This is a genomic window from Lacinutrix sp. MEBiC02595, from assembly GCF_053601555.1.
Map to the genome: position 1 here is coordinate 1 of NZ_JBSHNU010000200.1, position 106,494 is coordinate 106,494.

Sequence of the window (106,494 nt, forward strand, 5' to 3'; positions counted from 1 at the left end):
TCAGGCTGTCCGTTGTATCTTTTTTACTTGTTCTCGATACTATTTGCTCATGCTTCACAAAGCACTCGAACAGACATAAAAAAGGATGCCACTTCCATCCTTAACGCAAAAAAGCCTTCTTGAAAAAGAAGGCTTTTTTTGCTTAAAAACTAACAGTGTCTTTTCAAAGCAACATTTCAGCTTTTTCTAAAAACAAAAAAGTCTGCATTTACATGCAGACTTTTCGAATTAAAGTGGGGAGAGTAGGATTCGAACCTACGAAGTTAAAAACAACAGAGTTACAGTCTGTCCTCGTTGGCCGCTTGAGTATCTCCCCAAACGAGTGCAAATATATTTAAGTTTTACTGTTTTACCGCTATATAATTTGTACTTTTTTTAAAAAATGTAAAGATATTTTTTTCAGACAAAAAGTAGTGGTGGTTATGTCTTTGTGAATTAATTGTTTACACATGTTTTTGGGAATACATATTTTTGTTTAGAGAATAAAAAAACCGCTACTAAAAATAGTAACGGCTTTAAAAAGGGGTAGGATAATAGTTTCTTACAACCCAAAGGCAGCTTTCACTTTATCTACATAATCTAATTTTTCCCAAGTAAATAATTCTACATCTACGGTAAGATCATCTCCATTTGGTTGCGAGAATGTTTTTGTAACTGTTTCATTTACTCTTCCCATGTGTCCATAGGCAGCAGTTTCGCTGTACATTGGGTTACGCAGTTTTAAACGTGTTTCAATAGAAGATGGACGCATGTCAAAAATTTCAGAAACCTTTTGAGCTATTTCTCCATCGGTCATATTAAAAGGACAAGTTCCATAGGTGTCAACAAAAATCCCCATTGGTTCTACAACGCCAATTGCATAACTTACTTGTACTAAAATTTCGTCACAAATTCCTGCAGCAACTAGATTTTTAGCAATATGTCTTGTCGCATAAGCAGCACTTCTGTCTACTTTACTTGGATCTTTTCCTGAAAAAGCACCTCCACCATGAGCACCTTTTCCTCCATAAGTATCTACAATGATTTTTCTTCCTGTAAGTCCGGTGTCACCATGAGGTCCACCAATTACAAACTTCCCTGTTGGGTTTATATGGTATTTGATATCCGCATTAAAAAGTGCGTGTAAATTCTCTGGTAATTTTGCAATTACTCTCGGAATTAATATGTCTACAATATCTTTTCTGATTTTCGCTAACATCACATCGTCATTGGTATCAAAATCGTCATGTTGCGTAGAAACTACAATAGCTTCAATACGTTGCGGTACATTGTCATCACTATATTCAATAGTTACCTGACTTTTAGAATCTGGACGTAAATAGGTGATTTCTTTGTTTTCTCTTCGTAATTCAGCAAGTTCAAACATGATTTTATGCGAAAGATCTAATGCTAATGGCATATAGTTTTCGGTTTCATTGGTTGCGTAACCAAACATCATTCCTTGATCTCCTGCTCCTTGCTCTTCTTTGCTAGCTCTATCTACACCACGATTAATGTCTTCAGACTGTTCGTGTATTGCAGAGAAAACACCGCAAGAATTTCCGTCAAACATATATGCGCTTTTCGTGTAACCAATTTTATTAATGGTATCACGTGCAATTTTTTGTACGTCTAAATAGGTGTTCGATTTTACTTCACCAGCAAGTACAACTTGTCCTGTAGTTACTAATGTTTCGCATGCAACTTTAGCCTCTGAATCAAAAGCTAAAAAATGATCAATTAAAGCATCACTTATTTGGTCTGCTACTTTATCTGGATGTCCTTCTGATACACTTTCCGAAGTAAATAAATATGGCATAAATCCTAATTTTTAATTATAGTTTAATTATAAATTTGTTGGATTGCTTGGTCGCTAGAGAAGTGAATAACTTACTGCTTTAGCATTTTATTTCAAATTTAATTTGGAATCTTAGTCTAGATACCTAAATGGATTTGAAGAGGTTGCAATCAGACAAATTTTTCCTCTTAATTTTAATACAGCAAAAGTAGAAAAATAAAACGGAACGCATACCAATTTAACCTTTTTTAAAGAACTTTTAATTTATATAACTTAGTGCACCAATATATTACTCAATTTAATGGGATGTCTAGTAATAGAAATAGAAGTGGGTTTTATATGGTTTTTAGGAATTGAACATCATATGTTTTGGTGTTTAATACTTTGATTAATAGTGTTTTAAAAATGGATTTTTCACTATGGATTTAGTCTTAGATAACGGAAGTTAAAAAATAAAAGCAAAGAATAAACTAATTTAGTGCATACATTAATAACTAAAAAGAAATGAAAGGAAGAAAACTTTTAATGATTCCCGGACCAATAGAATTCGAACCCGAAGTTTTAAGGGCAATGAGTGCGGTTACAACAAGTCATGTAGCTCCTAGTTTTATTAATAGTTTTGGGAATGCATTAGATGCAATGAAAAAGGTTTGGCAGGCGCCAACAGGGCAGCCTTTTGTGGTAGCAGGAAGTGGAACCTTGGCTATGGATATGGCGGTTGCGAATTTAGTGGAAGCTGGAGATAATGCATTAGTAATTTCTACAGGTTATTTTGGTACGCGTTATAAAGATATTTTAGAACGCTATCAAGTGGATGTAACTATTTTAGAGGTCGCTGTTGGAGAAGTACCTAGTTTAGAAGCTATAGAAAATGCATTAAAAAATAAAGTTTATAAAGTCGTAACCATGACACATGTAGATACGTCTACAGGAGTTTTGGTACGCCCTAAAGAAATTGCCGCACTAGCAAAAAAGTATAATGCACTAAGTATTTTAGATGGTGTTTGCTCTGTTGCAGGTGAAGAAATAAAACAAGAGGAATGGGGAATTGACGTGGTTTTAACAGCATCTCAAAAAGCGGTTGGTGTACCTCCAGGATTAGCGTTGTTAGTGGCTTCTAAAAAAGCGATTCAAACCTGGGAGCATAGAAAAACACTAGTGCCTAATTATTATGCCGATTGGAAAAATTGGTTGCCAATTATGAAAGCATACCAAGCAAGAAAACCATCTTATTTTGGGACGCCACCAGTAAATTTAATAATGGCCTTAGAAACTAGTTTAAAGCTAATTAATTCGGAAGGAATTGGAGCTAGAGTTAAAAAGCATAAACAATTAGCTGGTGCTTTTCGGGAAGCAATAGCTGCTTTAGGTTTGAATATATTACCTTCAAAAACGGAAAATGCAGCAAATACCTTAACCGCCGTTTATTATCCGGAAGGAATAGAGGCAGCTTCGTTTTTAAAACAGATATCTAAATTAGATGTCATTGTTGCTGGTGGATTATTGCCTGAATTAAAAACGAAATATTTTAGAGTGGGCCACATGGGAGCGGTTACCTCTAGTGATATCATTAGTACTTTAAGTGCTATAGAGTTTGCATTAGTAAAAAGTGGTTTTCCATTCCAATTTGGAATTGGATTAAGTACTTTTCAAAAGATTCTGAATAAAAAAATAGAATAACAACGGAAGGTGAAAAAACAAATTCTATAGTATCTTTTAAGAATAAGGATAGAATATTAAAAAGAGTTTTATACATTTATACCATCCAGTGAAAAAACAAATAGTAAATAGTATTTCCATTATTCGCATCGTGATTATTTCACGAAGCCAGGGAATGCTATAAATAATTATACATAAAAATATATTTTAAGCCTTCCATAATCGGAAGGCTTTTTTTATGCTTAAAAGACAAGTTAAAATGGGCCGTAATGTAAAGTTCTAAAATTGGATCAAATATAATTTCTTTTCAAACAAGAAAGTATTATCGAATACAGTAGGTAAGAATAAAAAAAAGTAAACCATTTGAGTGTCATATTTGAAGAGGTGTAAATTACTGGTAATCAATAAATTAATCATTAATTTTTAGCATTGGATTTAGCTGGATAAAACGAATGATATTATAAATAGTCTGCTAAAACTTTAATTTAGTTCTAGCAAATACAATTTGCATTAAAATATGAGTCAATTAAACAAATACAGTAAAACAGTTACACAAGACCCAACACAACCAGCTGCACAGGCAATGTTGCACGCTATTGGGTTAACAAAAGAAGATTTTTTTAAACCTATTGTAGGAATAGCAAGTACAGGTTATGAGGGTAATCCTTGTAATATGCACTTAAATGACCTTGCAAAACTGGTTAAAAAAGGAACCAAAAACGAAGATATTATAGGTCTAATTTTTAATACGATTGGCGTTAGTGACGGTATTTCTATGGGAACTCCTGGAATGCGTTACTCCTTACCATCTCGTGATATTATTGCAGATTCTATGGAAACCGTTGTGCAAGCAATGAGTTATGATGGTTTAGTTACCGTTGTTGGTTGTGATAAAAACATGCCTGGTGCTTTAATCGCAATGATTCGTTTAGATCGTCCGTCTATATTAGTGTATGGAGGAACGATAGATTCTGGTTGTCATAACGGGAAAAAACTAGATGTCGTTTCTGCTTTTGAAGCTTGGGGAAGTAAAGTTGCTGGAACCATGGAAGAAGCCGAATACCAAAGTATTGTAGAAAAAGCATGTCCGGGAGCAGGAGCTTGTGGAGGAATGTATACTGCAAATACAATGGCTTCTGCAATTGAAGCTTTAGGAATGACTTTACCTTTTAATTCTTCAAATCCTGCATTAAGTGATGCTAAAAAAGAAGAGTCGGTAAAAGCTGGTGAAGCTTTACGATTACTTTTAGAAAAAGATATTAAACCTAGTGATATTATTACCAGAAAGTCTTTAGAGAATGCAATCCGATTAGTTACTATTCTTGGAGGTTCTACAAATGCAGTGCTACACTTTTTAGCAATAGCAAGAGCAGCGCAAATAGATTTTACATTAAAAGATTTTCAAAAAATAAGTGATACTACGCCGTTTTTAGCAGATTTAAAACCTAGCGGAAAATATTTAATGGAAGACGTTCACGCAGTTGGCGGAATTCCTGCAGTATTAAAATACCTTTTAAAGAAAGGACTAATTCATGGAGACTGTTTAACCGTTACCGGAAAAACGATTGCCGAAAATTTATTAGATGTTCCAGATTTAAAGGAAGGTCAAGAGGTCATAAAACCAATTGAAAACCCTATTAAAATTTCTGGACACTTACGTATGCTTTACGGAAACTTAGCAACCGAAGGAAGTGTTGCTAAAATTACCGGAAAAGAAGGTTTGAAATTTCAAGGAAAAGCAAAAGTTTTTGAAGGAGAATATGCAGCTAATGACGGAATAAGAGATGGTAAAGTAGAAAAAGGAGATGTGGTCGTTATTCGTTACGAAGGACCAAAAGGAGGACCAGGAATGCCCGAAATGTTAAAACCAACTGCAGCAATTATGGGAGCAGGTTTAGGTAAAGATGTCGCATTAATTACAGATGGTCGTTTCTCTGGAGGAACACATGGATTTGTAGTTGGTCATATTACACCAGAAGCACAAGAAGGAGGAAATCTAGCCTTAGTGAAAGATGGAGATATTATTACCATAGATGCAGAAACTAACTCTATAGTTCTAGAGGTTTCAGATGCAGAGTTAAACCAAAGAAGAAAAACATGGAAAGCACCAGATTTAAAGTTTGAACGTGGTGTTCTTTATAAATATGCCAAAACAGTTTCGTCTGCATCTAAAGGATGTGTAACGGATGAGTTCTAACTAAATATTAAATTAAATGTTGTCACCTTGAGCGCAGTCGAAAGGTTTCCAAATTTGTAACGAGATGAAAGAAACACAAACCGTAGAAAACAAAACGAAAAGTACAGAAATAACCGAACGTATCTCAGGAAGCGAAGCTGTTGTAAGATGTCTTTTAGAAGAAGGTGTAAAAGTACTTTATGGCTATCCTGGAGGAGCTATTATGCCGGTTTATGATGAATTATATAAATACCAAGATAAAATTCATCACGTATTAGCACGCCATGAACAAGGTGCAACACATGCTGCACAAGGTTATGCAAGAATTTCGGGAGAAGTTGGAGTCGCAATTGCAACTTCAGGACCTGGAGCAACAAATTTAATTACAGGGATTGCAGATGCGCAAATAGATAGTACACCAATGGTTTGTATTACAGGACAAGTAGCTTCGCATTTGTTAGGTAGTGATGCATTTCAAGAAACAGATATTGTTGGTATTTCAACACCAGTTACCAAATGGAATTGCCAAGTAACCAAAGCTTCCGATATTCCGGAAGTGATGGCTAAAGCATTTTATATTGCTAAAAGTGGTCGTCCAGGTCCAGTTTTAGTAGATATTACTAAAGATGCGCAATTTGAAGAGTTTGATTTTAAATATAAAAAATGTACTGGAGTACGAAGTTATATTCCCGTTCCTAAAACAGAAATGGCTTCGGTGGAAGCCGCTGCAAAATTAATTAATGCCGCTAAAAAACCAATGGTAGTTTGGGGACAAGGCGTGATTTTAAGTAAAGCAGAAGAGGCTTTTAAAGCAGTAATTGAAAAAGCAGGAATTCCTTCCGCTTGGACCATTATGGGAGCTTCGGCAATACCAACATCACATCCTTTAAATATTGGTATGGTTGGTATGCATGGTAATTATGCGCCAAATGTTTTAACCAATCAATGTGACCTTTTAATTGCTGTCGGAATGCGTTTTGATGATCGTGTTACTGGTAAATTAGATGAATATGCTACACAAGCAAAAGTGATTCATTTTGAAATAGATCCTGCAGAAATAAATAAAAATGTAAAAGCAGATGTAGCAGTTTTAGGCGATGCAAAAGCGAGCTTAGAAGCTATACTTCCGTTATTAAATAAAAATACACATCCAGAATGGCATCAAAAATTTAAGGATTTATATGCTATTGAGTATGAAAAAGTAATTAAAGACGATTTGCATCCTACCAAAGAAGGATTAACAATGGGTGAGGTTATAAACCAAATAAACATGCAGTCTAAAGGGGAAGCTGCTATTGTAAGTGATGTTGGTCAGCACCAAATGATTGCTTGTCGTTATGCGAAGTTTAATCAAACTAAAAGTAATATTACTTCTGGAGGTTTAGGTACCATGGGCTTTGGTCTTCCGGCTGCTATTGGAGCTAAAATGGCAAGACCAGAACGCGATGTGGTCTCTATTTCTGGAGATGGTGGTTACCAAATGACCATTCAAGAATTAGGTACTATTTTTCAGCAAAAAGCAGCAGTGAAAATTGTGGTGCTAAACAATGAGTTTTTAGGAATGGTTCGTCAGTGGCAACAGCTATTTTTCGATAAACGCTATGCGTCTACAGAAATGACAAATCCAGATTTTGTAGCTATTGCAAAAGGATATTATTTAAATGCAAGAAGAGTTACTAAACGAGAAGAATTAGCAGAAGCTGTTGCAGAAATGATGGCAAGTAAAGAGGCTTACTTTTTAGAGGTTTGTGTAGAAAAAGAAGGAAATGTATTTCCTATGATACCAACAGGAGCTTCCGTTTCCGATATAAGATTAGAATAAATGTTCGTTCTGTTATATTTCAAAGAAGTATAAATGATTTGAAATTAGATGGAAAGAATCCATAAATAAAAATGCTAAAGGCAAGTAGCCAAAAGCTAAAAGCATAAAGTAAATGAGCACAGAAAAACAACTATTTACAGTTTCCATTTACACGGAAAACAACATAGGATTGTTGAATAGAATTTCAGCAATTTTTCAAAGAAGACATATCAATATAGAGAGTTTAAATACTTCTCCTTCCGAAATTGAAAGTGTTTCTAGATTTACCATTGTAGTAAATATGACCGAAGAAAATATCAAGAAAATAATGGGTCAAATAGAAAAACAAGTAGAGGTTATCAAAGTATACTGTCATACCGAAGATGAAATTATTTATCAAGAATCTTGCATCTTTAAAATGAAATCGGGCTTATTGTTTGATGAACGCGAAATTCAGAATATAATTAAAGAAAGTAATGCAAGAATAGTAACCGTAAATCGTGATTTTTTCGTGATTGAAAAATCAGGAAGAAAAGAGGAAATAGAATTATTATATAGAGAATTAAGTGCTTTTGGTATTATGCAATTTACACGTTCCGGACGTATTGCAGTATCTAAAGAAGAAATGAAAATATCAACAATGCTAGAAGCTTTTCAAGCATAAGCAATAATTAAATACAAAGAAAATGTCAAATTACTTTAACACATTATCATTAAGAAATCAATTAGATCAATTAGGGAAATGTAGATTCATGGATGCTTCAGAGTTTGAAGATGGTGTAAACGCATTAAAAGGAAAAAAAATAGTAATTATTGGTTGTGGTGCACAAGGTTTAAATCAAGGTTTAAACATGCGTGATTCTGGTTTAGATATTTCTTACGCTTTGCGTCAAGCAGCTATCGATCAAAAACGGGATTCGTTTAAAAACGCAACTTCTAATAATTTCACTGTTGGTACTTATGAAGAGTTGATTCCGACAGCAGATTTGGTTTTAAATTTAACACCAGACAAACAACATACAAGTGTAGTAAAAGCGGTAATGCCTTTAATGAAAAAAGGAGCAACATTGAGCTATTCTCACGGATTCAATATTGTAGAAGAAGGAACACAAGTTCGTGAAGATTTAACTGTAATTATGGTGGCGCCTAAATGCCCTGGAACAGAAGTTAGAGAAGAATATAAACGTGGTTTTGGTGTGCCAACATTAATTGCCGTGCATCCAGAAAACGATCCTGAAAATAAAGGTTGGGCACAAGCAAAAGCCTACGCCGTTGCAACAGGTGGAGATAAGGCAGGAGTTTTACAATCTTCATTTATTGCGGAAGTAAAAAGTGATTTAATGGGAGAGCAAACTATTTTATGTGGTTTGTTACAAACAGGAGCAATCTTATCTTTTGATAAAATGGTTGCAGAAGGAATTGAAGCTGGTTATGCAGCAAAATTAATTCAGTTTGGTTGGGAAACCATTACCGAAGCTTTAAAGCATGGTGGAATTACAAACATGATGGATCGCTTATCGAATCCAGCAAAAATAAAAGCATACCAATTATCGGAAGAATTAAAAGATATCATGCGTCCATTATTCGAAAAGCATATGGACGATATTATCTCTGGGCATTTTTCTAAAACCATGATGGAAGATTGGGCAAATGATGATGTGAATCTTTTAAAATGGAGAGAAGCAACAGGGGAAACTGCGTTTGAAAAAACAGCATTAACTTCCGATCATATTTCAGAACAAGAATATTTTGATCATGGTGTTTTATTAGTTGCCTTTGTGAAATCAGGAGTAGAATTAGCTTTCGAATCTATGATTAGCGCAGGTATTATTGAAGACTCAGCGTACTACGAATCTTTACACGAATTACCATTAATAGCAAATACCATTGCTAGAAAAAAATTATTTGAAATGAACCGCGTAATTTCAGATACTGCAGAATATGGTTGTTATTTATTTGATCATGCTTGCAAACCGTTACTTACCGATTTTATGAAAACGGTGAAAACAGATATTATTGGTAATTCCTTTTCAACTGGAAATGGCGTAGATAATATGGAGTTAATTGCGGTAAATGATGCGATTAGAAATCATCCAATTGAAGCCGTTGGTAAACGTTTAAGAACTGCAATGACTGCAATGAAAATTATAAAATCGGATGTAAAAACGGAAGATTCTGTTTTAGCATAAAGTTTAAATGTATGTCTCCTCGAGCGCAGTCGAGAGTTTATTGAGGTCTCGACTGCGCTCGACCAGACAGTACATATCATAAATAAGATTCCCACTTTCGTGGGAAGTAAACATGGAAGAAATCAAAACAACATACAGACCAACACTAGAAGCTATTGAAGCTGCTGCCGAAAGATTGAAAGGGATCGCATCTGTAACACCTTTAATTAGAAACGCACGCTATTCTAAGCATTTTGGTGCTAATATTTTTTTTAAAAGAGAAGACCTGCAAGAAGTGCGCTCTTATAAAATTCGTGGATCTTATAATAAAATTTCGTCATTAAATGCCTCTCAAATTGAAAACGAGATTGTATGCGCAAGTGCAGGAAATCATGCACAAGGTGTCGCGATTTCATGTAAGCTTTTAAAAATTAAAGGCACTATTTTTATGCCTTCGCCAACACCTAATCAGAAAATTGAGCAGGTAAAAATGTTTGGTGAAGAATATGTAGATGTTATTTTGGTTGGGGATACTTTTGATGATGCTTACCACGCTGCAATGGAGCAATGTGAAGCATTGAATAAAACGTTTATTCATCCTTTTAATGATGAAAAAGTAATTGAAGGTCAGGCAACGGTTGGTTTAGAAATTATAGATCAAGCAAAAGAGCACCCTATCGATTATGTTTTTGTACCGGTAGGTGGTGGCGGACTTGCATCTGGATTGTCGTCTGTTTTTAAAATTTTATCCCCGCAAACAAAAATTATTAGTGTAGAGCCAAAAGGTGCGCCTGCTATGTTAACTTCTATTCGAGCAAATAGAAATACAGAATTAAAAACCATAGACAGCTTTGTCGATGGTGCTGCCGTGAAACGCGTTGGAGATTTAAATTTTGCAATTTGTAAAGAGACATTACATCGTGTGGTTACCGTTGATGAAGGTAAGGTTTGCCAGACTATTTTAGATTTATATAATAAAGATGCTATTATTGTAGAACCAGCCGGAGCTTTAAGTCTTTCTGCTTTAGAACAGTTTTCCGAAGAAATAAAAGGTAAAAATGTGGTTTGCGTAATTAGCGGAAGTAATAACGATATTACACGTACTGCCGAAATCAAGGAACGTGCATTGTTGTACGCCAATCTAAAACATTATTTTATTGTAAAGTTCCCACAGCGTTCAGGAGCTTTAAGAGATTTTGTAGTCGATATTTTAGGTCCGAATGATGATATTACGCATTTTGAATATACTAAAAAAGCAAACCGCGAAAATGATGTGGCTGTCGTTGGATTGGAGTTAAAATCTCCAGACGATTTAGAGCCATTAATTACTAAAATGAAACTTCATAATTTTTATGGAGACTATTTAAATGATAAACCAGATTTATTTCAGTTTTTAGTGTAATATTTCATTTGAATAATTTATAAAAATGAATTATGTTTTTGCTAAAACGTTTTAGTAATGAGTTATAAATATTTAAAAGTTTAAATTTATGATAATTCACTAAATCTTTTATTTATAATTGGTTACGTGGGCTTTTTGTTTGAAATTAGCGCTATAATATTTTAATATTTCACAAATGAAAACACCTTTTTCGATTATTCCAGAAGCCTTTCAAATCACAAATCAAACTAATCAAGATACTTATTTGGTTGGAGGAGAATTAATACCTTGGAGTGGAGAAACTTCACAAGTGTTTTCTACCATATCTTCTACTGAAGAATATAAACCTACTTTGTTAGGAAGCATTCCAACTTTAGGAGAAAAGGAGGCTTTAGAGGCTTTAGATGCTGCATCTTTAGCGTATAATAAAGGACAAGGTTTATGGCCAACCATGAAAGTGGTAGATCGTATTGCTTGTATGGAAAAGTTTGTTTCGCAAATGAAAACCAAACGAGCAGAAATAGTGAAACTCTTAATGTGGGAAATTGGTAAAAATCTACCAGATTCTGAAAAAGAGTTCGATAGAACAGTCGAGTATATTTATGATACTATTGAAGATTATAAACAAATGGATCGCGATAGTGCGAAGTTTGAAAAAAATGCCGGAGTAAATGCACATATTCGTCGTGGACCTTTAGGTGTTGTTCTATGTTTAGGACCTTATAATTATCCTTTAAATGAAACCTTTGCACTTTTAATTCCTGCTTTAATTATGGGGAATACAGCCATTTTTAAGCCAGCAAAGCATGGTGTTTTGTTAATTTCTTCTTTATTGGAAGCTTTCCAAACTAGTTTTCCAAAAGGTGTTGTTAATATTATTTATGGAAGAGGAAGAACAGTCGCAACGCCAATCATGCAATCTGGTAAAGTCGATGTGTTAGCCTTAATTGGAAATAGTAAATCAGCAAATGCGTTACAGAATCAACATCCAAAAAGTAATAGACTGCGTTTGGTTTTAGGTTTGGAAGCTAAAAATCCTGCGATTGTATTAAAAGATGCGGATTTAGATTTAGCAATAGACGAATGTATTGCAGGCGCTACATCTTTTAACGGACAACGTTGTACTGCATTAAAAGTGTTATATGTGCATGAAGATGTAGTAGAAGAATTTAATAAACGCTTCTCCGCGAAAGTAGATGCGCTTAAATTTGGAAATCCTTGGGAAGATGGTGCCAAATTAACACCATTACCAGAACCAGATAAACCAGCATATATTCAAGAATTAATGGATGATGCTACTGCAAAAGGAGCAACAATTATTAATGCAAAAGGTGGTGAAACTACTGAGAATTATATTTTTCCTGCTGTTTTGTATCCGGTAACTAAAGACATGCGCGTATTTCAAGAAGAGCAATTCGGACCCGTAATTCCTGTGGTTCCATTTAGTGATATTGAAGAGCCTTTAGATGATATGGCGGCTTCTAATTACGGACAACAAGTAAGTTTGTTTGGGCAAGATGTGAAAACATTAGCGCCATTAATTGATACTTTGGTGAACTTAGTTTGTCGTGTAAACTTAAATAGCTCTTGTCAGCGTGGACCAGATGTATATCCATTTACAGGAAGAAAAGATTCTGCTGTTGCAACATTAAGTGTACATGATGCTTTGCGTTCTTTTTCTATTAGAACTTTTGTGGCTTCTAAAGACAACGATTATAATAATGCTATTTTAAAGGAATTATTAGATTCTAGAGCTTCCAATTTTGTGAGTACAGATTATATTTTATAGTTTTTTTAATGCGGTAACGCCTAATAATGAGATTTGTATAATTATTAGGCTTAAGAATAACGATTATCATAATAATTCATATAAAATGAATATTTTCTTAGTTCGTATCAAATTAATTTATAGCTTTACATTATGTTTAAAACAATAAATAAAAACGAAACACCCATAAGTTTACCAACGCGTAGACGCTGTCGCTAATACGCATACTTCAAGCTATTTCGTTAATCGTTTTTATTTTTTTTCACATTGAACAATCCATCACAAATATTTACAGTATTAAATATAGTTATTAGAAATAATAACAAGATGAACATACGTCCAATTTTCCGTCGTCGCCCTTAGGGTGTGCTTCTATATATAGAACTAAGGTGAGTCCGGTTCTGCTTTCAGAAAAAAATCAAAATCAACCTATTTATAATTTAAAATCAATTACAATGGAAATTGTTATTGCGAATAAATCACACAGTATTTACGCAGACATTATTTGCGAAACTATTGCAGATGCAGCTCAAGTTAGAGGAACTGGGATTGCAAAGCGCAAACCAGAATACGTGATTACCAAAATGGAAAATGGTAATGCGGTTATTGCTTTAGACGGCGATAAATTTGCTGGTTTTTGCTATATAGAACAATGGAGTCATGGCAAATTTGTAGCCAATTCTGGGCTAATTGTGCATCCAGATTTTAGAAATCTAGGTTTAGCTAAGCAAATTAAGAAGAAAATATTCGAGCATTCTAGAACCAAGTTCCCGGATGCAAAAGTCTTTAGTATTACTACAGGTTTAGCGGTTATGAAAATGAATAGTAACTTAGGTTATAAGCCAGTTACATTTTCAGAATTAACAGAAGATCAGTCCTTTTGGAATGGCTGTCAAACCTGCAAAAATTTCGATGTTTTAACAAGAACGGAGCAAAAAATGTGCTTGTGTACAGGTATGCTTTATGATCCTTCTAAAGAAATGAAAAAAACGCACGAACATACGTACGATAAAAAAGTGTGGACGAGATTAAAGAACATAAAACAGACCATGTTTTTAAAAAAAGAAAAGAAAGATGAGTAAAAAATTAGTCATAGCATATAGCGGAGGATTAGATACATCCTATTGCGCAGTAAGTTTAAGTAAAGCTGGATACGAGGTGCATGCGGTAAGTGTAAATACAGGTGGTTTTACTTCGGAAGAAATAAAGGAGATTGAAAGTAATGCATACAAAATGGGTGTTTCTACGTATAAGAATATAGATGCAGTTGCTACTTTTTATAAAAAAGTGGTGAAGTATTTAATCTTCGGAAATGTACTTAAAAATAACACGTATCCTTTATCTGTAAGTGCAGAGCGTATCATTCAAGCAATAGAAATTGTAGAATATGCTAAAAGTATTGGCGCAGCATATATTGCCCACGGAAGCACAGGAGCAGGAAATGATCAAGTACGTTTTGATATGATTTTTCAAACATTGGCCCCACAGATTAAAATCATCACACCAATTAGAGATGGGAAACTAACCAGGCAACAAGAGATTGATTACCTTAAGGAAAACGGAATTGAAGCATCTTGGGAAAAAGCAAAATACTCGGTCAATAAAGGGCTTTGGGGAACAAGTGTTGGTGGAGAAGAAACATTAACGTCGGAAAAAGCATTGCCAGAAAGTGCTTATCCTTCACAATTAAAAAAAGAAGGAGAAGATAAAGTGGTGTTAACTTTTGATAAAGGCGAGTTCGTTGCGGTAAATGGAAGGAAAGGTTCTTCTCAAAAAAACATTGAAATTTTAAATAATCTGGCATCTGCCTACGCTATTGGTAGAGATATTCATGTTGGAGATACGATTGTAGGCATTAAAGGTCGTGTTGGTTTTGAAGCTGCAGGAGCTTTGGTAACTATAAAAGCACATCATTTATTAGAGAAACATACGTTGACCAAATGGCAATTACAGCATAAAGATTATTTGTCTAGTTTCTATGGAATGCACTTACATGAAGGTCAATATTTAGATCCTGTAATGCGTGACATGGAAGCCTTTTTACAAAGTAGCCAAGACAAAGTATCGGGAGATGTTTTTGTAACCTTGAAACCGTATCATTTTTCTTTAGACGGAATTATTTCAAAGCACGATTTAATGAACGCGAAATTTGGAAGTTATGGGGAAGAAAATAAAGGTTGGACTGCAGAGGAGGCAAAAGGGTTTATTAAGATTCTTGGGAATCAAAACAAAATCTATCAACAAGTAAACTCTAAATAGGAGTACAGACCTGTCAGGTACAAAACACCCCTCAAGTCCGCTCAAGTGGCAAGGCAATCTTTTAAATTAGACAATTGTCCCCTTGAGGAAATTTTAGGGGTGTGAAAATAGAATTGAAATGAAAAAAATAAAAGCGGGAATAATAGGAGGAGCCGGATATACAGCAGGAGAATTAATAAGATTATTGATGCATCATTCTAAAGTAGAAATCGATTTTGTATTCAGTACTTCTAATGCGGGAAACAAATTATATAAAGTGCATCAGGATTTAATAGGTTCTACAGAATTGGTGTTCTCCAGCGAAATTAATACGGAAATCGATGTATTGTTTTTGTGTTTAGGGCATGGGAATTCCAAAGTTTTTTTAGATAAAAATACATTTTCAGAAAGCACTAAGATCATCGATTTAAGTAATGATTTTAGATTGATTGAAGATGCTGTTTTAGATAATAAAACCTTTGTTTATGGTTTGCCAGAATTAAATAAAGAAGCCATTAGAAAAGCGAGTTATATTGCGAATCCAGGTTGTTTTGCAACCGCAATTCAATCGGCATTATTGCCTTTAGCTAAAGCGGGAGTTTTACAAAACGATGTGCATATTAATGCAGTGACAGGAGCAACGGGAGCAGGAACATCCTTGTCGGAAACCACACATTTTACATGGAGAGATAATAATTTTTCGCATTATAAAGCTTTTACACATCAGCATTTAGGAGAGATTAATCAGTCGGTTAAAATTTTGCAATCTGACTTTGCTTCTGAAATCAATTTCATGCCCAATCGTGGTGATTTTTCCAGAGGGATTTTTGCTACCATGTATACCAAATATGCCGGCAGTTTAGAAGATGCAAAGAAGTTGTATTTCGAGTTTTATAAAGATGCTGCTTTCACCGCAGTTTCTGATGAAGAGATTCATTTAAAACAAGTGGTAAATACCAATAAATGTATCCTTCATTTGTATAAGCATGAAGATAAATTATTAGTAACAAGTATTATTGATAACCTTTTAAAAGGTGCTTCCGGACAAGCAGTTCAAAATATGAATTTAATGTATGGTTTTGAAGAATCGGAAGGTTTGAAATTGAAAGCAAATTATTTTTAGAAGTGCTGCTGCTGCGTTAGCGATTGGAACGGCATCCTTTTTTGATGTCAGTTCGAGTGAATTTGTGAAGCATGAGCAAATTTGTATCGAGAACAAGACAAAAAAGATATAGTGTAAAGCGCGACCCTTGTGGTAACGCCAAAAAAAAGAAAATAAAGATTTCCGCTTTTGCGGAAATGAAAAAAGGAAAAAGAATGAAAATAGCAATCATAGGAACAGGAAACTTAGGGAAATCCATCGCAAAAGGATTAATAACCAACAATGCGATTACCAGTTTATATTTAACCAAGCGGAATTTAGAAGGCATTCAAGAGTTTGATGGTTATAAAAATGTGCATTTAACTACAGATAATATGGAAGCTGTAAAACAGTCGGATATTATCATTTTTGCTGTGCAACCAGCCCATTTTGAAAGGATTTTAAAGGACGTAAAAGAACATTTAACCGAAAAGCATGTGTTAATTTCTACTATTACAGGGTTTTTAATTCCGAAGATGGAGGAAATCGTTGGTGCAGATAAATATATCATTCGTGCCATGCCAAATACGGCAATTGCAGTTGGTAAGTCGATGACTTGTTTGTGTTGTAATGAACAAGGAAAAAAACGTATTAAAATTGCAGAAGCTATTTTTAATCGTTTAGGACATTCATTAAGTATCCCAGAAAACCAGATGCAAGCAGCGACGGTAGTTTGTGCAAGTGGTGTTGCCTTTTGGATGCGTTTAATTAGAGCGACAACACAAGCGGCAATTCAGTTGGGTTTTGATGCAAAAGAAGCGCAAGAATTAGCCATGTATACTAGTGAAGGAGCTGCGAGTTTATTGATTACCAATGGGAATCATCCAGAAGAAGAAATAGATAGAGTAACCACGCCAAAAGGCTGTACTATTGAAGGTTTAAATGAAATGGAACATAAAGGATTGAGTTCGTCATTAATTCAAGGTATGGTTGCTTCGTTTAATAAAATAAGCAACATCAAAAAAGAGCAAATTTAGAAACTCCTGCAAAGTATCTAAGACCTTGTAGGTTTGTTTTTTGATAAGTGAAATACCTACAACGTTTTAAAAATCTTGTAGGATAAAAAAGAATAAATATGAGTTTATTTAATGTGTATCCATTGTTTGATATCACTCCTGTAAAAGCAGAAGATGTCTTTGTTTTTGATGAAAATAACACCAAATATTTAGATTTGTATGGTGGACATGCCGTGATTTCTATTGGGCATTCGCATCCTAAATATGTGAAAAATATTAGCGATCAAGTTGCTAAATTAGGGTTTTATAGTAACTCGATTCAGAATCCGTTACAAGTTGCTTTGGCAAATAAGTTGGAAGAGGTTTCTGGTTGTAAAGACTATCAGTTGTTTTTATGTAATTCTGGAGCAGAAGCGAATGAAAATGCATTAAAATTAGCATCTTTTCATAATGGTAAGAAAAAGATTGTCGCTTTTAAAAACGGATTTCATGGGCGTACGTCGGCAGCAGTTGCAGCAACCGATAATCCTAAAATTATTGCGCCAATAAACGCACAACAGGAAGTTGAAATTTTAGAATTAGGCGATTTAGAATCCGTCGAAAAAGCATTAGCAAAAGAAGATGTTTGTGCTGTTATTATCGAGTGTATTCAGGGTGTTGGCGGCTTAGATGAAAGTACTGCTGCGTTCTACGAAGGCATCGATGCATTGTGTAAAAAGTACAATACTTGTTTTATTGCCGATGAGGTACAATCTGGCTTTGGAAGAACTGGCGATTTCTTCGCTTTTCAAAAGTATAACCTAACTCCGGATATTATTTCGATTGCAAAAGGAATGGGAAATGGTTTTCCAATTGGAGGCATTTTAATTCATCCAGATATCAAAGCTTCTTTTGGTTTGTTAGGGACCACTTTTGGCGGAAATCATTTAGCATGTGTTGCTTCTTCCGCTGTTCTAGAAGTTATTGAAGAAGAGAATTTGATGCAAAATGTAAAAGAAATCTCCGCGTATTTTGTAGAAAAAGCGAATGAAATTTCTGCAATAAAAAAGGTAAAAGGAAGAGGTTTAATGCTTGGTTTGGAATTTGATTTTCCAATTTCGGAACTTCGTAAAAAGCTGATTTTCGATCATAAAATATTTACAGGAAGTGCAAAGAATCCTAATTTAATACGAATTCTTCCGCCTTTAACGATCCAAAAAGAACATATCGATTTGTTTTTTGAGGCTTTGAAAAGTGAATTAAGATAGTGAAATGAAATAATTTAAGGGTGTATAGCCTTAGAATTAAAGTTTAATAAAAGATTTCCACTTTTGTGGGAAATGAATATGAAAAAATACACCAACATAAAAGATATATCTAATCTTCAAGAAACCATTAAGGAAGCCATTCTATTAAAAATGAATCCTTTTGAATTCCAAGACTTAGGAAAAAATAAAACCTTGGTTATGTTATTCTTTAATGCCAGTTTACGTACGCGATTAAGTACCGAAAAAGCGGCGAAAAACTTAGGCATGCAGGTCATGATTCTAAATGTGAATGACGCTTGGAATCTAGAGTTTGAAGATGGGACGATCATGAATGCGAATACGTCGGAACATATAAAAGAAGCTGCGCAAGTGATATCGCAATATGCCGATGTAATTGCTGTTAGAGCATTTCCAAGTTTAACAGATAAGCAAAAAGATGCAAGTGAATTTGTAATGAATAGCTTTGTTAAATATGCGACAGTGCCAATTGTAAATATGGAAAGCGCAATAGCACATCCTTTGCAGGCTTTGGCAGATGCGATTACCATTACCGAATTAACCGAAAAAGCGAAACCAAAAGTCGTATTGTCTTGGGCACCACATCCAAAAGCGTTGCCGCAAGCAGTTGCAAACTCGTTTGTAGAAATGATGCAAAACATGGATGTTGATTTAATCATTACGCATCCTAAAGGATATGAGTTGAGCGAAGAGATATCGAAAAATACGCCAATAAATTACAACCAAGAAGAAGCATTAAAAGATGCCGATTTTGTGTATGTAAAAAATTGGAGTTGTTATAGTGACTACGGAAAAGTGTTGAGCCAAGATAAAAATTGGATGATGACCAAAGCGAAACTAGGAAAGGCAAAATTTATGCATTGCCTACCAGTTAGACGAAATGTGGTGGTGGAAGATGCTGTTTTAGATGGTGAAAATTCTCTGGTGATGCAGCAAGCTAATAATAGAACTTTTGCAGCGCAAATTGTGCTGAAGCAGATTTTGGAAGCATTGTAATATTTTGAATTATAAGTCCTGCGAGGTTTTAAAAACCTTGTAGGTCTAAAACTAAAAGATAAAATCCTTCCCTTTGGGAAGGTTAGGATGGGAATGAAAACACTAAAAATCATAAAAATAGGCGGAAACATTATTGATGACGCTGCTGCTTTGCAACAATTCTTAAAAGAATTTGCAACGATAGATACTCCTAAGATTCTAGTGCATGGCGGTGGAAAATTAGCTACCAAGCTTGCAGAACAAATGCAAGTGGAAGTTAAAATGATAGATGGACGACGCGTAACCGATCAAGTGACTTTAGATATTATCACGATGGTGTATGCTGGAAAGATAAATAAAAATATAGTAGCACAATTGCAAGCCAATAAATGTAATGCTATTGGTTTTTCGGGAGCAGATGGGAATACGATAGTTTCCGATTTAAGACCATCAAAACCTATCGATTATGGTTTTGCTGGAGACGTTAAAAAGGTAAATACAAAAACGGTGGAACTGCTTTTAAATAATAGTGTAACTCCTGTTTTTTGTGCGATCACGCACGATGAAAAAGGGCAGCTTTTAAATACAAATGCAGATACGATTGCTTCCGAATTAGCAATTGGTTTTGCGTCTGTTTATAACACCGAATTATATTATTGTTTTGAAAAAAATGGTGTTTTAGAAGATGTGAATAATGATGCTTCCGTAATCGAAAATATAAACACAGAAACCTATAAAGCACTTGTTGAAAACGGAATTATTTACGAAGGCATGCTTCCTAAATTAAACAATTGTTTTCATGCGATACAGCATCAAGTTCAGAAAGTTTGTATTGGAAAATCAGACATGCTTTTTCATAAAAACAGTAAACACACAACCATTACCAAATGATAGAAAAATTAACAACAAGAGCAATTGCTTTATTAAAGCAGTTAATAGAAACACAATCGTTTTCTTCGGAAGAAGGTCCGACGGCAGCACATATTGAACAGTGGTTTGTACAACAAGATATTCCTTTTAATAGAACGAAACATAATGTTTGGGCTACCAATAAACATTTTGACGATAGCAAGCCAACGTTATTGTTAAACTCCCATCACGACACGGTAAAACCCAATAATGGCTATACTAAAGATCCGTTTAAAGCGATTGTAGAAGATGGGAAATTATATGGTTTGGGCAGTAATGATGCTGGAGGTTGTTTGGTGAGTTTATTGGCAACTTTTGCGTATTTTTATAACAAACAAGACCTAAATTATAATCTGGTTATTGTCGCTTCCGCGGAAGAAGAAAGTAGTGGCGATAATGGTTTAAATAGCATGTTGAAAGTAATTCCTAAAGTGGATGTTGCTATTGTTGGGGAACCAACGCTGATGCATCTTGCTGTTGCCGAAAAAGGTTTAGTAGTATTTGATGCCGTTGTAAAAGGAACGCCAAGTCATGCTGCACATCCAAACGATAATAATGCGATTTATAATTCGATTTCGATTTTAGAATGGTTTAAAAATTACAAGTTTGATAAAGCCTCGGAAGCTTTAGGGGAAGTGAAGATGACTGTCACACAAATAAATGCAGGGAAACAACATAATGCGGTTCCTGCAGATGTTAAATTAGTGGTGGATGTTCGTGTAAATGATAAGTATACCAATCAAAATATTGTAGATATCCTTCAAAAGGAAGCGCCTTGTGATAGTATTATTCCAAGAAGTATAAAATTAAATTCGTCGTCTATTCCAATCGATCATCCATTGGTAATTGCAGGAATTCAAATTGGCAGAAGTACTTATGGTTCGCCAACACTTTCCGATCAAGCAGTTTTAACTTGTGCTTCTTTAAAATTAGGACCTGGTGATAGTACAAGATCGCATTCTGCCGATGAATATATTTACGTGCATGAGATTGAAGAAGGGATTAAAATTTATATTGAATTGTTAGAAAAAGTACTTTAAAAAAGTGAAACGTCCTTGCGAACAAAGTGAAGCAACCTCATGGTTAAGGAGCAGATTGCTTCGTCACTCTTCCTCGCAATGACAATAAAAAATCAAATTATGAAACTCTGGGACAAAGGAATAAGTATCGACAAAAAAATAGAACAATTTACGGTTGGAAACGATAGAGAGATTGACATGCATATTGCAAAGTATGATGTGCAAGCGTCTTTAGCACATGCTATAATGTTGGAATCTATCGGAATAATTTCTTCGGAAGAATTACAACAACTTAAAAGTGGATTAAACGAGATTGCTGAAACTATAGAAAATGGAACCTTTGTCATTGAAGCTTCGTTTGAAGATGTGCATTCTAAAATAGAATATGAACTTACCAAAACTTTGGGGGATGTAGGAAAGAAAATCCATACTGCGCGTTCTAGAAACGATCAAGTTTTAGTGGCACTTCAATTATACTACAAAGAGAATTTACAAGAAATTAACGATAAAACAAAAACGTTTTTTGAAACACTTTTGGGTTTAGCCGAAACACATAAAGAAGCATTGCTTCCTGGTTATACGCATTTACAAGTTGCCATGCCGTCTTCCTTCGGATTGTGGTTTTCTGCCTATGCTGAGGTTTTAATTGATGATGTATATTTACTAAACGCAGCCTTAAAAACGGTAGATCAAAATCCGTTAGGTTCTGCTGCAGGTTACGGAAGTTCATTTCCTATTGATAGAGAATTAACAACTAAAGAATTGAATTTTACCACCTTAAAATATAATGTGGTTGCCGCACAAATGAGCAGAGGAAAAAGTGAACGTACTATTGCATTAGCTTTAGGAAGTGTGTGTAATACATTGGCGCGTTTTGCAATGGATATTTGTGTGTATAACAGTCAGAATTTTGGCTTCATCGCTTTTCCTGATGAGTTAACTACAGGAAGTAGTATCATGCCACATAAAAAGAATCCGGATGTTTTTGAATTGATTAGAGGAAAGGCAAATAAAATCCAAGCGTTGCATACCGAAATGGTTTTAATCACCAATAATTTACCAAGTGGTTACCACAGAGATTTTCAGTTATTAAAAGAGAATATAATTGCTGCTATTGAAGATGTAAAAGATCTGTTGGATATTTTTAATTATGCCATTCAGCAAGTAATTGTAAAACATATCGATTTAAACGATGCCAAATACCAATACCTGTTTACGGTAGATAATATTAATACTTTGGTGGTAGAAGGAATGCCTTTTAGGGAAGCGTATCAAAAGATTGGTGGTGAAGTGGAGAATGGAACCTATGTGCCAGATACTTCTAAAAAACATACGCATGTTGGTAGTATTGGTAATTTGTGTTTGGATGGGATTAGAACTAAATATCCTAGGTAGATTGTAACGTTTATGGTTTTTACTTGACTTATAAATTAAAATATTTATTAAATTTGATGAAAATTATTTCAAGTAAATTTTCAATAAAACAGGTTGTTGTATTTCCAATAATCACAAGTTTGTTTGTTGTTTTTTTAATTTCAATTATATCTTTTCTGTCTGTTGAAATGACAATTGATGGTGCACCATTATATAAAACTCCTATTTGGTGTGTTTTGGTGTTTGTCTTGCTGTTATTCTGGAGTATTCGTCATTATTTAATAGTTTTTAAGAAATATGTTTTTTTTGAAAAGGGAATTGAAGTTAAAAATGTGTTTGGAAAAGAATTTTATTCATGGAATGATGTTAAAAAAGTTTCTATTGTTAAAAATAGATATGAAAAAATATTAATGCAATATTTAAAAGAAGATACTCTTACTATTCATTTGAAAAGTGGAGAAGTGCTAGAGTTATTCTCAATGTATTATAAAAACATGCCTTCATTAAGACGATATTTTAAAAATAAGAAGGATTTAAAAGTTACCAATTCCTATGATGATAATACTAATGAATCAATTAAACCATTTAATAAGAGTGTGTTTAAAGGGAGTTTTAAGATGTCATTCAATGGGGGTTTGATGGTTTTTTTTATTGTTTTGTCTAGTTTTATGCTATGGCATAGTTGGTCTTCTATGACTTTTGTGGGAGTGTTAGTACTTTTAGCGATTCCACTTATTTCACTTTTCGTATTTGGTTTTCAATCGTACTATTTTGTTATAGATGGTAAGTTTTTATTAGTAAAAAACCATGTTTTTTTACATTCTAAAATTCAAATAAATCTAGATGAAGTTAGGTTAATAGGTTTTGAGCAAAAATTAAAAAAAGAACCATCCATAAAAATCATCTACAAAGATTACAGTATTACTTCATTTCAGTCAAGCAGTTTAAAAGAATCACAATGGATATCTTTAATACGTTTGCTTAAGGAGCATAATGTAAATGTTGTAGATGAATTATTTTATGAGTTTAACTAGACCCTTGGTAAATCACTATCATCCTTTAATGGTAAACAAGATTCTCCCATTAAATAGGTGTCAATATGATATGCAGCTTGTCTTCCTTCTGAGATTGCCCAAACAATTAATGATTGTCCGCGACGCATATCTCCAGCGGCAAAAACTCCTGGAACATTCGTTTTGTAATCTTTGGTAGTTGCTTCGATATTGGTTCTAAAATCCATTTTTAAACCAAATTGGTCAGCTAGCGTTTTTTCAGCACCTGTAAATCCGAGTGCTAATAATGCGATATCGCATTTCCAGTCTTTTTCCGTATTTGGTACTTCTTTAAGTTGTGGTCTTTCTCCAGGTGTGAAAATCCATTCTACTTCCACGGTTTTTAATCCGGTTAAGTTTCCTTTTTTGTCTCCTAAAAATTCTTTAGTAGAAATACTAAAAAAACGATCTACACCTTCTTGGTGAGATGAAGTTGTTTTTAGCTTCATAGGCCAATATGGCCAAGGTTGATTTGCTGGTCTACCTTCGGAAGGTTTGCTTAAAATTTCAAAATTGGTAACGGATGTTGCGCCATGACGATTGGAAGTTCCTATGCAATCACTTCCTGTGTCACCACCACCAATTACGATGATGTTTTTGTCTTTAGCAGAAATTACATCTTTAAAATCTACTAAACCATCTACATATTGGTTGTTTAGTTTAAGAAAATCCATCGCTTGCGTCACGCCTTTTAAATCTGCTCCAGGTATAGGAATGTTTCTCCTTACCGTTGCTCCACCACATAAAATAACCGCGTCAAAATCGTCTTTTAATTGGGTAGCGTCCACGTTTACGCCAACATGAGCATTGGTTTTAAATATAATTCCTTCTTCTTCTAAAACCGCAACACGTCTGTCAATCACATTCTTTTCCATTTTAAAATCTGGAATACCATATCGTAATAAACCGCCAACTTTTTCATCACGTTCAAAAACAGTAACGTTATGTCCAGCGCGATTTAATTGTTGTGCAGTAGCTAAACCGGCAGGTCCAGAGCCAATAACAGCCACGGTTTTTTCGGTTCTAACTTTTGGAGGATGTGCAACAATCCAACCTTCATTAAAGGCGGTTTCTACAATATTTTTTTCAATATTTTCTATGGTTACTGGATCTTCATTAATACCTAAAACGCAAGCTTCTTCACAAGGAGCAGGACATAAGCGTCCAGTGAACTCTGGAAAGTTGTTGGTTTTGTGTAAAATTTCAGCAGCTTCTTTCCATTTCCCTTTGTAGACTTTATCGTTAAAATCTGGAATTAAATTACCTAGCGGACAACCACTATGGCAAAACGGAATTCCGCAATCCATACATCTTGCGCCTTGATCTTGCAGGTGGTCTTTTTTTAACGGAATCGTAAATTCTTTGTAATTTTCTATACGCTTTTCTGGCGCTATATAACTTTCGTTTTCGCGTTCAAACTCTAAAAATCCTGTTATCTTTCCCATAATTTACGCTAATTCTAATTGTTCTTGTTTTAATCTTACTAAGGCTTGTCTGTATTCTTCTGGTAATACTTTTTTAAACTTCGGAAGGTACTTGTTCCAGTCTTTTAAAATACGTTCCGCTAACGGACTTCCAGTTGCTTCAAAATGATTTTCGATTAATTGTTTCAACTGAAGGATGTCCGTCTCGTTGTCTAATGGATCGATATTTAAATCATCCGCATTACAATTTTGTTGGAAGGTGTCGTCTTGGTCCAAAACGTAGGCAACTCCGCCACTCATTCCTGCTCCGAAATTTCTTCCAACGGCCCCAAGAATAACGGCAACGCCACCAGTCATATACTCACATCCATGATCTCCAATACCTTCTACAACTGCTTTTGCGCCAGAATTTCTAACACAAAAACGTTCTCCAGCTTTTCCGTTTATATACACTTCACCAGAGGTTGCTCCATATAAAGTTACGTTTCCGGTAATGATGTTATCTTCAGGAATAATGGTACATTTTTCGGGAACTTTGATAATTATTTTTGCTCCAGATAACCCTTTTCCTAAGTAATCATTTGTGTTACCGTGGACAGTGAATTTTAATCCTTTGGTAGCAAATGCGCCAAAACTTTGTCCGGCAGAACCGCTAAATTGAATATCTATAGTGTCTTCTGGTAAACCATCTGCACCATAAATTTTGGAAATCTCGTTACTTATTACTGCGCCAACTGCTCGGTCTACATTTGTGATAGGCATTTCTAGATGTGTTTTTTGCCTTCTAAATAATGCTTGATGCGCTTGTTTTATGATTTTAAAATCTAAATGTACATTCAGGTTATGGTCTTGACAATAGGTGTTGTATAATTTTACATCTTCCGCAACTTCTACTTTGTGTAGAATAGGTGTTAAGTCTATTCCTGAAGATTTATAATGGTCAATCGCTTTGTTTCTATTTAGTTTTTGAGATTGTCCAACCATTTCGTTGATGGTTCTAAATCCGAGTTTTGCCATAATTTCACGTAACTCTTGTGCTACAAAATACATGTAGTTAACCACGTGTTCCGGTTTACCTTTAAACTTTTTACGTAATTCTGGATTCTGAGTTGCTATACCAACTGGGCAAGTGTTTAGGTGGCAAACACGCATCATAATACAACCAGAAGCTACTAAAGGTGCGGTTGCAAAACCAAATTCTTCTGCTCCTAATAAACATGCGATTGCAACATCCCGACCCGTTTTTAATTGTCCGTCGCATTCTAAAACAATACGATTTCTAAGGTCGTTCATTACTAAAGTTTGCTGTGCTTCAGCAACACCAAGTTCCCAAGGTAAGCCTGTATGTTTTTGAGAAGTTAAAGGTGTTGCTCCTGTTCCTCCATCAAAACCGGCGATTAAAATAACATCTGCTTTTGCTTTTGCAACTCCTGCTGCAACGGTACCTACTCCAATTTCGGAAACCAGTTTCACATTGATTCTTGCTGTTCTATTTGCTGATTTTACATCGTAAATTAATTGCGATAAATCTTCAATAGAATAAATATCGTGATGTGGTGGTGGAGAAATTAATCCAACATAAGGAGTGGAGTTTCTTGTCTTAGCAATTTCTGGATTTACTTTTGGTCCGGGTAATTGTCCGCCTTCACCAGGTTTTGCACCTTGCGCTATTTTTATTTGAATTTCGCTCGCGCTTGTTAGGTAGTTGGATGTTACACCAAATCTACCGGAAGCAACTTGCTTGATTGCAGAGTTTTTCCAATCTCCTTGTGAGCTTTTGTAGAAACGTTCTTGGTCTTCTCCGCCTTCACCAGAATTAGATTTTCCTCCAATTCTATTCATTGCAACGGCTAAATTTTCATGTGCTTCTTTACTAATCGAACCATAAGACATGGCTCCCGTTTTAAAGCGTTTTACTATTTCTGTCCAAGGTTCTACTTCTTCTAGCGGAATTGGGTCAAATTGATCAAACTCAAACAATCCTCTAATAGTCATTAAACTTTTAGATTGATCGTTAACTAAATCTGAAAACTCTTTGAAAGTAGAGGCTTTATTGGTTCTTACCGATTCTTGGAGTTTTGCAACCGTTAATGGATTAAACATGTGCTTTTCTTGTCCGCGTCTCCATCTGTATTCTCCACCAACTTCGATATCTGGTTCTGTGTTTTTATGAAATGCTCTTTTATGACGTTTTACAATTTCTTGTTCAATTTCTCTTAAGCCAATACCTTGAATTCTGGTTGGTGTGTTTGGGAAATATTTTTCAACGGTAGCCGTATTTATTCCGATGCATTCAAACAATTGGGAGCCGCGATAGGAGTTTAGAGTGGAGATTCCAATTTTGTTCATTACTTTCAGAATTCCTTTTCCCACTGCTTTATTATAATTTTTAATGGCAGCTAAATATTCTAAATCAGTAAGATCTGCATTGTTAATTTGTTCTTGAACAATTTCGTTTACAATATATGGGTTTACAGCACTTGCGCCATAACCAAATAATAGAGCGAAATGGTGTACTTCACGAGGTTCGGCAGATTCAATAATTAAACTAATTCTGGAGCGTTTTTTCAATTTGTGCAAAGCATGATTTACATAAGAACATGCTAAAAGAGCAGGAATTGGTGCGTGATTTTCATCTACAAATCTATCGGATAAAATAATAATGTTTGCACCTTCATCTATTGCTTTTGAGGCTTTAGTTACTAAGTTTTCAAGAGCAACTTCTAATTCGTTTAGTCCACGATTTACTTCATATAACATCGAAATAGATTCGACTTTAAAATCAGGATTCGTATCATAATCTCTAATTTTGTCTAAATCGTGTTTTGAAATTACAGGATTCTGTATTTTTAATTTTTTACAATGCTCTGCGTTAATATCGAAAAGGTTTACGTCACTTCCTAAAGTTAAACTGATATCTGTAATTAGTTCTTCGCGAATTCCGTCTAAAGGCGGATTGGTAACTTGTGCAAATAATTGTTTGAAGTAATTATAAATGAGTTGTGGTCTTTCCGATAAAATCGCAATTGGCGTGTCGCTTCCCATAGATCCAATAGGTTCTTTTCCTAGTTGCGCCATCGGACGAATGATGGTATTTAAATCTTCTTCGGTATAGCCAAAAACAACTTCCCGTTTTTTTAATTCAATTTCGTTATATTCAATATGTCCTTGTTTTGCGGAAAGATCTCGTAAGTGTACTAAATTTTCATCTAGCCATTTTCTGTACGGATACTTAGAAGCAATTTCTTCTTTTATTTCTTCATCGTTAACGATTCGACCTTCGCTCATGTTTACTAGAAACATTTTTCCGGGTTCTAAACGACCATGGAATTCTACGTTTTCAGGTTTAATATCTACCACTCCGGTTTCGGAAGACATGATAACATTTCCTTTTTTAGTAACCGTATATCTAGAAGGGCGTAAACCGTTTCTATCTAAAACGGCACCAATAAAATTACCATCTGTAAATGGTATAGAAGCTGGTCCGTCCCAAGGTTCCATCAGGCAAGAATTGAATTCGTAAAATGCTTTTTTAGCATCCGACATATTAGGGTTTTTCTCCCAAGCTTCAGGAACAAGCATCATCATGGCTTCAGGAAGTGAGCGGCCTGTCATTAATAATAATTCTACAACCATATCTAAGGTTGCGGAATCGGATTTCCCTCTTAAGATAGTCGGAATTATCTTTTTAATATCCTCACCAAATAATGGGCTTTCCATGATTTCTTCACGAGAAAACATACGCGATACATTACCTCTTACGGTGTTTATTTCGCCATTATGACAAATGTATCTAAAAGGTTGTGCTAAATCCCAAGTTGGAAATGTGTTGGTAGAAAAACGTTGGTGTACTAATGCTAAACGAGTGTCTAAAGCCGAATTGAATAAATCCAGATAATACTCATTAATATGTTCTGGCATGAGTAAGCCTTTGAAAATAATTATTTTGGTAGATAGACTTGGAAGGTAAAAGAATTTAGATTCTGATAATTTAGAATCATATATAGTGTGTTCTGCAATTTTTCTAGCAGCATATAATTTTAAGTTGAACTCTCTTTCTGTTTGCTTTTCGTTAGACTTTCCTATAAAAATTTGCTTTACAAAAGGTTCTGTTATTTTAGCGATTTTACCTAAAACATCGCTATTTACAGGGACGTCTCTCCAGCCTATTAATTTAAGACCTTGATTTTGTATTTCTTTTTCAAAAATGCCAATACAATATTCTCGTTGGTTTTCTTTTTTAGGAAGAAATACATTACTAACTGCATATTCGCCAGCTTCAGGTAAATCAAACTCGCAAAAAATCTTAAAAAATTTATGTGGTATATCTATTAAAATACCTGCGCCATCACCTGTAACTCCATCAGCGCTTACTGCGCCACGATGCTCTAATTTCACTAAGATTTCAAGTGCTTTGTGAATGATGTCGTTGGATCGTTTTCCTGTTAAACTGCATATAAATCCCGCACCACAATTATCGTGTTCAAATTCTGGTAAATAAAGTCCTTGTTTCTTAAGCATAATGAGTAAAATTTAAAGGCTTTTAGAGCCTTATTATATCTCTAATATAGAAGCTATTGTTTGATAAAAAAAAAGCAGGAAACACTTTTCTCATATCCCTAGTTAAGTTCGTTCTAAATGAAAATTCGGTAATAATATGAGTGAATACTAATAAATAAGCAATGAATAATGTGTAGTGAAAATAAGCTTTTTTTGCGAAAACGTTTTCGTAAATATGAAAAAGATGAATATAATTTATCAAAAATTCAAAATTGTTGATAATATCACTTTTTGCGAATATGGATTTATCAATAAAAACATAATTATTTTATTTTACCCTATAAAAAATAGGGTTCAAAATGGTTTATTGATAAAAATGACTATTTCACCCCTTAAAGTTTAGGGGTTGATTTGTTTTTAATATAGATTTGGAATTCTAATAACCACTAAAACATATACTTTATGAAAAAATTATTACTCTCTGCTATGCTATTAACAACATCATATATTTCTGCACAAGAAGTTACAGAAACTACCGAAACAGAAACAAAGGAAAAAAAGTTCTCTTTTGAAGGAAGTGTGGATGCATACTATCAAACAAATTTAACTTCCAGTGATAAAGCTATTTTTGGCGACGACGGTGATGCCTTTCAATCTTTTGGAACTTCATTCGCAGATGAAACTGGTTTTGCTTTAGGTATGGCAAATATTATTGCCAAGTATGAAGGGGGGAAAACTGGAGTTGTTGCAGACTTAGTTTTTGGGCCAAGAGGAGATGCTGCTATAGGAGGTTATAATTTAAATCAATTATATGCGTATTGGAATGTTACAGAAAGTACCACTTTAACTTTAGGGCGTTTTAATACGTATTTAGGTTATGAGGTAATTTCTCCAACAGGAAATTTTAACTACAGTACTTCGTATTTATTTTCTAGTGGACCATTCTCTCATGTTGGTTTAAAGGCAGACTTTGCTTTATCAGATGATTTTAGTTTAATGGTGGCGGTTATGAACCCAACAGATGTTAACAATAATTACATTGGAGGTTATGCCTTGGGTGCGCAATTAGGATATTCGGGACAATTTTTAAACTTCTATTATGATGATAATGAGGTTTTAGGTTTTGAAATTGATTATACCGGTGGATTTGATGTTTCTGATTCTTTCTACTTAGGATTAAATGCTGCGTATGCAGATAATGATGGTGAAGGTTTTATGGGAGCTGCTATCTATCCGCAGTTTGCTGCATCCGATAAATTCTCTATTGGTTTAAGAGGAGAATACTTTGATTGGTTAAGTGATGCGGATACTTCTGTAGATGATCAAGATGTACTTGCGCTTACGTTAACAGGAAGTTATACCTACGAAAGTTTAACTATAAAACCAGAATTAAGATTAGATAGCAATTCGCAAGAAGTGTATGCAGATAGTGATTTAGAAAGCACGAAGAGTTTTGCTGCATTTACGATGGCTGCTATTTACCAGTTTTAATTAAATAATAACTAACAAATTTTCTGCTGTGGTAGAATAAATTAAGCAAATTTTATATGAAAAAAGTTGAAGCAATAATCAGAAAATCTAAGTTTTCTGCGGTAAAAACAGCGCTGCATGAAGTAGGCGTAAACTTCTTCTCGTATTGGGATGTTACAGGACTTGGTAACGAAAAAGAAGGACATGTATATAGAGGTGTTTCGTATAGCACTAGCGATATCCAAAGACGTTACTTATCTATTGTAGTTAACGACGATTTTGAAGAAGTTACTATCAAAGCTATTCTTGAAGCTGCGTCAACTGGTGAAGTTGGGGATGGTAAGATATTCGTTTCGAAAATCGATGACGTTTACAGAATAAGAACAGGAGAAAAAGGAGGAAACACTTTAAAATAAAAAAAAAACATGGAATTACTTACTATAAATAATGTATGGATGATGATCTGTACAGCACTCGTTTTCTTTATGCACTTAGGTTTTGCATTTTTAGAGATTGGGTTAACAAGACAAAAAAATACAATTAACATACTTTTTAAAAACATATTTATAATTACCATTGGGTTATTATTATACTGTTTAGTTGGTTTTAATTTAATGTATCCAGGAGAATTTAATGGGTTTTTAGGATTTGCTGGTTTCGGATTAGATTCCCCTTTAACAGCAGAAGGAGCATTAGATTTAACGTACAGTGAAGGATATACGTATTGGACAGATTTCTTATTTCAAGGAATGTTTGCAGCAACAGCAGCGACTATAGTTTCTGGAGCAGTTGCAGAGCGTATGAAAATAGGACCTTTTATGATATTCGCTATTATATATGTTGGATTAATTTATCCAATTGCAGGTTCTTGGAAATGGGGAGGCGGATTTTTACAAACATTAGAAACTCCTTTTTATGATTTTGCAGGATCTACATTAGTACACTCTGTTGGTGGATGGGCAGCTTTAGTAGCTGTGTGTTTATTAGGATCCAGAATAGGGAAATTTAAAAATGGTAAGATTCAAGCGATTCCAGGACATAATATTCCATTAGCAACAGCTGGAGTTTTAATACTTTGGTTAGGTTGGTTTGGATTTAATGGTGGTTCTGTATTATCTGCAGATCCAGGATTAACATCTTTAACTTTGGTAACTACATGTTTGGCAGCAGCAGCTGGTGGAGTAGTAGCAGCATTAGTATCTACATTATTATATAAAAATTTAGATTTAACCATGTTTTTAAATGGTATTCTTGGAGGTTTAGTTGGAATTACTGCGGGTGCAGATCAAATGAGTCCAACAGATGCTATTATAATTGGAGCGATAGCAGGATCTATTATTGTTTTTGCAGTAGCATTAATTGATAGATTAAAACTAGATGATCCAGTTGGAGCAATTGCGGTACATTTAGTATGTGGTATTTGGGGAACATTAGCTGTTGGTCTTTTTGGAGAATTGGCTAGTGGAGCACAATTTGTAAGTCAGCTTATAGGTGTCGTTTCTTATGCTGCAATATGTATAGTGTCGTCCTTTTTAATCCTGTTTACCATGAAGAAAATAGTAGGAATACGAGTTTCAGAAAAAGAAGAGTTAGAAGGTCTTGATGTTCATGAACACGGTATGGATGCATATCCAGACTTTAGAATGAATGAACATTAATTTATTTAGTTTAATTGTTTGTTAGAAAAAACCTCGGAATGTAATGTTTCGAGGTTTTTTAATTACATTAATTTAAAAGTATTTAGGTCGTGTTGCTACTTGTGTTTTCTAATAGTAAACACGTTACTCATTTTAGGGGTTTTATTTAGTTGTCCGCTTTAATCCTGTTACAATAATGAACTAGGAATACGGTTTCAGAAATAGAAGTTCTTAATGTTTGTAAATATGGTAGGAATGCATATCCTGACTTTAGAATGAATGCGTATTCATTTAGTTAGTTTAATTGTTTGTTAGAAAAAACCTCGAAACGTAATGTTTCGAGGTTTTTATAAATAGACTAACAATAAAATACTTAGGTTAGGCAGAGTTACGGCTTGCGTTTATATTTCCAAATAAGGAACGCGTTACTATTTTTTCATAGATTTTAATTTGTTCTTCATCTCTAACTTCTGCTTTTTCAAGTTCTTGAATCTTTTTTAAAGCAAACTGTTGTATCGTTAATAATGGTAAAACAATAGATTCTCTAACGGCAATAGATGCTTTTCCTGCAGGTTCTTCCTGCATTAATTCTTTATAGCCAGTAAGTTTGAGTATAAGGCGTTTTGATGTTTCATACTCGTTGTATATTACTTTCCAAAATTCTCCGTATTCAGTGTCTTCAGACATGTATTTCGTTAAATCGAAAAACGATTTAGATAAAGACATCATGCTATTCTCTATTAATGTTTTAAAGAAATCGGATGTTTTAAATAAATGCTGTGCTTTATCAAATTCACCAGCGTCTTCATATTTTTTTAATGCAGTACCAACACCATAAAATCCTGGAACATTTTGTTTTAATTGACTCCAAGATCCTACAAAAGGTATTGCTCTTAAATCTTCAAAAACTAAACCTTCTGCTTTTCCTCTTTTAGAAGGGCGACTACCAATATTTGTTTTTGCATAATATTTTAAAGTACTCATGTGTTCTAAATACGAAATGAATTTAGGATGTGCTTTAAATTTCACATATGCATCATAACTCAGTTTAGCAATATCATTCATTACTTCTCTGTTTTCTGGAAGCATGCTTAAACTGGTTTCGCTAAAACTATTATGAATTCCAGAAGTAATAAGTTGTTCTAAATTGTATTGCGAAGAATCTAAAGTCCCAAAATTAGAACTAATAGTTTGTCCTTGTATAGTTAATTGTACTTCTTTATCTTCTATAGTTGGACCTAAAGACGCATAGAAATTATGTGTTTTTCCACCACCACGAGCAGGAGGTCCACCGCGGCCATCAAAGAAAATAGCGGTTATGCCATATTTTCTAGAAATGGTTGTTAGGTTTTCTTTGGCGTTATAAATAGCCCAGTTTGCCATTAAATAACCACCATCTTTTGTCCCATCGCTAAAACCAAGCATAATGGTTTGTTTGTTGCCTCTAGCTTTTAAATGTGCGGCATATTCTGGATTTGTATATAACGCTTCCATAATAGCAGGCGCATTTTCTAGGTCTGTAATCGTTTCAAAAAGTGGTCCTATGTCTACCGTTAATGTATCTTGAAAAGCAACTAGTTTTAACATCGCAAACAATTGCATGACATTTAAAGTAGTCTGGTTGTTACTTATGATATAGCGATTTGCTGCTTTTTCTCCATTAGATTCTTGAATGGTTTTAATGGCTTGCATTGTTTTTAAAGCCATTAGCGTTTCTTCGTCTTTTATTAAAGAAAGATCTACGTTTCCTTCTACTTTAGATAGGATTTGTATTTGTTCTGTTTCTGATAAATCGTGATAATTCTTCGGGAAAATATCGCTTCCGCTTGTAATTAAAGCATCCACCATATCCTTAAAGAATTGGTCGTGCTTTCTGCTATCTTGTCTAATGTCTAAATTCGCAAAATGAAATCCGAAAAGGTGAATCTTATTTAAAAGACTATTCACTTCAGACACATAAAGCGACTGATGCTTATCTATAATAACTTGTTTAATCTCTTTTAATTCGGAAGTAAAATATGCTACCGTTAAGTTCGATTCTTTATTGGTAATTATATTATAAAGTTCTTTTTCTAAAGCCCCAATTTTTTCTTCAACACCATGAAAAGTAAGCTTTCGTTTTAATCTTCTAGCGTCTCTATAGTAGTTTTTAATTACGGTTTCTCGCAATCTTTTAGCAACATTAAGTGTTATTTCTGGAGTTACAAATGGGTTTCCATCTCTGTCTCCTCCAGGCCAAAAGCCAATATTTATAATGTCGTTATCTATTTGTTTCCCGTCAAAAATATTTTGTTGAATATAATCGTAAATGCTTCCGAAGGATTTATAAAACACATTCTCTAAATACCAAATTAAACTTACTGCCTCGTCATAAGGTGTTGGTTTTGTGTGTTTAAAGAAAGGCGTTTTTCCTAATTGTGCTAATAAATCATTAATTCTTAGCAAGTCATTTTCTTTGACAGCTTCGGTTAAATCTGTAATAATTCCTAAAACAGAACCTGGATAAAATTGTGTAGGATGCGCAGTTAAAACAATTCGGACTTTAAATTCTTCCAAATATTTTTGAAGCGTTTCTAGTTTGCCTTCCGCAGAAGCGGTCTCCTTTAAACTTCTTAAAGTGCCAATACCGTCCATGTTATTCACCACAGGAAATGCAGCGTCTTCAATAGCATCAAATAATACTACCTGACGTTCGATATATTGAATAAATTTAAAGAGTAAACTAATTTGACTGTCGGAGGATCTTCGTGCTTGATATTTTTTGAAAAACGTATTTACAATTGTTGTTGGGTCTTCTCCGTTTTCAAAACCATTTTTACAAGTTTCATGAAACAATGGCAATAAAACACCTGTTTTTGTAATAGAATCAAAAGGCAAAGTCATGAAAATACTATTGTATATCTGGTATTTTGCTAGTACGTTTTGATTAAATCTTGTTAGTTTTGGTTGTGTAGACATGTGTTATATGATAGTAGATTGACCTAAATGTATATTATTAAAATTAAGATTAGAATCTTTAGGGTTCGAAATGTAGTCCGCAATAAAATCTCCAACTTTAGAGGTTGTTACATTGCTATACTCTGTATTTAAATCTGGTGTTGTAATGTTAAGGAGTAATGATTTTTCAACCGCTTTTCTAATAAGATCGGCTTCTTCAGATAAACCAAAATGATCTAATAACATGGCAGCAGATAAAATAGAGGCAATCGGGTTTGCAATACCTTTGCCTGTAGCTTCCGGGTACGAACCGTGAATAGGCTCAAACATGGCATATTTGTCTCCCACAGATGCCGAAGCTAATAAACCAATAGAACCGCCAATAACACTAGCTTCATCACTAATAATATCACCAAACATATTCTCTGTTAAAATAACATCAAACTGTTTTGGGTTTAAAATCATTTGCATCGCAGCATTATCTACAAATAAGAAATCTAAGCTAACCTTTGGGTATTCTTTTGCGATTTCAGTAACTACTCTTCGCCAAAGTCTAGAGCTTTCTAAAACATTTGCTTTATCCACTAAAGTCACTTTATTTCTTCTAGTTGCTGCAGCTTTAAAAGCTAAATGTGCGATACGTTCAATTTCAGGTTTTGTGTATAAACATAAATCGGAAGCCGTATTACCATCTGCACTCAAATGCTTTTCTCCAAAATAAATACCGCCAGTTAATTCCCTGTAAATACTAATATCTGTACCTTCTATGATGTGTCTTTTTAATGGCGATTGATCCAGTAAAGTTTCATAAGCCTTTACAGGTCTAATGTTTGCGTATAAACCTAAAGATTTACGTAGACGCAATAAACCTTGTTCCGGACGCACTTTTGCATCTGGATTGTTATCGTATTTCGGAGCTCCAATCGCACCAAATAAAATAGCATCAGAGACCTCGCATAAATCTAATGTTTGCTCTGGCAACGGATTTCCTGTTTCGTCAATTGCAATCGCGCCAACAGAAGCTTGCGTAAATGAAAACGAATGATCAAACTCTAAAGCAATTGCTTGTAAAGCTTTTATTGCCTGCTTTGTCACTTCTGGACCAATACCATCTCCTGGTAAAACTGCTATTTTTAATTTCATCTTTGCTATTTTTTTCAATTCCGTGAAAACGGAAATCTTAATTTTTATTTTGTTTGGGCGTTACCATACTGCGCTAAAGCTTCGTGTGGTCGCGCTTTTCGTTATATCTTTTTTTCGTGCCTCAAAAAAGGATGCCACTGCAATCGCTAACGCACGTGTTAACTAGTTGCATTTTCAAAAGCCTCAATGACTGTTTTTTTGCTTAGTAAATAATCAATATCATCATAACCATTTATCATACAGGTTTTTTTGTATGCGTCAATTTCAAAAGCTTCCGATAAATTAGTGTCAGCTACCGAAATGGTTTGTAGTTCTAAATTAACGATTATTTCTGTTTCTGGTTTGTTTTCAATAGTATTTAATAATTCTTTTAAAAACACTTCACTAACCTGAACAGGTAACAAACCATTATTTAAAGCATTTCCTTTAAAGATGTCTGCAAAAAAACTAGAAACTACTACTTTAAAACCATAATCGGTTAAAGCCCAGGCTGCATGTTCTCTACTAGAACCACATCCAAAATTATCTCCAGCGACTAAAATGGTTCCAGAGTAATTTTCGTTATTAAGTGCAAATTCTGTGTTTATAGATCCGTCCTTTTTATATCTCCAATCTCTAAAAACATTGTCTCCAAAGCCTTTTTTATCTGTCGCTTTTAAAAAACGCGCAGGAATAATTTGATCGGTATCGACATTTTCAATTTGTAACGGAATTGCTCTAGACTGTAATGTTGTAAATTTTTCCATCTCAACTTCCTGCAAAAACAGGAATCTCTATTTAATTAGTTATTGTTTTATTTATCAAACCTGACAGGTCTTTTTTTTGTGCATTAAGAATTAAGCAAATTCTAATTCCTCAATTTCTTGCGTCACATCTACTATTTTTCCTGCAACAGCTGTTGCGGCTGCAACTAACGGACTAGCAAGAATGGTTCTAGAACCTTGTCCTTGGCGGCCTTCAAAATTTCGGTTAGAAGTGGAAACACAATATTCGCCTTGCGGAATTTTATCATCATTCATGGCTAAACATGCAGAACAACCTGGTTGTCTTAATTCAAATCCAGCGGCATCAAAAATATCTTTTAGTCCTTCTTCTATAATTTGAGCTTCTACTTGTTTAGATCCAGGAACTAGCCAAGCAGTAACATTTTTAGCTTTTTGTTTTCCTTTTATAAATTTTGCGGCAACTCTAAAATCTTCAATTCTAGAATTGGTACAGCTTCCTATAAATACAAAATTAATAGGTTTGTTTATTAAGCTTTCTCCAGCTTCAAAATTCATGTACTCCAAAGATTTTTTAAAGGAAGCACTAGTGTCTGTAGGAATGTTTTCGGTGATTTTAATTCCCATTCCTGGATTAGTACCATAGGTAATCATTGGTTCTATATCTTCAGCATCTATAAAATATTCTTTATCAAAAGTAGCGCCTTCATCTGTTGGTAAGGTTTTCCAATAGGCTACTTTGTTTTCAAATTCTTTTCCTTTAGGAGCAAATTCTCTTCCTTCCACATAATCAAATGTCGTTTGGTCTGGAGCAATCATGCCGCCTCGAGCGCCCATTTCAATACTCATATTGCAAACGGTCATTCTTCCTTCCATGCTCATTTCTTCAAAAACATTTCCTGCATATTCACAAAAATATCCGGTTCCAGAATTGGTGCCTAATTTCGAGATAATATAAAGAATAACATCTTTTGGTAAAACCCCTTTTTTAAGCTTTCCGTTTACCGAAACTCTTAAGCTTTTTGGTTTTGTGAGTAGTAAGCATTGGCTCGCAAAAACTTGTGCTACTTGACTGGTTCCAATACCAAATGCTATGGTGCCAAAAGCACCATGTGTTGAGGTGTGGCTGTCGCCACAAACCATCGTCATTCCTGGTAGGGTAAAACCTAATTCGGGAGCCATTACATGTACAATACCATTGTATTTGTGGCCCAATTGGTAAAGCGTAATATTATTTTTTTTACAATTAATAGATAGTTGTTCTAGTTGTTTTCTAGATAATTCATCTTTAATTGGTTGATCTTGATTTTGTGTTGGTGTATTATGATCTGCTGTTGCAACAATTTGTTCTGGTCTAAAAACAGGAATTCCGCGATCTTCTAATTCGTTAAAAGCTTGCGGACTTGTTACTTCGTGTATTAAATGTTTGTCTATATAAAGAACTTGTGGACCATTTTCTATAGTGTCCACCACGTGTGCATCCCAGACTTTATCGAATAGTGTTTTCTTACTCATATTTATTTCCGCGAAAGCGGTAATTTCAATTAACTAAGCGCTAATTATTTGTTGGTATACTTTACTAGTTTCAATGATTTGATGAATATCATGATCATTAATTTCTTTCTTATTATCGGCGTACGTTAAAAAGCTTGCATAGATTTCATCTAATTGTAATTTGGTTAATTCGTAACCAATATTTTTAGATCTATATGCTAAAGCAGCTCTACCACTTCTAGCGGTTAAAATAATAGCCGATTCTGTTACACCAACATCTTTGGGGTTGATGATTTCGTACGTTTCACGGTTTTTAATAACGCCATCTTGGTGTATTCCTGAGCTGTGTGCAAAAGCATTTGCGCCAACAATTGCTTTGTTTGGTTGGGTATAAATCCCCATGCTATCGGAAACTAATTGACTAATTCCGTAAAGCATTTCGGTTTTAATATTGGTATCTAAATTTAAATATGGATGTTGTTTTAATACCATCACTACTTCCTCTAAAGCAGTGTTTCCTGCACGTTCACCAATACCGTTAATGGTGCATTCAATTTGGCGAGCGCCATTTATTACGCCTTCAATAGAGTTGGCAGTTGCTAAACCTAAATCGTTATGGCAATGACAAGATAAAATTGCCTTTTCAATGCCTTTTACATTTTCTTTTAAATATTTGATTTTTGCACCATATTCACTTGGTAAACAATATCCTGTAGTATCTGGGATGTTTAAAACGGTAGCGCCAGCTTTAATTGCAGCTTCGCAAACTCTAGCTAAATACTCGTTATCTGTTCTTCCTGCATCTTCTGCATAAAATTCCACATCTTCAACAAACGACTTTGCATACTTTACAGCGGCAAAAGCACGCTCTATGATTGCTTCTTTATTCGACTTAAACTTATGAATAATATGAGAGTCTGATGTTCCGATTCCTGTATGTATTCTAGGTTTTTTAGCGTATTTTAGTGCTTCTGCAGCAACTTTAATATCGTTTTCTACAGCTCTAGTTAAACCACAAACCGTAGCGTTTTTTACAATCCTAGAAATTTCTTGAACCGATTTAAAATCTCCTGGACTAGAGACGGGAAAACCCGCTTCAATGACATCCACTCCAAGTGCGTCTAGCTGCTCTGCGATTATAACTTTTTGTTCGGTGTTCAGTTTACAACCAGGAACTTGCTCTCCATCACGCAGTGTTGTATCGAATATTTGTATATTGTTATTTGACATATATCAAAATATATTTTAGTATTGTATTACGAATTTATATTTTGATTAGGTATTATTATTTGTTTTTGATTTACTTTTACGACGCTCAAAAGCATAAACTTAATTTAATGCATTGAAAATCAAATAGTTAAAACAATATTCTATTGATAACTAAAGAACAAAAAGATAATTTATTTTTATTAGTTAAGTCATTAACTAAATCTGAAAAGCGACAATTTAAATTGTATGTGGGCAGACTTGGAGTAAATTCAGATTCTAAGTTTTTAAAATTGTTTAACCTGTTAGATAAGGCCCCAACGTATGACGAGGCTTCCATTATTAAAAGCGGTATTGTTAAAAAACAACAGGTTGCTAATGTAAAAGCGCATTTGTACAAGCAGATTTTAATAAGTTTAAAATTAAATCCTTCCCATCAAAATATACGTTCTCAAATTAGAGAGCAGTTAGATTTTGCGTCTATTCTATATCATAAAGGATTGTATAAACAAAGTCTAAAAATTCTGGATAAGGCAAAAGAGTTGGCAATTGTTAACGAAGAAAAAAATGCTGCTTTTGAGATTATTGAATTAGAAAAAATAATCGAATCCCAATACATTACGCGAAGTATAAGTACACGTGCAGATGCATTGGCAATGCAAGCAAAAGAGATTAGTTCGTTAAATGTTATTGCTAGTAAATTGTCGAATTTATCACTTCAATTATATAGTATAATCTTAAAAACAGGTTATGTTAAAAACGAAGAAGAAAGCCTTTTAGTAACCGATTATTTTAATAAAAGGCTTCCCAAATTTAATATAGCTAAAGTAGGTTTTAGAGAGAAATTATGGTTTTATAAAGCGCATTTATGGTATAGCTTTTTGTTACAAGATTTTTTAAATTGTTATAAATATGCTTCCAAATGGGTGGATTTATTTTATCAGAATCCAAGTATGATAAATCTAAATCCAGTTTTCTTTTTAAAAGGAAATAACTATCTTTTAGAGGCTATATTTTTTATTAGAAATAAACCCAAATTTCTTGAAAAACTAAACGAGTTTCAATCTGCAGTTCATGCAGAAAACTTCCCTAAAGACGAAAATGTAGCAAGCTTAGTTTTTCTATATACTAATTTTCATAAAATAAATGGACACTTTATCGATGGTAGTTTTGACGAAGGTTTGTCGCTTATTCCTCAAATAGAAAAGGAGCTAATTCCATTCAAAACTAAAATTGATGCACACCATAAAATGGTTTTCTATTACAAGTTTGCAAGTATGCATTTTGGAGCAGGGAATAATAAAGAATGTATTAAATATTTAGATAAAATTATATCCAATAAAACACTTTCCATGCGAGAAGATTTGCTCTGTTTTTCTAGAGTTTTAAATCTTGTTGCGCATTATGAAGCGGGTTTAGATTATCATTTAGAAACCTTGTTAAGAAGTACTTATAAATTTTTAATCAAGATGAATGATTTGCATGAAGTGCAAAAAGAGATGATAAAATTCATTAGAGGTTTACAAGATATTTATCCGCAAGACCTTAAAAAAGAGTTTAAAAAACTATTAGAAGTTTTAAAACAATATGAAGATCATCCGTATGAACGTCGTGCATTTTTATATTTAGATATTATTTCTTGGCTGGAAAGTAAAATTGAAAATAAGCCTGTAGGTCAGGTTATCAAAGACAAGTATATTGAAAACTATGCTTAGATTTTTATCTGATTTCAAAAAAAAGAAATAAAAAAAGCTTTAAAAATTTGGATATTAAACTTTTGTGATGCAATATTTGTGCTCACAAAGTTCAAACACTTACTGAAATGTTATCAAGAAAGGCGGAGAGATAGACTCGTTGAAGCCTTAGCAACCCTTAGATTTACTAAGAAGGTGCTAAATTCTACTTAATTTTCGATTCATTAATCGAAATATTGGATAGATAACTCAAATCTAATTACCCATCTGTAATTAGTATTTTCTTTTTAACATTTTTCTATTAAGTACGCTTCTAACGAGGCTTATTTGGCTTTTGGTTTAATTTATTTTAATTCAAAAAAACTTAGAAAAATGAGTACACAAAAATTCGCAACCAAAGCGTTGCACGCAGGACACGACGTTAGTAAAACAGGAGGAACCAGAGCCGTTCCAATTTATCAAACAACATCTTATGTTTTTAACGATTCGGATGATGCAGCAGGAAGATTCAATCTTTCGGTTCCAGGCTTTATTTATACCCGATTAAATAATCCTACAAACGATATTTTAGAACAACGATTAGCTGCCTTGGAAGGCGGAATTGCAGCAGTAGCAACAGCTTCTGGAACAGCAGCTATTTCTACAACATTACTTACACTTTTAAAAGCAGGGGATCATATTGTGGCATCGAGCAGTTTGTATGGAGGAACCTATAATCTATTAAGTGTTACGCTACCAAGACACGGTATTACAACCACTTTTGTAGATCCTTCTGATGCCGAAAATTTTAAAAATGCAACCCAAGAGAATACAAGAGCGTTTTTTGTAGAATCTTTAGGGAATCCAAAATTAGATGTTTTAGATCTAGAAGCTATTTCTAAAGAAGCTAAAAGTAGTAAAGTGCCTTTAATTGTAGATAATACCGTGGCAACTCCATATTTATTAAATCCAATAGCATATGGTGCAAACATTGTAATTCACTCGCTAACAAAATATATTACTGGTAACGGAACTTCCCTTGGCGGAATTATTATCGACGCTGGAACTTTTGATTGGACGAACGGAAAATTCCCGGAATTCACAGAGCCTTCTGCAGGTTATCATGGTTTAGTATATAGCGAAGCTATTGGAGCAGCAGCTTTTATTGCAAAAGTTCGAATTGAAGGTCTTCGTGATTATGGTGCTGCATTGAGTCCTTTTAATGCTTTTCAAATCATTCAAGGTTTAGAGACTTTAGAATTACGTATTAAGAAACATAGTCAAAATGCACTCGAATTAGCAAAATGGTTACAAGAACAACCTGAAGTAAATTGGGTGAATTATCCAGGATTGGAAACTAGTAAATATAGAGACTTGGCTAGAAAGTATTTGCCAAACGGACAAAGTGGTGTGGTAACTTTTGGCGTAGATGGCGGTTATGAGTCTGCTAAAAAAATTGCAGATACGACAAAACTTTTCTCTTTACTGGCTAATATTGGCGATACAAAATCCTTAATTATTCATCCAGCAAGTACAACGCACCAGCAGCTAAGTGATGAAATTCAAGAATCAGCAGGAGTTACAAAAGATTTAATTCGTTTGTCTGTTGGGATTGAAAATATTGAAGACTTAAAAGCAGATTTAAAAGAAGCTTTTCAAGTTTTAAAGAAAACAGTTCTGGCTTAATACATCTTCATTCGTGTTCATAAATAAATGCGGCGTAATATTTTTTGCGTAGCATTTCTAACTACTCCAAACGTAATAATGGCTGCATTGCATTACATAAAAATTTCTGGTTTCCAACTTGCTTCTGGCGTGAATCAGGATGTGGAATTGTCGTATCAAATTTTCGGACAACCTTTACATCAAGCACCAATTGTATTGGTGAATCATGCGCTTACAGGAAATAGTAATGTAACTGGGAAAGATGGTTGGTGGAGCGATGTCATTGGGCCAGATAAAGTAATTGATACTAATAAATATACTGTTTTAGCATTCAATATTCCCGGAAATGGATACGATGGTTTTGTCATAACAAATTACAAGGATTTCGTAGCAAGAGATATAGCAAAACTATTTTTATTAGGACTAGAAAAATTGAAGATATCCTCCGTTTTTGCAATGATAGGAGGTTCTTTAGGAGGTGGGATTGCCTGGGAGATGGCTGTATTGTCACCAGATGTAGCGACGCATTTGATTGCCGTAGCGACCGATTGGAAATCTACAGATTGGCTAATTGCAAATTGCCAAATACAAGAGCAGTTTTTAGTGAATTCGAGCAATCCAGTACATGACGCAAGAATGCACGCTATGCTTTGTTATAGAACGCCAAAATCTTTTAAAGAACGTTTTAAAAGAAGTAGAAATAAGGAGTTAGAAATTTTTAATGTGGAAAGCTGGTTGCTGCATCATGGTAAAAAATTGCAAGAGCGTTTTCAGTTGTCGGCATATAAATTAATGAACCAATTATTAAGAAGTATAGATGTCACAAAAGACAGAGGTGATTTCGATACTGTTTTAAAAAATATCAATGCTAATATTACCATTGTAGGTGTAGATTCGGATTTGTTTTTTACTGCGGAAGAAAACAGAGAAACACAAAAACAATTAGCATTATTGCATCCAAATGTGACGTATAATGAAATTAATTCCGATCATGGACATGATGCTTTTTTAATAGAATTCGAGCAGTTAGAAAAAATAATTGAAACTATTTTTAATCCGAATTGTAAAAAAAATAAAATGAAAATATTAAAGTTTGGTGGGAAATCTTTAGCGAATAACGAAGGTTTAAACAACGCTATTTCCATTATAAAGAATAAAGTAAATAAAGAAGAACGTATAACCGTTGTGGTTTCGGCAAGAGCAAATGCAACGAATGAGTTAGAGGCAATTCTTTTAAAAGCTTCCAAAAAAGAAGCATACAAAGAAGCATTTTTAGCATTTCAAGAATACCAAATTGCACCTTTAAAAACGATAGATTTTTCCGAAGAATTTAAAACCTTAGAAACTATTTTTGAAGGCGTATTCTTATTAGGAGATTATAGTGAGAAAATTGAAAATCAAGTGTTGGCTTTTGGTGAGATTTTATCTGCTAAATTAATTGCAGAATTACTAAAGGAACAAAAAGTAAATGCTAATGCAACAGATGCTAGAGCTTTAATTAAAACAGATAGTAATTTTAGTAACTCGCAACCAATTCATAACGTTTCTAAAGAGAATGTTTTGGCGCATTTTAAACAATATAATGGAACTACAGTAAATGTAGTAACCGGTTTTATTGGCTCTAATCTGAAAAATGAAACCACCACTTTAGGAAGGAATGGTAGTAATTATTCGGCTGCATTATTGGCAAATTATTTAGATGCAGAAGAGCTTCAGAATTATACGCATGTTAACGGAATTTATACTGCTAATCCAGATTTGGTGCCAGATGCAAAAAAGATTAAAGAGCTTTCTTTTGCCGAGGCGAATGAGTTAGCAAACTTTGGAGCGACAATATTACATGCAAAAACCATCATTCCGTTATTAGAAAAAAATATAAACCTTCGTATTTTAAATACTTTTAATCCAGACGATGAAGGTACCTTAATTACTGCCAAAAAAGATAGCACGGAAGCTACTTCCTTATCTGTTTTAGATAATGTCGCTCTAATAAACCTAGAAGGTCGAGGGTTGTTGGGTAAAGTAGGAGTAGACGCTAGAATTTTCAAAGCATTAAGTGCACATGATATTAGTATTAGTATTATTTCTCAAGGTTCTTCAGAAAGAGGAATTGGATTAATTATTAATGCAGATAAAGCTACGCAAGCCGTTATTGCTTTAGAGCGCGAGTTTGAAAATGATTTTTACTCGCAAGACGTTAATAAGATTGATGTTGTAGACGATGTTTCGGTGATTTCTATTATTGGTATCGAGTTGAGCTCCTTTCATAAACCATTTAATGCGCTTATAAAAAATCAAATCACACCATTGCTCTTTAATAATACGTTTACCGGAAAGAATGTAAGTTTGGTGGTTAGAAAAGACCAATTGCTAAAGGCTGCAAATGTCATTCATGGCGAAGTATTCAATAGTTCAAAAAAAGTGAATCTTGCCATTTTTGGGCATGGTTTGGTTGGTGGTGCTTTAATTAATCAAATAATATCTTCTGCAAAAGAAATTGAAAAACGCAAAGGTGTAAAACTGAATATTTTCGCCATTTCTAATTCGAAAAAAATACTGTTATCTAAAAACGGGGTTACTGAAAATTGGAAAGAAGAAATACTAAAAAATGGAGAAGCATATGCTATTCAGAGTATTTTAGATTTTGCGGATAAACACCATTTAGAAAATTTAATTGCAATAGATAATACGGCAAGTAAAACCTTTGTAGAGAATTACAATACGTTAGTTTCTCATGGTTTTGATTTGGTGTCATCCAATAAAATTGCAAACACAATAGGTTTGAATTTTTATAAGGAACTAAGAGCGAATTTAGATAGAAATCAGAAAAAATATTTATACGAAACTAATGTCGGAGCGGGTTTGCCTTTAATCGATACCATTAAGTTATTACATCTTTCTGGTGAAAACATTACGCGTATTCGTGGTGTGTTTTCTGGTTCGTTAAGTTATTTGTTTAATACCTTTTCTGTGGAAGATCGATTGTTTTCCGAAGTATTAAAAGATGCAATAGATAAAGGTTTTACAGAACCAGATCCAAGAGAAGATCTTTGCGGAAATGATGTTGCTAGAAAACTGCTTATTTTGGCTAGAGAGTTAGATTTAAATAATGAAATGGAAGATGTTGTGATTCAGAATTTAATTCCGGAAGCGCTACAAAGTGTAGATGTATCTTCGTTTTTGAATGGTTTGGGTCAAATGGATGAAGCCTATTCTACGTTAAAAAATAACCAAGAAAAAGAGCATGTATTGCGATATATTGGAGATTTGTTTGGGAATTTAGAAGATGAAAATGGCGCAAAATTAGAAGTGAAATTAGTTTCTGTGCCAAAAAGTTCACCATTAGGTGCTTTAAAAGGATCGGATTCTATTTTTGAAATTTATACAGAATCGTACGGTGAACAACCATTGGTGATTCAAGGTGCAGGAGCGGGAGCACAAGTAACGGCAAGAGGTGTTTTTGGTGATATTTTGAGACTAATAGAAAATAATAATTAATAGTATTTAATAACCTAAATTGGTATGAGCAAGCATTTTGAAACCGAAGCAATTAGAACTCAGATGGAACGTTCTCCGTTTTTAGAGCATTCCACGCCAATGTATCTTACTTCTAGTTTTGTTTTTGAAGATGCCGAAGACATGAGAGCTTCGTTTACAGAAGAAAAAGATAGAAATATTTATAGCCGCTTTACCAATCCGAATACTTCGGAATTTGTAGATAAAATATGTAAAATGGAAGGTGCAGAAGCTGGTTATGCCTTTGCAACTGGTATGTCTGCTATTTTTTCCACATTTGCCGCGTTGCTAAATGCAGGAGATCATATTGTTTCTGCACGGAGTATTTTTGGTTCAACACATGGATTGTTTACCAAGTTTTTACCAAAATGGAATATCACCACCAGTTATTTTAATGTAAACGATTTAGACAGCATTGAAGCTTTAATTCAGCCTAGCACCAAAATTCTATATGCTGAAAGTCCGACAAATCCAGCAGTAGATATTATCGATTTAGAACGCTTGGGAAACATTGCTAAAAAACACAATATTTTATTGGTAATAGATAACTGTTTTGCAACACCATATTTGCAAAATCCGATTTTATTTGGAGCAGATTTAGTAATTCATTCTGCAACTAAATTAATAGATGGTCAAGGTCGCGTTTTGGGAGGCGTTACGGTTGGGAGTAAAGATTTAATCCGAGAAATTTATTTGTTTTCCAGAAATACAGGCCCTGCATTATCTCCATTTAATGCCTGGGTATTGTCCAAAAGTCTAGAAACACTTGCTGTTCGAGTAGATAGACATTGCGAAAATGCCGAAAAAGTGGCGTTGTTTTTAGAGTCGCATACCAATGTGAACTTAGTGAGATATCCTTTTTTAAAGTCGCATCCACAATACGAAATTGCTAAAAAGCAAATGAGAAAAGGAGGAAATATTGTCGCTTTTGAAGTGAAAGGTGGAATAGAAGCAGGAAGAAATTTTTTAAATAAAATTAAAATGGCTTCCCTTTCTGCAAATTTAGGAGATACAAGAACTATTGTAACACATCCAGCTTCTACAACACATAGTAAGTTAAATGAAACGGATAGATTAGAAGTGGGAATTACAGATGGATTAGTTCGTGTTTCGGTTGGTTTAGAGAATGTAGAAGATATTATTAACGATTTAAAACAGGCTTTAGATTAATCTTTAAAAGAAGTACCTTTGTAAGATGCTTTCAAAGAAAACAAAATACGGAATTAAAGCGCTCACCTTTTTGGCGAAACAAGAAGGTAATGCACCAGTAGCTATTGAAACGATTTCTAAAAGTGAAAACATTTCAAGAAAATTTCTAGAAAGTATACTGTTAAGCTTACGGAAAAATGGGTTTTTAGGATCTAAAAAAGGAAAAGGTGGCGGTTATTATCTTTTAAAAACACCAAATGAAATTCAAATGGTAGATGTCATGCGAATTTTAGAAGGTCCAATTGCAATGGTTCCTTGTGTAAGTTTAAACTTCTACGAAAAATGTTCCGATTGCCCAGACGAAGCCTCTTGTGCTGTGCATTTGTTAATGATTAAAGTGAGAGATAATACTTTAGATATTTTTCGAAATACCTCGCTTGCAGATTTAACTCGTTAACATATTAATAAAAACAACCCCCTATTTTTATGATTTAATTAGTGTTTAAAGAAGAATAAAATAATACATTTGCTTTATTACCCTAGTAAGTCGATAGGATTTATAGAATTAAAAGAACGGAATGATCAAATTAGATATTAATACACTAAACAAAGAGTTAAAAACGAAAACACCTGATGAAATTATTCAATGGGCTTTAACTCTATCTGACAACAGAATAGTAACGACAAGTTTTGGGAAATACTCTGCAATATTGTTAAGTACCATGTCTAAGCATGATAAAGATATAAAGGTGATTTGGTGCGATACATTATATAATGAACCAACTACCTATGCGCATGCTGTTAATCTTATAGAGGATTTTGATTTAAAAATCAATAAATACCAATCGTTAAAAACTAAAGAGGAGATAGATGCAACCATAGGTTTACCAACTATAGAAGATGATAATCATGCAGCCTTTTCTGAAATTGTAAAATTAGAACCTTTTAGAAGAGCATTGCAAGAGCATCAACCCGATTTATGGTTTACAAATATTAGAGTGCGTCAAACCGAATTACGAGACAAGAAAGATATTTTAAGTTATAGTAAAGATGGGATTTTAAAAATTAGCCCATTTTATTATTGGACAGATTATGATTTAGATAATTATTTAGAAGTCCACAATTTGCCTATAAACCATGAGTATTTTGATCCCATAAAAGCATTAGAGAATAGAGAGTGTGGTATACACTTGCAATAAAGTTGAAACAGTATGCAAAGTTTTAGAACCGAAATAGAAAACCCAGTAGTAGAACAAGATATTATGGATCTGGCCAATAAGATTCAGCTTTTTAAGGCCGGGAAAGTAGATGAAGAAAAATTTAGAAGTCTTCGTTTGGCAAGAGGAGTTTACGGCCAACGTCAAGAAGGAGTGCAAATGATTCGAATTAAACTGCCTTACGGTAAAGTTTTGAGTAATCAGCTGCACAGAATTTCTGATGTTTCTGATGAATATTCTCGTGGAAGATTACACATTACTACACGGCAAGATATTCAAATTCATTATGTCGATTTAGATCGTACACCGCAACTTTGGGCAGAATTAGAAAGAGATGATGTGACACTTCGTGAAGCTTGTGGTAATACCGTTCGAAATGTAACCGCAAGTGAAACTGCTGGAATAGATGTGAATGAACCTTTTGATGTTTCGCCGTATGCGGATGCTATTTTTAAGTTCTTTTTACGTAATCCTATTTGTCAGGAAATGGGAAGAAAATTCAAGGTTTCTTTTTCAGCTTCCGATGAAGATACTGGATTGTCGTACATGCACGATCTAGGTTTTATTGCTAAAATACAAAATGGTGTAAGAGGTTTTAAAGTGATGCTTGGTGGCGGATTAGGTTCACAACCAAGACATGCGGATTTATTTTATGATTTTTTAGAATCAGATAGAATCATTCCTGTAATGGAAGGTGTTTTAAGAGTTTTTGATCGTTATGGCGAACGTAAAAGCCGTGCCAAAGCTAGAATGAAGTTCTTAATAAAAGATCTTGGTTTAGAAGAATTTAAAAGACTTGTGGAAGAAGAACAAGGTGCTATCGAATATAAAACGGTGGCAATAGATGCGGATGTATATCCTGTTTCAATTCCTGTTACAGTGACAGCTCCAAAAGTAGAAATTAAGGACGAAGAAGCTTTTAACCTTTGGAAAGAAACAAACGTCATTCCGCAAAAACAAAAAGGATATTTCGCTATCGGAATTAAAGTCCTTTTAGGAGATTTTTATACAGACAAAGCAAGATTGTTAGCAGATTTGGTGCAAGAATATGCTGCAGGAGAGTTACGATTAAGTTTGCGCCAAAACATATTAATTCCGTTTGTGAAAGCAGACTTATTGCCATTTTTCTACCAAGAATTAGCTAAGCTAGGTTTTGTAGAAGCGGGTTATAATAAAGCGGTAGATATTACTGCATGTCCAGGTACTGATACTTGTAATTTAGGGATTGCAAGTAGTACCGGGATTGCAGATGAATTGGAACGTGTTATAAAAGCAGAGTATCCGCAATACTTGAAAAATGAAGATTTAGTCATTAAAATTAGTGGTTGTATGAATGCTTGCGGACAACACAATGCCGCAAATATTGGCTTTCAAGGGATGTCTATTCGTGCGCCAGATAAATTAGTTGCTCCAGCAGTACAAGTGCTTTTGGGAGGAGGGAATAGAGGGAACGGAAAAGGTGTCTTTGCAGATAAAGTAGTGAAAATGCCAAGTAGAAGAGGTCCAGAAGCCTTACGTAGAATTTTAAACGATTTTGAAGCTAACGGAAACGGAAAACTGTTTGTAGATTATTATTTACAACAAGGAGAAAAATATTTCTATGAAATGTTAACCGATTTATCTGATGCTACAAATCTTACACAAGACGATTTTATAGATTGGGGAACCAACGAAGCCTATATAAAAGCTATCGGAATTGGAGAATGTGCAGGAGTTGTTATCGATTTAATTGCAACGCTTTTTTTAGAAAGTGAAGAGAAAATAGAAACGGCAAAAGAAGCATTTAGTAATAAAGTGTATTCCAATGCGATCTATTTTGCATATAGCTCGATGGTGAATTCGGCGAAAGCAATTCTACTTTCCGAAAATATTTCAGTGAATACACAAGCAGGAATTATCAATACATTTCAAACTGAATTTGTAGAAAGCAATAAAATTAATTTAGGCGTTTCTTTTTCCGAATTAATTTATCAGATAAAAAATAATGCTCCAACCGAAGCATTTGCGAAAAACTATATCCAAAATGCAACAGATTTCTTAGAAGCTGTCCGTGTATTTAGAGAACAAGAAAAACAATTAGTATCCTAAATTACGTGTAAGATGAAAGCGATAATAACACCAAAACTAACCGTTGTAGGCGCAGGTCCTGGAGATCCAGATTTAATTACTTTAAAAGCAATTAAAGCAATTAAAGATGCGCAAGTTGTTTTGTACGACGCACTTGTAAATAAAGAATTATTGCAATATGCATCGTCAAAGGCAGAATTAATTTTTGTTGGGAAACGCAAAGGTTGTTATGCATACCAACAGGAACAAATTAATGCGCTTATTGTTAGTCGCGCTTTACAATATGGACATGTAGTACGTTTAAAAGGTGGTGATCCATTTATCTTTGGTCGTGGTGCAGAAGAAATCGATTATGTAAGACAATTTGGATTAGAAACCTATATGGTTCCAGGTATTTCCTCTTCGTTAGCAGTTCCTGCATATCAAGGAATTCCATTAACAAAAAGAGGAAGTTCCGAAAGTTTTTGGGTAATTACAGGAACTACAAAAGCACATACTATTTCTAATGATGTTGCGCTTGCAGCAAAATCTACAGCAACCGTTGTTATTTTAATGGGAATGGGGAAATTAGAAGAAATTGTATCTATTTTTTCTTCGGAAGGAAAACAAAAAACGCCCATCGCAATCATTCAAAACGGAACTACAAAAGAAGAGAAATTTGGGGTAGGAACGATAGAAACTATTTGCAATGTGGTAAAAGAAAAACAATTGGCAAATCCTGCAATAATTGTAATAGGAGAAGTGGTTGGAAAACGCGTGCAATTAGATTCTATTTTCAAAGAAATGAATAAGGAACCGGAAGTGATTTCTGCATAAGATTCGTGTAAAATGGAAGAGAGAAATAATTTATATCCAATATTTTTAAAAGTAGAACAACTCAACGTTCTTATTGTTGGAGGTGGAAATGTAGCATTAGAAAAATTAAGCTTTTTGCTAAAATCTAGTCCGAATGCAAAAGTGCAAATGGTAGCTCCTTTTTTTAGAGCCGAAACTATTACGCTTGCCACAAAATTTGGCATTGAAATGATACCAAATATTTATAATAATACGCTTTTAAGTAATAAACACATCGTTATTGCAACCACAGATAATATCGATGTAAATATAGAAGTTTACGAGGATTGCAAAGCACGGAATATTCTAGTAAATGTGGCTGATAATCCGCCATATTGTGATTTTTATATGGGCGGCATTGTTACCAAAGGAAATGTAAAAATAGCCATTTCTACCAACGGGAAATCTCCAACTACAGCAAAACGTTTACGTCAGTTTTTTGAAGATGTTATTCCAGATAATATTGACGATATGGTGAAGAATTTGAACGTTTTTAGAAAAACAATAAAAGGGGATTTCGAAGAAAAAGTAGACACTTTAAACGAATTCACAAAAGGTTTAATTAGTAAGAAAGAAGTACATCATGATTAAAACAGATATATTAATAATAGGAGCAGGTCCAACAGGTTTATTTACAGTTTTTGAGGCAGGATTGCTAAAATTAAAGTGCCATTTAATTGATGCATTGCCTCAGCCTGGCGGACAATGTTCTGAGATTTATCCTAAAAAACCTATTTATGATATTCCGGGATTTCCTGAAGTTTTAGCAGGAGATTTGACTACAAATCTATTAGAACAAGGGAAACAGTTTGAACCTGGTTTTACTTTAGGGGAACGTGCAGAGACCATAGAAAAACAAGAAGACGGAAGTTTTATTGTAACTACAAATAAAGGGACGCAACACCAAGCGCCAATTGTTGCCATTGCGGGAGGTTTAGGTTCTTTTGAGCCTCGTAAACCAAAGATTGAAAACATTGCGTATTACGAAGAAAAAGGGGTGGAATACTTTATTAAAGACCCGGAAGAATATCGTGATAAAAAAGTGGTGATTTCTGGAGGTGGAGATTCTGCTTTAGATTGGAGTGTGTTTCTAGCAAATATAGCTTCCGAAGTAACTTTAATTCATAGAAGAAATGAATTCCGTGGCGCTTTAGATTCCGTAGAAAAAGTGCAAGAATTAAAAAAACTAGGTAAAATAAACTTGATAACTCCAGCAGAAGTTACTGCTTTGCATGGTAATAATAAGTTAGACGGCATTACAATAACTAAAGACGGTGAAAAAACCTTACTAGAAACAGATCACTTTATTCCGCTATTTGGTTTGTCTCCTAAATTAGGTCCTATTGGAGATTGGGGATTAGAAATTGTTAAAAATGCTATAAAAGTGGATACATTAGATTATCAAACAAATATTCCCGGTATATTTGCAATTGGAGATGTAAACACATACGAAGGGAAACTGAAGTTGATCTTGTGTGGTTTTCATGAAGCAACTTTAATGTGCCAATCCGCATATAAAATTATTAATCCTGGTAAAAAGTATGTGTTAAAATATACAACAGTTAGTGGTATTGATGGTTTTGACGGTACACGTAAAGAAGCGCCAAAAGCAGTAGTTCAATCCATTAACTAATGAATTTAAATGGTTTTCAACCTTCGTTTAAAAGAAGAAGTAGCAATATTTACTAAAGATTTGTTTTATGCTTTATTTGAAAGTAGAGAAAAACAAAAAGAGGAATTAAAGTACTTAAAAGCAGTTTTTTTAAAATTTTCAACAGCACTTTCTGTAGAAAAAGGAGAGGCTATTTGGAAGTCTTTTTCTGAAAGATTACATCTAATTAAAAAGAAAATTGAGTTAGACGCCATTGCTGCAAAAGATAATGATCCAGCTTGTAAAAGTTTAAAGGAAGTGTATTTAGCATATCCGGGATTTCACGCTATAGCTGTGTATCGTTTAAGTCATGAGTTTTATAAATTAGATTTGCATATTCTTTCTAGAATGATGTCGGAGTATATTCATGGCATTACAGGAATTGATATTCATGCAGGAGCTACTATTGGTGATTCCTTTTTTATAGATCACGGAACAGGTGTTGTAATTGGCGAAACTGCAATTATTAAAAGTCAAGTTCAAATTTATCAAGGAGTTACTTTAGGCGGCATTCAAGTCAAAAAAAGTTTGGCATCCACAAAGAGGCATCCAACCATTGAAGATAATGTGACTATTTACGCAAATGCAACCATTCTTGGTGGCGATATTGTTATAGGAGCAAATAGTATTATAGGAGCAAATGTGTGGATTACACAATCTGTTCCAGAAAATTCATTAGTTACGTACCAATCTGAAATTAAAATTAAGACTAGAAAATAATGATAGAAGGAAAATCGATAACAGACTTAATTGGTAATACGCCTTTAATAGAAGCAACGCATATTTTACAAAAAGAAGGTGTACGACTATTTTTAAAACTAGAAGGGAAAAATCCTGGCGGAAGCGTTAAAGATAGAGCTGCTTATAATATGATTACCGAAGCCTTAAAACGTGGAGATATTAAAAAAGGGGATACTTTAGTGGAAGCTACAAGTGGTAATACCGGAATTGCCTTGGCATTTATAGCGCAACTTTTCGGATTAAATATGGTGCTTGTGATGCCAGAAAATTCTACACAAGAACGTATTAAAACGATGCGTGCTTATGGCGCGGAATTAATATTAACTTCGGTAGAAGTTGGTATAGAAGGTGCAAGAGATTTAGCAATCCAACTAGAAAAAGAAAAAGGATATTTCATGCTGAATCAATTTGCAAATGAGGATAATTGGAAAGCACATTACAAAACCACGGGCCCAGAAATCTGGAACGATACGAACGGCGAAATCACACATTTTGTTTCTGCAATGGGTACCACAGGAACCATTATGGGCGTTTCTACTTATTTGAAAGAGCAAAATAAAGACGTTGTAATTGTTGGTGCACAACCTAAAGATGGCGCGAAGATTCCGGGAATTCGTAAATGGCCAGAAGCCTATTTGCCAAAAATATTTAATGCTTCCAAAGTAGATCAAGTGGTAGATGTAAGTGAAGAAGATGCTAGAGCAATGACGAATCGTCTAGCAAAAGAAGAAGGCGTTTTTGCAGGAATGAGTAGTGGTGGATCTGTTGCTTCCGCATTAGAAATTGCAGCACAAATAGAAAAAGGAATTATTGTCGCTATTATCTGTGATATTGGTGATCGTTATATTTCCTCAGATTTATACGAATAAAAATTGGTAATCCTATTTTTATTCCCTTAATTTACACTTTAGTTCTTAATCGTATTGAATGTTATCACGAAAGGCAGAGGGATTAGACCCATTGAAGCCTTGGCAACCCTTTATAAAAAAGAAGGTGCTAAATTCTACTTTTTTCTGAATGTATTTCAGAAATTAGACAGATAACCACAAGTAATTACCTTACTTCCCTTCTGATGACATTTATATAATTTAATATAACATGTCTGATATCAAACACATTTTACAAAAACATATTTTAGTTCTCGATGGCGCGATGGGAACCATGCTTCAGCAATATAATTTTTCTGAAGAAGATTTTCGTGGCGAACGTTTTAAAGATTATCCTTCTTCTTTAAAAGGAAATAACGATTTACTATCGCTTACCCAACCAGAAGCAATTGCTACTATTCATGCTAAATATTTTGAAGCTGGAGCAGATATTGTAGAAACCAATACCTTTTCTGGAACTACAATCGCCATGGCAGATTATGATATGGAAGCTTTAGTATACGAGCTAAATTACGAGTCTGCTAAAATCGCTAAAAAAGTTGCGGAAGAATTCACCAAACAAAACCCAAGCAAACCTCGATTTGTCGCTGGAAGTATTGGGCCTACCAATAAAACAGCAAGTTTATCACCGGATGTAAATAGACCAGAATATAGAGCTATTACTTTTGAAGAATTACGCGTTGCATACAAACAGCAAGTAGAAGCGTTAATCGATGGCGGTGTAGATTTACTTTTAGTAGAAACCATTTTTGATACGCTAAATGCAAAAGCCGCATTATTTGCTATTGAAGAAGTGAAAGAAGCACGCAATATCGATATTCCAATAATGGTTTCGGGTACTATTACAGATGCTTCTGGTAGAACATTATCTGGACAAACCGTAGAAGCTTTTTTGACTTCCATTTCTCATATTCCTTTATTAAGTGTCGGATTTAATTGTGCTTTAGGAGCAGAACAGTTGAAACCTTATTTACAACGCTTATCCGATAAAACAGAATTTTTTACTTCTGCACATCCAAATGCAGGATTACCAAATGCTTTTGGGGAGTATGAAGAATCTCCAAAACAGATGCAAGCATATATTGAAGAATATTTACAAGACGATTTAATAAATATCATTGGTGGCTGTTGTGGCACAAGTCCGGAACATATTAAAGCCATAGCCGAAGTTGCTGCAAAGTACAAACCAAGAAAATTAGAAATCGAAGCATAATGGTATTAGAAGTTGCAATTTTAAATATAAGGGAAGGTGTTTCAGAAGAATTTGAAGAAACCTTCAAAAATGCAGAGGTAATAATTTCTTCTAGGAAAGGATACATTTCACATCAGCTTAAAAAATGTATCGAAGAAGAAGATAAATACATCTTATTAGTGCATTGGGAAACTTTAGAAGATCATGAAATAGGGTTTAGAAAATCGGAAGCATATCAAACATGGAAAAATTTATTGCATCATTTTTATCAACCATTCCCAACAGTAGAACATTATAAATAATGAAAAAAGCTAAAAATAAATACCTTACTCTTTCTGGGTTAGAACCATTGGTAGTTACTCCCGAAAGTAATTTTATTAATGTTGGAGAACGTACAAATGTTACTGGGTCACGTAAATTTCTTCGTTTAATTAAAGAAGAAAAATACGAAGAAGCATTAAGTGTTGCTAGAGATCAAGTAGAAGGAGGCGCACAAATTATTGATGTGAATATGGATGAAGGTATGCTGGACGGAAAGTATGCCATGGTGAAGTTTTTAAACCTGATAGCATCCGAACCAGATATTTCTCGTGTGCCATTAATGATTGATAGCTCCAAATGGGAAATCATTGAAGCAGGATTACAAGTAGCACAAGGAAAATGCGTCGTGAATTCTATCAGTTTAAAAGAAGGGGAAGCCGAATTTATTAGACAAGCAAAATTAGTAAAACGTTATGGTGCAGCTATAATTGTAATGGCTTTTGATGAAAACGGACAAGCAGATACGTATGAACGACGAATTGAAATTTGCGAACGCTCTTATAAAATATTGGTTGACATTGTCCACTTTGCACCTCAAGATATTATTTTCGATCCTAATATATTTCCTGTAGCAACAGGAATGGACGAGCATCGATTAAATGCACTAGATTTCTTTCGTGCTACCAAATGGATTCGTAAAAATCTGCCGTATGCAAATGTTTCCGGTGGTGTGAGCAATGTGTCCTTTTCTTTTCGAGGAAATAATACCGTTCGCGAGGCTATAAATGCTGCGTTTTTATATCATGCGATTCAACATGGAATGAATATGGGAATTGTAAATCCGACCATGTTAGAGGTTTATGATGAGATTGATAAAGATTTATTAACCCATGTTGAGGATGTTTTATTCGATAGAAGTGATGATGCCACCGAACGTTTATTAGATTTTGCAGAAACGGTAAAAGGAAATGTCAAAGAAGATGTTACCAAGGTTTTAGAATGGCGAAGTAATACGTTACAAGAAAGAATAACACACGCATTAGTAAAAGGGATTGATGCTTTTATTATCGAAGATGTAGAGGAAGCTAGGCAAATTGCAGAAAAACCCATCGAAGTGATTGAAGGGAATTTAATGATTGGAATGAGTGTGGTTGGAGATCTCTTTGGAAGCGGAAAAATGTTCTTACCACAAGTAGTGAAATCCGCTCGTGTTATGAAAAAAGCTGTTGCCTATTTACAACCATTTATTGAAGCGGAAAAAGATGGGAAACAAGAATTTGCAGGTAGAATACTAATGGCGACCGTAAAAGGCGATGTACATGATATTGGTAAAAATATTGTAAGTGTTGTTTTAGGTTGTAATAATTATGAAATCATCGATTTGGGCGTTATGGTTCCGCCAGAAAAAATAGTAGAAATTGCCATTAAAGAAAAGGTAGATATTATTGGTTTAAGTGGATTGATTACTCCTTCGTTAGATGAGATGGTTTATGTTTCCAAGTCCTTAGAAAAAAAGAATATTACCATTCCAATAATTATAGGTGGCGCAACAACATCTCGTGCACATACTTCGGTGAAAATTGCGCCAAACTATAGCAATACAGTCGTGCATATTAATGATGCGTCGAGAGCGGTAACTGTAGTTGGTCAGTTGTTAAACAAAAACAATAAAATATATAAAGAGCAAATACGTGAAGAATATAATAAGTTTAGAGCGCAGTTTTTAAGCAGAACAACAAAGAAAGAATACGTCTCGATAGAAGACGCTAGAAAAAACAAGTTTCAAATAGATTGGAATACGTCTCAAATTACAAAACCAAAACAATTAGGGATTCAAGATTTTCAAGATTTTGATATCACCAAATTAGAAGCATTTATCGATTGGTCTCCATTTTTTAGAAGTTGGGATTTACATGGAAAGTATCCAGATATTTTAACCGATGAGGTAGTTGGCGAACAGGCAACCGATCTTTTTAAAGACGCACAAGAATTATTACAACGTGTATTTAACGAAAAGCTTTTAAAAGCGAAGGCGATTTTCGGATTGTTTCCAGCAAACACGGTAAATGATGATGATATTGAAGTAGAAGCATCTCAAGAGAAAACATTAAATTTTCTAACGCTACGTCAGCAATCTAGAAAAGCAGCAGGAAAACCAAATATTGCATTGGCAGATTTTATTGCTCCTAAAGAAACAGGAAGAGAAGATTATATGGGCGCATTTTGTGTGTCTACAGGATTTGGAACTGCAGAGCTCGCAAAACAATTTGAAGATGCACATGATGATTATAATTCGATTATGATAAAAGCATTAGCAGATCGTTTAGCAGAAGCTTTTGCAGAATATTTACATAAAAAAGTAAGAACAGATTATTGGAGTTATGCGCATAACGAAAACTTAAGCAACCAAGATTTAATTAAGGAAACATATAAAGGTATTCGTCCAGCTCCTGGTTATCCTGCTTGTCCAGATCATTTAGAAAAGCAAACTATTTGGAAACTTTTAAACGTGGAAGAAGCTATTGGTGTTCAGTTAACAGAAAGTCTAGCGATGTGGCCAGCAGCAAGTGTTAGTGGTTATTATTTTGCAAATCCGGAAGCTAGATATTTTGGACTAGGGAAAATTAAGGAAGACCAATTAGAGGATTATGCAAAAAGAAGAAGCATAAGTATAGAAGAAGCACAAAAATGGTTGAGTCCGAATTTAGCGGATTAGAATTCCTGCGCAGGCAGGAATCTCATTGCAAATAAGCACAGCATCTTGGAAAGAAAAAAACATAGCGGATACCTGCGTTAGGGATTGTAGCGGCATCCTTTTTATGTCAGTTCGAGTGCTGCGACTGCAAGGAGTATAGTATCGAGAACCAGTAAAAAGATATAGCGAAAAGCGCGACGTTTTGCGATCCTGCAAGGCTTGTGCCAATTTATTTGGCATCTAAACCTGGCAGGTATGAGCAAAAGGTAACGCCCAAAAGAAATAAATAATAATTTAATGAGATACCTGCCTTCGCTGGCATTATTATGAAAGTAATCGAACACATAAAAAATGCAAACGGGAAAACGTTATTTTCGTTTGAAATTATTCCGCCAAAAAAAGGAAAGAACATTCAGGATTTATATGATAATATTGATCCTTTAATGGAATTTAAACCACCTTTTATAGATGTTACCACTTCTAGAGAAGAATACATTTACATAGAGAAACAAGGACTTTTAGATCGTAAAATCACTAGAATGCGTCCTGGTACTGTTGGTATTTGTGCGGCAATTAAACATAAATATGATGTAGATACGGTGCCTCATGTGTTGTGTGGTGGTTTTAGTAAAGAGGAAACCGAGTACTTATTGGTCGATTGTCATTATTTAGGAATTAATAATGTAATGGCTTTGCGCGGCGATGCGATGAGTCATCAAAAATACTTTGAAGCGCAAAAAGGTGGACATATGTACGCGAGGGATTTGGTGGCACAGATTCAGAATTTGAATTGCGGACAATACCTACACGATGTTTTGGAGGTCGATGATAAGTCCGATTTCTGTATTGGTGTTGCCGGTTATCCCGAAAAACATATTGAAGCACCTTCTTTGCAAACGGATTTAAAACGCTTAAAAGAAAAGGTAGATACTGGAGCAGATTATGTGGTGACGCAAATGTTTTTTGATAATGAAAAATATTTTCAGTTTGTAGATGCTGCAAAAAAAGCGGGAATAAACGTGCCAATTATACCAGGAATAAAACCGATTGCTGTAAAAAGACATTTGCAATTATTGCCTCAGGTTTTTAAAATAGATTTACCAGAAGATTTAATTCAGGCAGTAGATAATTGCACAGATAATAAGCAAGTTAGAGAAGTTGGTGTTGCATGGGCCATTCAGCAATCTAAGGAGCTGCAAGATGCAGGAGTTCCTGTGCTTCATTATTATTCTATGGGAAAAAGTGATAATATAAAAACGATTGCTTCGGCTTTATTTTAAATTTTATATTTTTGCGCTCTAATTAAATTTAATGAAGCGTTTATTAACCTACATTTTTTGCCTTTTTTGTGCTTGTGTTTTTTCGCAAGAAAAGAAAGCTACAGATTCTTATTTTGATGTAAATTATTTCTCAGGAAATATTGCTTTACATAATACCGATATTTCGCATTTAATTAAAGGACATCCGGAAGGTTTTATTGTCAGTTGGAATACCAAAACCTTTGGAGAAGAAGATTGGCAACAACGTTATAATTATCCGGATTACGGATTTTCTCTAGCTTATCAAGATTTAAAAAATAGCGTGCTTGGTAACAATGTTTCTATTTATGCACATTACAATTTTTATTTTTTAAAACGGAACTTAATGTTTCGTATTGGTCAAGGTTTGGGGTATACTTCTAATCCGTATGATAAAGTAGACAACCATAAAAATGTTGCTTTTGGTTCTAGTATTTTAAGTAGTACCTATGCGATGCTTAATTACAAAAAAGAGCGCATTTTTGATAGGTTTGGTTTGCAAGCAGGTGTTTCCTTAATTCATTATTCTAATGCGAATGTGAAAGCGCCAAATGCGAGTGTGAATACTATTGCTTTTAATGTTGGTGTGACTTATAATCTAGACGAAGAAGATCCCGAATTTAAAAGTACTTTAACGAAAGAGAAATTCACGCAACCTATAAAATATAATATTGTTTTTAGAAGTGGAGTGAATGAAAGTGATGTTGTAGGTACAGGTCAGTTTCCTTTTTATATTGTTTCGGCATATGCCGACAAACGTTTAAATCATAAAAGCGCGATTCAATTAGGAACCGATGTTTTCTTCTCTACTTTTTTAAAGGAACACATAAAATATAGAGCTGCTGCTTTTCCAGAAGAAGGTGAAGATGGTACTGCAGATTATAAACGTGTTGGTGTTTTTGCTGGTCACGAGTTATTTATAAATAAAATGTCGTTAGAAACACAGTTTGGTTACTATGTTTATTACCCTTATGATTTTGAAGGAAGAACCTATCTTAGAATTGGTTTAAAACGTTATTTTGGTGAAAAATGGTTCGCTGCTTTAACCTTGAAGTCTCATGGTGCAAAAGCCGAAGCTGTAGAACTTGGTGTTGGGATTAGATTATAAATACTCGTTTTTTCGGACTTGCTTTGAAATACTTGTAAAATAAATTATAAACGGATTTTGCGTCGTAGCGCGGAAAGATATAAAGATGAAAAAAATAGTATATATATTAATAGTTGCCATTTTGTTTTCTTGCAATAGCGAAGATGCAAATGATTGCTTTCAAAAGTCAGGAAAAATAGTACAAGAGGAAGTGATGCTTTCTTCCTTTGAAAAAATTCTAGTACATAGAGATATAGAGTTGATATTAAAACAAGGAGTCACTTTTCAAGTCGTTATTGAGACTGGTGAAAATTTATTAAATGATGTAGAAGCAAAAGTGGTAGCTAATGAATTACAGCTTACCGATAAGAATACCTGTAACTACGTTCGGGATTATGGTATCACTAAAGTGTATGTCACCGCTCCAAATATTACAGCTATTAGAAGCTCTACACAATATGATATTTCTAGTGATGGTGTTTTAAACTATACCCATTTAGAATTGTTTTCAGAAGATTTTAATGTGCCAGAAAGTTTTACTGTTGGCGATTTTAAACTACAGGTAAATACACAGAGCTTAAGCGTAGTTGGGAATAATATTTCTTCCTTTTATATTTCTGGGACAACGGAAGCATTATACGTTGGATTTTTCTCAGGAACAGGGCGTTTTCAAGGCGAAGACTTAATCGCTCAAGATGTAGAAATCTACCATAGAGGAACCAATGATATTCTTGTAAATCCGCAAGCATCTATTACAGGAGAAATTAGAAGTACAGGAGATGTGGTTGCGTATCACCAACCAGCACTTGTGACTGTGGAAGAATTTTATGATGGAAAATTGATTTTTAGATAGGTTTACGTTGTGTTGGTACACGTTTTTTTTATAATTTTTACTATATTTTCTATTTGTTAAAGTTTCGTTTTTAGGTTTATCAAGAACATTCTCGAGATAATAATACACATTAAAACCTAAGCAATAATTAATTTTATTAAAGATTTCTAAGACTCCTAATTTGGTTTGCCGATAAACGTCTTGTCCAAGTTTTACGCCTATTTTATTTTTATCCAAACCAGTATAAATAGCGAATGTGCCATCTTCATGTTTTATGGTTATACGATTCCTTTTACTAGTATATACTTTGTTATTGTACTGTTATTTTTATGTTTGTTAATGATTCTAATCACTTTTCCTTTTCTCATGCTACATATAGTGTCTGCTTTCTTTGAGTACACTACAAAAGATTTCCAGTCTATTGGTTTTTCGTTTTGAAAATAGGTTTCACCTAAATAAGATGCTTCCATAATTGTTATGTCCTTTTCATTAATAAAGGGTAAGCTATATTTTATAGATGTATTTACTTTAGGATTAGAATCGCGTTTGTCATATGAATTTGTTAAAAGTTTGAACTCTAGTCTTAAAGAATTAGTGTCTAGAACGTTTTTAGAATAAAAGAAATCGATACTATTATCGGATTGTCTTTCGAAGATAATTTCTATGTTAACCTTGTTTTGAGCCGAAATGATTGGAGTGATAAGTAATAAACATAGGAATAGTAATTTTTTTTGTATTATAAGAATTTTGTTTAACGTTCTTGTATACACTTAGTTGTGTTGGGTGGAATTCATCTAGTAAAAGAAAACGAACCAGAGAAAATTCGGATTGAACTTTCCAAGTAAGTGAGAACCTAACAATTAATTATAAACGCCGTTGTGCAACGCATTATTCCCATTGCATGTGTAAAATTATTCTTTCTCTATTGAATGGTTTGTTACATTTTCCCTCTTTAATCGTTATGATAATATACCAACCCATTAAACTTTAAAAATGAATCAACTTATTGTAGAAACCAAAAATCTCAATTTTTCATATTCTAAAACTAAGAATGATATTGAAAATTTAGAGCTTAAAGTTCCTAAAGGAAGTATTTATGGTTTTTTAGGTCCAAATGGCTCCGGGAAAAGTACCACCATTCGTCTAATTCTTGGTCTTTTAAAGAAAAACTCTGGAACTGTTTCTCTTTTTGGGGAACTCTTTAATGGACAATCAAGACTTGAAGTTTTGAATAAAGTAGGTGCCTTGATAGAGAATCCGTCTTTATATGAACACTTAAATGCGATTGATAATTTGAAAATATCTGCCAACTACAGACAAAATATATCGCCAAGTAGAATTTTAGAAGTGTTAGAGATTGTAAACCTAACGTACGCTAAAAACAAAAGAGTTAAAGAGTATTCACTAGGAATGAAACAACGTTTAGGATTAGCAATTTCTTTATTAAGTAATCCTGAACTCATCATTTTAGACGAACCAACGAATGGATTAGATCCAAAAGGGATTATAGAAATGCGTACCCTTATTAAAGACTTAAACAAAAAGTTTGGGACAACAATTTTTATTTCAAGTCACTTATTAAGTGAAATCGAAAAAACCTGTACACATGTTGGTATTATTAGAAATGGTAAGATGTTATATCAAGATACTGTAGCAAGTTTAAAAGAATCTAAAGGAACAAATATCAAATTTGAAATAGAAGTAGATTCTCCTATTGAAGGGTTGTCTGTACTTAAGAATTTGAAAATGGAAAATATTTCGTTGCTTGATGATTTGCTGCAAATTGAAGTGAAAAGTAAAAATGAAATTACAGAAGTGATAGATGTTTTAAGAGCTGAAAGAATTAATATTTATCAAGTATCTATTAAGAATAATTTAGAAGAACTCTTTTTATCATTAACCGAAAATTAATAATATGCCAACAATATTATATTATACCGCAAGCTTAAAAAATGAACTTATTAAGTTAAAACGAACCTTTGCTTTTTGGCTTACAATTATTAGTGCAGTCCTTTTTCCTATATTATTTATTGTAGCTTATGTTTTTGAGCGTGAAACTTTAGTTCCATTAGCAGGAGTGAATCCATGGGAGAAATTTATGGTGACTCAAATTGAAAATTCTACACCCTTTTTTATACCCATGTTTATTGTTTTAATTACGAGCTTGATTATGCAAATAGAGCATAAGTCTTTAGGTATAAAACATTTATTTGCATTGCCTGTGCCTAAATGGAGTATCTATTTCGGGAAATTAAGCATTGTCATTTTAGCTATAATAGTTACTTATATATATTATTATATCGCAATTCTATTATCCGGTATTTTATTAGGTTTTGTTTATCCAGATTTAGGGTTTTTAAATTTTCCGCCCGAACATTGGCGATACCTAAAAATGTTAACGACATCTTTTGTAGCTTCTTTTGGTATTATTGGAATTCAATTTTGGTTAAGTTTTAGATTTAAGAACTTTGTTATTCCTTTAGGGTTTGGAATGTTTTTAGCTATTATAGGTATCATTGTTTCACAAGCGCCACAATTATCCATTTATTTCCCATATTCGTTTAGTGTTTTATCCGTTTCTCTAGGTGATAAAATGCCTTTGATTTTTGGTGTTTCCTCTGTTACTATATTTAGTATCACGTGCTTTTTAATAACAAGTATTTTTGGTTATTTTAACATAAAGAAGTTAAATATTAAATAAGCAAATAGTAAATTATTTTGATGATTATTCACTTTTTTTGCGAGTTTTTTATATGCTGCATAACGTTTATGTATAAGAATAGTTGCGGATTTGTATGCGAGGATTTTCCGAAGGGAAATCAGACGTTACAAACTCGCAACGACCTTTGATTAAGCACTAAGCCGCAATTGTTTTTATACGGTGTTGGTAATAGTTTTAATTTCTAATTATAGTTCGTTCAGTAATATTTTCATCAAATTTTTCAATAAATACATCAACTTTGTCATCATTAAAATCACCATTTAAATCTAAAAGACCTTGCTCTATGAACCACTTTATTAGAGATTTATTCCAATATTTTGGTTTCATTTCCATACTTTTTTTGTATTCACAAAGAATATTTTTTGATAGTTTCCATTTGGATTATATGTAGCAGAAATTATTTCATTTTTTGTATTCAGTTCATATATAACAAACTCATTTCCGTAAGATTTCTTTTCAAAACTTAATATCGCTTTTCCGTCAACATAGATAGATTCTTTTTTTAATTTTATTTTTTGCGCATAAATAGAAGTTGTAATAGATAAAAAGAGAATGATGATTAATTTAATTTAATTTTCATTTGAGGTAATTTAATTATTAGTGTTTAATTTTGAATTTATCGGAATAGTGTCTTCTAAATTATTGCCAACGTGTTATATAACAACTTTTATTATGATATCCCGTAAATAAGTCATGCCGTAGCCTTATAGCTGGTTTTTTTAAGAGCGCTATTCAAAAGATTTCTTTGAATGTTTTTTTTTTGTTAAAGAATAACGAATGTGTCTAACTCGTCAATTCTCTAAATAAACTTTCTAAACTCGCATTCTTTTGGTTCAGTTGAAGAATCTTCAAGTCGTTGTCATGTGCAAAATCAAATACATGAGATCGCATATCTTCCGTAGTTGCAAAAGTAATTTCATAAATAAAATCGTGTGTATTTTTTACAGATTTCACTTTTGGTAATTTTAGTAAAAAAGCATCTTCCACTCGGTAATCGAATTCCACAATTACTACTTGCTCTTTTTCGGTACGTAATTCTTTCAAGGTTTTATTGGCAACAATTTCTCCTTTGTTAATGATAATCACTCTATCACACATCGCTTCTACTTCTTGCATGATATGTGTAGAAAGGAAAACTGTTTTTTCTTTACCAATACTTTTTATCAAGTTTCTAATCTCTACTAATTGATTTGGATCTAAACCAGTTGTAGGTTCATCTAAAATTAAAACATCGGGATTATGTAAAAGTGCATTTGCTAAACCAACACGTTGTCTGTATCCTTTTGAAAGCTGTCCTATTTTTTTATGTGCTTCTGGTGTTAAACCTGTAAGTGCAATAACCTCATTGATTCTACTTTTAGTAACCCCATAAACCTGGGCGTTAAAAGCAAGATATTCTCTTACGTACTGTTCTAAATATAATGGATTGTGTTCTGGTAAGTAGCCAACACTTTGCTGTACTTGCTTGGTTTCTGTGTTTACATTATGTCCGTTTACTATAGCTTCCCCTTCTGAAGCATCTAAATAAGTAGTTAGAATTTTCATCATGGTGGATTTCCCGGCGCCATTCGGACCAAGAAAACCAACTATTTCGGGTTTGCTTACTTTAAAAGATACTTGGTTTAACGCTTTTTGCGTGCCATAAACTTTAGAAATGTTTGTAACTTCAATAGACATAGATAAATAGTTTGTTCAAAAATAATAGTAATTATATAATTTAATAGATTAATAACTACTAAATCTTTAAAAATTAAACGTAAAAGGCAAAAAACTATTTCAACAATTTTGTTTATTCAGATATTTAATTACTTTAGCCATGTAATAATGAACATGATAACAAACTTTACATTTTATAGCTGGATATATTTCTTTTTTAAATAAAGAAACGGGACGTTGTATATGTATTTTAAAATATAAATTAAACAAAAAGTCTCGATATATCGAGGCTTTTTTTTTATGCATATTTTTTAGTGAAAAGTTATCTCAATTAATAGGTATGATTAAATCAGTAGCAATTCAAGGAGTAAAAGGATCTTTTCACCATATTGTAGCACAACAATATTTTGGAAACCAGGTTGCTATACAAGAATGTTTGTCTTTTGACGAAACGGTGCAAAACCTATTAGATAAAAAAGTAGATGCTGTAATTATGGCTTTAGAGAATTCTATTGCAGGGTCTATAATCCCAAATTACGCATTAATTGATAATCATAATTTACATATTGTTGGTGAGCAGTATTTAGATATACAGCATAATTTGATGGCATTGCCAAACCAAAGTATTGCAGATGTTACCGAAGTATATTCGCATCCTATGGCATTGTTACAATGTAAGGAGTTTTTTAAAAAATATCCACACATTAAACTCATTGAAGATAAAGATACCGCTGAGGTTGCACAACGAATTCAGAAAAATAATTTAAAAAATGTAGGAGCAATCGCAAGTGCTTTGGCAGCAGATATTTTTGAATTAGAAATTTTAGTAGAAAGCATTCAAACGATCCAGCTTAATGAAACTCGTTTTGTAATTGTAAAACGTGAGAATCACGAAATTTCGGAAAACGAAATAAATAAAGCATCTATTAAGTTCGAACTAGAACACAAACGAGGAAGTTTGGCAGCAATTCTTAATGTGATGAGTGATTGTAAAATGAGTCTTACAAAAATACAATCCTTACCAAAAATAGAAACTCCTTGGACGTATGCTTTTTTTGTAGATATTACTTTTGATGCCTATGCAGATTATAAAAAGGCAAAATCCATACTAGAGATAATGGCACAAGATTTTAAAATATTAGGCGAATTTAAAAACGCAAAGCAATGATAGAAGTAGCAAACAGATTACATACGGTAGAAGAGTACTACTTTTCAAGAAAATTGCGTGAAGTAAACTTGCTTAAAGCAAACGGAAAACCGATTATCAATTTAGGTATTGGTAGTCCCGATTTACAACCACCAGCAAAAGTAATTACGGCTATTGCAAATAGTTTTCAAGATGCCACAGCGCATAAATACCAAAGTTATCAGGGTTTACCAGAACTGCGAGAAGCAATTACAGGTTTTTATAAAGAGCATTTTTCAGTTCATGTAAGTCCGATGACAGAAGTATTACCATTAATGGGAAGCAAAGAAGGTATCATGCATATTTCTATGGCTTTTTTAAATGAAGGTGACGAAGTACTGATTCCTAATCCAGGGTATCCAACCTATGCTTCGGTAACTAAATTACTGGGCGCAAAACCCGTTTTTTATGATTTGGAAGAAAGCAAAGGATGGCTTCCTAATTTAAAAGAATTAGAAAAATCAGATTTAAGCAAAGTGAAGATTATGTGGCTTAACTATCCACACATGCCAACAGGAACAAAAGCAACAGCACAGTTATTTGAAGATGTGGTTGCCTTCGCTTTAAAGCATGATATTTTAATAGTAAATGACAATCCGTATAGTTTTATTTTAAACGATACGCCAAGAAGTATTTTAAGCGTTAGAAAAGCGAAAGAAGTTTGTTTAGAGCTAAACTCGCTAAGTAAAACCTTTAATATGGCTGGTTGGCGAGTAGGTATGGTTTTAGGAAGCGCAAAACATATAGAAGCGATTATAAAAGTGAAAAGTAATATGGATTCTGGAATGTTTTATGGCATTCAAAAAGGAGCAATAGAAGCTTTGAAATGTTCTGATATGTGGTATCAGAGTTTAAATAGTGTGTATGAGCAAAGACGTAAATTAGTTTGGAAATTGGCTGATGCATTAAATTGCACCTATAATAAGGATGCTTCGGGATTATTTGTTTGGGCAAAATTACCACCACATTTTAAATCGGAAGAATTTATAGATGTACTGCTAAAAGAAAATCACATATTCATTGCTCCAGGAACCATTTTTGGAACGCAAGGCGAAGGGTATGTAAGGTTTTCATTATGTGCTTCGACCGAGGATTTAGAAGAAGCTTTAGCGAGAGTGTAAATAGTATGCAGTAGGCAGTAAAATAATAAGTAAAAGGAATAGTTAAGGGTCAAAATTAAAAGTAGACTTTCTGCAGGTTTTTTAAAGCCTTGTAACTATTAATAAATAATAAAGCTTCCCTTTAGGAAGAGGTCTTGAAAAGACACAGATAGGAATGAAAAATATATACATAGTTGGCGTAGGATTAATAGGAGGAAGCATCGCTAAAGATGTGAAGGACCTAAATCCTAGTATTAGCATATTTGGTATAGATTCTAATGCCGAGCATTTAAAAGAAGCATTAGAATTAAATGTAATAGATTTTGAAGCAACGTTACCAGATGTGGTGCATGCCGACTTTGTAATACTTGCCGTTCCTGTAGATGTTTCGGTGAAAATATTACCAGGAATACTAGATATGGTAAGTGATGACGCTTTGGTTATGGATGCAGGTTCTACAAAAAGAGATATTTGTAAAGCGGTAGAAAACCATCCGAAACGAAGAAATTTTCTAGCAACACATCCTATTGCAGGAACAGAGTTTTCCGGGCCAAAAGCAGCGATGGTAGGTTTGTTTCAAAAGAAAACAAATATCATTTGCGAAGTAGAAAAAACAGCATTCAAATTACAGGAAAAAGCATTAGCTATTTTTCAAATTATGGGAATGCGTATTCGTTATATGAATCCAGAAGCACACGATAAACATATTGCTTATGTATCACATTTATCACATATTAGTGCGTTTATGCTAGGGAAAACAGTAATTGATAAAGAACGAAACGAACGCGATATTTTTGATATGGCAGGAAGTGGGTTTGCTTCCACAGTACGATTGGCAAAAAGTTCCCCAGCAATGTGGACACCAATTTTTAAGCAGAATAAAGAAAATGTAATTGAAACTTTAGAAGAATATATCAGCAATCTTACCCATTTTAAAGACAGTATGAAAGCAGATGATTTTGAAACCATTTTTAATGAAATGGAAAACACCAATTACATTAAAGATATATTAAACGGAATACAGTAAGTGTAAATAAAAAATCCCTTCCTCTTTTATTGGAAAGGTAGCTTTGAATGCAAATTGGAAGTTAGAAGCATAAAGAAAATAAGTTGAATTAATAAGATTCCACTTTGGTGGAAAATGAGTATGGAAAACAAGAAAGAATTAAGAACATGGTTAGATGACATGAAATTAGATCATCCACTAGTAATAGCAGGACCATGTAGTGCAGAAACAGAAGAGCAAGTTTTAAAAATTGCGCATGAGTTGAAAGATACCGATGTAAACTATTTTAGAGCTGGAATTTGGAAACCAAGAACAAGACCAGGGAATTTTGAAGGTGTTGGTGCTTTAGGTTTAAAATGGTTGCAAAAAGTAAAAGCAGAAACAGGAATGAAAACTTGTACTGAGGTTGCAAATGCAAACCACGTAAAATTAGCTTTAGAACATGATATCGATTTATTATGGATTGGTGCACGTTCTACTGTAAGTCCATTTATCATGCAAGAAATTGCAGATGCTTTACAAGGAACAGACAAAATTGTATTGGTGAAAAATCCAGTAAATCCAGATTTAGCTTTATGGTTAGGTGGCATTGAAAGACTGTATGCTGCAGGAATTAAAAACTTAGGAGCAATTCATAGAGGTTTTTCAACCTACGAAAAATCGAAATATAGAAATATTCCAGAATGGCAAATAGCTATTGAGTTTCAAAATAAATTTCCAGACCTTCCTTTAATTAACGATCCTTCGCATATTACAGGAAATAGAAATATGATTTTAGATGTTTCGCAAACCGCATTAGACCTTAATTTTGATGGTTTAATGATAGAAACACATTATGATCCAGATAACGCATGGAGTGATGCTGCACAGCAAGTAACACCAGATGCTTTAGTGCAAATAATGACCGATTTGCGTATTAGAAAAGAATCGGATCCAGAAGCAGAATACAATACGGAATTGAATAACCTTAGAGCACAGATTGATGTGGTAGATAATCAAATTATTGATTTATTAGGTAAAAGAATGAAAGTAGCAGATGGTATTGGATCGCTTAAAAAACAAAAGAACGTTGCTGTTTTACAAAGTAAACGTTGGAACGAAATACTAGGTAAAATGGTTCTTGAAGGCCATGAAAAAGGATTAAGTGAAGAGTTTATTTTACGTATGTTTAAAGCCATTCACCAAGAATCTATTAATCATCAAGAAAAGATTTTAAAGAGTTAATTTAAATTAGGAAGATAATGTCATTTTGAGGGTAATAGAGAAATATCAAATGTTGGTTATGCATTAAAAATATTTTTAAAATACCCTCAAAATGACTGTTTTCCTTAATTTCTTTTTTGCATTAAATTAAAATCCTTTTTAATTATTAATTTAATAATGGCATCTTTGCAGTAATGACAGGACTAGTTTATAAATCTACAGGAAGTTGGTACACCGTAAAAACGGAATTAGGTATAACATACCCATGTAGAATAAAAGGAAAATTTAGATTGCAAGGGATTAAAAGTACCAATCCTATTGCTGTTGGTGATATTGTGGATTTCGATTTAGATACCGATAACAATGAAAATCCGATAGGTGTAATTAAATATATTCACGATAGAAAAAATTACATTGTTAGAAAATCGGTTAACCTTTCTAAACAAACACATGTCATTGCATCTAATATCGACCAGGTATTTTTATTGATTACTATTGATAATCCACCAACATCGACTTCCTTTATCGATCGTTTTCTAGTTACGGCAGAAGCATATTCTATAAAAACCGTTTTACTTTTTAATAAAGTAGATACTTATGATAAAGAGACTTTAGACGAAGTTCGTTTTTTAGCGCATACTTATAGAAAAATAGGGTATGAATGTATTGGTGTTTCTGCAACTACAGGGAAAAATGTAGATAAAGTAAAAGCCATGATGCATGATAAAGTAAGCATGTTTGCTGGCCATTCAGGAGTTGGTAAATCTACATTAGTAAACGCGATAGAACCAAATTTAGACTTAAAAACCAAAGCGATTTCTGCGCAACATAGTCAAGGACAACATACAACCACTTTTGCCGAAATGTTTGATCTTAGTTTTAATGCTAAAATTATAGATACTCCAGGAATAAAAGGATTTGGTATTGTAGATATGGAAAAGGAAGAAATAAGTGATTATTTTCCAGAGTTTTTCGAATTAAAACAACATTGTAAATTCAATAACTGTTTGCATATTGAAGAACCAAAATGCGCTATAAAAGAAGCTGTAGAAAAAGAAGAAATAGCATACTCACGCTATAGAAGCTATGTTAGTATTATTGAAGGGGAAGACGAGCACTACAGAACCGATAATTATAATTAATATATTCCTGTACTTCGCGTTTTAACGTCAGTTCGAGTGAAATGCTTTGCAAAAGTATTTTGTATCGAGAACAATAAAAAAAAATGAATCTCTCTATTAGATGAAAGCAGTTATACAAAGGGTTTCTCACGCAAGTGTTACTGTTGAAGGTAAAGAAGTAGCATCCATAAAACAAGGTGTATTAATTCTTTTAGGTATTGTAGCAGAAGACACACAAGAAGACATTAATTGGTTATCTAATAAAATAGTTAGTCTTCGTATTTTTAATGATGCAGAAGGTGTCATGAATAATTCATTAGTGCAAAATAATGGCGATGCTATTGTAGTCAGCCAATTTACATTGCACGCGAATACCAAAAAAGGAAATAGACCAAGTTATATTAAAGCAGCAAGACCAGATGTTGCCATTCCTTTATATGAAAACTTCATTTTACAAATAGAAAAAGACTTAGGTAAATCGGTGCAAACCGGAGAGTTTGGCGCAGATATGCAAGTTTCTCTTTTAAATGATGGTCCTGTGACTATCATTATAGATACTAAAAATAGAGAATAAAATCTCTGTTTTGTTTTGTGAGGTCTTAAAAAATAGTACTTTTAAAAGCGCAAACCCAACTAGATGATTTCAAGGCAATTCCTACTTATATTTTTCTTATTTCTTTCGGTTTTTTCAATACATGCACAAGATGAAATGCTGTTAGATTCCTCTACCATTCCTCTTGCTTTAAAAATGAATGCAAATGCTGTGATTCGATCCGAGCATATGCATATAGAAATAGAAGATTTTGATAAAATGGTATATACCAATAAACGTATAGTAACCATTCTTAATAAAGAAGGCGATAACAATCTTGGCGCCTATCAGCATTACGATAAAAACACGAATATTAAAAAGCTAGAAGCAAGAATTTATAATACCCAAGGCAAAGAAATCAAGAAGTTTAGAGAAAAAGATTTTGAAGATGTGAGTGCCGTTAGTGGTGGTACATTATATTCCGATAGTCGTGTTAAATATTTAGATTACACACCCATAAATTATCCGTATACCATGGTTTTTGATGTAGAAGTAGTATACCAATCTACTGCTTTTTTACATAGTTGGAGACCCGTGGAAGGGTTTTATGTCAGTACCGAAAGTGCTGAATATAAGATTACAAATGTATCTGAAGGAAAGGTTAGAATACAAACTTTAAATTTTGAAGATTACAACATCAAAAAGCAAAGTGATTATCATTTTATTGCTGAGAATTTAAAAGCTATTAAAAGTGAGTCCTACAGTCCGGCATTTAAAACCTATGCACCATATTTAAAAGCAACTTTGACGGATTTTAATATGGAAGGTGTTCGCGGTGTAAATAACAATTGGCAAGATTTTGGAAAATGGATGTACGACGAATTAATTTCAGGAACGGAAGCATTACCACAAGCTGTAATAGACGAAATAAAAGCAAAGACAGCATTAGCGACAACCAATAGAGAGAAAGCAAAAATTGTATACCAATATATGCAGAATAAAACGCGATATATTAGTGTTCAAGTTGGTATTGGTGGCTGGAAACCCATGTTCGCAGAAGAAGTAGATCGATTGGGTTATGGCGATTGCAAGGCATTAACAAATTACACCAAATCACTATTGGCAGAAGTAGGCGTCGAATCTTACTATACCGTAGTTTATGGGGATAATGATATTATAGATATCGATAAAGATTTTTCATCCTTACAAGGAAATCATGTGATATTAAGCATTCCAGATGAAGAAGATTATTTATGGTTAGAATGTACTAGTCAAACAAGTCCTTTTGCGTATACCGCGAATTTCACAGACGATAGAGATGTTTTAGTAGTAACACCAGAAGGCGGAAAAATTGTGCATACCAAAGTGTATTCGGCAGAAGAAAACACGACAGAAACAAAAGCAAAAGTACAACTAGATGTGACAGGAAATATTACTGCACAAGTCAAAATTACCAGTAAAGGTACAAGATATGTGAAGCATTATTATATAGAGAACGAATTAGAGAAAGATCAAAAACTGCATTATAAAGCGTATTATAATACGATTAATAATTTAGAAATTAACGCAATCACTTTTAATAACAATAAAGAGGATATTGTTTTTACGGAAAACGTAGCGGTTAAAGCAACAAAATATGCTTCCAAAGTAGGAGAGCGAATCTTACTAAGACCAAATATTTTCAATGAAGAAGAATACGTTCCTCCGCGTTATAAAAAAAGAAATTTACCTTTTCAAATTAAAAGAGGGAGAGTAAATAATAATGCTTTCGAAATTACAATACCAAAAACACTTCAGGTGGAAGCATTGCAAGATGCAGTTACTATAACCAATAAATTTGGGGAGTATCATTTCTCCATTACGCAAAAAGATGCGAATACGCTTTTGTTTCAACGAAAATTCAAATTAAAAAAAGGAAACTATAGCAAAGAAGAATATAAAGAGTTTAGAAAATTTTTATTAAAAGTAACAAAGCACGATAAATCTAAAATAGTATTAAAAACGAATAACTAAATTAAGAAAACAGTACTAATCATCACACTGCTAATAACGCAATTCACATTTTCTCAAGATTTTAAATTTGGTAAAGTTAGTAAGGCAGAATTGGAAGAAACACAACACTAATTTGAACCAGAAGCTAGTGCAGCTGTTTTGTATAGAAATCAAGATGTTTCTTTTATGTACGAGCAAGGAAAAGGTTTTGTGCAGTATAACGAAATTCATGAACGTATCAAGATTTACAATAAAGATGGTTATGATTATGCCACAAAAATAATACAACTATATGATGAAGGTAATGATACCAAAGACAAATTAACCAATTTTAAAGCCTACACCTATAATTTAAATAATGGGAAAGTAGAAGATACGAAACCGAATAATAATGGCATTTTTGAAGAAAAAACAAATCGCTATTGGAAGCAAAAAAAATTTACCATATCAAATATTAAGGATGGAAGCTTTGTGTATTTAATAAAACATAGCAATAATTTATTGCAAATCACAACAAATCTAGATATTAACAAATCCATTCTATTACCCAAAGATTATCTAGAATTTAAGCGGTTTTTCGACTTAGTATTTAAAAAACAAACAGAGCAAATAGTACTTAAAAAAATATAATAGCTAAATTGGTATAATATGGCATCCATTTTCGGACATGGTTTAGTAGCATACACAACAGCAAAAGTAATCGATTCTCAAAACAGTAAATTACTTTTAGGATTAGCAATAGTTTCTGCTATGCTTCCAGATTTAGATGTCTTGGCTTTTCATTTCGGAATACCTTATGTGCATCCTTTTGGGCATCGCGGTTTTACGCATTCTATTGTTTTTGCTGTACTTTGGAGTTTGTTGTTGGCTTTTCTCTTCGGAAAGACGAGAAAGCAAATCTTCTTTATCGTTTTGTTTTTATCGACAATTTCTCACGGACTTCTAGACGCACTAACCACAGGAGGAAAAGGAGTTGGTTTTTTTATACCTTTCGATAATTCTAGATTTTTCTTTCCTTGGCAAGTCATAAAAGTTTCACCAATTGGTATAGAAAAGTTTTTTTCAGAATGGGGAATACGAGTAATTATTAGCGAATTACAGTATATCGCTATTCCATGCTGTATTATTTTAATAACTTTACATTTCCTAAAAAAGAAAAATCATGAGCATAAAAAACGCACAACTAGAAGTAGATAATTGGATAAAAAACCATGGTGTTCGTTATTTTAATGAGCTTACTAATATGGCGCAATTAACCGAAGAAGTTGGTGAGGTTGCACGTATTATTGCAAGACGCTATGGCGAACAAAGCGAAAAAGAAAGCGATAAAAATAAAGACCTTGGCGAAGAATTAGCAGATGTGATGTTTGTAGTTTTATGTCTAGCAAACCAAACCGGAATCGATTTACAAGAAGCATTCGATAAAAAGCTAGATATTAAAACCAAACGCGATCACGATCGTCACCACAACAACGAAAAACTAAAATAAATTGTCACACTGAGCGCAGTCGAAGTGCAATAAAATAGTTTATTCTATTTATACCTATGAACGTACACCTTCAAAAGTCATCCATTGCAAAGCAATCTACAATACAAGTAACAGGTTCTAAAAGTGAATCTAACAGATTGTTATTATTACAAGCCTTGTATCCTAATTTAGAAATCAATAATGTTTCTAATTCCGACGATTCTAAAGTCATGCAAAAAGCTTTGCTCGCTTTAGAAAATGTTATAGATATCCATCACGCAGGAACAGCAATGCGCTTTTTAACCGCGTATTTTTCTATTCAAAATAATAGAGAAGTAATTCTTACTGGATCTAAAAGAATGCAAGAAAGACCTATTGCTATTTTGGTAGATGCATTAAGTCAATTAGGTGTTTCAATTAGTTATGAAAAAAACGATGGCTATCCACCAATAAAAATAAAGGGGAAACAAATAGCAAAAAATAAAGTAACCTTAAAAGCAAATGTAAGCAGCCAATATATTTCGGCTTTATTATTAATAGCGCCAAAACTAGAAAACGGTTTAGAACTTACTTTAGATGGAGAGATAACATCTGTTCCATATATAAATATGACATTATCGTTACTTAACGATATTGGAGTAGAAACAAGTTTTGAAAATAATATTATAAAAGTAAACCCGCAATCCGAAATTAAGAAGCAACAATTGACCATCGAATCCGATTGGTCTTCGGCTTCCTACTATTATAGTATTGTTGCAATGAGTGCCGTTGGCACCGAAATTACATTAGCTTCTTATAAAGAGAACTCCTTACAAGGCGATGCAGCTTTGGCTAAAATTTATAAGCAGTTTGGCGTAGAAACAACTTTTGAAAACCATAGCATTAGACTTCAAAAAGTAACAACTGTTCCTCCGGAAACGGTAATTGTTTTAGACCTTAAAAATGCGCCAGATATTGCGCAAACTATTGCTGTCACTTGTTTTGGTTTAGGAATTGCATGTGATTTAAAAGGATTGCATACTTTAAAAATTAAAGAAACAGATCGACTTGTAGCTTTAAAAACCGAAATAGAAAAATTAGGAGGTAAAGTAACTATTACAAATAAAACCTTACAGCTTGAAGTTTCCACTATAATGAACAAAGATGTAAAAATAGCAACATATCAAGATCACAGAATGGCAATGGCATTTGCGCCGTTAGCATTAAAAACGTCGATAATAATAGAAGAAGCATTCGTGGTTTCTAAATCGTATCCTACTTTTTGGGAAGACTTAAAAGGCATTGGTTTTAAATTATTTTAAATAATAATTAGCTATTTACTTGACAACGCCTACTTTGAGATTGTATATTTGTAGCCTTGTAAAATACATTACAATACCTAATACTACTACATGCAGAATTTTAAAATGAAGTTGTCTCACTATCAATTTGAGCTTCCAGAAGAATTATTAGCAGAACATCCAGCAGAAAATAGAGATGAGTCTCGTTTAATGGTTTTAAATAGGGAAAAGCAAACCATTGAGCATAAAATGTTCAAGGATATCATTGATTATTTTGAAGAGGATGACGTATTAATACTTAACAATACCAAAGTATTTCCTGCACGTTTATATGGTAATAAAGAAAAAACTGGAGCGCGTATTGAAGTGTTTTTATTAAGAGAACTTAATGAAGAACAACGTCTTTGGGATGTATTAGTAGATCCAGCACGTAAAATACGTATTGGTAATAAATTATACTTTGGGGATGATGAGACTTTAGTCGCAGAAGTAATTGATAATACTACATCTAGAGGTAGAACATTACGTTTTCTTTATGATGGTTCTTACCAAGAATTTAGAAGAAAACTTACCGAATTAGGGGAAACACCTTTACCAAAATATATAAAAAGAGACGTAACACCAGAAGATGAAGAGCGTTACCAAACTATTTTTGCAAAAAACGAAGGGGCAGTAGCAGCACCAACAGCAGGTATGCACTTTTCTAGACACCTTTTAAAGCGTTTAGAAATTAAAGGAGTAGAATTTGCAGAAGTTACACTTCACGTAGGTTTAGGGACTTTCAATGCGGTTGAGGTAGAAGATTTATCGAAACATAAAATGGATAGCGAAGAAATAATCATTGACGCAAAAGCGGCAAATATTATAAACAATGCTAAAAAGAATAAAAGACGTATTTGCGCAGTAGGTACAACAGCAATGCGTGCAGTAGAAAGCTCGGTTTCATCCAGCGGTACATTAAATGAGTATGATGGTTGGACCAACAAATTCATCTTTCCACCCTATGAATTTAGTATTGCAAATTGTATGATTACAAACTTTCATACGCCAAAATCAACGCTGTTAATGATGGCTTCCGCCTTTGCAGGTCATGAGTTTATCTTAAAAGCATACCAAGAAGCAATCAAAGAAAAATACAATTTTTACAGTTATGGTGACGCGATGCTAATCATTTAGTCCGCAACCAGATGGAGAATCTTATATTATCACCGAGATTTAAATTATAATATAAATAAGGCCTCTTTTTTAGAGGCTTTTTTTTATGGCATTACCCAACTACGCTTAAGCTACGTTGCGTCGCGCTTTCGCAAGTCGCTTTTTTATGTTGCATATATGCAACAACATAAAAAGAGCTTCCACAATTGCTCAATCCCTAATGCACCTACCAAAGGCAATTGCATAAAACATAAAACAGTAATTCGTCAAACCAAATTCCTTTCACTACTTTTGCAGAACAATGGCAACAACTAAAAAAGACATCCGAGCATTAAACAAAGAACAACTTAGAGACTTCTTTGTAAAAGAAGGCGATAAAGCCTTTCGTGGTAACCAAGTATATGAATGGTTATGGAGCAAGTCTGCACATACTTTTGAAGACATGACGAATCTCTCTATAGAAACCAGACAAATGCTAGAAGATAACTTTGTTATCAATCACATTCATGTAGATACCATGCAAAAAAGTAGCGATGGTACTATAAAAAATGCAGTACGCTTGCATGATGGTTTAATAGTCGAGTCTGTTTTAATACCAACAAAAACAAGAACCACAGCATGTGTTTCTAGTCAAGTAGGTTGTAGTTTAGACTGTAGATTTTGTGCAACATCTAGATTAAAACGTATGCGAAATCTAAATCCAGACGAAATCTACGATCAAGTAGTTGCCATAGATAAAGAAAGTAGATTATACCACAATAAACCATTAAGTAACATTGTTTTTATGGGAATGGGAGAACCACTCATGAACTATAACAATGTGCTAAAAGCAATAGACAAGATTACATCCCCAGAAGGATTAGGCATGTCACCAAAACGAATTGTAGTTTCTACTTCTGGAGTGCCAAAAATGATTCGAAAAATGGCAGATGATGAGGTGAAGTTTAAACTAGCCGTTTCTTTGCACTCTGCAATAGATGAAGTACGTACTTCTATCATGCCATTTAATGCAACCTTTCCTTTAAAAGATTTACGGGAAGCTTTGGTATATTGGTACGAAAAAACAAAAAACAGAATTACTTACGAGTATGTCGTTTGGCGAGATATTAACGACAAAAGAGAAGATGTAGAGGCATTGGTGCAATTCTGTAAATTTGCGCCGAGTAAAGTAAATCTAATCGAATATAATCCAATAGACGATGGCGAGTTTCAGCAAGCAGATAGTGCTGCAACAGATATGTATGTTTCTATACTAGAACAAAACAATATTACCGTAACGGTAAGACGCTCTAGAGGTAAAGATATTGATGCCGCTTGCGGACAATTAGCAAACAAGCAATAATAAAAAAGCTTCCTAAATTTAGGAAGCTTTTTTATTTATTATAAATATGAAATACTATTGCAATACAATTTTCTTACGTTTCACTTTGCTATTTTCTACATTACTAACTTCCACAATATAAATACCAGAAGCAATACTATTAAGATTTATAGTTTGCGTTTCTAAACGAGTACTGCTTTCTAAAACGGTTTGTCCAGTTAAAGAAATTACTTTGTAATTCGCAGCACCTTGTATATTAGAAATAGTTACCCGTTTATCATTACAACTTATTTGATAATAATTCGGTTGATCAAATTCATCTACGCTAAGTAGTAGAGAGGTAAGGTCTATTTCGTCAATCGCTAAAAGCCAATGTCCAGTAGTGTTAAAATGTCTAAATGAAATATAAACATCCATTCCAGCATAAGCAGATAGATTAACCGTTTTTACACTTGTGCCAACCATCCCTAAAGTTTCTTCAAAAACAGGAGTGGAAGCTAGAATAGAAGCTTGATCATTTGTTGTAGTAACATATACCGCATAATGTTCACTAAAAAAAGCTGGATCCGAACCAGAACCACTTAAAAAATCTAGTGAAGCATCTGTTGCATCAGTAGGAATAGAAATTAGTGGGGATACAGCAATGTTGTCCGGCGTAAAATCTACATCATTCCATGAAAAGGAGGCTAAAAAGTTATCTGTGTAATAGCCAAAAGGTGTTGTCCAATTGGTTTCGTCTGTTAAAAACCAATCGTCACCAGCTACATTATTTACATCATAAAATGTCCAGCTAGAAATGTCTCCAGATGAAAAATCTTCACTATAAATGGAGGTCTGGCTATAGCTAAAAAAAGATGCCAGTAAAAAAACGAATAAAGTAATTTTCTTCATAGTATTTGTTTTTGTGGTTGTTATTATAAATAAAGTTACAAAAATTTAAGCATTTATAACTCTTTTACTCTTAGTTATTTCATTTCTAAATGTTCTAATTATAGGAGATTAATAGTATTTCACACACATTTTTAGTACGTTTGTTATTACATATTTCACACCTTTTTTCTATTGAAAATTGTAGAACAAATAAAACAGCCTATTGCGTATGAGATGGAACTTTTTGAACAAAAGTTTCAACTTTCTATGTCTTCTAAAGTAGCATTACTTAATAGAATAACACATTATATTGTAAACCGAAAAGGAAAGCAAATGCGACCAATGTTTGTATTTCTGGTTTCTAAAATGGTTTCTAATGGAGAGGTTAGCGAACGTACCTATAGAGGCGCTTCGGTAATTGAACTTATTCATACAGCAACACTTGTACATGATGATGTAGTAGATGAGAGCAATCGTCGTCGTGGTTTCTTTTCTGTTAATGCACTCTGGAAAAACAAAATAGCGGTTCTAGTTGGTGATTATTTACTTTCAAAAGGATTACTACTTTCTATAGATAATAATGATTTCGATTTACTAAAAATTATTTCTATTGCCGTTCGGGAAATGAGCGAAGGGGAACTTCTTCAAATTGAAAAAGCAAGAAAACTAGATATCACAGAAGCTATCTACTACGAGATTATAAGACAAAAAACGGCTACTTTAATTGCTGCCTGTTGTAGCCTTGGTGCTGCATCTGTAAAACCAGAATCCGAGCATGTAGAAACCATGCGGAAGTTTGGAGAACTTATAGGGATGGCTTTTCAAATAAAAGATGATTTGTTCGATTATGGTAAAGAACAAATAGGAAAACCAACAGGAATAGATATTAAAGAGCAAAAAATGACCTTGCCTTTAATTTATGTATTAAACCATGCGAGCAAAAAAGATAAAAAGTGGGTAATCAATTCTATTAAAAACCATAACAAAGATCAAAAACGAGTAAAAGAAGTTATTGCTTTTGTTAAAGATAATGGCGGATTAGATTATGCAGTTGCTAAAATGAAAGAATTTCAAGCAGAAGCACTGCAAATACTACAAAAATATCCAGAAAGCCAATATAGAAACTCGCTAGAGATTATGGTTAATTACGTAATTGATAGAAAAAAATAATCTTCAGGCAACCTTTTCCTTCCTTTTTGCGTCTTTATAAATAGAACGTAATACGTACGCATATTTTGAAAGTTATTCAACTGCATAAAAACGAACCCTTGCTTATAAAAAAAGCAATAAAAAATAATCGTGAAGCCCAACACGTATTGTTTCAGTTGCATGCACCCAAAATGTTAAGCGTTTGTCGGTATTATATTAAAGACACCCAATTTGCAGAAGAAGCCATGTTAAATGGTTTTTTTAAAGTATTTCAGAATTTAAAAAATTTTAAAAACGAAGGTAGTTTTGAAGGTTGGATTAGACGTATCATGGTAAGAGAATCTATTTCTTTTTTAAGGCAGAAAAAGCAAATTGAATTTTCGTCGGATGCAGAAGTAGAAGATGTAAATCATTCCAATAATATTCAAACAAATATGGAAGTTGCCGAAATCCAGCAACTCATAGATGATTTACCTGAAGGCTATAAAATGATATTTGTGATGTATGCCATTGAAGGCTATAAACACCAAGAAATAGCAGACATGTTGGGGATTTCTGAAAGTACTTCTAAGTCGCAATTGTTCAAAGCAAGAAAAGCGCTTCAGCAAAAAATTAAAGAATTAAACAAAACAGGTTATGGCACCAATTAAATTTGAAGAAAACATAAGAGAGAAGCTGGAGAGAAGAACTCTGGAGTCCTCTGAAAATGCGTGGGAAAGTTTAGAGCAACGCTTAAATGCAGACGAAAAAAAGCCAAGTAAAAACACGTTTTTATGGTTTGGTATTGCGGCAAGTGTAATAGGTCTCTTGTTTGTGGTTACTCAATTTGTAACGCTAGATACTACCAATTCTACTGTTTTACCTATTGTTGTAGATGCAGAAAATGAAACGAGTACGAATCCAAGTCCAACTTCGGAAATCATTCTAGAAATACAAGAAGTGGTTCAAGAACAAGTGCAAACTTCAGAAAACAAGAAAATAAATACCATACCAACTAACAGTAGTATTACTGAAAATACAGTTCGAAAAACAATCCAAAATCAAAAAATAAAGCAGCCATTAGTTCGTAATTCCGCCATAACAAACAGCGCTAAAAAAGAATCAAAAGTATTAAGTGTTATTGGGATAGCGGAAGAAGAGGTTATAGCTTCGGTTGTTAAAACAGAAGGCATTTTAGGAAAGAAAGAAAGTCAAATAGTTAGCACCAATTTAAAAACAACAGATTCTGAAATTGAAGCGCTATTGCAGACTGCTAATAAAAAGATGCAATTAAGTACGAATAGCAGCGTAAAGTCTATTGAGGTTGATGCAAATACATTATTAGAAGATGCAGAAACAGAATTGCCTCCATCATTAAGAGGTAAGTTATTTAAAGTTATTGAGGAAAATTTTAAAACGGCAACCACAGCAGTTGCTACTAGAAACGAGTAATATATAAATCATCCATTAAAAAACGAACAGTAATGAAAACAGCAACAAAATACGTAATCGGTATTATTTTAGTGTGTGCGATGCAATTTGCCAAAGCACAAGAAAATCCAAATGCATTAAAGATTGAATTTTTAGAAAATAAAAAGGAGCAAGTGAAAACTCAGGAAAAAGAGTTTTTAAAAGAAAGTGTCGCAAGTATTAATACCAAATTAGATAGTGGTGAAATTACCAGTGAAGAAGCAGATGTATTAAAGCAAACAGAAGCAGAAAAACACGCATTAAATATTGAAAATAGAATTGCTATTCTAGATAATAAAATTGCCTTATTAGAAAGAAATGAAGAAGTAACTTCCGATGTTGGTGCTAACCTAGATGGTTTTGTAATTTCTATTGGAAAGGAGGAAGATTCCGATGAGTTTGATAAAGGCGGTATTTATATTGGTCCGAAACAGAAAGCAATTCCGAAAATATACGATAGACGTACCACAAGCGATATGGTTTTTGCCATAGGTTTTAATAATGCAATCATTGAAGGGCAATCGTTAAGTGATTCGCCATATAAATTAGGTGGTTCTGGATTTGTAGAATTAGGTTGGGCATGGAAAACACGTCTGTTTAAAAATTCAAATGCGGTACGTTTAAAGTATGGTCTATCGGTGCAATGGAATAAATTAGATCTAAAAGACGATCAGTTTCTTACCGAAAATAATGATGTTGTTTCTTTAGAAACAAGTGCTTTTAACTTAAACAAATCTAAGTTTAGAACTACCAATTTAGTAGTGCCAATACATTTTGAATTTGGCCCATCCAAAAAAATTGAACGTGATACGTATTTTAGATACTCGACTTATAATAAATTTAAAATCGGAGTTGGTGGTTACGCAGGAGTTAATTTAAGTTCGATGCATAAAATTAAATACAAACTAGATGGCAATAGAGAAAAGGATAAAGAAACCGATTTAAACACCAATCCTTTTGTTTATGGGATAAGTAGTTACATTTCTTTTGGTAATGTTGCCGTATATGCAAAGTATGATTTGTCACCATTATTTAAAGACCAAGCAATAGATCAAAACAATATTTCTTTAGGATTACGATTTGATTTGGATTAATTTTTTTGAGTTAGTGAATTGAAAAAAAGCACCTTTTTGGTGCTTTTTTTGTTTAAGATGTTTATTAATGATTAGTTACGTGATTTGTTTTTAGAAGTAGAATGTACTTTAATTATATATGCTATAACGAGTTGCTTTATTGTTATCTAACTTTGCAGCATTAAATGCATTTTCCGTCCTTCTGTAACTAGTATTTTGATGGAATCCTCTATATCTTTTTTTGTAGTTCTAAAGTTAACAATACAGGTTCTCAAACAATATTGATCTGCTATAATCGCGTTAGATAGAAATATTTCTCCGCCTTTTTGAAGTTCGTCTAATAGTTTCTCATTCAAGGTATTTAGATAAACCTCTTTTTCCTCAACATCTCCTTCTAAATCTTTTGGCACATATCGAAGTGTGGTAATACTTAAGTTTTGAGTTACGGCTTTTAATTCTTCGTGACTGTTCGCCAAGGCATAGAAATATTTTGATAATTCTATGTCTTCCCTTATTAGTTTTGTATAGCCATTGCTTCCTATTTGTTGTAATGCAAGCCATACTTTTAATGCGCGAAAACCACGAGAATTTTGGAGTCCGTATTCAAAGTAATTCTGTGATCCTCCTTCTTCCGTTAAACTGAAATTATAATATTCTGGATGCGAACTATAAGTGTCTATTAGATGTTTCGGGTTTTTTACCAAAGTACAACCGGCTTCCAACGGACTATACAACCATTTGTGCGGATCTAAAGCAATAGAGTCGGCTTCTTTTATTCCTATAAATAATTCTTTTAATTCCGGAATAATTGCAGCAGGAGCACCATAAGCACCGTCAATATGAAACCATAAATCAAAGGTTTTACATATAGCAGCAATAGCTTCTAAATTATCAATAATTCCTGTACTCACATCTCCAGCAGTACCAACAACCATAAACGGTTGATGGCCTTGCTTTATATCTTCTTTTATGGTTTGCTCTAAAAGATGTGTATTCATTTTATTGGATGTGTCTGTAGCAATCCAACGTACCGATTTAGAACCATGCCCAAACAAAATGGCAGCTTTATCTATCCAAGTATGTGTAGATTTCGAACAGTAGGTAATTAATTGTTTCGATGCATTGGAAAGTCCGTTTTCTTTAATCTCTTTTGGAGCTTTGGCTGTTCTTGCTGCTAGAAAAGCGGTAAAATTAGCCATGTTTCCACCACTTACCAAAATGCCTCCATAATTTGGAGATACACCAATAAATTCTGCTAGCCATTTAATGGTTTGTTTTTCTATTTCTGTGGCTATCGGACTCAGTATTTGTGCGCCAACATTTTGGTTGATAGATGCAGCTAACAAATCTGCTAAAGCGCCAATTGGTGCTGCAGAAGATGTGATATAGCCAAAAAATTTAGGATGTCCATTAAATAACGAATGGTCTAATAGTAATTTCGTAGCATTAGAAATTAATGCTTCCGCTGGTTTACCATTTGCAGGTAATGTAGCATTTCCTAATATGCTTTGTAATTCTTTCGGAGTCTTGTTAGTTGTCAACTGTTTCTCCGGAATCTCATCCAAAAAATCAGAAATGGTATCAATGAGCTGATAGCCAATTTTTTTAAATTCGGCTTTATTCATTTCTATGGCATTTTCTCTAGTTTTCATGCTTCCGGTTATTTAAGGTGTATCGGTATGTGGTTCGTTTTTAATAGCTTACAGTTGGTGTGATACGAAGTTATAAGAAAATGAGTAGAAACCCAAGTTTCCTGTTGTCATTAATTTTTAAACCAAAATCTTTTATATTACATTTACGGAATAATTCCGCGAAAGCGAAAAAACTTCCATAATTGATATCAAAATCCACCATAGATCATGTATTTGAAACCTCACGCGTAGAAGAGGTTATTGGCGATTTTGTGCAGTTAAAAAAGTCGGGAAGTAGTTTTAAAGGATTAAGCCCTTTTAGTGAAGAACGCACACCAAGTTTTATGGTGTCTCCTGTGAAACAAATCTGGAAAGATTTTAGTACCGGAAAAGGAGGGAATGCGGTTGCTTTTTTAATGGAGCATGAGCATTTTACCTATCCCGAAGCTATAAAGTACTTGGCTAAAAAGTACAATATTGAAATTGAAGAAACCGAGCAGAGCAACGAGCAAAAGGAGCAAGCCAATGAACGGGAGAGTTTATATTTAGTAAGTGAATATGCGAGTACGTATTTTCAGAAGGTATTACTAAAAACCGATAAAGGAAAAGCGATTGGTTTAAGCTATTTTAAAGAACGCGGTTTTACAGACGAAACGATTAAGAAGTTTGCACTGGGTTATTCTTTAGATGAGTGGCAAGCTTTTACAGACGAAGCTTTAAAACAAGGATATAAAATAGAGTTTCTAGAAAAAACGGGACTGACTATTGTGAAAGGCGAAAAACGCTTTGACCGATTTAAAGGTCGCGTGATGTTCCCTATTCAAAGTATGAGTGGGCGTGTGCTTGGTTATGGCGGACGTATTTTAACCAACGATAAAAAAGCCGCGAAATACCTAAATTCACCAGAGAGTGATATTTACCATAAAAGTAAAGTTTTGTATGGTATTTATCAAGCCAAGCAAAGTATTGCTAAAGAAGATAATTGTTTTTTGGTGGAAGGATATACCGATGTGATTCAGTTTCACCAAACCGGAATTCATAATGTGGTTTCTTCTTCTGGTACTGCATTAACGCCAGATCAAATACGATTAATAAATAGGCTTACTAAAAATATTACCGTACTATTTGACGGAGATGCTGCCGGATTACGTGCATCGCTTCGCGGAATTGATTTAATTCTGGAACAAGGTATGAATGTGAAAATTTGTACGTTTCCGGAAGGAGAAGATCCAGATAGTTTTGCAAAACAAAATACTTTAGAAGAGTTAAGCGAGTATTTAAAAGGACATGCACAAGATTTTATTCAATTTAAAGCTTCGGTTTTATATGAAGAATCTAAAAATGATCCGGTTAAAAAAGCCGATACTATTCGAGATATTGTAAATAGTATTGCTAAAATTCCGGATCGAATTAAAAAGGAAATCTATATTCAAGAATGTTCTAGAATTATGGATATTAGTGAGCAAGTATTGTTTACAACCTTGGCACAAATAACAAATAAAGACGTTCAAGAAACGCATAAGGAACAGAGTAAAAAACAAACTGCTTTTGAAGTTATTAAGCATGAACAGCCTAAGAAGAAGGTGGATGTGCAATACATTTTAGAACGTAAAATTATTGAAATACTGCTGCTTTATGGGAATAAAACAGAGGATTTTGAAGATTTAGTTTTAAAAGAAAACGAGAAAAACGAATTAATTCTCGAGCCTGTAAAACACCAAACTAAAGTTTTTGAAAAAATATATTTAGACTTGCAAGATGATGAAATGCAGTTTACCAATGAGCAGTTTAAAAACTTGTATTACACCATAATTGATACCTTAAACCAAAATCCGGATTTTGCCATTGAGCAGTTTGTAAATACGGTAGAACAGGATGTGGCGAATGAAATATCTTCCATTTTAATGGAGGATGAACGTTATAGTTTATCGGATTGGCATAGTAAAAATATATTCCCAAAACAGAAAGATCAATCTATTGCCCAGTTAGTTAGCGAAACCATTTTAAGTTTGCGTTGTTTTTTAATAGACCAAAAAGTAAAAGAGTTTATGCAGCAAACACTTGAAAACAGATCGGAAGTAAACAGAAGCGTTCTAGAAGAAGTAAAAGATTACTCTAGTCTAAAAATGTTACTTTCCCGAAAACTAAATAGAGTTTTATAACTCTAATAATTTTGCTCTATTAATTAAGTCGACAATATTAGAAACGTTTAGTTTTTTCATTAAACGCGCTTTGTATGTACTCACTGTTTTTTCATTAATAGCAAGTTCTACCGCAATTTCTTTGTTTTTTCTTCCAGATGAAATGAGTTTTAAAACTTCAATTTCTCTCGTAGATAATTTCTTGTAAAAATTACCAGATCGACTAACCCGTTTACCAATTGCTAAACGTTGCGTGAGATCATTACTTAAATAAATGCCGCCACTATACACTTTTATAATAGCTTCTTTAAGTGTAACAATATTAGCCGTTTTGCATAAGTAACCAGAAGCCCCAGCTTTTATCGTGTTCATAGCGTAGACCTCTTCAGGTTGGGCGCTAAACATGATAACTTTAACATCAGGATGTTCTTGATTAAGCCTTCTTAAGGCAGTAATGCCATTAAGCTTTGGTAAGTCAATTTCAGAAATAATAATGTCTACTTTATTCTTGTTTAAGAATTCAAATATGGCTTCACCATCATCTAGTGTGCCAACAACTTGAATGTTAGACGACGTAATAAAAAGTAGTTCTAGACCTTTCCTAATTATAGGATGATGGTCTACTACCAACAGTTTAATCATAACTTTAATTTTTTAAATTTGTTATAACTTCTGAGGAAAACAACAGACGTTTTTGCTATTAGTCGTTTAGTAAAAGTAGTGAATTCTTACTGATAAATAAAATATTTTATTTTAAATCTTTTGATATTTCACAAATAGGAATGGCAATCATCTTATGTTTATTAGCCGAATGGTAACGTTTGTAGATTACAAAAGCCTCTTTTTGCCTTCCTGAAAAATCGTCCTCGGTCTTACCTTCATCATGCATTTGCATGGCCCATTCTAGTTCTGGATACGACGCTCCAATTTGATCTTCATCACTTCTAGCATCACCAAATAATCCGTCACTTGGTGCCGCTTTCATTATAGATTCCGGTACTTCTAAATATTCTCCAATTTGATATACTTCCGATTTTAATAAATCTGCAATCGGACTCAAATCAACACCGCCATCTCCATACTTCGTGTAAAAACCAACACCAAAATCTTCTACTTTGTTCCCGGTTCCTGCTACCAGTAGTTTTTGTAATCCTGCATAATAATATAAAGTAGTCATACGTAGTCGAGCTCGCGTGTTTGCTAAGGCCATATCTACAATAGCTTGGTCGCCATTTAAAGAAACTTCGGTTTTAAATTCTTCAAAAACAGGAGTTAAGTCTGTTCTTGTAGACCGCACATTTGTATATCGTTTTTTTAATTGATCGATATGCTCTTGTGCTCTGCTAACATGACTTGCTGCTTGATGAATTGGCATTTCAATACATAAAACGTCTAAGCCTGTTTCTGCACATAAAGTAGAAGTTACCGCAGAATCTATTCCGCCAGAAACACCAACAACAAAACCATTCACTTTAGCGTTTAATGCATACTCTTTTAACCAATTTACAATATGATGTGCTACTTTTTCTGTTTGCATTTTTAAAGATTTTAGAACAAAGAATAGTACCTTTGCCTAACAAAAATAAACAATAGCTTAATTAATAAAAATAAGTTTATGAAGAATATTTTTTTATTTCTTTTTATCGCTGTTTTGTGTGTTTCGTGTAAACGGGATGCAAGCTTTGAAAAAGAAATTTCTAAAGTAGATGTGTCTGTGGCTATTGAGCGATTTGATTTGGCATTTGCACATGCTAAAGCGAATGACCTTAGTAGTTTAAAAGATGCTTTTCCGTTTATGTTTTCTAAAAAATATGTAGATTCTTTTTGGGTGGCCAAAATGCATGACACCTTACAATTAGAATTAAATACCGAAGTAGAAAAAATATATCCCAATCTGAATACGGTGGAAAGTGAGCTAAAAAGTTTCTTTCAACACATGAAATACTATTTTCCCGAATTTAAAACACCGCGTTTAGTTAGTGCAACTTCCTTTGTAGATTATAGAAATAAAGTGATTGTAACCGATACGATTTCGCTTATTTCGATAGATACGTATTTAGGAAGTGAACATCCTTTTTATAATGGCATTCAAAAGTATTTAGCAGCAAATTTTACAGAAGATCAGATCGTAGTAGATTTTGCTTCCAAATATGCGGAAAACTATATTTTTCCGAAAGGGAATAAAACATTTTTAGACGAAATGATTTTCTTTGGAAAACAATTATATTTTAAAGATATCATGATTCCGTTTAAAACAGATGCGCAAAAAATTGGCTATTCTGAAGAACAGTTAAATTGGTCGAAAGCCAATGAAGCACAAATTTGGAGCTATTTTGTAGAAAATGAATTATTGTTTAGTACAGATGCAGATTTACCAAATAGGTTTATAAATCCAGCACCTTTTTCTAAATTCAAGTTGGTAGAAATAGATCAAGAATCTCCAGGAAGAATAGGGCAGTATATAGGATGGCAAATTGTACGCGCTTATATGAAGAATAATAATGTGTCTTTAAAAGAAATGCTTACTGATAATGCCGAAGAAATATTTAATAAATCGAACTTTAAACCAGAATTGTAATGGCTAAGATTACCTCAAAAATTGAATTAAACGTAGAACTAGACGAAAATAGAGTTCCAGAAAAATTAGTATGGACAGCAGAAGATGGAGGCATTAGTAAACAAGAAGCTAAAGCGATGATGCTTTCTGTTTGGGACAGTAAAACCCAAGAAATGCTACGTATAGATCTTTGGACAAAAGATATGCCAGTAGATGAAATGAAAGTGTTTTTTCATCAAACATTGGTTGCTATGAGTGATACTTTTAATAGAGCAACCCAAGACGAAAAAATGACGGCAACCATGAAAGATTTTTGTGATTATTTTGCTGAGAAATTAGAATTGAAAAAGGATTAACTTTCCTTTTATACATACAAAAAGCGTCTTGAAACTTAATTTTAAGACGCTTTTTTAGTATATAATATTGGGTATTAGTCTTTATTTGGAGCCATAAACTTGTAAACAAGGCCGGCTAAAATAGCGCCAACAATTGGTGCTACCCAGAATAACCATAGTTGTCCCATTGCTTCCCCGCCAACAAATAAAGCTTGACTAGTTGATCTCGCAGGATTTACAGAAGTATTTGTAACAGGAATACTAATTAAATGTATTAGTGTTAATGCCAAACCAATTGCCAATCCGCCAAAACCTGGTGAAGCATTTTTATGCGTTGCGCCTAAAATCACGATTAAAAACATAAAGGTCATTACTACTTCAATTAGTAACGCAGAGGTCATACTAAAGGTATGTCCGTATTGTTCTACGCCATAAAAATTAGTTGCAAAATCGCCAGCTTTCGAGTAGCCAGCAAAACCATCCATACCGCTAACAATGGCATAGAGTATTGCGGCTCCAGCAATACCACCTAATACTTGAGCAATAATGTACCCCGGTAAATCTTTTCCGTCAAATCGTCCACCAACAAAAAGACCAATAGATACAGCAGGATTAAAATGGCCGCCTGAAATATGTCCTAAAGCGTACGCTCCTGTTAAAACGGTAAGTCCAAAAGCAAGTGCTACACCTACTAAACCTATTCCTATATTGGGAATTCCTGCTGCTAAAACTGCGCTACCACAACCACCTAGTACTAACCAGAAAGTACCAATAAACTCTGCTAATAATTTTTTCATTGTTTTTGTTTTTTGTTAATTAGTTTGAATGCTCTAAATATTAGAGTGTTTTCTAAATTAAAAAAAAGGAATGAAATATTTTATTTTGGAAGTTGGACCAATCTATTTTTTCGGATGAAGTGATTGTTTTATTCTGTAATCTGTTGAATACTATAATTTTTGAAGGTAATTACTTACCATTCATTAATTCTATTCGAATCTAATTTGATGAATATAAATAGTAAAATGGTAAATCCCCAAAGTCCGGAACCACCATAACTAAAAAAGGGAAGCGGAATACCAATGGTAGGTATTAAACCCATTACCATACCAATATTAATCATAAAGTGGAAAAATAAAATAGAGGCTACAGAATAGCCATACACTCTACTAAATTGTGATTTTTGGAGTTCTGCTAATTTTAAAATACGAAGCATCAGTAATACAAATATGATGACTACAAAAACACTTCCTAGAAAACCCCATTCTTCACCAACAGTACTAAAAATATAGTCTGTATGCTGTTCTGGTACAAATTTCCCTGTGGTTCTTGTTCCTTCTAAAAACCCTCTTCCAGAAAAACCTCCAGAGCTAATTGCTTTTTCAGATTCGTATAAATTATACAAAATATCTCTACGCATTTCTGCTACTTTTTGCGGATCTTTTTCTAGACGTAACCAAAGACTTATTCTGTCTTGTTGGTGTGGTTGTAAAATGTTTTGGTAGAAAAATTTAATTCCGAAAGCGATTACTATACAAACCAAAGCGGTAAGAATTGGCTGTAAGATTACAGGTTTCTTTTTTTGAATAAAGTAGTTTGCTATAATGAAAATAATAGCTAAAACAGAAGTGATTATTGGTCCGAATTTTAATGCTAAAATAGAAATAGCAACTAAGGTTAATGCAAGTGTTAAGTATATTTTTGGTAAACCTTCTCTGTATAAAACAAAAAAGAAAGAGGCATAAACTAAAGTACTTCCTGCGTCATTTTGAAGTAAGATTAAAAAGGCAGGAATTAGGATGATAATAAAGATTCTTATTTGGTCTTTAAAGGTTCTAATATCGGTATTTAAATCGCTTATGTATTTGGCAACAGCTAATGCCGTAGCAGCTTTGGCAAACTCACTGGGCTGAAAGGTCATGCCTCCAATACCATACCAAGAAGTGGCTCCGTTTACGTTTTTACCGAAGAGGAATAGACCAACTAAGGATAACATGGAAACGATAAAGATTAAACTGGCAAACCGTTCGTAAAACTTGGCATCTATAGAAAGAATAAAAATAATAAGGATAATGGTTAAGCCTATGAAAATTAATTGTCTACCATAAGGTTGGGAGAAATTTAAATAATCAATAGTTGTTCCCGTATGTGAAGCGGATAAGATATTCATCCAACCAAAAACTACTAAAATTAAAAATAAAATAATAGTAACCCAGTCAAATTTAAAATGTCTATCTGTTTGTCTAAACATAGATTAGTATTCTAATTTGGTTAGTTGTTCTTTTAGTTTATTTACTTCTTCTAAGGAAATTGTTTGTAGTGTGGTTCCTCCATTAATTTTAAAGGGTTCACCCGAGTATGGTTTAGCATATTCATCTTCTAAACTGTGCGATACTATCCAATTTTCTAGATCTTTTCTAGTTACTTTACCATTAATATACTTTTCTATCATTAAACTTGCAATACGTCCTGCAAAGCGTCCTCCCCAATATCCATTTTCAACAAATACTGCAATGGCAATTTTTGGATTATTTTTAGGTGCAAAAGCTACAAATATAGAGTGGTCTGTAAGTTGTGTTCTGACGCTATCAATTCTCACAAAGTTTTCAACAGTTCCTGTCTTTCCACAAATTTCAATTCCAGGAACTTGTAAATGACTTGCTGTTCCATATTTATAAACATTCAGCATCCCTTCAATTACAGTTTCAAAATGTTGTTTATCTATGGTTGTATATTTTGGTGTAGTAAAGTTTAGATCTACGTTTTCTCCTTTAATTTCTTTTATAATATGGGGTGTAAAATAATAACCTCTATTCGCAATTGCCGCAATCATATTTGCTAATTGAATTGGTGTTGTAGCAACTTCTCCTTGTCCAATAGCATTAGAAATAGTGTATGTGGAATAAAACGTTTTTGGGTAAATACCTTTATAATAGGCTCTGTCCGGAATTCTTCCTTTTTGACCAACGTATAAATCGTTGTTTAAAAAGTTTCCTAAACCAAAACTTTTTACGTGATCGCTCCAAACGTTAATTCCTAAGGAAGCATTTTCGGGCTTGTCTAAAATTCTTCGGTATACCGTTGCAAAATAGGCATTACAAGATTCTTGAATACCATGTACCATATCGTTTCTTGTACCACTTCTACAATGGCATTTCATAAATCTGTTCCCGTATTTATAACCAGCATAACAGGTAATCTTTTCGTCTGTAGAAATTACACCTTCTTGTAAAGCAACCAATGCATTCATTAGTTTAAAAGGAGAGCCAGGCTCATAAACGCCTTGTAAACTTCTATTAAATAATGGTTTTGCAATGGAGTCATTATATAGTTTGGTGAAGTTTTTAGAACGATCTCTACCGACTAATAAATTAGGGTTGTATGTTGGTGCAGCTACCATAGAAAGTATTTCTCCAGTGCTTGGCTCAATAGCAATTATTCCACCACGTTTATTAGCCATTAATATTTCGCCATACGCTTGCAACGTAGCATCGATAGTTGTTTTAATGTCTTTCCCAGATTCTGGTAAGGTGTCAAATTTCCCTTTTTTGTAGGGACCGATATTTCGATTAAATCTATCTTTTTGTATGAATTTTATTCCTTTTACACCTCGTAATGTGGTTTCATAAGAAGCTTCAATACCTTGCATACCAATTAAATCGCCCATTTTGTAATAGGGATTTTTATTCATGATTCTTTGATTTACTTCACCAATATCACCAAGTACATTGGCACCAATGGTGGTTTCGTAATTTCTTAAAGAACGTTTTTGAATGTAGAACCCTTCAAACTTGCGCATTTTCTCTTGTAAAACGGCGTAGTCTTCTTTCGATAATTGCGGAAGAAAAACATAAGGCAATCTTGGAGAATAGGTGTAGGCTTTTTTATAGGTTTGAATAAACTGTTCTTTGTCTATTTTTAAAAGAGAGCAAAACTCTAAAGTATCTAGTGGTTTTACTTCGCGGGGAATCACCATCACATCATAAGATGGTTGGTTAGAAACTAGAAGTTTTCCGTTTCTATCATATACAAAACCTCGTTTTGGGTAATCATATACCTTACGTATGGCGTTGTCTTCATATAAATTATTGGTATTATCTTGATATACTTGAAGAAAAAAAAGTCTTGCAATAAAAAGAATACCGACAAAAATTATGGAAATGAAAAGTAGTATTTGCCTCATTTAGATTTTCTGCTGAATATAATGGTTACTAAAACACATAGTATAATAGTAAATATACTTGAGAATAACGTTTTTTGAAGTACTAAAATTATCTTTGAAAAGTTAAAAATTTCAAAAAGGAATAATAGGAAATGATGTATTACTGTAAGTATGGTTATATAGGTTAGTCTTGGGCCAAATTCTACCTGATTAAATTTAATGGTTTGGTGCTCATATACTGCGCCAAAGCAAAATTTTAGAACGGCTGGTCTTATAAAAGCGATGGTTACACAAGCAGCTGCATGCATACCACCAGAATCTAAAAACATATCTATAGTAATACCTAATAAAAAACTTAAAAGCAAAAACAGCATTCTGTTATTTTTTACTGGAAATAAAAGGATAAACAGAATGTATATATAAGGGTTTATGTACCCTAAAAAGTTAATATGCGAAAGCACTAATATTTGCGCGAGCACTAATACTATAAATCGGATAGCGTTGGAAGAAATGATACTATTCATCCACAGGATTTATTAGGTTCTTAATTTCTTTTGCATCTGTGTTTTCAATCACGTAAACATGTTCCATATTGGTCATGTCATTAAATAAAGTAACGTTGATCTCGTAAAAATCTTCGGCAGCATCCAACTTAAAGTCTTTTACTATACCTATAGGAACTCCTTTGGGAAAAATAGCAGAACGACCAGAAGTCATTATGGTATCTCCTTGTATTAGCTTTGCTTTAGATGGGATATCTACCAATTGCACAAACTCTGGTGATTTGCCATTCCATTTTAGGGTACCAAAATGATTGGTTCTTTTTAATTGCGCACTAATTTTACTTTTCGTGTTTAAAATGGAAAGTACTGTTGCATATTTTTTGCTAGTATGATCTACAATTCCTAAAATTCCTTTAGACGTTATAACACCAAAATCTTGTTCAATACTATCGCGTTTTCCTTTGTCAATAAGTAAAATATTGGTGCTAAATGTATAGTTGTTTTTTATTACAATGGCGGGTGTAACCTTGTAAATAGAGCTATACGAAAGACTATCTAAAAAACTAGATATTGTATCTTTATTGGTATTAAAAAGTATAGATTTTAGTTTATTGTTTTCTTCCTGGAGTAGTAGGTTTTGTTCCTTTAAACCAAAATATTGACTAATATTATTTACTTTATTATAAATACCTCCAGACAAAAAATTAGCAGAGTTTACAAACTTGCTTTTTTGGTACGAATGATTTTGAATAGTAAAAACAAAGGATATAGAAAACAGCAATATAAATAACAAAAATGATTTGTTACGTAATATAAAATTAACTATTTGCTGCATGATTTAATGGGTATTACTCTTATTTAATCAATACGCTTTTGTATTTAGCTAGGTTTTTAAGGGTAATTCCTGTACCACGAACAACAGCACGTAATGGATCTTCTGCTATATAAACAGGTAAATCTGTTTTTTGAGATAAACGCTTGTCTAAACCACGTAACATAGATCCTCCACCTGCAAGGTAGATTCCTGTGTTGTAAATATCTGCAGCTAATTCTGGTGGTGTTTGCGATAGTGTTTCCATTACTGCATCTTCAATACGAAGAATAGATTTATCTAAAGCTTTCGCAATTTCACGATACGATATTTGTACTTGCTTTGGTTTTCCGGTAAGTAAATCACGACCTTGAACACTCATATCTTCTGGCGGAAGATCTAAATCTTCGGTAGCAGCACCAATTTGAATTTTAATTTTTTCGGCAGTACGTTCACCAACATATAAATTGTGTTGGGTACGCATGTAATAAATAATGTCATTTGTAAATACATCACCGGCAATTTTTACAGATTTATCACAAACAATTCCTCCAAGAGCAATTACTGCAATTTCTGTAGTACCACCTCCAATATCCACAATCATGTTTCCTTTTGGTTGCATAATGTCTACACCAATACCAATTGCTGCAGCCATAGGCTCGTGAATTAGGTAAACTTCTTTACCATTTACGCGTTCTGCACTTTCTTTTACCGCTCGCATTTCTACTTCTGTAATTCCAGAAGGAATACAAATTACCATACGTAAAGCAGGAGTGAAGAGTCTCTTTTTTAAAGCGGGAATGTTTTTAATAAACATGCTTATCATTTGCTCTGAAGCATCAAAATCTGCAATTACACCATCTTTTAATGGTCTAATGGTTTTAATGTTTTCATGCGTTTTTCCTTGCATCATACTGGCTTCTTTACCAACAGCAATAATTTTTCCTGTTATTCTATCTCTAGCAACTATGGATGGACTATCAACAACCACTTTGTCATTATGAATAATTAAAGTGTTTGCAGTTCCTAAATCTATTGCAATCTCTTCGGTTAAGAAGTCAAAAAATCCCATTCTTTATTTTAATTATGTACGTTAAAAAATCACATCTCGTAAAGGTAGTAAAACTCTTTCTAAATTTGATTTTAAAATTAATGTTTTAATAGCTGAAAATCTACACCATTAAATGCAGATTTTCAACTATTTATTTAAGCTTATATTTTTCACTTTCGTGGAATTATTATTGCTATTAAGATCCCTTTTTTTAAGGGATTTTAATGTTTAAAATGTCTTGTGCCAGTAAATACCATTGCAACATTATTAGCATTACAATAATCGATACTTAATTGGTCTTTAATCGATCCTCCAGGTTGTATTACTGCTGTAACTCCTGCGTTTTTAGCAATCTCTACACAATCTGGAAACGGGAAAAATGCATCACTCGCCATTACCGCTCCTTGTAAATCAAATTTAAAAGATTGCGCTTTATGAATCGCTTGGTTTAATGCATCTACACGACTTGTTTGTCCTGTTCCGCTTGCACATAATTGTTTATTTTTTACTAAAACAATCGTGTTTGATTTGGTGTGTTTGCAAATTTTAGATGCAAAGATTAAATCATCTAACTCCTTTTGGGTTGGTTTATTGTTTGTAGCATCTTTTAAATCTTCAAGGCTATCCGTTTTATTATTTCTTTCTTGAACTAAAACACCATTCAAACAAGTTCTTACTGTCGTTTGTGGGAAATCAAAATCCTTTAAAATAAGTAAGATTCTATTTTTCTTTCCTTTTAAAATTTCTAAAGCTTCCGCAGAAAACGAAGGTGCAATTACAACCTCACAAAATAACTTGTGAATTTCTTCAGCAGTAGCTTTGTCTATTTCCGTGTTGCTAATTAAAACACCACCAAATGCAGAAACTGGGTCTCCAGCTAAAGCATCAACATAAGAATCAAGTACCGTTTCACGTTGTGAAAAACCACAAGCGTTATTGTGTTTTAAAACGGCGAATGTTGGTTTTTCTCCTTTAAATTCGTTTATTAAATTTACAGCAGCATCCACATCTAAAAGATTGTTGTAGCTTAATTCTTTACCATGAAGTTTCGTGAATATTTCATCAAAATCACCAAAGAAGAAACCTTTTTGATGCGGATTTTCTCCATAACGTAAAGTCTTCCCTTGCGTTTCGCTAAGTTTAAAAGAAGCGATCTCATGGTTTTTGTTGAAGTAATTAAAAATAGCAGAATCGTAATGCGAAGAAACATTAAACGCTTTTGCAGCAAATTGTTTTCTATCTGCTTCGGTTAGGTTTCCGTTTTTGTCTGTGATTAATTCTAAAAATTCAGAATAATCAGTAACCGAAGAAACGCAAATGACATCTGCATAATTTTTTGCAGCTGCGCGAATTAATGAAATACCACCAATATCGATTTTTTCAATAATGTCTTGTTCGCTAGCTCCAGAAGCAACTGTTTTTTCAAAAGGATATAAATCTACAATTACACAGTCGATTTGCGGAATTTCAAATGCTGCTAATTCCGCTACGTCACCTGCATGATTTTGTCTGTTTAAAATACCTCCAAATACTTTTGGGTGTAATGTTTTTACGCGTCCGCCAAGAATAGAAGGATAAGAAGTTACATCTTCTACAGGAACGACATCGATACCTAAATCGTTTATAAATTTTTGTGTTCCGCCTGTAGAATAAATAATTACTCCTTGATCATTTAATTTTTTTACAATTGGTTCTAAACCATCTTTACTAAAAACCGAAATTAGTGCAGACTTAATTGTTTTACTGTTGCTCATTGTTGTTGTGTTGTTTGGCTGCAAAAATAGTAATATAAAGTGCTTTTAATAAGTGAAATTACATTTGTTTTTTCAACTAAAACAAGGAGTTATTAACAACTTTGTTCTTGTAATTTGTTTTCATTTATTTGTAACAAATAATATATAAAAACGTCTTACCTTTATATCACTTTAAAAAAGTATAATATTTACTGCATATGTTACTGTATTTACGTCTCTTTAAAGAGAGCTTTTCTTTTGCTATTAGTGCCTTGACCAACAATAAGCTGAGAACTTTTTTGTCTTTGCTTGGTGTTACCATTGGTATATTTTCTATTATAGCAGTTTTAGCGGCGGTAGATTCTTTAAAAAATGATATAAAAGGAAGTATTAGTTCTTTAGATAATAGTACCTTATATATTATGCGTTTTTCTTTTGGTCCATCTACGATTCCGCAATGGAAAAGAGAACAATTTCCAGATGTTACGTATGAAGAATATCAATTTATACAAGATCGAATCCCGAATGTAGAAGCTGCATCTTTCTCGTTAAATGTAAATCCGGAAACCATTAAATATGAAGGAGCTTCAGTTGAAAATGTAGAAATGGCTGCAGTAACTAGTGGATATTATGATATTGAAAGTTTACAAATAGAACAAGGTCGCTTTTTTAATGCATCGGAATCTGATTCTGGTTCGCCAGTGGTGGTTTTAGGAGATGAAATTTCAAGTAGCTTGTTTGGTGATTTAGATCCTATTGGAAAAATAGTTCGCCTTTACGGAAGAAAATTTACAGTCATCGGGGTGCTTAAAAAAGAAGGCTCTGGTTTATTTGGAGGCTCTAAAGACACCGCGGCAATTTTACCTGTAAACTTTGTACGAAGACTTTTAGGGGATAATAATAAAATAGCTTTCCCTGCTATTGTAGTGAAACCAGAATCTGGTGTGGATTTATCGGAGTTTAATGCGGTTATTGCACAAGGATTGAGAAACTTTAGAGGATTAAAAGCAGGAGAAGAAAATAATTTTTTTGTAAATGAGCTGCAAGGTTTTACCGATTTAATAGATAATATTACCGGACAACTAAATTTTATGGGTTGGATTATTAGTGGTTTTTCTCTTTTAGTTGGCGGATTTGGTATTGCTAATATTATGTTTGTTAGTGTAAAAGAAAGAACGAATTTAATAGGAATTCAAAAATCACTAGGAGCAAAAAACCGATTTATTCTGTTTCAGTTTTTGTTTGAAGCAGTTATTTTAGCTGTAATAGGTGGTTTAGTTGGTTTGTTTTTAGTTTGGCTAGTATCTATATTAATGACACAACTTACCGATAGCTTTGAGTTTATCTTGTCTTATGGTAATATGTTTCTAGGGTTTATACTCTCGACCATTATAGGTTTGGTTTCCGGAGTTATTCCTGCGCTTTCCGCTTCCAAATTAGATCCTGTAGAAGCTATTAGATCCGGAATGTAGGTTTTAACGAAGCTTGCTTTTAAATTATAAACACACAAAAAAATCCTCAGCATTCATTTATATATGAATCTTGAGGATTTTTTTTAATTTTAATTGTTACTCTGTTATAAGATCTTAGCAACTTGCGCGCAAACAAACTCTAGAAAACGCTCATCTGCCTCGTTAAAAGGATCTGGAGTATTCGAATCAATATCTATTTGTCCTATATTTTCGCCATTAACAAAAATAGGAATTACAATTTCTGCTTTTACCGTAATGCTACAAGCGATATAATTATCTTGAGCAGCAACATCTGCAACCACGAAATTTTCATTACTAACAGCAACTTGACCACAAATACCTTTTCCAAAAGGAATAATAATATGATCTGTTGGCTCACCAACGTAAGGACCAAGCTTTAATTCGTTTTTATCTCCATTTTTAAAATAAAAACCAACCCAATTGTAGTACGTGATATTTTCGTCAAGAAGTGTGCAAATAGATAATAATCTATCATCTACAGACGTTTCTTTGGTGTTAATTATTTTTGTTATCTCTGGTTTTAATTGCTCGAAATTCATTTCTTTAAAAACTTTTTACAAAAGTATTTAAAAACCAATAAACTTAATCGCTTTTTGTATAAATTTAACCTTGTAAACTAAAAGAAATATTGAAACAACTTTTTATAAAATATAAGTCGGTAATAAAATTTATAGTAACCTTTTTATTGGTGTATGCCGTTTTAACTTTTAGCTATAAATTGTTTTTACAATATTCTTCAGGAGAAGATTATTATCCAGATTACATGACTAATTTGGTAGGAAAGCAAAGTAAGGAAATATTAAGCGCTTTAGATTACAGAGTTTCGCTTATACCACATCCTACAGAAGCTTCTTTAAAATTAATTATTAACGAAAAATATGTGGCTAGAGTTATAGAAGGTTGTAATTCGGTAAGTATTATTATTTTATTTATATCCTTTATTATAGCATTTGGCAGTAAGTTTAAAACTACAGCGCTTTATATTTTAGCAGGAAGTGTATTAATTTATATTGCTAATTTAGTTCGAATTGTAATCCTATCCATTGGTTTATATCATTATCCTTGGCGAAAAGATATTTTACACACTGTAATTTTTCCTGCTATTATTTATGGTATGGTTTGTTTACTCTGGATAGTTTGGGTGAATCGTTTTTCTAAAATTAAGAAGCAAGATGCATAAATTAGCAAAATATGGTATGTTGTTGGTTTTGGGTGTTTTACTCATATTAATTCGCGTGTTTGAAGAACACATTTTTTATGATCCATATTTGTCTTTTTTTAAGAATGATTATTTGTATTTAGACTCGCCAAGGCAAGAAGCCTTTAAGTTAACCATGTTTACGGTTTTACGATATGTAATTAATTCTGCGATTTCTTTAGCCATTTTATTTGTTCTTTTTAGAGATAAAAGCATCGTTAAATTTTCTGTTATTATATACGCACTAGCATTAGTGATACTTTTAGTGTTATTCTTGTATTTTGTAATAAGTCCGAGACAAGAAGATTATTATTTGTTTTTTAATGTGCGAAGATTTTTAATTCAGCCATTAATATTATTGCTCTTAATTCCTGCATTCTATAATTATAAACGGCAGGAGTAAAATTGTTAATGGTCCTACAAAACAAGGTTTTTAAACTTTGTTTTTGTAATTTTGCAAAGTGATAAAACAGTTTTTACATACCAGTTTTTCTATAACATTAGCCTTTTTAGTGCTATTTTCAACAGTATCTCTTACTATTGAAAAGCATTTTTGTGGTGATGTTTTGGTAGATGTTTCCATTTTTTCTGAAGGAGAAGATTGCGGAAAGGATACTTTAGCATTAGAAAAAGCTGTAATCACAAAAAAGAGTTGTTGTAAAAATGAGATTGATGTAGTGCAAGGTCAAAAGAATTTGACGATTAAAACTATTGACGATTTAGAGTTTGAACAGCAATTATTTTTAACAGCATTTACCTACACGTATAGCACTCTTTTTGAAGATTTTTCAACGCAAATTATTCCTCATAAAGATTATGCTCCGCCAAGGCTAGTTGTAGATCTTCAGCTGGTTCACGATACTTTTTTAATCTGATTTATTAAGTGATTTTCGTTGCTTTCATTTTATGGAAGTAAACTCGTATGCGCAAACTTTTCCGTATACATAGAACAATCTATGGACTTAATAAAACCTATGAAAAACATATTATATATAGTATTAATGCTTCCTCTTGCCATTTTTTCACAAGACAAAATTAGCGGCGTAATTATGGAAGCCAATGATAAAAATAAACAGTCTCCTTTATTTGGAGCAAATGTATATTGGCTAGATACCTCTGTTGGTACTACTTCCGATTATGACGGAAACTTTAGCATTCCGTATAACACTTCCTATAAAAAACTAGTAATTAGTTATGTTGGTTTTAAAACCGATACTTTAACGATTAATAGTGCGAAAAAGGTTCAAATTCTATTAGAATCTAAGAGTGATTTAGGAGAAGTAACTATAACTTCTAGAAAACAGGCAACTGCAAAATCTTATTTGAATGCAACGAATACCTTTACGGTAAGCAGTAAAGAACTGTTAAAAGCGGCATGTTGTAATCTGTCGGAGAGTTTTGAAACAAACCCATCTATTGATGTGAATTTTGCAGATGCAGTTACTGGAACGCGACAAATTAAAATGCTGGGTTTAACAAGTCCATATCTATTAATTGCTACCGAAAATATACCATCCATTCGTGGCGCATCTCAAGCTTTCGGATTAAGTTTTATTCCTGGAACTTGGGTAGAAAGTATTCAAATTACAAAAGGTGCGGGAAGCGTTGTTAATGGTTATGAAAGTATTGCTGGCCAAATAAACGCAGAATTGGTAAAGCCTGCATCCGATGATAAATTATTTGTGAATATTTATGGAGCAAGTAATACGCGTCTAGAATTAAATACACACTTTAATACTAAACTAACTGAAAAATGGGATACAGGAATATATTTACACGGGAATACCCATAATGAAAAGCATGATGTAAATGATGACGGATTTATGGATATGCCTTTGTATAATCAAATAAATCTAATGAACCGTTGGCAATATATCAACCAAGAAAAAGGTCTAGTAAGCTTTATTAATTTTAAATTTTTAAATGATGAAAAGCAAACTGGAGAAATCGATTTTGATCCTAAAACAGATAGAGGAACAACTAACGCTTGGGGAAGTGAAATTGACACAAGAAGATATGAGGTTTCTTCAAAGTTGGGTTATGTAAATCCACAAATTCCTTGGCAAAGTGTTAGCGTGCAAGCAGCTTTTAGTAGTCATGCGCAAGATTCTTATTTCGGATTAAACACCTACGATATTACACAGAACAGTTTATACTCTACCATCATTTATAACTCGATTATTGGGGATTCTAGAAGTAAGTTTAAAACCGGAATTAGTTATACCTACGATCATTATGACGAATTAGTAAACACGGTAGATTACGGGAGAAATGAAGCGGATTTTGGTGCCTTTTTTGAATATGCATATGATAATTTAAAGAACCTAAACGTTACTGCCGGAATTCGTGTAGATGCTCATAATTTGCTAGGCACATTTGTTACGCCACGAGTACATGCGCGATATACACCTTGGGGAAAATCTGCTTTAAGAGCTTCTTTTGGAAGAGGAAAACGTAGTGCTAGTATTTTTGCCGAAAATCAAAGTATATTTTCTACCTCTAGAACTTTTAATATTTTAAATTCTGGTGGGGAAATCTATGGTTTAGATCCAGAAATAGCATGGAATTATGGTGTTTCTTTTTTACAAGGATTTAATTTATTTAATAGAAAAGCAGACATTACTTTAGATTATTACCGAACAGATTTCCAGAATCAAGTGGTTGTAGATTATGAAAATCCGCAAGAAGTAAACTTCTATAATTTAGAAGGGGATAGTTATGCGAATAGCTTTCAGATAGAAATGAATTATAATATGTTTACCAATTTCGATTTGCGATTGGCTTATAAATATTATGATGTGCAAACGCAATATGGTTCCGAAAAATTAGAAAAACCACTTGTTCCTAAAAATAGATTTTTTGCAAATGCATCGTATGAAATACCTATTAAAGAAGGGAAAACAGGACATTGGAAAATGGATGCAACATTTAATTGGTTAGGTAAACAACGTTTTTCGTCAACCGCATCTAATCCATTGCAATATCAGCTTTCGGAATATTCACCTACAGTAGGAACATTAAATCTGCAAGTAACCAAAGTGTTTTCTCCAAAATTTGAAGTATATTTAGGAGGAGAAAATGTTACCAATGTAAGACAGAACAATCCTATTTTGGGAGCAGACGATCCTTTTGGTGCAAATTTTGATACCACATTTGTATATGGTCCTATTTATGGATCTAATTATTACGCGGGATTACGATTTAAAATACAGTAAAAAATAAAAATAAGTTTAATAAAAAGATTTCCACCTTCGTGGAAATAAAAAAAAGAAGATTATTATGAAAAAAACAATAGCATTACTCGTTTTATTATTTGTTGGTACAGCAACTTTTGCGCAAAACAAAAACGCGAAAGCATCTATTGAAGTAGATGGCGTTTGCGGTATGTGTAAAGACCGAATTGAAAAAGCATGCTTTAAAATTAAAGGGGTAAAGTCTGCAATTTGGAGTGTAGAAACGCATGAATTGCAACTTATTTATAACGAAGAAAAAACGAATTTAAATGCAATTCATACTGGTATTGCAGCGGTTGGTCATGATACGAAAGATTTAAAAGCAACCGATGAAGCGTATGCAACGGTGCATCCTTGTTGTGAGTATCGCGATGAAGAAGTGAAAGACGATCATAAAGAATAACGAGAG

The 106,494-nt window shown here is 33.5% G+C and carries 89 protein-coding genes, 1 tRNA gene and 2 riboswitches; of the genes, 66 read left to right on the top strand and 24 right to left on the bottom strand.

Annotation, left to right across the window (positions count from 1 at the left end; translation table 11 throughout):
• Positions 1 to 234: 234 nt before the first annotated feature.
• Positions 235 to 316 (bottom strand) — tRNA-Tyr (locus tag ACVCZW_RS05870).
• A gap of 225 nt (positions 317 to 541) precedes the next feature.
• Positions 542 to 1,798: a methionine adenosyltransferase gene (gene metK, locus ACVCZW_RS05875; RefSeq protein ID WP_452231074.1), complete on the bottom strand. Its 1,257-nt coding sequence runs from the start codon at positions 1,796 to 1,798 to the stop codon at positions 542 to 544.
• Positions 1,799 to 2,281: 483 nt separating this feature from the next.
• Here metK and ACVCZW_RS05880 point away from each other — a divergent pair, with 483 nt between their 5' ends.
• The 17 genes from ACVCZW_RS05880 (at position 2,282) to ACVCZW_RS05960 (ending at position 23,641) form a co-directional block, all read left to right on the top strand.
• Complete coding sequence (locus ACVCZW_RS05880; protein ID WP_452231909.1) at positions 2,282 to 3,457, top strand: pyridoxal-phosphate-dependent aminotransferase family protein; 1,176 nt, start codon at positions 2,282 to 2,284, stop codon at positions 3,455 to 3,457.
• 496 nt (positions 3,458 to 3,953) lie between these two features.
• Positions 3,954 to 5,633 carry a dihydroxy-acid dehydratase gene (gene ilvD / locus ACVCZW_RS05885; protein WP_452231910.1) on the top strand — a complete coding sequence of 560 codons (1,680 nt, stop codon included), beginning with the start codon at positions 3,954 to 3,956 and terminating at the stop codon, positions 5,631 to 5,633.
• Positions 5,634 to 5,697: 64 nt separating this feature from the next.
• Positions 5,698 to 7,434, top strand: coding sequence for a biosynthetic-type acetolactate synthase large subunit (gene ilvB, locus ACVCZW_RS05890; protein ID WP_452231911.1), 1,737 nt, complete (start codon positions 5,698 to 5,700; stop codon positions 7,432 to 7,434).
• A 112-nt stretch (positions 7,435 to 7,546) separates the two neighbouring features.
• Entirely contained in the window at positions 7,547 to 8,077 is a 531-nt protein-coding gene (gene ilvN, locus ACVCZW_RS05895) for an acetolactate synthase small subunit (protein WP_452231912.1), read from the top strand.
• A gap of 22 nt (positions 8,078 to 8,099) precedes the next feature.
• Entirely contained in the window at positions 8,100 to 9,602 is a 1,503-nt protein-coding gene (gene ilvC / locus ACVCZW_RS05900) for a ketol-acid reductoisomerase (protein ID WP_452231913.1), read from the top strand.
• A gap of 112 nt (positions 9,603 to 9,714) precedes the next feature.
• Positions 9,715 to 10,983, top strand: a complete 1,269-nt coding sequence (gene ilvA, locus ACVCZW_RS05905; protein ID WP_452231914.1) for a threonine ammonia-lyase — start codon at positions 9,715 to 9,717, stop codon at positions 10,981 to 10,983.
• 175 nt (positions 10,984 to 11,158) lie between these two features.
• The gene (locus ACVCZW_RS05910) at positions 11,159 to 12,751 is read left to right on the top strand and encodes an NADP-dependent glyceraldehyde-3-phosphate dehydrogenase (RefSeq protein ID WP_452231915.1); all 1,593 of its coding nucleotides are present in this window, start codon (positions 11,159 to 11,161) and stop codon (positions 12,749 to 12,751) included.
• 434 nt (positions 12,752 to 13,185) lie between these two features.
• The gene (locus ACVCZW_RS05915; protein ID WP_452231916.1) at positions 13,186 to 13,812 is read left to right on the top strand and encodes a GNAT family N-acetyltransferase; all 627 of its coding nucleotides are present in this window, start codon (positions 13,186 to 13,188) and stop codon (positions 13,810 to 13,812) included.
• Complete coding sequence (locus ACVCZW_RS05920; RefSeq protein WP_452231082.1) at positions 13,805 to 14,989, top strand: argininosuccinate synthase; 1,185 nt, start codon at positions 13,805 to 13,807, stop codon at positions 14,987 to 14,989. Before ACVCZW_RS05915 ends, ACVCZW_RS05920 begins: the two co-directional genes overlap by 8 nt.
• A 118-nt stretch (positions 14,990 to 15,107) precedes the next feature.
• A complete protein-coding gene (gene argC / locus ACVCZW_RS05925) occupies positions 15,108 to 16,091 on the top strand; it encodes an N-acetyl-gamma-glutamyl-phosphate reductase (RefSeq protein ID WP_452231917.1) in 984 nt (327 codons plus the stop codon).
• Between the two features lie 194 nt (positions 16,092 to 16,285).
• Positions 16,286 to 17,086 carry a pyrroline-5-carboxylate reductase gene (gene proC, locus ACVCZW_RS05930; protein ID WP_452231918.1) on the top strand — a complete coding sequence of 267 codons (801 nt, stop codon included), beginning with the start codon at positions 16,286 to 16,288 and terminating at the stop codon, positions 17,084 to 17,086.
• 98 nt (positions 17,087 to 17,184) lie between these two features.
• Positions 17,185 to 18,312, top strand: coding sequence for an aspartate aminotransferase family protein (locus tag ACVCZW_RS05935; protein WP_452231919.1), 1,128 nt, complete (start codon positions 17,185 to 17,187; stop codon positions 18,310 to 18,312).
• A 78-nt stretch (positions 18,313 to 18,390) separates the two neighbouring features.
• Positions 18,391 to 19,326 carry an acetylornithine carbamoyltransferase gene (locus ACVCZW_RS05940; RefSeq protein WP_452231086.1) on the top strand — a complete coding sequence of 312 codons (936 nt, stop codon included), beginning with the start codon at positions 18,391 to 18,393 and terminating at the stop codon, positions 19,324 to 19,326.
• A gap of 93 nt (positions 19,327 to 19,419) precedes the next feature.
• Positions 19,420 to 20,196, top strand: coding sequence for an acetylglutamate kinase (argB, locus tag ACVCZW_RS05945; protein WP_452231920.1), 777 nt, complete (start codon positions 19,420 to 19,422; stop codon positions 20,194 to 20,196).
• Complete coding sequence (locus ACVCZW_RS05950) at positions 20,193 to 21,254, top strand: M20 family metallo-hydrolase (RefSeq protein ID WP_452231088.1); 1,062 nt, start codon at positions 20,193 to 20,195, stop codon at positions 21,252 to 21,254. The genes argB and ACVCZW_RS05950 overlap by 4 nt, the downstream gene beginning before the upstream one ends.
• A gap of 99 nt (positions 21,255 to 21,353) precedes the next feature.
• On the top strand, positions 21,354 to 22,628 hold the full coding sequence (argH, locus tag ACVCZW_RS05955; protein WP_452231089.1) for an argininosuccinate lyase: 1,275 nt from the start codon (positions 21,354 to 21,356) through the stop codon (positions 22,626 to 22,628).
• Positions 22,629 to 22,684: 56 nt separating this feature from the next.
• Positions 22,685 to 23,641 (top strand): hypothetical protein, encoded by a 957-nt coding sequence (locus tag ACVCZW_RS05960; RefSeq protein WP_452231921.1) that lies wholly within the window; start codon positions 22,685 to 22,687, stop codon positions 23,639 to 23,641.
• On the opposite strand, the gene ACVCZW_RS05965 is transcribed toward ACVCZW_RS05960, so the two are convergent.
• Both ACVCZW_RS05965 and gltB read right to left on the bottom strand, forming a co-directional pair.
• A complete protein-coding gene (locus ACVCZW_RS05965; protein ID WP_452231922.1) occupies positions 23,638 to 25,104 on the bottom strand; it encodes a glutamate synthase subunit beta in 1,467 nt (488 codons plus the stop codon). The genes ACVCZW_RS05960 and ACVCZW_RS05965 overlap by 4 nt on opposite strands.
• A gap of 3 nt (positions 25,105 to 25,107) precedes the next feature.
• Positions 25,108 to 29,604 carry a glutamate synthase large subunit gene (gltB, locus tag ACVCZW_RS05970; protein WP_452231923.1) on the bottom strand — a complete coding sequence of 1,499 codons (4,497 nt, stop codon included), beginning with the start codon at positions 29,602 to 29,604 and terminating at the stop codon, positions 25,108 to 25,110.
• A gap of 441 nt (positions 29,605 to 30,045) precedes the next feature.
• Between gltB and ACVCZW_RS05975 the strand changes: the two genes are divergently transcribed.
• Genes ACVCZW_RS05975 through ACVCZW_RS05985 form a run of 3 tightly spaced genes read left to right on the top strand, consistent with a single transcriptional unit; the run spans position 30,046 to position 32,711 of the window.
• The gene (locus ACVCZW_RS05975; protein WP_452231093.1) at positions 30,046 to 31,074 is read left to right on the top strand and encodes an outer membrane beta-barrel protein; all 1,029 of its coding nucleotides are present in this window, start codon (positions 30,046 to 30,048) and stop codon (positions 31,072 to 31,074) included.
• A 56-nt stretch (positions 31,075 to 31,130) separates the two neighbouring features.
• Positions 31,131 to 31,469, top strand: coding sequence for a P-II family nitrogen regulator (locus ACVCZW_RS05980; RefSeq protein WP_452231094.1), 339 nt, complete (start codon positions 31,131 to 31,133; stop codon positions 31,467 to 31,469).
• A gap of 9 nt (positions 31,470 to 31,478) precedes the next feature.
• A complete protein-coding gene (locus ACVCZW_RS05985; RefSeq protein ID WP_452231924.1) occupies positions 31,479 to 32,711 on the top strand; it encodes an ammonium transporter in 1,233 nt (410 codons plus the stop codon).
• A gap of 357 nt (positions 32,712 to 33,068) precedes the next feature.
• Here the strand turns inward: ACVCZW_RS05985 and ACVCZW_RS05990 are convergent, their stop codons facing one another.
• The 5 genes from ACVCZW_RS05990 to ACVCZW_RS06010 form a co-directional block, all read right to left on the bottom strand.
• Entirely contained in the window at positions 33,069 to 35,648 is a 2,580-nt protein-coding gene (locus ACVCZW_RS05990) for a phosphoenolpyruvate carboxylase (RefSeq protein ID WP_452231925.1), read from the bottom strand.
• A 3-nt stretch (positions 35,649 to 35,651) separates the two neighbouring features.
• Positions 35,652 to 36,770 carry a 3-isopropylmalate dehydrogenase gene (gene leuB, locus ACVCZW_RS05995; RefSeq protein ID WP_452231926.1) on the bottom strand — a complete coding sequence of 373 codons (1,119 nt, stop codon included), beginning with the start codon at positions 36,768 to 36,770 and terminating at the stop codon, positions 35,652 to 35,654.
• 158 nt (positions 36,771 to 36,928) lie between these two features.
• The gene (gene leuD / locus ACVCZW_RS06000; protein ID WP_452231927.1) at positions 36,929 to 37,516 is read right to left on the bottom strand and encodes a 3-isopropylmalate dehydratase small subunit; all 588 of its coding nucleotides are present in this window, start codon (positions 37,514 to 37,516) and stop codon (positions 36,929 to 36,931) included.
• A gap of 90 nt (positions 37,517 to 37,606) precedes the next feature.
• The gene (gene leuC / locus ACVCZW_RS06005; protein WP_452231928.1) at positions 37,607 to 39,007 is read right to left on the bottom strand and encodes a 3-isopropylmalate dehydratase large subunit; all 1,401 of its coding nucleotides are present in this window, start codon (positions 39,005 to 39,007) and stop codon (positions 37,607 to 37,609) included.
• Positions 39,008 to 39,040: 33 nt separating this feature from the next.
• Positions 39,041 to 40,216, bottom strand: a complete 1,176-nt coding sequence (locus ACVCZW_RS06010; RefSeq protein ID WP_452231929.1) for a 2-isopropylmalate synthase — start codon at positions 40,214 to 40,216, stop codon at positions 39,041 to 39,043.
• A gap of 146 nt (positions 40,217 to 40,362) precedes the next feature.
• Between ACVCZW_RS06010 and ACVCZW_RS06015 the strand changes: the two genes are divergently transcribed.
• The 18 genes from ACVCZW_RS06015 to ACVCZW_RS06100 all read left to right on the top strand — a co-directional run bounded on the left by ACVCZW_RS06015 (position 40,363) and on the right by ACVCZW_RS06100 (position 62,978).
• On the top strand, positions 40,363 to 41,907 hold the full coding sequence (locus tag ACVCZW_RS06015; RefSeq protein WP_452231179.1) for a hypothetical protein: 1,545 nt from the start codon (positions 40,363 to 40,365) through the stop codon (positions 41,905 to 41,907).
• A 107-nt stretch (positions 41,908 to 42,014) separates the two neighbouring features.
• Positions 42,015 to 42,137: riboswitch (SAM riboswitch) on the top strand.
• Between the two features lie 121 nt (positions 42,138 to 42,258).
• Positions 42,259 to 43,551 (top strand): O-acetylhomoserine aminocarboxypropyltransferase/cysteine synthase family protein, encoded by a 1,293-nt coding sequence (locus ACVCZW_RS06020; RefSeq protein WP_452231930.1) that lies wholly within the window; start codon positions 42,259 to 42,261, stop codon positions 43,549 to 43,551.
• Between the two features lie 27 nt (positions 43,552 to 43,578).
• Positions 43,579 to 47,028: a bifunctional aspartate kinase/homoserine dehydrogenase I gene (thrA, locus tag ACVCZW_RS06025; protein WP_452231931.1), complete on the top strand. Its 3,450-nt coding sequence runs from the start codon at positions 43,579 to 43,581 to the stop codon at positions 47,026 to 47,028.
• A gap of 24 nt (positions 47,029 to 47,052) precedes the next feature.
• Positions 47,053 to 48,216 carry a trans-sulfuration enzyme family protein gene (locus ACVCZW_RS06030; protein WP_452231932.1) on the top strand — a complete coding sequence of 388 codons (1,164 nt, stop codon included), beginning with the start codon at positions 47,053 to 47,055 and terminating at the stop codon, positions 48,214 to 48,216.
• 25 nt (positions 48,217 to 48,241) lie between these two features.
• A complete protein-coding gene (locus ACVCZW_RS06035; protein WP_452231104.1) occupies positions 48,242 to 48,652 on the top strand; it encodes an RrF2 family transcriptional regulator in 411 nt (136 codons plus the stop codon).
• A 121-nt stretch (positions 48,653 to 48,773) separates the two neighbouring features.
• Entirely contained in the window at positions 48,774 to 49,394 is a 621-nt protein-coding gene (locus ACVCZW_RS06040; protein WP_452231933.1) for a phosphoadenosine phosphosulfate reductase domain-containing protein, read from the top strand.
• A 12-nt stretch (positions 49,395 to 49,406) separates the two neighbouring features.
• On the top strand, positions 49,407 to 51,500 hold the full coding sequence (locus ACVCZW_RS06045) for a HEPN domain-containing protein (protein WP_452231934.1): 2,094 nt from the start codon (positions 49,407 to 49,409) through the stop codon (positions 51,498 to 51,500).
• Positions 51,501 to 51,512: 12 nt separating this feature from the next.
• Complete coding sequence (gene cobA / locus ACVCZW_RS06050) at positions 51,513 to 52,295, top strand: uroporphyrinogen-III C-methyltransferase (RefSeq protein WP_452231935.1); 783 nt, start codon at positions 51,513 to 51,515, stop codon at positions 52,293 to 52,295.
• Positions 52,296 to 52,307: 12 nt separating this feature from the next.
• Positions 52,308 to 52,904, top strand: coding sequence for a precorrin-2 dehydrogenase/sirohydrochlorin ferrochelatase family protein (locus ACVCZW_RS06055; RefSeq protein WP_452231936.1), 597 nt, complete (start codon positions 52,308 to 52,310; stop codon positions 52,902 to 52,904).
• On the top strand, positions 52,897 to 53,946 hold the full coding sequence (locus ACVCZW_RS06060) for an NAD(P)/FAD-dependent oxidoreductase (protein ID WP_452231937.1): 1,050 nt from the start codon (positions 52,897 to 52,899) through the stop codon (positions 53,944 to 53,946). Before ACVCZW_RS06055 ends, ACVCZW_RS06060 begins: the two co-directional genes overlap by 8 nt.
• A 9-nt stretch (positions 53,947 to 53,955) precedes the next feature.
• The gene (gene epsC, locus ACVCZW_RS06065; protein ID WP_452231110.1) at positions 53,956 to 54,684 is read left to right on the top strand and encodes a serine O-acetyltransferase EpsC; all 729 of its coding nucleotides are present in this window, start codon (positions 53,956 to 53,958) and stop codon (positions 54,682 to 54,684) included.
• A complete protein-coding gene (gene cysM, locus ACVCZW_RS06070) occupies positions 54,684 to 55,574 on the top strand; it encodes a cysteine synthase CysM (RefSeq protein ID WP_452231111.1) in 891 nt (296 codons plus the stop codon). Before epsC ends, cysM begins: the two co-directional genes overlap by 1 nt.
• A gap of 58 nt (positions 55,575 to 55,632) precedes the next feature.
• Positions 55,633 to 55,751, top strand: a riboswitch (SAM riboswitch).
• Between the two features lie 52 nt (positions 55,752 to 55,803).
• Positions 55,804 to 56,805, top strand: coding sequence for a homocysteine S-methyltransferase family protein (locus tag ACVCZW_RS06075; protein WP_452231112.1), 1,002 nt, complete (start codon positions 55,804 to 55,806; stop codon positions 56,803 to 56,805).
• Positions 56,805 to 57,086: an antibiotic biosynthesis monooxygenase family protein gene (locus tag ACVCZW_RS06080; protein ID WP_452231938.1), complete on the top strand. Its 282-nt coding sequence runs from the start codon at positions 56,805 to 56,807 to the stop codon at positions 57,084 to 57,086. The genes ACVCZW_RS06075 and ACVCZW_RS06080 overlap by 1 nt, the downstream gene beginning before the upstream one ends.
• Positions 57,086 to 59,761 carry a methionine synthase gene (metH, locus tag ACVCZW_RS06085; protein WP_452231939.1) on the top strand — a complete coding sequence of 892 codons (2,676 nt, stop codon included), beginning with the start codon at positions 57,086 to 57,088 and terminating at the stop codon, positions 59,759 to 59,761. Before ACVCZW_RS06080 ends, metH begins: the two co-directional genes overlap by 1 nt.
• A 305-nt stretch (positions 59,762 to 60,066) precedes the next feature.
• Positions 60,067 to 61,020, top strand: a complete 954-nt coding sequence (metF, locus tag ACVCZW_RS06090) for a methylenetetrahydrofolate reductase [NAD(P)H] (RefSeq protein WP_452231940.1) — start codon at positions 60,067 to 60,069, stop codon at positions 61,018 to 61,020.
• A 31-nt stretch (positions 61,021 to 61,051) separates the two neighbouring features.
• Entirely contained in the window at positions 61,052 to 62,146 is a 1,095-nt protein-coding gene (locus ACVCZW_RS06095; RefSeq protein ID WP_452231116.1) for an acyloxyacyl hydrolase, read from the top strand.
• Between the two features lie 85 nt (positions 62,147 to 62,231).
• Positions 62,232 to 62,978: a head GIN domain-containing protein gene (locus ACVCZW_RS06100; RefSeq protein WP_452231117.1), complete on the top strand. Its 747-nt coding sequence runs from the start codon at positions 62,232 to 62,234 to the stop codon at positions 62,976 to 62,978.
• Between the two features lie 257 nt (positions 62,979 to 63,235).
• On the opposite strand, the gene ACVCZW_RS06105 is transcribed toward ACVCZW_RS06100, so the two are convergent.
• Positions 63,236 to 63,727, bottom strand: coding sequence for a hypothetical protein (locus ACVCZW_RS06105; RefSeq protein ID WP_452231941.1), 492 nt, complete (start codon positions 63,725 to 63,727; stop codon positions 63,236 to 63,238).
• Positions 63,728 to 63,950: 223 nt separating this feature from the next.
• Here ACVCZW_RS06105 and ACVCZW_RS06110 point away from each other — a divergent pair, with 223 nt between their 5' ends.
• Both ACVCZW_RS06110 and ACVCZW_RS06115 read left to right on the top strand, forming a co-directional pair.
• The gene (locus ACVCZW_RS06110; RefSeq protein WP_452231119.1) at positions 63,951 to 64,868 is read left to right on the top strand and encodes an ABC transporter ATP-binding protein; all 918 of its coding nucleotides are present in this window, start codon (positions 63,951 to 63,953) and stop codon (positions 64,866 to 64,868) included.
• A 4-nt stretch (positions 64,869 to 64,872) separates the two neighbouring features.
• Positions 64,873 to 65,658 carry an ABC transporter permease gene (locus tag ACVCZW_RS06115; RefSeq protein WP_452231120.1) on the top strand — a complete coding sequence of 262 codons (786 nt, stop codon included), beginning with the start codon at positions 64,873 to 64,875 and terminating at the stop codon, positions 65,656 to 65,658.
• A 195-nt stretch (positions 65,659 to 65,853) separates the two neighbouring features.
• On the opposite strand, the gene ACVCZW_RS06120 is transcribed toward ACVCZW_RS06115, so the two are convergent.
• Both ACVCZW_RS06120 and gldA read right to left on the bottom strand, forming a co-directional pair.
• Positions 65,854 to 66,006 carry a hypothetical protein gene (locus ACVCZW_RS06120; protein ID WP_452231121.1) on the bottom strand — a complete coding sequence of 51 codons (153 nt, stop codon included), beginning with the start codon at positions 66,004 to 66,006 and terminating at the stop codon, positions 65,854 to 65,856.
• 456 nt (positions 66,007 to 66,462) lie between these two features.
• Positions 66,463 to 67,356, bottom strand: coding sequence for a gliding motility-associated ABC transporter ATP-binding subunit GldA (gene gldA, locus ACVCZW_RS06125; protein ID WP_452231942.1), 894 nt, complete (start codon positions 67,354 to 67,356; stop codon positions 66,463 to 66,465).
• Positions 67,357 to 67,675: 319 nt separating this feature from the next.
• Here gldA and ACVCZW_RS06130 point away from each other — a divergent pair, with 319 nt between their 5' ends.
• The 13 genes from ACVCZW_RS06130 to rlmN all read left to right on the top strand — a co-directional run bounded on the left by ACVCZW_RS06130 (position 67,676) and on the right by rlmN (position 80,720).
• Positions 67,676 to 68,503 (top strand): prephenate dehydratase, encoded by an 828-nt coding sequence (locus ACVCZW_RS06130; protein WP_452231943.1) that lies wholly within the window; start codon positions 67,676 to 67,678, stop codon positions 68,501 to 68,503.
• Positions 68,500 to 69,642 carry a pyridoxal phosphate-dependent aminotransferase gene (locus ACVCZW_RS06135; RefSeq protein ID WP_452231944.1) on the top strand — a complete coding sequence of 381 codons (1,143 nt, stop codon included), beginning with the start codon at positions 68,500 to 68,502 and terminating at the stop codon, positions 69,640 to 69,642. Before ACVCZW_RS06130 ends, ACVCZW_RS06135 begins: the two co-directional genes overlap by 4 nt.
• Before the next feature lie 154 nt (positions 69,643 to 69,796).
• On the top strand, positions 69,797 to 70,648 hold the full coding sequence (locus tag ACVCZW_RS06140) for a prephenate dehydrogenase (RefSeq protein WP_452231125.1): 852 nt from the start codon (positions 69,797 to 69,799) through the stop codon (positions 70,646 to 70,648).
• A 120-nt stretch (positions 70,649 to 70,768) separates the two neighbouring features.
• A complete protein-coding gene (locus ACVCZW_RS06145; RefSeq protein ID WP_452231126.1) occupies positions 70,769 to 71,851 on the top strand; it encodes a chorismate mutase in 1,083 nt (360 codons plus the stop codon).
• A gap of 173 nt (positions 71,852 to 72,024) precedes the next feature.
• Positions 72,025 to 72,972, top strand: coding sequence for a ribosome small subunit-dependent GTPase A (rsgA, locus tag ACVCZW_RS06150; RefSeq protein ID WP_452231945.1), 948 nt, complete (start codon positions 72,025 to 72,027; stop codon positions 72,970 to 72,972).
• 100 nt (positions 72,973 to 73,072) lie between these two features.
• Positions 73,073 to 73,525 carry a D-aminoacyl-tRNA deacylase gene (gene dtd, locus ACVCZW_RS06155; protein ID WP_452231946.1) on the top strand — a complete coding sequence of 151 codons (453 nt, stop codon included), beginning with the start codon at positions 73,073 to 73,075 and terminating at the stop codon, positions 73,523 to 73,525.
• 135 nt (positions 73,526 to 73,660) lie between these two features.
• Positions 73,661 to 75,496: a DUF3857 domain-containing protein gene (locus ACVCZW_RS06160; protein ID WP_452231947.1), complete on the top strand. Its 1,836-nt coding sequence runs from the start codon at positions 73,661 to 73,663 to the stop codon at positions 75,494 to 75,496.
• 165 nt (positions 75,497 to 75,661) lie between these two features.
• Complete coding sequence (locus tag ACVCZW_RS06165) at positions 75,662 to 76,105, top strand: hypothetical protein (RefSeq protein ID WP_452231948.1); 444 nt, start codon at positions 75,662 to 75,664, stop codon at positions 76,103 to 76,105.
• An 18-nt stretch (positions 76,106 to 76,123) separates the two neighbouring features.
• A complete protein-coding gene (locus ACVCZW_RS06170; protein WP_452231949.1) occupies positions 76,124 to 76,672 on the top strand; it encodes a metal-dependent hydrolase in 549 nt (182 codons plus the stop codon).
• Positions 76,638 to 76,964: a nucleotide pyrophosphohydrolase gene (locus ACVCZW_RS06175; RefSeq protein ID WP_055443603.1), complete on the top strand. Its 327-nt coding sequence runs from the start codon at positions 76,638 to 76,640 to the stop codon at positions 76,962 to 76,964. Before ACVCZW_RS06170 ends, ACVCZW_RS06175 begins: the two co-directional genes overlap by 35 nt.
• A gap of 56 nt (positions 76,965 to 77,020) precedes the next feature.
• On the top strand, positions 77,021 to 78,244 hold the full coding sequence (locus ACVCZW_RS06180) for a 3-phosphoshikimate 1-carboxyvinyltransferase (RefSeq protein ID WP_452231950.1): 1,224 nt from the start codon (positions 77,021 to 77,023) through the stop codon (positions 78,242 to 78,244).
• A 105-nt stretch (positions 78,245 to 78,349) separates the two neighbouring features.
• Positions 78,350 to 79,399, top strand: coding sequence for a tRNA preQ1(34) S-adenosylmethionine ribosyltransferase-isomerase QueA (gene queA, locus ACVCZW_RS06185; RefSeq protein ID WP_452231180.1), 1,050 nt, complete (start codon positions 78,350 to 78,352; stop codon positions 79,397 to 79,399).
• A 280-nt stretch (positions 79,400 to 79,679) separates the two neighbouring features.
• The gene (gene rlmN / locus ACVCZW_RS06190; protein WP_452231951.1) at positions 79,680 to 80,720 is read left to right on the top strand and encodes a 23S rRNA (adenine(2503)-C(2))-methyltransferase RlmN; all 1,041 of its coding nucleotides are present in this window, start codon (positions 79,680 to 79,682) and stop codon (positions 80,718 to 80,720) included.
• Positions 80,721 to 80,774: 54 nt separating this feature from the next.
• Here the strand turns inward: rlmN and ACVCZW_RS06195 are convergent, their stop codons facing one another.
• Positions 80,775 to 81,590: a choice-of-anchor J domain-containing protein gene (locus tag ACVCZW_RS06195; RefSeq protein ID WP_452231952.1), complete on the bottom strand. Its 816-nt coding sequence runs from the start codon at positions 81,588 to 81,590 to the stop codon at positions 80,775 to 80,777.
• 171 nt (positions 81,591 to 81,761) lie between these two features.
• Between ACVCZW_RS06195 and ACVCZW_RS06200 the strand changes: the two genes are divergently transcribed.
• The 4 genes from ACVCZW_RS06200 (at position 81,762) to ACVCZW_RS06215 (ending at position 85,261) form a co-directional block, all read left to right on the top strand.
• A complete protein-coding gene (locus ACVCZW_RS06200; protein ID WP_452231135.1) occupies positions 81,762 to 82,739 on the top strand; it encodes a polyprenyl synthetase family protein in 978 nt (325 codons plus the stop codon).
• Between the two features lie 65 nt (positions 82,740 to 82,804).
• Positions 82,805 to 83,368 (top strand): RNA polymerase sigma factor, encoded by a 564-nt coding sequence (locus ACVCZW_RS06205; protein WP_452231953.1) that lies wholly within the window; start codon positions 82,805 to 82,807, stop codon positions 83,366 to 83,368.
• A complete protein-coding gene (locus tag ACVCZW_RS06210; RefSeq protein WP_452231954.1) occupies positions 83,355 to 84,149 on the top strand; it encodes a hypothetical protein in 795 nt (264 codons plus the stop codon). The genes ACVCZW_RS06205 and ACVCZW_RS06210 overlap by 14 nt, the downstream gene beginning before the upstream one ends.
• Before the next feature lie 32 nt (positions 84,150 to 84,181).
• Positions 84,182 to 85,261 carry a hypothetical protein gene (locus ACVCZW_RS06215; protein WP_452231955.1) on the top strand — a complete coding sequence of 360 codons (1,080 nt, stop codon included), beginning with the start codon at positions 84,182 to 84,184 and terminating at the stop codon, positions 85,259 to 85,261.
• Positions 85,262 to 85,407: 146 nt separating this feature from the next.
• Here the strand turns inward: ACVCZW_RS06215 and ACVCZW_RS06220 are convergent, their stop codons facing one another.
• Positions 85,408 to 86,892: a pyridoxal phosphate-dependent decarboxylase family protein gene (locus tag ACVCZW_RS06220; protein WP_452231956.1), complete on the bottom strand. Its 1,485-nt coding sequence runs from the start codon at positions 86,890 to 86,892 to the stop codon at positions 85,408 to 85,410.
• 182 nt (positions 86,893 to 87,074) lie between these two features.
• On the opposite strand from ACVCZW_RS06220, the gene dnaG reads away from it, so the two are divergent.
• Positions 87,075 to 89,033, top strand: a complete 1,959-nt coding sequence (gene dnaG, locus ACVCZW_RS06225; RefSeq protein ID WP_452231957.1) for a DNA primase — start codon at positions 87,075 to 87,077, stop codon at positions 89,031 to 89,033.
• Here the strand turns inward: dnaG and ACVCZW_RS06230 are convergent.
• Both ACVCZW_RS06230 and nadE read right to left on the bottom strand, forming a co-directional pair.
• Positions 89,028 to 89,654 (bottom strand): response regulator, encoded by a 627-nt coding sequence (locus ACVCZW_RS06230; protein ID WP_452231142.1) that lies wholly within the window; start codon positions 89,652 to 89,654, stop codon positions 89,028 to 89,030. The two genes, dnaG and ACVCZW_RS06230, sit on opposite strands and share 6 nt — an antisense overlap.
• A 106-nt stretch (positions 89,655 to 89,760) precedes the next feature.
• Complete coding sequence (nadE, locus tag ACVCZW_RS06235; protein ID WP_452231143.1) at positions 89,761 to 90,549, bottom strand: NAD(+) synthase; 789 nt, start codon at positions 90,547 to 90,549, stop codon at positions 89,761 to 89,763.
• A 78-nt stretch (positions 90,550 to 90,627) separates the two neighbouring features.
• Between nadE and gldB the strand changes: the two genes are divergently transcribed.
• Both gldB and gldC read left to right on the top strand, forming a co-directional pair.
• Positions 90,628 to 91,590 carry a gliding motility lipoprotein GldB gene (gldB, locus tag ACVCZW_RS06240; protein WP_452231958.1) on the top strand — a complete coding sequence of 321 codons (963 nt, stop codon included), beginning with the start codon at positions 90,628 to 90,630 and terminating at the stop codon, positions 91,588 to 91,590.
• The gene (gene gldC / locus ACVCZW_RS06245; RefSeq protein WP_452231145.1) at positions 91,590 to 91,925 is read left to right on the top strand and encodes a gliding motility protein GldC; all 336 of its coding nucleotides are present in this window, start codon (positions 91,590 to 91,592) and stop codon (positions 91,923 to 91,925) included. Before gldB ends, gldC begins: the two co-directional genes overlap by 1 nt.
• Before the next feature lie 74 nt (positions 91,926 to 91,999).
• On the opposite strand, the gene aqpZ is transcribed toward gldC, so the two are convergent.
• The 7 genes from aqpZ to purH form a co-directional block, all read right to left on the bottom strand.
• Positions 92,000 to 92,701: an aquaporin Z gene (gene aqpZ / locus ACVCZW_RS06250; protein WP_452231146.1), complete on the bottom strand. Its 702-nt coding sequence runs from the start codon at positions 92,699 to 92,701 to the stop codon at positions 92,000 to 92,002.
• A 173-nt stretch (positions 92,702 to 92,874) separates the two neighbouring features.
• Positions 92,875 to 94,152, bottom strand: coding sequence for a rod shape-determining protein RodA (gene rodA / locus ACVCZW_RS06255; RefSeq protein ID WP_452231959.1), 1,278 nt, complete (start codon positions 94,150 to 94,152; stop codon positions 92,875 to 92,877).
• A 3-nt stretch (positions 94,153 to 94,155) separates the two neighbouring features.
• Positions 94,156 to 96,084 (bottom strand): penicillin-binding protein 2, encoded by a 1,929-nt coding sequence (gene mrdA, locus ACVCZW_RS06260; RefSeq protein ID WP_452231960.1) that lies wholly within the window; start codon positions 96,082 to 96,084, stop codon positions 94,156 to 94,158.
• The gene (locus ACVCZW_RS06265) at positions 96,081 to 96,587 is read right to left on the bottom strand and encodes a rod shape-determining protein MreD (RefSeq protein ID WP_452231149.1); all 507 of its coding nucleotides are present in this window, start codon (positions 96,585 to 96,587) and stop codon (positions 96,081 to 96,083) included. Before ACVCZW_RS06265 ends, mrdA begins: the two co-directional genes overlap by 4 nt.
• Positions 96,580 to 97,401 (bottom strand): rod shape-determining protein MreC, encoded by an 822-nt coding sequence (gene mreC, locus ACVCZW_RS06270; RefSeq protein WP_452231150.1) that lies wholly within the window; start codon positions 97,399 to 97,401, stop codon positions 96,580 to 96,582. The genes ACVCZW_RS06265 and mreC overlap by 8 nt, the downstream gene beginning before the upstream one ends.
• Positions 97,402 to 97,420: 19 nt before the next feature.
• Entirely contained in the window at positions 97,421 to 98,449 is a 1,029-nt protein-coding gene (locus tag ACVCZW_RS06275; protein ID WP_452231151.1) for a rod shape-determining protein, read from the bottom strand.
• Between the two features lie 200 nt (positions 98,450 to 98,649).
• A complete protein-coding gene (gene purH / locus ACVCZW_RS06280; RefSeq protein WP_452231152.1) occupies positions 98,650 to 100,182 on the bottom strand; it encodes a bifunctional phosphoribosylaminoimidazolecarboxamide formyltransferase/IMP cyclohydrolase in 1,533 nt (510 codons plus the stop codon).
• Positions 100,183 to 100,379: 197 nt separating this feature from the next.
• Here purH and ACVCZW_RS06285 point away from each other — a divergent pair, with 197 nt between their 5' ends.
• Complete coding sequence (locus ACVCZW_RS06285; RefSeq protein WP_452231961.1) at positions 100,380 to 101,633, top strand: ABC transporter permease; 1,254 nt, start codon at positions 100,380 to 100,382, stop codon at positions 101,631 to 101,633.
• 104 nt (positions 101,634 to 101,737) lie between these two features.
• Here the strand turns inward: ACVCZW_RS06285 and ACVCZW_RS06290 are convergent, their stop codons facing one another.
• Positions 101,738 to 102,193: a GAF domain-containing protein gene (locus ACVCZW_RS06290; RefSeq protein ID WP_452231154.1), complete on the bottom strand. Its 456-nt coding sequence runs from the start codon at positions 102,191 to 102,193 to the stop codon at positions 101,738 to 101,740.
• A gap of 89 nt (positions 102,194 to 102,282) precedes the next feature.
• Between ACVCZW_RS06290 and xrtF the strand changes: the two genes are divergently transcribed.
• The 5 genes from xrtF (at position 102,283) to ACVCZW_RS06315 (ending at position 106,488) form a co-directional block, all read left to right on the top strand.
• The gene (gene xrtF, locus ACVCZW_RS06295) at positions 102,283 to 102,834 is read left to right on the top strand and encodes an exosortase family protein XrtF (RefSeq protein WP_452231155.1); all 552 of its coding nucleotides are present in this window, start codon (positions 102,283 to 102,285) and stop codon (positions 102,832 to 102,834) included.
• A complete protein-coding gene (locus ACVCZW_RS06300) occupies positions 102,827 to 103,255 on the top strand; it encodes an exosortase F system-associated membrane protein (RefSeq protein WP_452231156.1) in 429 nt (142 codons plus the stop codon). The genes xrtF and ACVCZW_RS06300 overlap by 8 nt, the downstream gene beginning before the upstream one ends.
• Positions 103,256 to 103,313: 58 nt before the next feature.
• A complete protein-coding gene (locus ACVCZW_RS06305; protein ID WP_452231157.1) occupies positions 103,314 to 103,727 on the top strand; it encodes an HYC_CC_PP family protein in 414 nt (137 codons plus the stop codon).
• 99 nt (positions 103,728 to 103,826) lie between these two features.
• Entirely contained in the window at positions 103,827 to 106,067 is a 2,241-nt protein-coding gene (locus tag ACVCZW_RS06310) for a TonB-dependent receptor (protein ID WP_452231962.1), read from the top strand.
• A 64-nt stretch (positions 106,068 to 106,131) separates the two neighbouring features.
• Positions 106,132 to 106,488 (top strand): heavy-metal-associated domain-containing protein, encoded by a 357-nt coding sequence (locus ACVCZW_RS06315; RefSeq protein ID WP_452231159.1) that lies wholly within the window; start codon positions 106,132 to 106,134, stop codon positions 106,486 to 106,488.
• The last annotated feature ends 6 nt before the right edge of the window (positions 106,489 to 106,494 follow it).

Coding starts and splice junctions, on each gene's coding strand:
- metK (WP_452231074.1), bottom strand. CDS start 1,798: ATGCCATATTTATTTACTTCGGAAAGTGTATCAGAAGGACATCCAGAT.
- ACVCZW_RS05880 (WP_452231909.1), top strand. CDS start 2,282: ATGAAAGGAAGAAAACTTTTAATGATTCCCGGACCAATAGAATTCGAA.
- ilvD (WP_452231910.1), top strand. CDS start 3,954: ATGAGTCAATTAAACAAATACAGTAAAACAGTTACACAAGACCCAACA.
- ilvB (WP_452231911.1), top strand. CDS start 5,698: ATGAAAGAAACACAAACCGTAGAAAACAAAACGAAAAGTACAGAAATA.
- ilvN (WP_452231912.1), top strand. CDS start 7,547: ATGAGCACAGAAAAACAACTATTTACAGTTTCCATTTACACGGAAAAC.
- ilvC (WP_452231913.1), top strand. CDS start 8,100: ATGTCAAATTACTTTAACACATTATCATTAAGAAATCAATTAGATCAA.
- ilvA (WP_452231914.1), top strand. CDS start 9,715: ATGGAAGAAATCAAAACAACATACAGACCAACACTAGAAGCTATTGAA.
- ACVCZW_RS05910 (WP_452231915.1), top strand. CDS start 11,159: ATGAAAACACCTTTTTCGATTATTCCAGAAGCCTTTCAAATCACAAAT.
- ACVCZW_RS05915 (WP_452231916.1), top strand. CDS start 13,186: ATGGAAATTGTTATTGCGAATAAATCACACAGTATTTACGCAGACATT.
- ACVCZW_RS05920 (WP_452231082.1), top strand. CDS start 13,805: ATGAGTAAAAAATTAGTCATAGCATATAGCGGAGGATTAGATACATCC.
- argC (WP_452231917.1), top strand. CDS start 15,108: ATGAAAAAAATAAAAGCGGGAATAATAGGAGGAGCCGGATATACAGCA.
- proC (WP_452231918.1), top strand. CDS start 16,286: ATGAAAATAGCAATCATAGGAACAGGAAACTTAGGGAAATCCATCGCA.
- ACVCZW_RS05935 (WP_452231919.1), top strand. CDS start 17,185: ATGAGTTTATTTAATGTGTATCCATTGTTTGATATCACTCCTGTAAAA.
- ACVCZW_RS05940 (WP_452231086.1), top strand. CDS start 18,391: ATGAAAAAATACACCAACATAAAAGATATATCTAATCTTCAAGAAACC.
- argB (WP_452231920.1), top strand. CDS start 19,420: ATGAAAACACTAAAAATCATAAAAATAGGCGGAAACATTATTGATGAC.
- ACVCZW_RS05950 (WP_452231088.1), top strand. CDS start 20,193: ATGATAGAAAAATTAACAACAAGAGCAATTGCTTTATTAAAGCAGTTA.
- argH (WP_452231089.1), top strand. CDS start 21,354: ATGAAACTCTGGGACAAAGGAATAAGTATCGACAAAAAAATAGAACAA.
- ACVCZW_RS05960 (WP_452231921.1), top strand. CDS start 22,685: ATGAAAATTATTTCAAGTAAATTTTCAATAAAACAGGTTGTTGTATTT.
- ACVCZW_RS05965 (WP_452231922.1), bottom strand. CDS start 25,104: ATGGGAAAGATAACAGGATTTTTAGAGTTTGAACGCGAAAACGAAAGT.
- gltB (WP_452231923.1), bottom strand. CDS start 29,604: ATGCTTAAGAAACAAGGACTTTATTTACCAGAATTTGAACACGATAAT.
- ACVCZW_RS05975 (WP_452231093.1), top strand. CDS start 30,046: ATGAAAAAATTATTACTCTCTGCTATGCTATTAACAACATCATATATT.
- ACVCZW_RS05980 (WP_452231094.1), top strand. CDS start 31,131: ATGAAAAAAGTTGAAGCAATAATCAGAAAATCTAAGTTTTCTGCGGTA.
- ACVCZW_RS05985 (WP_452231924.1), top strand. CDS start 31,479: ATGGAATTACTTACTATAAATAATGTATGGATGATGATCTGTACAGCA.
- ACVCZW_RS05990 (WP_452231925.1), bottom strand. CDS start 35,648: ATGTCTACACAACCAAAACTAACAAGATTTAATCAAAACGTACTAGCA.
- leuB (WP_452231926.1), bottom strand. CDS start 36,770: ATGAAATTAAAAATAGCAGTTTTACCAGGAGATGGTATTGGTCCAGAA.
- leuD (WP_452231927.1), bottom strand. CDS start 37,516: ATGGAAAAATTTACAACATTACAGTCTAGAGCAATTCCGTTACAAATT.
- leuC (WP_452231928.1), bottom strand. CDS start 39,007: ATGAGTAAGAAAACACTATTCGATAAAGTCTGGGATGCACACGTGGTG.
- ACVCZW_RS06010 (WP_452231929.1), bottom strand. CDS start 40,216: ATGTCAAATAACAATATACAAATATTCGATACAACACTGCGTGATGGA.
- ACVCZW_RS06020 (WP_452231930.1), top strand. CDS start 42,259: ATGAGTACACAAAAATTCGCAACCAAAGCGTTGCACGCAGGACACGAC.
- thrA (WP_452231931.1), top strand. CDS start 43,579: ATGCGGCGTAATATTTTTTGCGTAGCATTTCTAACTACTCCAAACGTA.
- ACVCZW_RS06030 (WP_452231932.1), top strand. CDS start 47,053: ATGAGCAAGCATTTTGAAACCGAAGCAATTAGAACTCAGATGGAACGT.
- ACVCZW_RS06035 (WP_452231104.1), top strand. CDS start 48,242: ATGCTTTCAAAGAAAACAAAATACGGAATTAAAGCGCTCACCTTTTTG.
- ACVCZW_RS06040 (WP_452231933.1), top strand. CDS start 48,774: ATGATCAAATTAGATATTAATACACTAAACAAAGAGTTAAAAACGAAA.
- ACVCZW_RS06045 (WP_452231934.1), top strand. CDS start 49,407: ATGCAAAGTTTTAGAACCGAAATAGAAAACCCAGTAGTAGAACAAGAT.
- cobA (WP_452231935.1), top strand. CDS start 51,513: ATGAAAGCGATAATAACACCAAAACTAACCGTTGTAGGCGCAGGTCCT.
- ACVCZW_RS06055 (WP_452231936.1), top strand. CDS start 52,308: ATGGAAGAGAGAAATAATTTATATCCAATATTTTTAAAAGTAGAACAA.
- ACVCZW_RS06060 (WP_452231937.1), top strand. CDS start 52,897: ATGATTAAAACAGATATATTAATAATAGGAGCAGGTCCAACAGGTTTA.
- epsC (WP_452231110.1), top strand. CDS start 53,956: ATGGTTTTCAACCTTCGTTTAAAAGAAGAAGTAGCAATATTTACTAAA.
- cysM (WP_452231111.1), top strand. CDS start 54,684: ATGATAGAAGGAAAATCGATAACAGACTTAATTGGTAATACGCCTTTA.
- ACVCZW_RS06075 (WP_452231112.1), top strand. CDS start 55,804: ATGTCTGATATCAAACACATTTTACAAAAACATATTTTAGTTCTCGAT.
- ACVCZW_RS06080 (WP_452231938.1), top strand. CDS start 56,805: ATGGTATTAGAAGTTGCAATTTTAAATATAAGGGAAGGTGTTTCAGAA.
- metH (WP_452231939.1), top strand. CDS start 57,086: ATGAAAAAAGCTAAAAATAAATACCTTACTCTTTCTGGGTTAGAACCA.
- metF (WP_452231940.1), top strand. CDS start 60,067: ATGAAAGTAATCGAACACATAAAAAATGCAAACGGGAAAACGTTATTT.
- ACVCZW_RS06095 (WP_452231116.1), top strand. CDS start 61,052: ATGAAGCGTTTATTAACCTACATTTTTTGCCTTTTTTGTGCTTGTGTT.
- ACVCZW_RS06100 (WP_452231117.1), top strand. CDS start 62,232: ATGAAAAAAATAGTATATATATTAATAGTTGCCATTTTGTTTTCTTGC.
- ACVCZW_RS06110 (WP_452231119.1), top strand. CDS start 63,951: ATGAATCAACTTATTGTAGAAACCAAAAATCTCAATTTTTCATATTCT.
- ACVCZW_RS06115 (WP_452231120.1), top strand. CDS start 64,873: ATGCCAACAATATTATATTATACCGCAAGCTTAAAAAATGAACTTATT.
- ACVCZW_RS06120 (WP_452231121.1), bottom strand. CDS start 66,006: ATGAAACCAAAATATTGGAATAAATCTCTAATAAAGTGGTTCATAGAG.
- gldA (WP_452231942.1), bottom strand. CDS start 67,356: ATGTCTATTGAAGTTACAAACATTTCTAAAGTTTATGGCACGCAAAAA.
- ACVCZW_RS06130 (WP_452231943.1), top strand. CDS start 67,676: ATGATTAAATCAGTAGCAATTCAAGGAGTAAAAGGATCTTTTCACCAT.
- ACVCZW_RS06135 (WP_452231944.1), top strand. CDS start 68,500: ATGATAGAAGTAGCAAACAGATTACATACGGTAGAAGAGTACTACTTT.
- ACVCZW_RS06140 (WP_452231125.1), top strand. CDS start 69,797: ATGAAAAATATATACATAGTTGGCGTAGGATTAATAGGAGGAAGCATC.
- ACVCZW_RS06145 (WP_452231126.1), top strand. CDS start 70,769: ATGGAAAACAAGAAAGAATTAAGAACATGGTTAGATGACATGAAATTA.
- rsgA (WP_452231945.1), top strand. CDS start 72,025: ATGACAGGACTAGTTTATAAATCTACAGGAAGTTGGTACACCGTAAAA.
- dtd (WP_452231946.1), top strand. CDS start 73,073: ATGAAAGCAGTTATACAAAGGGTTTCTCACGCAAGTGTTACTGTTGAA.
- ACVCZW_RS06160 (WP_452231947.1), top strand. CDS start 73,661: ATGCTGTTAGATTCCTCTACCATTCCTCTTGCTTTAAAAATGAATGCA.
- ACVCZW_RS06165 (WP_452231948.1), top strand. CDS start 75,662: ATGTACGAGCAAGGAAAAGGTTTTGTGCAGTATAACGAAATTCATGAA.
- ACVCZW_RS06170 (WP_452231949.1), top strand. CDS start 76,124: ATGGCATCCATTTTCGGACATGGTTTAGTAGCATACACAACAGCAAAA.
- ACVCZW_RS06175 (WP_055443603.1), top strand. CDS start 76,638: ATGAGCATAAAAAACGCACAACTAGAAGTAGATAATTGGATAAAAAAC.
- ACVCZW_RS06180 (WP_452231950.1), top strand. CDS start 77,021: ATGAACGTACACCTTCAAAAGTCATCCATTGCAAAGCAATCTACAATA.
- queA (WP_452231180.1), top strand. CDS start 78,350: ATGAAGTTGTCTCACTATCAATTTGAGCTTCCAGAAGAATTATTAGCA.
- rlmN (WP_452231951.1), top strand. CDS start 79,680: ATGGCAACAACTAAAAAAGACATCCGAGCATTAAACAAAGAACAACTT.
- ACVCZW_RS06195 (WP_452231952.1), bottom strand. CDS start 81,590: ATGAAGAAAATTACTTTATTCGTTTTTTTACTGGCATCTTTTTTTAGC.
- ACVCZW_RS06210 (WP_452231954.1), top strand. CDS start 83,355: ATGGCACCAATTAAATTTGAAGAAAACATAAGAGAGAAGCTGGAGAGA.
- ACVCZW_RS06215 (WP_452231955.1), top strand. CDS start 84,182: ATGAAAACAGCAACAAAATACGTAATCGGTATTATTTTAGTGTGTGCG.
- ACVCZW_RS06220 (WP_452231956.1), bottom strand. CDS start 86,892: ATGAAAACTAGAGAAAATGCCATAGAAATGAATAAAGCCGAATTTAAA.
- ACVCZW_RS06230 (WP_452231142.1), bottom strand. CDS start 89,654: ATGATTAAACTGTTGGTAGTAGACCATCATCCTATAATTAGGAAAGGT.
- nadE (WP_452231143.1), bottom strand. CDS start 90,549: ATGCAAACAGAAAAAGTAGCACATCATATTGTAAATTGGTTAAAAGAG.
- gldB (WP_452231958.1), top strand. CDS start 90,628: ATGAAGAATATTTTTTTATTTCTTTTTATCGCTGTTTTGTGTGTTTCG.
- gldC (WP_452231145.1), top strand. CDS start 91,590: ATGGCTAAGATTACCTCAAAAATTGAATTAAACGTAGAACTAGACGAA.
- aqpZ (WP_452231146.1), bottom strand. CDS start 92,701: ATGAAAAAATTATTAGCAGAGTTTATTGGTACTTTCTGGTTAGTACTA.
- rodA (WP_452231959.1), bottom strand. CDS start 94,152: ATGTTTAGACAAACAGATAGACATTTTAAATTTGACTGGGTTACTATT.
- mrdA (WP_452231960.1), bottom strand. CDS start 96,084: ATGAGGCAAATACTACTTTTCATTTCCATAATTTTTGTCGGTATTCTT.
- ACVCZW_RS06265 (WP_452231149.1), bottom strand. CDS start 96,587: ATGAATAGTATCATTTCTTCCAACGCTATCCGATTTATAGTATTAGTG.
- mreC (WP_452231150.1), bottom strand. CDS start 97,401: ATGCAGCAAATAGTTAATTTTATATTACGTAACAAATCATTTTTGTTA.
- ACVCZW_RS06275 (WP_452231151.1), bottom strand. CDS start 98,449: ATGGGATTTTTTGACTTCTTAACCGAAGAGATTGCAATAGATTTAGGA.
- purH (WP_452231152.1), bottom strand. CDS start 100,182: ATGAGCAACAGTAAAACAATTAAGTCTGCACTAATTTCGGTTTTTAGT.
- ACVCZW_RS06285 (WP_452231961.1), top strand. CDS start 100,380: ATGTTACTGTATTTACGTCTCTTTAAAGAGAGCTTTTCTTTTGCTATT.
- ACVCZW_RS06290 (WP_452231154.1), bottom strand. CDS start 102,193: ATGAATTTCGAGCAATTAAAACCAGAGATAACAAAAATAATTAACACC.
- ACVCZW_RS06300 (WP_452231156.1), top strand. CDS start 102,827: ATGCATAAATTAGCAAAATATGGTATGTTGTTGGTTTTGGGTGTTTTA.
- ACVCZW_RS06310 (WP_452231962.1), top strand. CDS start 103,827: ATGAAAAACATATTATATATAGTATTAATGCTTCCTCTTGCCATTTTT.
- ACVCZW_RS06315 (WP_452231159.1), top strand. CDS start 106,132: ATGAAAAAAACAATAGCATTACTCGTTTTATTATTTGTTGGTACAGCA.